We start from the raw sequence: 115,343 nt of genomic DNA, 5'->3' as shown, positions 1-115,343 counted from the left end.
TTCCGCCGATTCCGCTGGCAGAGAGGATTCGTACGGGCGATTGAAGAACGGGTCGTCCGATGGGCGGAAAGGCGGGCGCACGATCGTGTGATCCAACACGCGGGCGCCGTTGCGGTCGTCCCGCTCACGGGCGCGGCGGACTTCACCGCGGGCACGCTTTTCGTCGCGCTCACGGCGTTCACGGTCACGCGCCTGTTCGCCAGTCGGATCGAAATCAGCCAATTGCTCGCGCGGCAGGTTTCGCTTGATCAGCTTTTCGATGTCGGCCAGGAAACGCTCATCACCCGGAGCGAACAGCGACAATGCGTCACCGGAAGCACCGGCACGGCCCGTGCGGCCGATGCGGTGCACGTAATCTTCCGCGTTGAACGGCAGGTCGAAGTTGATCACGCATGGCATCTGCGAGATATCGAGACCGCGCGCCGCGACGTCGGTGGCGACCAGCACATCGACGGTACCTTGCTTGAACGCTTCGAGCGTTTGCATGCGCTCGGTCTGCGTCTTGTCGCCGTGGATGGCGTTGGCGTTGATGCCTTCGCGTTCCAGCGCGCGCGCCAGGCGCGAGCAGCCGATCTTGCTGTTCGAGAAAACAATGCACTGACGCGGCAAGCCTTGCTCTGCGCGCTGCCGCAGCAGGTGCACGAGCGCCGCTTGCTTGTGGTTGTCCGGCACGGTGTAGATGACCTGGCGGACGTTTTCTGCCGTGGCGTTGCTGCGCGCCACTTCAATCGTCTGCGGATGACGCAGGTAGCTCGCGGCCAGCTTCTTGATCTCGGGCGAGAAGGTCGCCGAAAACAGCAGCGTCTGGCGGTGCGCCGGCAGCAGGTTGATGATGCGCTGCAGGTCGGGCAGGAAGCCCATGTCGAGCATGCGGTCGGCTTCGTCCAGCACCAGCATGCGCACCTGCGACAGATTCACGCTGCGCTGCTGCACGTGATCGAGCAGACGGCCCGGCGTGGCAACGAGGATTTCCACGCCGCGGCGCAGTTGCTCCGTCTGCGGGTTCATGTCGACACCGCCGAACACGACGGCGCTGCGCAGCGCCGTGTATTTCGCGTACTTGGCAACGTTGTCGTACACCTGGTCCGCAAGCTCGCGCGTGGGCGTGAGGATCAGCGCTCGCACCGGGTGGCGCGCCGGCGACGCGCTCGTGTTGGCGTCGGGCAGCAGGTTATGGATGATCGGCAGCGAGAAACCGGCGGTCTTGCCGGTGCCGGTTTGTGCGGCGCCCATGACGTCGCGGCCGGCGGTCACCACCGGAATGGCGGCAGCCTGAATGGGTGTGGGCTTGGTGTAACCGCTTTCGGTCAGCGCGCGGAGGACGTCCGGATGCAGGCCGAAGCTGTCGAATGTCACCGATTCATTGGCCGGCGCTTCTGACGCTTCAGACATCGTTGCAGTATTCATAGGGGGAGATGCGGCATGCCGGTTGGCATGGCGGCGCGCCAGACCCAAGCGGAAAACCCGCATGCGGCTCGCGCAAAGCGTTAAAAATCAAAAGTTTATCACGTGAGACTCAGCCTAGGACGGATGTTCGGGCCGCCCCGCTCAATGCCGGCACTACAACGGCCTTGACACGGATCAAGTGGGACGGGCACGCGCTGCGCCACCATCCAGGCATTCCAACCTGCGCCCTGCCCTCTCACATGGTCACCACGCTCTATGAAACGCCCGAGCATGTCTGCCTGATGTTTTCCGACCTGGTCGACGATCACGACGACCTGCCGGTGCAGACCAACCAGTTCCTCATCGTTGACCACGGCCACGGCGCGCTGATTGATCCGGGCGGTCAGATGACCTACAACGCGCTGTTTTTGGCGATGAACCGGTATTTTCCGCCCAAGCAGCTCGACTACGTGCTGGCCTCGCATGCAGACCCAGATATCGTCGCCTCGGCGGGCAGGTGGCTGACGAGCTCGAGCTGCGACATCTTGATCTCGCGCGTGTGGGAGCGCTTTCTGCCGCATTTCTGCAGCGTCGGCAAAACCGAAGGCCGCATCGTGCCGATTCCGGATACGGGCATGGCGATTCCGCTGGGGCAATCGCATCTGCTGGCGGTGCCGGCGCATTTCCTGCATTCGGAAGGCAATTTCCAGTTCTACGATCCGGTGTCGCGCATCCTGTTCTCGGGCGATCTGGGAGCGTCGATGGTGCATGCCAATGTGGCCGCCAAGCCCGTGGAAGATTTTGATGCGCACCTGCCGCTCATGGCGCCCTTCCACCGTCGCTACATGAGCGGCAACCGGGTATGCCGGCTGTGGGCGCAGATGGTGCGGGGGCTCGATATTGAATGGATCGTGCCGCAGCATGGCCAAGCCTTCCATGGCAAAGCCATGGTCAACCGGTTCATCGATTGGGTGGAAACGCTCGACTGCGGCATCGACCTGATGACGCCCGAGGTTTTCCGCCTTCCTGCGTTGCCGAAGGCGCCGGCCGGCGCGACGCTCAAGACGCGCGTGTAGCGCCCGATGCCGGGGCGGCCGGCAGAATGATCTTCATCATGGCGCTCGACAGCTCGTGCGCCAGCACGCCGGCGTCGATGCGCGACGGATCGTGCCACGTATACATAAACCCCATCACGCCGCCCATCGAGTGCGCCGCGACGCGCGCATCGCCAAAGTCGAACACGCCGGCGCGTTTGCCCTCGTCGAGCAGCGCATAGAGATCACGGTAATACGCCCGCGACATGCCATGCAGCCATTCCACCGTTTCGGGGCGCAGGTATTGCCGATCGCGATACGTCAGCGCCGCGGCGTAATGGCAGTCGATGCAACGACGCGCCATTTCCAGCAGACACGCCTGCAGACGCTCCCGCACGGGTAGGGCCGGGTCGGCGGTCTCACGGATGGCCGACAGACACACCTGTGCGGCCTCGCGACACAGAATGTCGAAGATCTCGTACTTGTCGGTGAAGTAGTAGTACACCGCCGGTTTGGTCACGCCGAGCGCGTTGCACAGGTCGCTCATCGTCATGCCGGTATAGCCCTTGGTGAAGAAGAGCTGCGCGGCTGTGTCGAGAATCTGCCGGCGGCGGGCCTCCTGCCGCTCGGCGATGTGCGGGCGCGTGGCCGGCGGTGTGACGCCGGGAGCTTCGGGCGCCTCGGTTTCAGCAGGCGGTTGCACGTCGGGAACGGCAGGTTTGCGGACGGTGGACATGGCGCATATTTTCGCATGTCGCCCGCGTATGCGCCGTCGCATACGCGCATCTTGGCGACATCACTGTCTCAAATGCTTGACGCATCAAAGAACGCTTTCTATATTCATACCCGTTGGTATAAAAAATTACTTTCCAGTATAGATGGTGCGGCGCCGCAGTGCGTACGCACTGCACAACCCAACGGAGACAAGCTTTGGCGATGGACGAGTCCGAGTATCTCGGCCGCGTTCGCGCGCTCTGGGCGCGCGCATGGCCGGTCGATACCCCCCGCGAGCCGCATTACCCGATCGGGCGCGTTGCCCTCACCGACTATCTACGGCACTGGGCGCGCACCACGCCAGACAAACCGGCCATCCACTTTTACGGGCACCACACGACGTTCGCCCAGCTCGACGATCTCTCCGACCGCTTCGCCGCACTGCTTGCGCAGCACGGCATTGGCGTGGGCGACCGGGTAGCGGTATTCCTGTCGAATTGCCCGCAGTTCAATGCGGTGTTCTTCGGCATTCTCAAGCTGGGCGCCGTGTATGTGCCAATCAGTCCGCTGTCCCAGCGGGCCGAATTGATGCATGCGCTGAGCGACGCGGCACCGCGCGCCATCGTCACGCTCGATCGTCTCATGCCGCTTGTGCGTGACGTGCGTGCCGAAACATCGATCGAGCACGTCTTCGTTACGCGCTACGCAGACGTGCTGCCCGCACAGCCGACGCTGCCGCTCCCGGCCATGCTGACCGAGCCGCCACTGGCCTGCGACGATGCGGTCGACTTGTTGCCCGCATTGGCACAGACCACGCCGATCCCCCTGCCGCCCGGCTCGCTTGATGCGGTTGCCGCGCTTAACTACACCGGCGGCACGACGGGGCTGCCCAAGGGCTGCATCCATACGCAGGGCGACATGGTGGACATGGCGGCCGCGTTCTCGGCCGTATCGCTGCGCGCGGAGGCCGACACCGTCATGCTCAGCTTCTATCCGCAGTTCTGGATTGCCGGTGAGAACACCGGCCTGATCTTCCCTGCCTTCCTTGGCGTGCCGCTGGTGCTGCTCGCGCGCTGGGATGCGGAAGCCTTCATGGCTGGCGTGCAGCGCTACCGCGTGACCAACGGCTCAATGCTTGTCGACAGCGCGGCCGAGGTAATGGCACATCCGCGTGTGCATGCGTACGACTTACGCTCGCTGCGGCATACGGGCGTGTCGTCGTTCGTGAAAAAGCTCAACCCCGAATACCGCAGAGCGTGGCGAGAACTGACCGGCTCGATGATGGCCGAGAGCGCCTGGGGCATGACGGAAACGCAGACCTGCAACAGCTTCACGGTCGGCATGCAGGACGACGATTTCGACCTGCGATCGCAACCGATTTTCGTCGGGTTGCCGGTGCCGGGCACCGACTTCAAGATCTGCGATTTCGACACGCACGAACTGATGCCGATCGGCGCCGAAGGCGAACTCTGCGTGCGCACGCCGACGCTGCTCAAAGGCTACTGGAACAAGCCGGACGCCACCGCGCAAACCCTGCGCAACGGCTGGTTCCACACCGGCGACATCGGCTGCATCGACGAACACGGCTACGTCCACTACCTCGGCCGCCGCAAGGAGATGCTCAAGGTCAATGGCATGAGCGTATTCCCGGCCGAGATCGAAGCCATGCTCGGCAAGCATCCAGCCATCCTCGGTTCTGCCGTGGTAGGCCGCACCGATGAACAACGCGGCCAGCTTCCCGTTGCCTTCGTGATGCTGCGGCCCGAGGCCGTCGGCACATTGGATGACGCCACCCTCACCAGTTGGTGCCGCGAGAACATGGCCGTCTACAAGGTGCCCGTCGTACGCATCGTCGACGCATTGCCGCTCACGGCCACTGGCAAGGTGCGCAAGCAGGATCTCGCACCGCTCGCTGAACAGCTCTAACCCACGCCCGCTCCATGACGTTTCGCAAACTGCTGGTCGCCAATCGCGGCGAGATCGCCATTCGCATTGCCCGCGCTGCCGCCACGATAGGCTTGCCCTCGGTGGCCGTCTACTCCGAAGACGATGCAAACGCGCTGCACCCTCTACGCACCGATGAAGCTGTACCTTTGCCCGGCACAGGCCCGCGCGCATATCTCGACGGTGCGGCCCTCCTCGCCGCTGCACGCGCCGTCGGTGCAGATGCGGTTCACCCTGGCTATGGCTTCCTAAGCGAGAACGCTGCCTTCGCGCGTCAGTGCGCGCAGGCAGGCGTGCAGTTCATCGGACCGTCACCGCGCGTGCTCGATCTCTTCGGCGACAAGGCACGCGCGCGGGCGCTTGCGCACGAGGCCGGCATTCCCATCGTCAGCGGCACGCAAGGCGCGACCACGCTTGAAGATGCGCGCGCCTTCTTCGCCGCGCTGTCGCCCTCGCACGGCATGATGATCAAGGCCGTCGCCGGCGGCGGCGGACGCGGCATGCGCGCCGTGCACGATGCGCAAGCGATTGCCGACGCGTATGCGCGCTGTGTTTCTGAAGCCACCGCCGCGGGTGGTGTCGGCGACGTCTATGTCGAAGCGCTCGTGCCCGCACCGCGCCATATCGAAATCCAGATCGTTACCGATGCACATGGCCACGTCATGCATCTCGGCGAGCGTGAATGCAGCCTGCAACGCCGTCACCAGAAGCTGATCGAGATCGCGCCCAGCCCCGCGTTGGACGACGCCCTGCGCACGCGCATCGCTGACGCTGCCGTCACGCTCGCCAAAGCGGCGGGTTACACCGGCATTGGCACATTCGAGTTCCTCGTGGAAGGGGCAGGCACGCCGCACGCCACGTTCTACTTCATGGAAGCCAACCCGCGCGTGCAAGTCGAACACACCGTCACGGAGATGGTGACGGGCGTCGACCTGGTGATGACGCAACTGGCCCTGGCGCAAGGTGCTTCGCTCGCCGACCTGGGGCTTGCCCGGCCGATCGCCCCTCGCGGCCACGCTGTGCAAGTGCGGATCAATGCCGAGACGATTGATGCATCCGGACAACCGCACCCGTCCACCGGCATGCTCACCGCCTTCGAGCCGCCCAACGGCCCCGGTGTGCGCGTCGACACCTGCGGCTACGCGGGCTACCGTCCGAACCCGCGCTTCGATTCGCTGCTGGCCAAACTGATCGTCCACGCGCCGCACGGCACATATGCGCAGACGCTGACACAGACGTACCGCGCGCTGTGTGAGTTCCGCATCGAAGGACTGGCCACCAACAAGCGGCTGCTGCAAGACCTGCTGCAAGATGCCGACGTGCAGGCCAATGCCGTGCACACGCAGTTTCTCGATGCGAAGCTCGCCGACTTGGCCGCCGGCAACGGCGAAACCCATCCCGCCCTGCATGCCACGTCGGTCGCCACCACCGATCTGACACCCGCGACCTCATTTGTCGATGAGCTTCCTGACGACGCTGAAGTCCTCACCGCGCCGATGGATGGCGCGCTCATCCAGATCCATGCAGAAGCCGGCGCCACGGTCGCGCGCGGCGAGGTGCTCGCTGTGATTGAAGCGATGAAGATGGAGCACGTCGTCATCGCGCCCGCGGCCGGACGCGTGCTACAAGTCTGCGCTCGGTCAGGCGCAACGGTGCGCGAAGGCCAACCGCTGGCCGTGCTGCAGCCCGGTGATGCGCAGCATGACACCGCTGCGGCCAATGCCAAGATCGACCTCGACCACATTCGCCCCGACCTGCAGGCCGTCATCGACCGCCATGCATTCGGCCTCGATGCAAACCGCCCGGACGCCGTTGCCCGCCGCCGCAAGACCGGCCAGCGCACCGCGCGCGAGAACATCGATCACTTGTGCGACGCCGGCTCGTTCATCGAGTACGGCGCGCTCGCCATCGCCGCGCAACGTCAACGGCGCGCGCTCGATGACTTGATTCGCGCCACACCGGCTGACGGCATCATCACCGGTATTGGCACCGTCAACGGCACGCACTTCCCGGATCAGGACGCGCGCTGCATGGTGCTCGCGTACGACTACACCGTGCTGGCCGGCACGCAAGGCACCTTCAACCACAAGAAGACCGACCGCGCGCTGGAGCTGGCGCAGCAATGGAAGCTGCCCGTTGTGCTGTTTGCCGAAGGCGGCGGCGGCCGGCCGGGCGACACTGAAAAGCGCGGCGTCAGCGGCCTGGACTGCCCGACCTTCATTCATTTCGCGCGCCTCTCGGGGCTGGTGCCAACCGTCGGCATCGTGTCGGGCCGCTGCTTTGCAGGCAATGCCGCGCTGCTGGGCTGCGCTGACGTGATCATCGCGACGCGTGACGCCACCATCGGCATGGGCGGTCCGGCCATGATTGAAGGCGGCGGCCTTGGCATCTACGCGCCCGAAGAGGTCGGCCCCGTGAGCGTGCAGGCGCCCAATGGCGTGATCGATGTCCTGGTCGAAAACGAAACCGAAGCCGTGGATGTCGCGCGCCGTTACCTGAGCTATTTCCAGGGTCCGCTCGCCCACTGGGAAGCCGGCGACGTGCGCCACCTGCGCCACGCGATTCCCGAAAACCGCATGCGCAGCTACGACATGCGCGCCGTGATCGACGCGCTGGCCGATACAGGCTCCGTACTGGAGCTGCGTCAAGCCTTTGGCGTGGGCATCATCACCGCGCTGATCCGTATCGAGGGTCGCGCCTTCGGTTGCATTGCCAACAACCCGCGCCACCTGGGCGGCGCTATCGATTCTGCAGCGGCGGACAAGGCGTCACGCTTCATGCAGTTGTGCAACGCGTTCGATCTGCCCATCGTCTCGCTGTGCGACACACCGGGTTTCATGGTCGGGCCGGACGCGGAGAAGACCGCCACAGTGCGCCACGTCAGCCGCATGTTCGTGACGGCGGGCAACCTGCGCGTGCCCTTCTTCACCGTCGTGCTGCGCAAAGGCTACGGCCTGGGGGCGATGGCCATGGCGGCAGGCGGTTTCCACGCGCCGTTCTTCACCGCGTCGTGGCCGAGCGGCGAATTTGGCGGCATGGGCATCGAAGGCGCCATCCGCCTGGGTTACCGCAAAGAGCTGGAAGCGGTGGAAGACCTAGCCGAGCGCGAGGCGCTGTTCCGCAAGATGGTCGATGCGGCCTACGAGGAAGGACGCGCGCTCAACATCGCCAGCTATCTCGAAATCGACGCAGTGATCGACCCGGCCGATACGCGTCGCTGGCTGTTGCGCGGGCTGCAATCGACGCCGCCTGCGCAGCCGCGGCACGCGCGCGACCCAGCCACGCGCCGCTTCATCGACACTTGGTAGACGAGAACACACACAAGGAGGAGACATGCCCGCAGTGATCCGCTTTGCCCGTCCCTTGTCCGCATTGACTTGTGCCGGGGCGCTGTTGTGGGCACCACTGGCCTACGCCGCCGACCCAGCCCCGATCAAGGTGGCGTTCATCGATCAACTGAGCGGGCCGCTCTCGAATGTGGGCGAGCAGTTTCTGGCGAATCTGAAACTCGGCATCGACGACGCTAACGCGCAACCGCAGAGCGTGCTGAACGGTGCGCGCTACGAGCTGTCGACCTATGACAACAAGCTGTCGGCGCAAGACAGTCTGTCGGCCCTGCAAAGCGCCATCGACGCCGGGGCGAAGATCGTCTTCACTGGCGGCTCGGGCTCATCCGTGGTGGCCGCCATGGTGGATGCCGCCACCAAGCACAACGAGCGCAATCCGACCAAGCGCGTGCTGATCATCAACTACGCGTCGATCGATCCCGATCTGACCGGCGCGCATTGCAGCTTCTGGCACTTCGCCACCGAAGCCAACACCGCGATGAAGATGCGCGCGCTGGCCAATTTCGTGAAGACGCAGCCCGATATTCGCAAGGTTTATTCATTGAATCAGGACTACGCGCACGGCCGGCTGTGGGCGTCGCTGGGCAAGCAGATGATCTCGGCTGCGCGGCCCGATGTGCAGTTCACCGGAGAAACGCTGCACCCGATCGGCAAGGTGAAGGACTTCGCGCCTTACGTCTCGAAGGCCAAGGCGACGGGCGCAGACACGCTCCTCACCGGCAACTGGGGGCAAGACCTGAACCTGCTCATCAAGGCTGCCGGCGACATGAGCTACGACGTGCGTTATCTGAACCACAGCGGCGCGGGCGCGCCGGGTACGGTGCTCGCCGTGTCGCAGGCTAAGATCGGCAAGGTGACCTGGGTGTCGGAATGGACGCCGGGCAACGGCAACGCGCAACTGATGCAGATGGATGCGCGCGTGCGGCAGACGGTGGCCGGGGAGCACTTCGCACCGCGCACCGTGTTGTCCGTCGAGCTGGTCACGGACGCCATCCGCAAAGCCATTTTGACCGATCCGCTGAAGATTGCGCTGGCGCTGGAAGGCATGCAGAAGCAGAGCTTCCTGGGTGACGTCACGATGCGCAAGGTCGATCACCAGTTGCTGCTCCCGCAGGTGGTATCAACGATCGCCCCGGTGGACGGAAAGACCGTCAAGGTCGGCTACGACGGCACCCAATGGGGCCACAAGACCGAGAGCACGACCCCGGCCAAAGACTTGGACCTGCCGACCACCTGCAAGATGAAGCGGCCGGCGGGCGCTTAACCGATCAATCCAAAATCAATCAGCGCGGTCCGTGCGCAGCGGGCCGTACTCGATCGGCACCCATGCGAAGGCGTTGCCGTCCCGGCGCACGTGACCCAGGCCCGGGAACGGCAGATGTGCGCCGGCCACCCAGAGTTTGTCCCGCGCGGCTTCCGCAAACAGCTTGCGGCGCGAGGCAACAGCGGCCTTCTTGTCGACGTCGTATTCGAATGCGACCTCTGGATGCTGGAATTGCACCGCGTGGCTGTGCACGATATCGCCCCACACCAGTAGGCTATGTCCCTTTGATGCAAACAGGTAACCGCTGTGCCCCGGCGTATGCCCGTTGGCGACGACCGACCGCACGCCCGGCACCACCTCATCGCCCGGCTTCAACTGCTTGAGCTTGCCTGCGGCCGCGTACGGGGCCACCGAGTCGCGTGCCATCTTGAAGAACGGTTGCATGTCGCTCGGCTTGGAAGCGGCGATCGTTTCGCTCAACCAGAAATCGGCTTCCGGCGCGGCCACATACACCTGCGCATTCGGAAAGGCCGGCTGGCCTTGCGGCGTCAACAGGCCGCAAGCGTGGTCCGGATGCAGGTGCGTCAACAGTACGGCGTCGATCTGCTCGGGCTGGTAGCCGGACGCACGAACGTTGCCGGCCAGGCCGCCCATCGTCGGGCCGAAACACGTGCCCGAACCCGTGTCGACGAGGATGCGCTTGGCGCCCGTGTCGACCAGAAAGCCGTTCACCGCCGTCTGCATGCCCGGCGTGTTCGATACAAACATCCGCGCCAGCAGGCTCTGCACCGATTGCGCGTTCATGCCAAGCAGGGTCTTGGCAGGCAGATCGGTGTAGCCGTCGTAGAGCGCGGTCACCACATCATCGCCGAGCGCCATGCGGTAATAGCCTGGCACTTGGGTGCGTTGTTGCGTTGGTGCGGTGGCGGCAGATGCCGGCGTCTGGGCATAGGTGGATCCGATGGACGCCACCATCGCGGCGGCCACGGCGACTGAAGTAAGCAAACGCATGTCTTGGCTCCCGGAAAAGACCGCTGCCCCGGTGCAGCGGCAAAAGCCGGATCATGCCACCGCCGCAGCACTTTGCATTGCCGCCATTGGCGACAGGGGTATTGCCCAGAGAGAAATACGCGCCCCAAAAGAAACAAGGCCCGACATGCCGGGCCCATGCTTCAGACCAATCGACGGCGGCTGCGCAACCGCGCGTCAACCGGGTACGTGCTTATTGCACGTGGAACTTCGGCGTCGATACCACCGTGCCGCTCACCGTGCAGTCCGGCGTGAGCAGTGCGTTGGTGAACGTGAGCGACGAGTTCGGGTCATTCCAGGCGGTCACGACCTTGCTGGGGCCACAGCTGCCCAGCAGGAACACGCTGACCCCTGCGTTGTTGATCGACAGCTGGGTGGTGCTGTCGGCCTGGCCGGTCCACGGGGTCGTTCCCGAGATGAGGCCGCACGTCCCTCCGCCGGTAAACGATGTGGACGTGATGTTGACGATGCCCGAAGGCGTGATCGTACCGGTGAAGGTCGCTGTGCAATTGGCGCTGATGGAGCCTTTGGACAGCGTGGTCTGGCCGGTGACCGAGAATGGCTCGCCATTCGGGTTCATCGGTTGACCATCGACACGCGATACGGTGACGGCAAGTGCGGGTGTGGCTGCTACGGTGGCAAGTGCGAGTGCAACTGCAAGAGATACGACTTTACGTGTGCTCATTTATTGCCTCACTAGAACTGACGGTAGAAACCGCCTTAAGAATGCGGCGCAAACCGGTTCCCACTCGATTCACGCCGCGCCAATTAGCCAGGCGCAGACAGCCGACACCCGGCTAAAACTTGTACGACACCCCAACGAACGTGATGATCGGATTGGCCTTCAGCGTGGTCTTGGTGGTGGCAAGCGTGGTGCCGTCCGACGCCTTGATGACAGTTGCCGCTTCGGTCTTGAGCGGCAGGTACGACACCGTCGCCGTCAAGGCCCATTGCTTGTTGATCGCGTAGCTCGCCCCGAGGTTGAAGATCGGCGCCCACGAGGAGGACGATTTCCCTTCGACATACGTCGGCCCGGGCTTGCCCGCACCCGCTGCCAACACGCTGCCCAGTTCGCGATTCACCGCCGCCGCAAAGTACGGATTCAGCTCGATGTTGGTGAAGAAGCTGTAGACCACGCCCACACCCACGAACGGACGGAACGTCGACTGCGCGTGCCCGAAGTACCACTGCAGGATGACCCCGGGACTCCACTGGCGCGCCTTGCGCACGGCCGGCTGATTGGATGGATCGTCCAGATCGACGTGGCCCAGTGCGCCTGCAGGCCCGGGCGCGCGGATCACGCCATGCCCGGTCAGCTTGAATTCGGGCGGCACGCCGGCAATCGTGGTCAGCGCGATGTTGTCGGTAAAGAAATGCGTGAGCGTCAGGCCCAGCGTGTTGGCGTTGCTCACGCGCAGCCCGCTGTTGGGCGAGGTGAAGCTACCCGGCAAGCGCAGCGGATCATTGATCGGCGCATTGATCACGCTGGTGGTCAGGTTATTGCTCGAGTCCTGCGGCATGATGTGGAACCAGCCCACCGTCGCCACGTTGTCACCGGCCTGCTGCGCCATGGCGCCTGCGGAAGCGCAGGCCGCCATCAATGCGACAGTCAGTTTCTTCATGATGCTTCCTCCTGTTGTTCTGAGCGGAGCGCGGTTGTCTGTGCCGCGCCCCGTGGCGTGTTATTCCGGAAACGTCACTGCACGAAGGCGCCCACCGTGAAGTACGGGTTCTTCGTATCGCTCATATCCAGGAAGCCGAAGGTCTTGCCGGTGAAGATCAGCTTGCCCGTCGGGGCCGAGCCGGCAGGTGCGCTGGTCTGCGTGGTGCGGATCACGCCCGGGACGGCTTGTGTGAAGTCGAGGTTCAACGGTCGCGCCAGCGCTGCCTGCGACGCATTGAACGGATCGAGCATCGTGGCCTGCGCACCCACCAGCGCCGTGGCACGGTAGTTGAACGTGCTGTCTACACCCGTGTATTCGCCGTCTTGCGAGCCCTGCGCGATGTTGCCGACCGGCGCCATCATCGAAATGCCGGACTCGTCATCTGCCACAGGCGGGCCCGCTGTCAGATCGGAGTTGGCCGCACCCACGCGAATGAAGATCGGCACGAGCTGGCCATACAGCTTGCCCACAATCATCACGCCCTTGCCCGCCTTGGCCGGATCCAGCGACGACACCGTGGCCGGCACTTGCGGCTGATAGTTCAGCGTGGTGAAGGCCGGTGCATCGCCGCGCAGCGTCAGCTTCTGGTTGACCGTCGCGCTTGATGTCAGGCAGGCCCCGCCGTTCTTCACGCCCAAGTTGTCGCACTCGGTGTAGGTGCCGTCCGCGTTGATGGTGAAACGCGCGTCGACCGCCTGCTGCGAGAAGTTCTGCGACGGCACCTGGTGGTAACCCAGCTGGTTGTAGTTGCCCGCGATCTTGTTCAGATCGGTCTCGGTGTTCGAGAAGCTGATGAACGGGTAATACGGGAACGTGGTCTGCGGAATCTTGCCCACGCCAACGATGCCGTCGAACTGGATCGTCGCGCCCGGAATCGTGCCGCCCAGCACGCCCTGCCCAAGGAAGAACCGCGCCGGACGGCTCGGATCGAGGCTTGCGTTATTCAGGCGGAATGCGCACTGGTTCAGCTTCTCGGTCGGCAGCGCCGTTTCCTGCGTGAGCGTGCCGGTCTGTACGTTGTTGGGGGCCGTATCGCGCGTGGGCGCGACGGTGCCCGTCTTGACCGGAATCGGCGAGGCCAGATACGTGATCTGGTACGTCATCTTCGTCGTGTCGAGCTGCACCTTCACGAGTTCGCCCGAGCCCGACCCGCCGGTGAATACGGTGTTGTAGTCGATGGCCTGCGGACACAGGCGCTGGATCACTGGCGCCGGCGAATCATCTCCGCCACCTCCGCAAGCTGTCACCATCGGCGCGCACGCGAGCACGACCAACCATTTACGCCATTGCATTTGCGTCTCCTCCATGTTGTTGTTCAGCCGCGGCAGCGCAGCGCGCACACGTCACGCACGCCGCCGCATGTGGTTTCGTTGCTGCGCGCTTCACTGGACGAATGCACCGACCGTGAAGAACGGGTTGTACTTGTTGTTGTTCATGAGCATCGCGTACACGTTGCCCACCTTGACGGCCACGCCGGTGTCGCCCGCCTTGAACAACGCGACGTTGCCGCTGGCGCCTTGCGCGTTGAAGTCGTTCTGCGCGGTCACGATCAGCTTGCCCGGCGAGGTTTGCGTGTAGTCCAGGCCGAACTGCGCCGTCACACGCGAGGTGAGCGGGTTGATGAAGGCCGCGGTGCCGTTCTGGAACAGCGTGGAGGTGTAGTTGGCGGCCAGCGTCGATACGGCCGTGCCATCGCTGCAGTTGCCGGCATTGGCGTGGAAGAAACCGCCGCTAAAGGAGCCCGACAGTTCCGGGTGATCGATCGTCGCGTTCAAGCCGTTGCCGCTGGCAGGCGCACCGCTCGGGCCGTTGTTGGTGACCACGCCGCATGCCGAGCCGCTGGTCGCCCCGACATAGCCACCCTTGAGTGCATTGGCCGGGATCGCGGTTGCGGGCGAGAGGATCGAGATACCGATCTGGTCATCCGCCACCGAAGCCAACAGGTTCGTCGCATCGCTATGCGAGTAGCCGACACGGATCACCACCGGCACCACCTGCCCGTTCAGCTTGCCTGCGATGAGAATGCCCTTGGCCTGGCTTGGCGCCAGCAGCACCAGCGGCGAGACCTGGCCGACATACGGATACGGCACGCTGCTGCTGGTTGGGTTGCTGACGAACACATTGTCTTGCGAGCCATCGGCGTTCTGACGCAGCGTCCAGGGCGTACCCGTCGTGTGGCACGAATAGTCGATGCCTTCCGCGGTACACGTGCCGTCGGCATTCAACGTTTGCGTCCAGTTGACAGCGTCGGGCTGCCAGCCTTGCGGTGCGGAGGTCTGGCTGCCCGAGCCCGTGGGCGTGACGTGCACACCCACCTGGTTGTAGCGTCCCGCGACCTGCGAGAAGTCCGTCACGGTCTCGGAGAAGCCCAGGAACGGATAGAAATCGAACGTTCGCGAAGGCACTGCGCCAATCACGACGCCGGGAATCGGCTGGATGCCAGCAAATTGGATCGTCGCTCCCGGAATGCCGCCCCCCACGATACCCTGGCCGACAAACAACATCGGCGGGTCTTGCGGATTGACGGTGATGGCATAGCTACTGTCCGCCGTCTTGCCGGACTGCAGCACGAAAGCGCAGCGGTTCTGCTCGGGGGTCGGCAAGTTGGTCGGATGAACGAACGTGCCGTCGATGGTCAACCCCTTGCGGGTCGTATTGATCTGCCCCGCCGAAGTCGGCACCGACGATTCCAGGAACTGCATCTGGTACGTGTTCTTGCTCGTATCGAACTTGACTTTGATGTACTCGCCGCTGCCAGAGCCGCCGGTGTACGTGGTCGTGTAATCCAGCGCCGCCGGGCACAGGCTAGTCGGCATGCTGGGTGTGGTGACCGCTCCGCTAGGAGGGCAGGAACTGCCCGAACACTGCGCAACATCCGACGAGCCGGGGTCGTCCGCCCCACCGCACCCGCCAATGAACGGCATGGCCACAATGCAACTGGTTGCCATGACAACAAAAAGATGACGTCGACTACCCATGGTTGTCTCCTCACGTTTTGGAACTTGTTGTGTTTTGGGCCGGCGAATGTGTGCAACGGCCGGTCAATACCCCCGCCTGCCGGCAAATGGCAGCCGACAGCGCACGACCTGCCCCGTCGGCAGATCGACCTGCAAACTACAAAAACGACGGACGAGCTTTGGTTGCGTTACCCGCTGGTTTGCCGGGTATCACGCAGATCGGCTGGGTGCCGATCCCAAGAAATCGAGCTAACGCTGCTAGCGTGGACGAGCCGCGCCACCGCTGCTGCAGTGACGACGATGGCGATGACGCGCGGGGGCACGCGCAGAAGCGGAATGCTGGAATGGCCCGTTTTGAATGCGTAACATCCTGTGTCTCCGAAGGATACGCCACTGGCTATTTACTTATCGTTATGGCCGAAACTATGGTCCGCTCAGAGTATGAAGTAAATAGAGATTTCATTCAAAACAGCGGCTGCAATCCCCCGCGCAAGTAGGCGCGGCGCGGTTTGACGGTTTTTCAAACGAGGGAATGAAACGGTTTCGTTTGAAGCGTTTTAAACTCCCCCCTCCATTTGGGGGGAATGACGGCGCAATACGGCGTTATTCAATTATTTCGAAATGAATATATTTCGCCAAAACCCATCTGGGTAGCAAAATACGATCCCGCGACGATAGCGCGCGCAAAGGCGAGAGAAAGCCGCCGGCTAAAAACGGCACGCAAACGCGGAGAAGGGAAAAAGCGGGAGAAGAAAGATGGTGGGCCGGGTGGGATTCGAACCCACGGTGTCCTTTCGGAGGCGGATTATGAGTCCGCTGCCTGCAACCAGCACGGCGTCCGGCCCAGTGAAACGGGAAAAAAAGAGACCCGGCGCTTAGGCCGGGCCTGGTGCGGGATTTTACCTGAAAGTGGGCGCAAGCCCACTCGGAAAATCGCCTGCGTCGCTACAGAATCAGCTGCCTTCCAGGAAGCTCTTCAGCTTGTCGGAACGGCTCGGATGGCGCAGCTTGCGCAGTGCCTTCGCTTCGATCTGACGGATACGCTCGCGGGTCACGTCGAACTGCTTGCCGACTTCTTCCAGCGTGTGGTCGGTGCTCATTTCGATACCGAAGCGCATGCGCAGCACCTTGGCTTCGCGCGGCGTCAGCGAATCGAGCACGTCCTTCACCACGCCGCGCATGGAGCCATGCAGCGCCGCTTCGGCGGGAGCCAGCGTGTTCGTGTCCTCGATGAAATCGCCCAGATGGGAGTCGTCGTCGTCACCGATCGGCGTTTCCATGGAGATCGGCTCCTTCGCGATCTTCATGATCTTGCGGATCTTGTCTTCCGGCATCTCCATCTTCTCGGCCAGCGTTGCCGGATCCGGCTCGTTGCCGGTTTCCTGCAGGATCTGACGCGAGATGCGGTTCATCTTGTTGATCGTCTCGATCATGTGCACCGGAATACGGATGGTGCGCGCCTGGTCGGCGATCGAACGCGTGATGGCCTGACGGATCCACCACGTGGCGTACGTCGAGAACTTGTAGCCGCGACGGTATTCGAACTTGTCCACCGCCTTCATCAGGCCGATGTTGCCTTCCTGGATCAGGTCGAGGAACTGCAGACCGCGGTTCGTGTACTTCTTGGCGATCGAGATCACCAGACGCAGGTTGGCCTCGGTCATTTCACGCTTGGCCTCACGGGCGCGGCGCTCGCCTTCCGACATCTTGCGGTTGACGTCCTTCAGCTCGGTCAGCGGCAGCACCACGCGCGCCTGCAGGTCGATCAGCTTTTGCTGCAGTTCGTGCACGGCCGGCACGTTACGCTCGACGATGGTGCTGTACGGCTTGCCGTCAGCCACCACGGTCTCGATCCACTTCAGGTTCGTCTCGTTGCCCGGGAAGCGCGCAACGAAGTCGCCGCGCGGCATACCGCACTTGTCGACCACGATGTTCAGGATGGCGCGCTCGAGTTTGCGCACTTCGTCCACCTGGCCGCGCAGCGTGTCGCACAGGCGCTCGACGTTGCGTGCGGTAAAGCGGATCGTCATCAGCTCGGCCTGGATGGCTTCCTGCGCCTTCACGTAAGGCTTGGACTTGTAGCCTTCCTTCTCGAAAGCACGACGCATCTTGTCGAACTGCTCGCCGATCACACCAAACTTGATCAACGCGGCCTGCTTGAGCTCTTCGAGTTGACGGGCCGAGGCTGCGGCAGCGCCGGCGCCTTCATCGTCCTCGTCCTCCTCTTCGTCGCCCTCTTCTGCGGCTTCCTCTTCCTCGAATTCCTCTTCTTCCTCAGCAGCAGCGGCTGCATCGGCTTCAGCGTTCGGGTCGATCAAGCCATCGATGTACTCGTCGATCTTGGCTTCGTCGTTGGCCACGCGCTCGCCCATGGCGAGGATTTCGGAAATGGTGACCGGGCACGCCGAGATCGCCATGACCATGTCCTTCAGGCCGGCTTCGATGCGCTTGGCGATCACGATTTCGCCTTCGCGCGTCAGCAGCTCGACCGTGCCCATTTCGCGCATGTACATGCGGACCGGGTCGGTGGTGCGGCCGAATTCGGAATCAACCGTCGACAGCGCGGCTTCAGCTTCTTCTTCAGCCTCTTCTTCCGTGGTCACGGAAGGTGCGTTGTCGTTCAGGAGCAGCGTTTCAGCGTCCGGCGCCTGCTCGTACACGGCAACGCCGATGTCGTTGAGCGTGGCAACCAACGTTTCCAGCGACTCCACGTCGACCATGTCGTCGGGAAGGTGGTCGTTGATTTCAGCATAGGTCAGGTAGCCGCGCGATTTGCCCAGCTTGATCAGCGCCTTGAGCTTCTGGCGGCGGGCCTCGAGCTCTTCTTCCGAACCGCCTTGCTGCGAGGCAGCGAATTCCTTGAGCAGGGCTTTTTCCTTGGCCTTGCGGTCACGGGCCTTCAGCTTTTCGGTTTTCGGTGCCGGAGCGGCGGGGGTGTCAAATTCTTCAGTCACGTCCGTGCTGCTGTCGTCGTCTGCCTGCGTCTCTGCCTTGGGCTTGCGGCCGCGCTTCTTGGGCTCGGCTGCTGCCTCGGCGCGGGGCGCAGGAGGAGTTGTAGGGGTGGCCTCTGCCTGGGCGGTGCGCTTGGTGTCTTCCGCAGTTGCCTTAGCTGGCTTGGCTGCGGTGCTGGTACGAGCGGTACCCGTCTTGGTTGCGCTTGCGCTGGCAGTGGTCTGCTTGCTCTCGACTTCGGTAACTTTCGATTTCGCCACGGTGGTTGTCTTGCCCTTGAGTGCGACGGAAGCGGCTGTGCCGCCAGGTCTGGCGCTCGTGCTCATCGACGTCGAGACCTTGCCTGAGGTTGAAGATTGGATCGCGCCCTTTGTGCGCGCTGTCGGTTTGACAGTCTTGGCAGCGACGGCGATATCGGCGGTCTGGCGCGGCTGGGTTTTCCCCGTCTTTGCCGGCGCAGTGGCCTTCACCCCTGTCGATCCTGCCTGCCCTATATGGGTCCGACCATTCGCGACTTTCGCCGTTCCCGCTGGTGTCTTTCCTCCTCCGGAGCCGCGCGCCGATGAGGATCGCTTGGCAGAAACAGAAGCAGGACTGGCCTTGGAACCGGCCTTCGCGGAGGTCTTCACCTTCACCATGGGCACGCTCACTCCCCCAAAAATGGGAAAAAGGACTTGCAATCCAAACCGGCTATTCTAGCACGCCAGACCAAGCCGGTCTAAACGAAAATCGGGTTTTCGCCTGAAAAATCAAGGGGCTACCCGCAATTGCCCGCCCCGCTTGGAGCTTGGCGCTGCGGCTTATGCGCTACACGAGCTGCCGACGGCGGCTGATTTCGCCCACCAGCCAGCGCATGCGCTCCTTGTCGTCATCGCCGGCATGGCCGGCTTCCATCTTCCGCTGCAACATCTCCAGCTCGCGCTTAAGTGGCTCGGCCAGCATCTTTTGTACGGCGGTATCGAATTCGGAAATGGCCGGCTCCAGCTCGATGTCATCCTGGAGCACGGCGGTGCGCAGCCCGGCAAAAGCTTCGGCATACGGCGTCTGTCCCAGACGCTCGACAAAGGCTCCGAAGTGCACTTCCGGACCCACGGCGTCGCATTCTGCCAGCAGCCCCGCCAATACCTCACCTTGGGGCAATTGGGGCGCAGTCAACTGGGTGCGGGCATCAGCGTCGAGCCGTGCGGCCAGTGCGGGATAGCGCATCAGGAGGCGCAGCACCTTCTGCTCCAGCGCAGTGGGTGCAGTGCGCGCCACGCGGGGTCGCTTCTGCGTCATGCGGCCTGCTTGGGCCGGGTCGCTGCGAAGGCCACATAGCGCCTCGATGTCGGCGGGCGTGGTGCCGGTCATGTCGGCCAGGCCACGCACGATCTGCAGGCGCAGGCCGCCGGCGGGCATGGCGCTCAGCAGCGGCTTGGCTTCATATTGGGCGCGAGCACGACCCTCGGGTTGACGCAGGTCGAGGTCTTCGGTCACGGCCTGCAGCAGGAAGCGCGACAGCGGCATGGCGTTGTGCACTTCACGGGCAAAGGCTTCGGTGCCCTCTTCGCGCACGAAACTGTCCGGATCGTGCTCGGAGGGCAAAAAGAGGAACTTGATCGTCTTGTTGTCGGTGGCGTGCGGCAGGCAGGCTTCGAGCGCACGGCGTGCAGCCCGGCGCCCCGCGCTGTCCCCGTCAAACGAGAAGATGACGGTATCGACCTGCCGCAACAGCTTCTGCACGTGGATCGGCGTACAAGCCGTGCCCAGCGTCGCCACTGCATTGGCAAACCCGAGCTGCGCCAGCGCGACCACGTCCATGTAGCCTTCCACGACCAGCACATAGTCGAACTCGCGGATGGCGTTGCGCGCCTCGAACAGGCCGTACAGCTCGGTTCCCTTGCTGAACAGCGGCGTTTCGGGAGAGTTGAGATATTTCGGTTCGCCCTGCCCCAGCACCCGGCCACCGAAGCCGATCACCACACCCTTGGTATTGCGGATGGGGAACATGATGCGATCGCGAAAGCGGTCGTACCGGCGGTGCGAGCCATCGGCGCTGGTCTTTTCGCTTTCGATGACGAGCCCGGCCTCAATGAGCGGTGCAGCGGTGGCGTCTTCGCGATACGGACCGAACACGGCTTCGAGCGATTGCCAGTCGTCCGGCGCATAGCCGAGGCCAAAGTGCGCGGCAATCTCGCCGGTCAGGCCGCGGCCTTTGAGGTATTGGATGGCGTTGGGGGCGCCGCGCAATTGCTTGCGGTAGTGATCGCAGGCGCGCGCCATGACGTCGCCGAGTGCGACCGTCTTGGCTTGCTGTTCGGCACGCGCGGCAGGCGGCAATCCACCGCGTTCTTCGGGCACAACCATGCCGACGGACTGCGCGAGGTCCTTGATGGCCTCGACGTACGACTGCCCGGAAAACTCCATCAGGAAGCCGATGGCCGAGCCGTGCGCGCCGCAGCCGAAGCAGTGATAGAACTGCTTGGTGGGCGACACCGAGAACGACGGCGACTTCTCGTTATGGAAGGGGCACAGCCCCATGAAGTTGGCGCCGCCCTTCTTCAACTGAACGTAGCGGCCCACCACGTCGACGATATCGACGCGGTTGAGCAGGTCGTCAATGAACGGCTGCGGGATCACGCGGGGTGCGCCCCTTGGATGCTGCGAGTGTGGAAGGGATTCAGGCGCCAGCCAGAGCGGCCTTTACGCGTGCCGAGACTTGCGTCATGTCGGCGCGGCCGGCCAGGGCCGGCTTGAGGATGCCCATCACCTTGCCCATGTCTTGCGGGCCAGCGGCACCCGCCTTGGCCACGGCGTCACGCACCGCGGCGTCGACTTCGGCTTCCGACAGTTGTGCGGGCATATAGACCTGTAGCACGGCCACCTCTGCCGCTTCCTTGGCGACGAGATCGTCACGGCCCGCTTGCTCGAATGCGGTGATGGAATCCTTGCGCTGCTTGAGCATCTTGTCGATCACGGCCAGCACGGCGGCGTCATCCAGTTCAATGCGCTCATCCACCTCGCGCTGCTTGATGGCAGCCTGCAACAGGCGGATCGTGCCCAGACGATCTGTTTCCTTGGCACGCATGGCGGCCTTCATGTCTTCCGTGATCTGTGCCTTGAGGGACAACTGCGACATTCCGAACTCCGATAAACGGCAAAACCCGCTTGGACAGTGGGCCCAGCGGGTTGCAAACTTTGAAAAATGGATCACTGATCGTAGCACAGAACCCAAACAGTTCCAGGACCGATCCGTGGGGGATCAGCGGGCGGAGGCAGCCTCGCCTGCCGCCACGGCAGACGCCCACGCCCACTGGAAGTTGTAGCCGCCAAGCCAGCCCGTCACGTCGACCACCTCGCCGATGAAGTACAGGCCCGGCGCAGATTGCGCCTCCATGGTGGCCGATGACAGCGCGCGCGTGTCGACCCCGCCGCGCGTCACTTCAGCCTTGCGATAGCCCTCACTGCCGGAAGGCGTCAGCTCCCAGCGGTTGAGCGCGCCGCCCAGCACGCGCAGCACCTTGTCCGGCAACTCGGCAATCGGCGCCTGCGGGTTGGCACCGTGCGTGGCGCACCACGCCTGCGCGACGCGTTCCGGCAAGCGCTGCGCCAGCACCGTCCCGAGCTGTTTGCGTGATCCCGACTTCTCATCGCACAGCCACTGCGCGGCGTCTGCATCCGGCAGCAGATCGATGACAAGCGGCTGACCCGAATTCCAGAAGCTGGAGATCTGTAGCACGGCCGGCCCCGACAGCCCCCGATGGGTGAGCAGCAAGTCTTCGCGGAACGTCGTGGCGCCGCCCTTCCGACCGCCCTTGCCCGAGGGCTGCGCAACGGTCACGTCCACTTCCATCGACACGCCGGACAGCGCCGAGAACGGCGCCCAATGCTCGGCATGGAAGGTGAGCGGCACCAGTGCCGGATGCGTCTCCACGATCTTCAACCCGAACTGCCGCGCAATGCGATACCCGAAATCCGTCGCGCCGATCTTGGGGATGGACAGGCCACCCGTGGCGATCACCACCTTGTTGGCGACGATCTCACCTGCGCTGGTCGACAGGCGATAGGCCTCGCCGTCCTTGCCAACTTCAGCGATCGAGCAGCCGGTTCGCCAGATCACGTCGCCCCGCTCACATTCCGTTTCGAGCATGCGGATGATGTCTTCGGCGCTGTCGTCGCAGAAAAGCTGGCCCTTGTGCTTCTCGTGATACGGAATGCGGTAGCTGGAAACGAGGCTGATGAAGTCTTGGGCCGTGTACCGCGCCAGCGCCGAGCGGCTGAAATGCGGGTTGTTCGACAGGTAGTTGGCTGGCCCTGCGTTGACGTTGGTGAAGTTGCAGCGCCCGCCGCCGGAGATCCGAATCTTCTCCGCCAGCTTCGTCGCGTGATCGATCAGCACAACGCGGGCGCCGCGCTGCCCGGCCACAGCCGCGCACATCATTCCGGCCGCGCCTGCGCCGATCACCGCTACATCGCACCGCATCATGATGGCTGCGCCGCCCTATTCTTGAAGAAACCGCGCATTTTAACTTGTGCTATCTTCGGCGGCCTTTCCATTGCAATTCCTCACTCCCGCTTGCCATGCTGGTCCTCGGCATCGAATCCTCCTGTGACGAAACCGGCGTCGCCCTATACGACACGGCAGTTGGCCTGCGCGCCCATGCGCTGTATTCGCAGATCGCCATGCACCGCGAATACGGCGGTGTGGTGCCCGAGCTGGCCTCGCGCGATCACATCCGCCGCGTGATTCCGCTGCTGGAAGAGGTGCTCGGCAAGGCCGGCGCCACACGCGCGGACATCGACGCCATTGCCTATACAAAAGGGCCAGGACTTGCCGGCGCGCTGCTGGTGGGCGCTTCCGTGGCGAATGCGCTGGCGTTTGCGCTCGGCAAACCGCTGGTAGGCGTGCATCACCTGGAGGGGCATCTGCTTTCGCCCCTGCTGGAGGCAGAGCGGCCCGAGTTTCCGTTCCTGGCGCTGCTCGTCTCGGGCGGGCATACGCAGTTGATGCGCGTCGATGCCGTCGGCCAGTACACGCTGCTCGGCGAGACACTCGACGATGCCGCCGGCGAAGCCTTCGACAAGACCGCCAAGCTGCTCGGCCTCGGCTACCCGGGCGGCCCTGCCGTTTCGCGGCTGGCCGAGTTCGGTAACCCGGGCGTGTTCGATCTGCCCCGCCCGATGCTGCATTCCGGCAATTTCGATTTCTCATTCGCCGGCCTCAAGACCGCGGTGCTGACCCAGGTGCGCAAGCTCAACCTTACCGATAGCGAAACCTGTTACCAGCCACGCGCGGATCTTGCCCGTGCGTTTGTCGACGCCATCGTCGAAGTGCTCGTCAAGAAAACGCTGCGCGCCGCACGCGAGCATGGCCTCAAGCGTATCGTCGTGGCCGGTGGCGTGGGCGCCAATCGCCAATTGCGCGAAGGGCTGAACACCGAGGGCAAAAAACGTGGCCTGCGCGTTTATTACCCCGACCTGCAGTTCTGCACCGACAACGGCGCGATGATCGCCTTTGCCGGCGCGATGCGGCTGCAGGCTGACCCCGCCCAAGTGCAGGACGGCTACGGCTACGGTGTCACGCCCCGCTGGGACCTCGAAGACATCCGCATCCACCAGGCATGAAAAAAGCCGCTCAACCGAGCGGCTTTTTCTTGGGGCGGCGCGTCGATTACTTATCGGTGCGCTTGTCGCGCTCGATCAGAGCATAGGCGCTGTGGTTGTGAATCGACTCGAAGTTTTCCGCTTCCAGCGTGTAGGCGACGATGCGGTCGTCCTGGTTCAGGCGCATGGCGATATCGCGCACCAGGTCTTCCACGAACTTCGGGTTTTCGTACGCACGCTCGGTCACGAACTTCTCGTCCGGGCGCTTGAGCAGGCCCCACAGTTCGCACGAGGCCTCTTCTTCGGCCATGCGGATCAGCGATTCAACCGGCGTATCGGCTGCCAGCTCGGCATCGATCGTGATGTGCGAGCGCTGATTGTGCGCGCCGTACTGCGAGATCTTCTTCGAGCACGGGCACAGGCTCGTCACGGGCACCAGCGCCTTGACGCGGACCTTGGTGTGGCCATCGCGCACTTCGCCGATCATCGTCACCTCATAGTCCATCAGCGATTGCACGCCCGACACCGGAGCGGTCTTGCTGACGAAATACGGGAAGTGGACTTCGATACGGCCGGCGTCGGCTTCGAGCTTCTCCAGCATCTTTTCCAGCAGCAACTGGAACTGCGCCAGATTCAACGGCTCGCGCTCCTCTTCGAGCAGCGCGACGAAGCGCGACATGTGCGTGCCCTTCTGGTCGGCCGGAAGATGCACATCGAGGTTGTACGTGCCAACGGTGTTCTGCACGCCCGAGGGGGTCTGCAGCGACATCGGGTAACGCACGCCGCGCACGCCAACGCGCTGAATAGGAATCTGACGGGTATCGTGGCTGGACTGCACGTCCGGCATCGCGAAAGCCGGGTTCATATCGTTCATGATCGGTTTCCTTTACGGTCGCCCGGCCATCGCAGTCGGCCGGTACGCAACGAGTGTGAAACCGCGGAACCTGGCTGACGGTGACCACCCCTCAAGTGATCGAATCGGCCCATCCCGCGACTGCGCACACAATTCACAAATAAGACTGGCGGAGTGTAAAAGAAATTTCCCACCTCTGCAGTCAACTACTCATACCCGCGGATGCAATACGGGTGATTGATTCTGCCTATGGCCCGAAGCCACAGGTGACTCAGGCGACGCGCGGGGCTGCAGCGCGCGGCTGTACGGCAAACCGCTCGCGGATGGAGGCGAGGATGCCGTTGGCATCGAGCCCGCATTGCGCCAGCAGCGCAGCGTGATCGCCGTGATCGACAAAGCGGTCGGGCAGACCGAGCTGCAGCACCGGCGTTGCGACACCAGCGGCAGCCAGAGCTTCCAAACAAGCGCTGCCGGCACCGCCCATCACGCAGCCTTCCTCGACCGTGACCACGTAATCGTGCGTGCGAGCCATTTCCAGCACGCAGGCCACGTCGAGCGGCTTGACGAAGCGCATGTTGACGACGGTCGCGTCCAAACGCTCAGCCGCTGCCGAAGCCGGGGCAACCATCGAACCAAACGCCAGAATCGCGACGCGCTGACCTGCTGGCGCTGTGGACGCGCGACGCACTTCGGCCTTACCCACCGGCAGCGGCTCCAGCGTCGGCTGCACCGCGACGCCCGTGCCGGCTCCACGTGGATAGCGCACCGCTGTCGGGCAATCCTGCGCGAACGCGGTACTCAGCAGCTGGCGGCATTCGTTCTCGTCGGCCGGCGTCATCACCATCATGTTGGGGATGCAGCGCAGGTAGGCAATGTCGTAGGCACCGGCGTGCGTGGCGCCGTCCGCACCGACCAGACCCGCACGGTCCAGCGCGAACACCACCGGCAGGTTCTGCAGCGCCACGTCATGAATCAGCTGGTCATAGCCGCGCTGCAGGAACGTCGAATAGATGGCGACGACCGGCTTCAGCCCCTCGCACGCCAAGCCGCCCGCGAAGGTGACGGCGTGCTGCTCGGCGATGCCGACGTCGTAATAGCGATCCGGAAAGCGCTGCTCGAACTCCACCATCCCGGAGCCTTCGCGCATGGCCGGCGTGATACCCACCAGCCGCTTGTCGGCCGCCGCCATATCGCACAGCCATTGGCCGAACACCTGCGTGTACGTGACCTTTGCTGGGCGCCCAGAAGGTTTGATGCCCTCTTGCGGATTGAACTTGCCCGGGCCGTGATAAAGGATCGGATCAGCCTCGGCCAGCTTGTAACCCTGGCCCTTCTTGGTGACGACGTGGAGGAACTGCGGGCCACCGCCTTCGCGCGCGCGCTGGCGGATGTTCAGCAGCGTCGGCACGAGCGATTCGAGATCATGTCCGTCGATCGGGCCGATGTAGTTGAAGCCGAACTCTTCGAACATCGTGGCCGGCACGAACATGCCTTTGGTGTGTTCTTCGAAGCGCTTGGCAAACTCGAGCACCGGCGGCGCCACCGACAGCAGCTTCTCGACGCCTTTCTTGGTGGCCGCGTAGAACTGCCCGCTCATGAGGCGCGCCAGATAGCGGTTCAACGCCCCCACCGGCGGCGAGATCGACATGTCGTTGTCGTTCAGCACGACCACCAGCGGCAGGTCTTTATAGACGCCCGCGTTGTTCATCGCCTCGAAGGCCATGCCGGCGCTCATCGCGCCGTCGCCGATCACGGCAATGGCGACGCGGTCTTCACCGTTGGTCTTGGCGCCCAGGGCCATCCCCAGGGCAGCCGAAATCGACGTGGACGAGTGCGCGGTACCGAACGTGTCGTACGGGCTCTCGCTGCGGCGCGGGAAGCCGGAGATGCCGTCCAACTGGCGCAGCGAACCCATCTGGTCACGGCGGCCCGTCAGGATCTTGTGCGGATAGCTTTGGTGGCCGACGTCCCACACGATGCGGTCTTCCGGCGTGTTGAAGACGTAATGCAGCGCGATGGTCAGTTCGACCGTACCCAGGTTCGACGACAGGTGGCCACCCGTCTGAGAGACGGAATCGAGCACAAAAGCGCGCAGCTCGTTGGCCAGCGGCCCGAGTTGGCGGCGGTCCAGTCGGCGCAGGTCGGCCGGATCGTCGATGGTGTTCAGAAGTTCGTACGTCATGTGGGACCGCCGCTCAGGCGTTTTGGCAAAGACTTCTACCGTCTATGCAATGTTGTTCAGTGGCCACGCCGCACGATCAGGTCGGCCATGTCGACCAATCGATCTGTACGGGCTTTGCCCAGTTCGCGGGCAAGTCGCGCGACCGCCGCACCCGCTGCGGCGTGCAGTTCGTCCGCCAGTGCCCTGGCCTTGTCCAGCCCGAGGATCGACACGTAAGTAGGCTTGTCGTTGGCCTCATCCTTGCCGGCGGTTTTGCCCAGCGTTGCAGTATCAGCCGTCACGTCGAGGATGTCGTCGACCACTTGGAACGCGAGTCCGACAGCACCCGCATAAGTATCGACATGCTCCAAGGCAGCGGCATTCACGTCAGCACAGAGCGCGCCCATGCGCAGACTGGCCCGCAGCAACGCACCGGTCTTCATGCGGTGCATCGCTTCCAATGCTTCCTGAGACAGCGCAATGCCGACGCTTTCCAGATCGATCGCCTGGCCGCCCGCCATGCCGAGCGAACCGGAAGCGCGCGCCAATTCAGCCACCAACACTGCACGCGTCGCCGGATTCACCGCGCCCAACTCAGCCAGCACGATGAACGCCTGCGTCTGCAAGGCGTCACCTACCAGCAGTGCCGTCGCTTCATCATAGGCGCGATGCACGGTGGGGCGGCCGCGGCGCAAGTCGTCGTCGTCCATGCACGGCATGTCGTCATGGACCAGTGAATAGGCGTGGATCATCTCCACCGCGCAGCTCACGCCGTCGAGCGCCTCACCCGAGGCGTCACCCAGCGCACCGGCGGCGTGCGCCAGCAATGGGCGCACACGCTTGCCCGCACCCAGCGTGGCATAGCGCATCGCGGCATGCAGACGTTGTGGCAAGACGGTATCGGCAGGCAGCGCGCGCTCGAGCGCGCTTTCCGTCCGCGTGACGACGGACGCCATCCACTGGGCGAAATCACTCATGCGTCGCCCTGCTCGTTCGCGTTGGAGTCGTCGCCCAGCGGTTTCAGAGCATCGCCGTCCAGCACGCGCACTTGCTGCTCGACGCGTTCCAGCACTTGCTGGCAGTACTTGACCAACTCAGCCCCGCGTCGATACGCCGCAAGCGAGGCCTCCAGCGGCAATTCACCTGATTCCATGCTGGCGACGAGGGTTTCGAGTTCCGCCATGGCCGCTTCATAGGAAGCCGGCGTGGCAGAGGGAGTGGCGGACGCGCTGCTGGAGGCGTCGTTTGAGGCACGGGGCATGCCGGTTGCGGTCAGAAAAGGACAATCTGGCATTTTACGGCAATTCCGCGTGCGTTCTGCGCACATCCCGCAAGCTGTCGGGTAGCGGTGCGCGGCCGCCGGGCCGGGCGTCATCCGCTCGGAGGCCCCATGGAAGGCGGCGGAAAGGGTTCGAAAATCAGGGACTTATCAATTCCCCTGGGGTACAATCCCCCCCTTTCCTCCAAAGGCCGGGCCGGCTTACGCCGCTCCGCACGATGGTTTGGGTCTGTTGGCCCATTGAACGTATGGTCGTTGGCCCAAGCGGGGGCCAGCAAGCGCTCGTTTCCTACCTCAACAGACCCTAGGCCACCTGCCGATGGCGTCCTTTCCCAAATCGATCTTGTCGATGGTTGGGTTGTTCACTGCTTTCACCGTTATTGGGAGTGGGGATAATGTCCAATCTCAGCGCCGCACTGAATCTAGTGCCGTCTGAAACCCAGTTGCCCGTCTCTGCTTACTTCGACGAGGCGCTGTATCAAACTGAAATCGAACGTCTGTTCAAACATGGTCCCGGTTACGTCGGCCATGAGCTGATGGTCGCGGAAGTTGGCGACTATCACACGCTTGCTGCCGAGGCCGAAGGCCGCGTGCTGGTGCGCAATCCGAACGGCGTCGAACTGCTCTCCAATGTGTGCCGACACCGGCAGGCAATCATGCTCAATGGGCGCGGCAATGCCCAGAACATCGTCTGCCCGCTGCATCGCTGGACATACGACCTGCAGGGCGACCTGCTGGGCGCACCGCACTTCGAAAAGCAGCCATGCGTGCATCTGTCGCGCTCGCCGCTGCAGAACTGGAATGGTCTGCTGTTCGAGGGCAAGCGCGACGTGCGCGAAGACCTCGCCCGCCTAGGCGTGGCGCGCGATCTCGATTTCTCCGGCTACATGCTCGACCACGTCGAGGTGCACGACTGCAACTACAACTGGAAGACGTTCATCGAGGTGTACCTCGAGGACTACCACGTCGTGCCCTTCCACCCCGGCCTCGGCCAGTTCGTCTCCTGTGACGACCTGGAATGGGAGTTTGGCGAGTGGCACAGCGTGCAGACGGTTGGCATTCACGCCAATTTGCGCAAACCCGGCACGCCGGCTTACCAGAAGTGGCATGACGCCGTGCTCCGCTTCAACAACGGCGAGATGCCGAAGTACGGTGCGGTGTGGCTCACGTACTACCCGAACGTGATGGTCGAGTGGTATCCGAACGTGCTGGTAGTCTCCACACTGCATCCGCTCAGCCCGACCAAGACACGCAACGTGGTCGAGTTCTACTATCCGGAAGAAATCGTGCTGTTTGAGCGCGAATTCGTTGAAGCCGAGCGCGCCGCCTACATGGAAACGTGCATCGAGGACGACGAAATTGCCGAGCGCATGGATGCCGGGCGCCTCGCCTTACTCAAGCGCGGCACGAGCGAAGTCGGGCCGTACCAGTCGCCCATGGAAGACGGCATGCAGCACTTCCACGAGTGGTATCGACGCGTGATGGACTACTAAGCGACGGCTGAAGGTAGGCATCCGCCGCCTTCCGCGTCACAATAGGAACGGTGCAGCCCTCACAGGCCGCACCGTTTTTTTTGCCCTCGCCCCTCCCTCTCCATGCCCGCCGATACTGCAACCGCTGCTCAGACTGCCGCCCAGACGGCCGACAGCTCTTCCCGCCAATCGCTGTGGATGATCCTCGCTGCCTTTGCCTTCTCGGCGATGGGCGTCTGCGTAAAACTGGCCTCGGCGCATTACAGCACCGGCGAGATCGTGTTCTACCGCAGCGTGATCGGCATGACGCTGATGGGCGCCATCCTGGCCAAGACCGGCGCGGGCATCCGCACGCCCTACCTCATGGCGCACATCAAGCGCAGCGTGTTCGGGGTGACGTCTCTCCTGCTGTGGTTCACGTCGATCAGCCTGCTGCCGCTGGCGACCGCCATGACGCTGAACTACATGTCACCGGTGTGGATTGCGCTGATCATCGGCGCGGGTGCTGCAATGGCCGGCAAGGCAGCGGGTGCCGACAAGAAGATGGTGGCGGCGATCCTGATGTCGTTTGTCGGCGTGCTGTGCCTGCTGCAGCCCAGCGTGGGTAGCGGGCCATCTCAGCTGGCTGGAGGCATGGTCGGGCTGGTCTCCGGCGTGTTCACCGCCCTCGCCTATGTGGAGGTCCGCCAACTGGGCGACCTGGGCGAGAACGAGGCACGTATCGTGTTCTATTTTTCTTTGGTGAGCGCAATTGCCGGCGGCGTCTGGATGCTGATCGGCGGCGCGCAGCCGCATACGTGGCACAGCGCTGGCCTGTTGCTGGCGGTCGGGCTTCTGGCCACGCTGGGCCAGACCGCCATGACGCGCGCCTACAAGCGGGGTAACACGCTACTGACTGCTAACCTGCAATACACCGGCATCGTCTTTGCGAGCGGGTGGGGTATGTTGCTGTGGAATGACCACCTGAACGCGCTGTCGTGGGCGGGCATGGCGCTCATTATCGGCAGCGGCATCGTGACTACCGTCATGCGCGCCCGTCAGTCGGGCACCGAGCATCCGACGCCGCAGACAGCCGTGTCCGGCCCGGAAGCCGAGATTCACCCAGAAGTTTGATCGACCCTGGAGATTGCCGCCATGAGCGAACACGCTCACTACGCCACCCTCATCACCGCACCGCAACTGGCCGCATTGCAGCAGAGCGCGCCCGATGCGGTGGTCGTCATTGACTGCAGTTTTGACCTTGCCAACCCTGCCGCTGGGCGCGATGCGTATCACGCCAGCCATGTGCCCGGCGCGTTCTACATGCATCTCGACAACGAGCTATCGGGCCCGAAAACCGGCACGAACGGCCGCCACCCGCTGCCCGATGCAGAGGCCTTGATCGCACGCCTGCAGGCACTGGGCGTCAACGACGACACGCAAGTCGTCGCGTATGACCGGCAGGGCAGCATGTATGCCGCGCGCCTGTGGTGGCTGCTGCGCTGGGTCGGCCATGCCGATGCGGCCGTGCTCGATGGCGGCCTGCAGGCGTGGGAAGCCGCGCACTTCCCCGTCGAACAGGTCGTGCCCGAAGAACCGCAGCTCAACGCCACGCCCGGCAACATCACGCGCAAGCCTTCGCTTGTGCAGATGGTGACTGCGGATATCGTGCAGAAATACCTGGGCCACGCCGACAAGCCCGTCGTCGATGCCCGCGCCCCCGACCGCTACCGTGGCGAGAACGAAACGCTCGATCCCGTTGGCGGCCACATCCCAGGCGCGCGCAACCGGTTCTTCCGCGACAACCTGCAGGCTGACGGCACTTTCAAGCCTGCGAAACAGTTGCGCGCCGAGTTTGATGGCGTGCTGGCCGGTGCCCGACCGCAAGACGCGACGCTGCAATGTGGCTCTGGCGTAACCGCCTGCCACAACGCATTGGCCATGGAGATCGCCGGCCTGACGGGCGCCGCGCTCTACGCCGGCTCATGGAGCGAGTGGTGCAGCGACCCATCGCGCCCCGTGGCGACGGGGCCGAATCCGTAATCCGCGAATCTGACGCACAGCAAAAAGCCCGGCATCGACCGGGCTTTTTTCTTGAAGCGGATGCGGCGCCTCAGTGGGCGTGACCGTGCAAACCTTCGGTCAGCAAAAAGATCATCGCGATGCCCGCTGCAATCAACGCGACCTGCACCGCCGATTCCTGCCAGCGCGGCCGGCGCTTCATCTGCGGCATCAGATCGCACACGGCGATGTAGATGAAGCTGCTCGACGCCACCACCAGCACGTACGGAATCCACGACGTCAGGCGGTCCAGCAGGTAATAGCCGAGCACCGCGCCCACCAGCGCACAAACACTGCAGAGCAGGTTGTAGACAAAGGCTCGGGTCTTGGAGAACCCGGCGTTGAGCAGCACCATAAAGTCGCCAATCTCTTGCGGAATCTCGTGAGCGGCAATCGCCAGCGCAGTGACGATGCCAACCTTGGTGTCCGCCAGGAACGCCGCGGCAATGACGATGCCGTCCGAGAAGTTATGCAGGCCGTCACCCACAAGGATCATCAGGCCGCTACGGCCCGCTTCCTGTCGGTCATGGCCGTGGTGATGGCCATGACCGTCGCCCTCGTGGTGGTGCGAATGGCGGATCAGCGAGATCTTTTCCAGCAGGAAGAAACCCAGCAACCCGGCCAGCAACGTGGCGAACAGCGCATGCGTATTGGGCTCGATGCCGCGATGCGCTTCGAACGCCTCCGGCAATGAATGCAGCAGTGACGTGGCCAGCAGCACGCCCACAGAGAAACTGACCATCCGATCGACCATGCGCGACAGCACCGTCAATGACAGCACGGCGGCGCCTGCCATGCTGCCGATGCCGGACAGCGCGGTGGCGAGAAGGATGCCTAACAAGGTGGTATCGAAGGTCATGCGGAGGTGACGCAGCGGAGGCCGATAAACGCAACAGAGTTGCAAGAAGGGCGAATTGTATGCCGCTTTATCAACCTTTGCCAGTGCAGGCAAAAAGAAAAGGCCCGAGGTCGTGACTGGGGCCTTTTGTGTTCCACGCGTTGAGGCGCTACACCACGCCGTGGTCTTTGAACCAAGCGAGGCACTTCTTCCAGCCGTCTTCTGCGTCAGCCTTCACATAGCTCGGGCGGTAATCGGCGTGAAACGCGTGACCGGAATTCGGGTACACGATGATGCGCGATGCGTGCGCCTTGGGGTTCTTGGATTTCTCCAACGCGGTTTTCATCGTGTCGCGCACGTCCTCCGTAATCACGGTGTCCTTCGCGCCGTAGAGGCCCAGCACGGGCGCCTTCAGTTCTTCAACCTTGTCGATTGGCGAAACCGGTTGCAAGGGATTCGGATTGCCTTTCAGTGGCCCGTACCACGCCACTGCAGCCTTGATGCTGGGATTGCGCTCCGCAGCCAGCCAGACCTGACGCCCGCCCCAGCAGAAACCGGTGATGCCAATGCGCGCCGCATCTCCGCCGTTCTCCTTGGCCCACGCGATCGTGGCGTCGATATCGCCCGCCACCTGGGAATCCGGCACCTTGGAGACCACGTTGGCGACGGTTTCCTGAACCGTGCCGTAAGCACGCGGATCGCCCTGGCGCACAAACAACTCAGGCGCGATCGCCAGATACCCGAGCTTGGCAAAGCGCCGGCAGATATCGGCAATGTATTCGTGTACGCCAAAGATCTCGCTGACGACGATCACCACCGGCAGCTTCGTCTTGCCCTCCGGCTGGGCGCGATAGGCCGGCATCTTGAAATCGCCCACGGGCACCGTCACCTCGCCAGCCGTCAGCCCATTGAAATCGGTATGGATGGTCTGCGCCGACACCGGTAGCACCGCCGCCGCAAAGGCCGAGCCCAGTGCCGTCTTCATGAAGCCGCGACGGTCAAAGCTGCGGCAGGGTACCAGGCTCTCCACTTCTGCATCAAGCTGCATCGAACTCTCCTCGCGCCCACGGGCGGTTACGGTGAACGAAGCGGCTAGTCTACCGAAGCGGATGCATTGCTGCCGAGCCAGGCGTCCGGCGCAAGTACGAGGAACCGCCTAGTGCAGCTTGACCCGCGGATTCGTCTTGCTGCGCAGCCAGTGCATGACCGTATCCACCGACATGCGCACCCAACCGTGCAGTGCCAGAACGTGCATGCGATACAGCGACGTGTACATCAGCCGCGCCATCAGACCTTCGATGAACATCGATCCGCCGATCAGCCCGCCCATCAGGCTGCCGACCGCGCTGAAATGGCCGAGCGACACCAGCGAACCGAGATCCTTGAACGCAAACGGCTGGACCGGCTTGCCATCCATGCGCTTGCGCAACGCGTCAAACAGATAAGTGGCCTGCTGATGCGCGGCCTGCGCACGCGGCGGCACGCTGGTCGACGCCTCGGGCCACGGGCAGCTTGCGCAATCGCCAAAGGCGTAGACCGAATCGTCGCCTTCCACCTGCAGCGTGCGCGAGACGACAATCTGACCCAGCTTGTTCACCGGCAGCCCCAACTCGCCCAGCACCGACGGTGCACGGATGCCTGCAGCCCACACGGTCAGATCCGCCGGAATGGACTTGCCGCTGGCCGTGTTGACGGCGCTGGCGGTGACTTCCGTCACACGTTCGCTGGTGATGACGTCCACGTCGAGCTTGTGCAGCAGCTCGGTGGTTGCTGCCGAAATGCGCTCCTTGAGCACCGGCAAAATGCGCGGGCCGCCCTCGATCAAATGGATGCGGATGTCGTGGCGCGGGTCCAGCTTGTGCAGGCCATAAGCGGCCAACACGTGGGCGGTGTTGCGCAACTCTGCCGACAGTTCCACGCCCGTGGCACCCGCACCGACGATGGCGATGTCCACCTGCGGACGCGCATCGCCCATACCGTTCTGTGCGCGCATACACGCTGCGATGAGCCTGCGGCGGAAGCGCTCGGCTTGCCATGCGGTGTCGAGGGCGATGGCGTGCTCGGCCGTGCCCGGCACGCCGAAGAAATGCGTCACGCTACCGATGGACAGCACCAGCGTGTCGTACGCAATTGCGCGCTCGGGCAGCACCTCGGTGCCGTCGGCGTCAACGCATCCGGAAACAATGATGGATTTGGCGACGCGATCGAGGCCCTTCAGCTCGCCCTGCTGGAATTCGAAGCCGTGCCAGCGCGCCTGCGCCGCATATTCGAGCTGATGCGTGTTTGGATCCATGCTGCCGGCGGCGACTTCATGCAGCAGCGGTTTCCAGATGTGTGTGGGGTTACGGTCGACCAGAATCACCTGGGCTGCGCCGCGCTTGCCGAGCTTATCGCCCAGCCGCGTTGCGAGTTCCAACCCGCCAGCGCCCCCGCCGACCACCACAATGCGCGGCCCGTTCGCCTCGCCTGCGCCATCCGTCTGCCCTGCCATGTGCCTCTCCTGGAGCCGTTGAATCTTTTCGATCACGTGATCTGTCAGGTGCAGTCTGCTGCAACGCAAAATTCACCGCAACCCCGCACGCATGGATATGGCGAATCATGACAGCCGCATGCCAAGGCCATCCGCAGGCTGCCTCGGCAGGCAACTGGGCGCCGTTCCTTGCTTTGCGGGGTGGCGCTCTGCGGCAAGCGATTGCGTTAGTGGGCTTCTTCCCAGTTGGCGCCTACACCAACTTCGGCCACCAGAGGCACGCGCAGCGTTGCGACGCTGCACATCAGCTCCGGCAGGCGCTCGCGCACCACGGCCAGTTCGTCCTGCGGAACTTCCAGCACCAGTTCATCGTGTACCTGCATGACCAGGCGCGAGCGCATCGCTTCGGCTTCGAGCCAGCCTTGCACAGCCAGCATCGACAGCTTGATCAGGTCAGCCGCCGTGCCTTGCATCGGCGCGTTAATGGCGGCGCGCTCGGCAGCCTGACGGCGCGGGCCGTTGCCGCCATTGATGTCGGGCAGCCACAGGCGACGGCCAAAGACGGTCTCCACATAGCCTTGCTCGCGCGCGCTCTGGCGGGTTTCGTCCATGTAGCTCGCGGCGCCGGGGTAGCGTGCGAAGTAGCGATCGATATAGAGCTTGGCGGCATCACGCCCAATGCCCAGATTGCTGGCCAGCCCGAACGCGCTCATGCCATAGATCAGACCAAAGTTGATGACCTTCGCCACGCGGCGCTGGTCGGGTGAGACCTCCAGCGGCGTCACGTTGAACACTTCGGCGGCTGTTGCGCGGTGCACGTCCTGGCCTTCACGGAATGCACGCATCAGCCCTTCGTCCTGCGACAGATGCGCCATGATGCGCAGTTCGATCTGCGAATAGTCGGCCGACACGATCACGCTGCCCGCCGGCGCGATGAACGCTTCGCGGATGCGCCGCCCTTCTTCCGTGCGCACCGGAATGTTCTGCAGGTTCGGATCGGTCGAGGCCAGACGCCCCGTCACCGCCGTCGCCTGACCGTAGGTGGTGTGGACGCGGCCAGTGCGCGGGTTGACCATCTTCGGCAGCTTGTCGGTGTAGGTCGACTTGAGCTTGGCCAGGCCCCGGTAATCGAGCAGCAGCTTCGGCAGCGGGTAGTCTTCGGCCAGCTTCTGCAGCACTTCTTCGTCGGTCGACGGCGCACCACTCGCGGTCTTCTTGATGATCGGCAACTTCATCTGGTTGAAGAAGATGTCGCCGATCTGCTTGGGTGAGCCGAGATTGAACGGCTGCCCCGCAAGCTTGTGCGCCTCGGCTTCCAGATCGATCAGACGCAGGCCCAGCTCGTTGCTCTGCTTGGCTAGGCGGTCCGCATCGATCAGCACGCCGTTGCGTTCCATCTTCTGCAGCACGATGGACGTCGGCATTTCGATCTGCTCGTAGACGTAGCGCAGCTTGTCATCTTCGGCCACCTTCGGGAACAGCGTGCGATGCAGACGCAGCGTGATATCGGCGTCCTCCGCCGCGTATTCGGTCGCGCGATCGAGCGGCACCTCGTCAAAGCCGATCTGCGACGCACCCTTGCCGCACACGGCTTCGTAGGTGATCGTCTTCAAGTGCAGCACGCGCTCAGCCAGTGCGTCCATGCCGTGATTGCGGTGGGATTCGAGCACGTACGATTCGAGCATCGTGTCGTGCTCGATGCCGCGCAGCGCGATGCCGTGGTTGGCAAACACATGCGCGTCGTACTTCAGATGCTGGCCGACCTTCTTGCGCGATTCATCTTCAAGCCACAACTTCATGCGCGCGAGCACGGTGTCCCTTGAGAGCTGCGCCGCTGCATCAAACCCGGCCACATCGGGGCCCCGATGCGCCACCGGAATGTAGCAAGCCTCGCCCGGCTTGACCGACAGCGAAATGCCAACCAATTGCGCAAGCATCGGGTCGATGGACGTCGTCTCGGTATCGATGCAGACGAGGTCCACTTCATCCAGGCGCTGCATCCATGATTCGAGCTGCGCTTCGGTCGTCACCGTCTCATACTTGATCTCGTCGGGCGGCGCTTCCACGTCGAACAGGTTGGCCTGGGCTTGCAGTTGCGCAGCCTCGCCGGCGTAATTCTTCACTGGCGTCGCGGCCTTGCGCGCGGCGCCCACGCTGCGCGTGTCGGGCAACGCTTCCCCGGAAGCCTCGCGCAGCCATGTCTTGAAGCCGTAGCGCGAGAAGAAATCGACGAGCTTGGATTTGTCTTCGCCGCCGTCGATCAGCGCATCGAATGTCGGCACTTCTTTGCTGAGGTCGCAGTCGAGCTTCACGGTCAGCAGTTCGCGGCCCTTGGGTAGCCACTCAAGCGTGTTGCGCAGGTTGTCGCCCACCACGCCTTTGATCTCGCCTGCACGCGCGATGACGTTGTCGAGCGAGCCGAATTCGGTGAGCCATTTCACCGCGGTTTTCGGGCCGACCTTCGGCACCCCCGGCACGTTGTCCACGGTGTCGCCAATCAGCGAAAGATAGTCGACGATGCGTTCGGGCGGCACACCAAACTTGGCTTGCACGCCTGCCGGATCAAGCGTTTCATTGGTCATGGTGTTGACCAGCGTGACGTGGTCATTCACCAGTTGGGCGAGGTCCTTATCACCCGTTGAGACGATGGTCCGAACGCCTTCGCGAGCAGCCCGTTCAGCCAGGGTGCCGATCACATCGTCGGCCTCGACACCCTCGATCACCAGAATGGGCCAGCCCAATGCCCGCACGGCTTCGTGGATCGGTTCGATCTGCGCGCGCAGGTCGTCGGGCATGGGCGCGCGGTGCTCCTTATAGGCCGGATAGAGGTCGTCGCGAAAGGTCTTGCCTTTGGCGTCGAAAATGCAAGCGCTATACTTGGCCGGGTAGTCGTTGCGCAGTTTGCGCAGCATGTTCACGATGCCGTAGATGGCCCCCGTAGGAAACCCTTCTCCGTTTCGCAAGTCGGGCAGTGCGTGATAGGCACGGTACAGATAACTCGAGCCATCGACGAGCAACAGCGTTTCTTGACTTTCCGACATTCCCATGGACTCTAAAGTGACTGGAACGCCAAAAGGCGTTTCCGATAATGGCGCTTCTGCTGAAGACGGCGTGGCAAAGCAGGCTGCTAGTGCTTCCGCGACGGAGGTTTCGGCGGCTGAACTGACCGGAGTGAGCCCCTCGCGCCAGGCCACCACGGCCGACATGGACGTCAACGTGACGGTGGGCGTCGAACACGAGCCCAAAGCTGACGCGGCACACGGCCGTACCGATCGCAAGATGATCCCCAGCCTGCGGGCACTCGCCGACGAAGAACGCGCCACCGCAAAGAAAGCGCGCGCCTCCTGGCAGATGTTCACGATTATGGCAGAGTTCATCGAGGCGACGGAGTACCTTTCAGAGATCCGTCCGGCCGTCTCGATCTACGGCAGCGCGCGCCTGCGCGAGGATTCGCCGTACTACGAACGCACCATTGAAATCGCCCGGTTATTCTCTGATGCGGGCTTCGCCGTCATCTCCGGCGGAGGCCCCGGCATCATGGAAGCGGCCAACAAGGGGGCGCACGCCGGCAAGTCGGCCAGCGTCGGCCTGAACATCGAACTGCCACACGAACAGCAAGGCAATCGATACCAGGACATCTCGATGCGCTTCCGCCATTTCTTCACGCGTAAGGTCACCTTCGTGAAGAACTCGGATGCGTTCATCGTCATGCCCGGCGGTTTCGGCACGCTCGATGAACTGGCTGAAGTGCTCACGCTCGTCCAGACGGGCAAGTCGCGCAGTGTGCCGGTGGTCATGTTCGGCAGCCATTTCTGGAAGGGCCTGCTGGATTGGTTCCGCTTTACGCTGCTGCCGATGGGCCTGATTGCCGAGCACGACCTGGACATCATGCGCATCGTCGACGAACCCAAGGACGCGCTCGACGCCGTCTACGAGTTCTACGAAAAGCGCGAAGGCACCTCGCCGATTCCGCCCAAGGAAGAAATGTTCTATCTGTAATCTCGGGTGTGGCATTTGGCGCCACGCGAACGGACGATGGCGGGAGGCTGGACTGCTAGAATGTAGGGTCCCAGATCACCCGCCGGAGTCCATGATGGATTCGCTGCTTCACCCGTCCGCCCCCGTCCACTCCGGTTTTGCCAATGCCGCGCGCCTGATGCGCCACGCTGGGCTGCTGGCAGGCGCCGTTTTCTGCCTCGCCCTGCCCGCGCATGCCGAAGTGACATCCGACAGCGCCGGACTGGACCTGCCCGACGTCAAGGCGATCAACAATCAGCCGATTTCCAAGCCGACCCACGGCGCGATCCACAACGAGCGCGTCAAGCCCAGCTTCGACTACCGCGACAACGACGGTACGCAGGTCGAGGAATACCGCTTCCAGAAGGGCCAGGCGCCGGACATCCATGTCAAGTCGGGCATGGGCACGTCCTACAACCTGAGCAAGCCGGAAGACAGCTCGCCGCGTATCCGCGAGCGTGGCGATATCGACCGTGTTCCCTCGGTCAACGTCCTGAAGTTCTAAGCCTGTGCCGCAACCGCGGCGCCTGCAGACCGGCCCCTCGGTGGGCTGGCCCGCTTTCCCTCCACCCGTTTCCCGTTCCTGAAGCATGGCTGTTTTCACCCCGGTCTCCGACGCAGAGATCGCTCTCTGGCTGGATCAATACGATGTGGGCGCCGTGCGCGCATTTCGCGGCATCCCGTCCGGGATCGAAAACTCCAACTTCTTCCTGACCACGGAGAAGGATGGGCAGACGCACGAATACGTCGTCACCTTGTTCGAGCGCCTGACGCTCGAGCAACTGCCGTTCTACCTGTACCTGATGCAGCATCTGGCGCAACACGACATCAGCGTGCCGGCGCCAATTCCGGGACGCGACGGCGAGATTCTGCGCACGCTCAACGGCAAGCCGGCGACCATCGTGACGCGTCTGGCGGGTCGCTCAAACCTAGCGCCCACGGTGTCGGAATGTGGCATCGTCGGCGACATGCTCGCGCGCATGCATCTAGCGGGGCGTGACTATCCACGCCATCAACCTAACCTGCGCAGCCTGCCATGGTGGAACGAAGTCGTGCCCGACGTCGTGCCCTTCGTGCACGGCGACACACGCGCGCTGCTGGAAAACGAACTCGCGCACCAGCAACGCTTCTTCGCCAGCGCCGACTACGCCGCGCTGCCCGAAGGCCCGTGCCATTGCGACCTCTTCCGCGACAACGTGCTGTTCGAGCCGGCCACCGAAGGTCTGCCGGAACGCCTGGGCGGCTTCTTCGACTTTTACTTTGCCGGCGACGACAAATGGCTCTTCGACGTGGCCGTCACCGTGAACGACTGGTGCATCGACCTGGCCACGGGCGCGCTGGATGCCGAGCGGGCACGGGCCATGCTCCACGCCTATCACACCGTGCGTCCGTTCACAGACGCCGAATCGCGGCACTGGCAAGACATGCTGCGTGCAGCAGCCTATCGTTTCTGGGTCTCGCGCCTGTGGGATTTCTATCTGCCGCGCGACGCCGAACTGCTCAAGCCGCATGACCCCACCCACTTCGAGCGCGTGCTCCGTGAACGGGTTGGCGCGGGCGCCCTGACTCTGGATCTTCCCCAACCATGCAACTGATTGAAGTACCGGCCAAGCAAGGCTACGTCTGGCTGCGCCAGGGTGCGTGGCTGTTTCGCAAGAACCCGATTGGTTTCCTGCTGCTGCTGTTCATCTATCTGTTCGCGGTCAACCTGCTAATGCTGCTGGTGCCGCCGATTGGCGTGTTCGCCATCCTGCTGGTGAATCCGGCCATCTTCGTGGGCTTCATGTCGGCCTGCCGCGATACGGTAGCGGGCAAGCGCGTCGGCCCGGCCTCGCTCATCGCGGGTTTCCGTGCCTACGGCAAGGACGCAATGCGCAGCCTGCTCAAGCTCGGCGGCATCTATGGCGCGCTGGTACTGGTGGTCAGCGGCGTGCTGATGACGATGGTGGACGTTGATACGCTCATGACCGTGGTCAGCGACAAGCCGCTCACGACTGAGGCCATCCGCGAGTTCTACCTTGCCATGGTGATGGGCTCAGTGCTGTACATCCCAGTGGCAGTGCTGTTCTGGTTTGCGCCGTTGCTGGTGGCATGGCACGGCGTCCCGGTGGGCAAGGCGCTGTTCTTCAGCTGGATGGTCGTGTGGCGCAACCGGGCGGCCTTCATCGTGTATGGCGTGCTGGTCGCAATCCTGCTGATCGCCGTGCCGCTTTTCATCGATGCGCTGTTCGCGTCGAGCGGCGCCAACAACATCGCCCCGATCATCGCCACGCCGTACCGGATTCTGGTGATGGCGGTGCTGTACTGCTCGTTCTACGCCACGTACCGCGGCTGCTTCAACGTGACGCAAGCCGCCGGCCAGACGACTGACACGGCGGCCTGATCGGCCCGATGGCCCGATCGCCGCTCAGTTGATCGGGTCGAGCTTGGCGATACCCAACGCCAGCGTCTTCACCCCGTGGCGGTTGAACTTGATCTGGGCGCGCGCCTCGGCGCCCTCGCCTTCCAGCGTCGTGATGACGCCTTCCCCGAACTTGTTGTGGAACACCGACTGGCCCACGCGGAAGCCCGTGGCCTCTGCGCGCTTGGCATCGGCGTAGTTCTTGCCGGTGTCCATGCCGCCGGTCGGGCGGCCAGTGTAGGCGTGATCATCACCGCGCTCGGGGCGCTTGAACCAGTCCTTGCCCCAGGCGGAATCGCCTTGCACACGGCGCGTTGCCTGATAGCCCGAGTGCTGCGGCGTCAGCCACTTCAGCGTCTCTTCGGGCAGTTCATCAAAGAAGCGCGAGCGAATGTGGTAGCGGATCTGGCCGTGGAGCACGCGGCTTTGCGCAAACGACAGATACAGCCGTTCGCGCGCACGGGTGATCGCCACATACATCAGGCGGCGCTCTTCCTCCAGGCCGTCTTTCTCCATCTGGCTGTTTTCGTGCGGAAACAGGCCCTCTTCCAGCCCGGTGATGAAGACGACGTGGAATTCCAGCCCCTTGGCCGCATGCACGGTCATCATCTGCACGGCATCCTGGCCGGCCTGTGCCTGGTTGTCGCCTGCTTCCAGCGAGGCGTGCGTAAGAAACGCGACCAGCGGCGTCATCTCCGCGGGTGTCTCGTCGGTCACGAGCTCAGAGACGGTATCGATCTCGCCGCCTTCGATGCGCAGCATGGCGTCGTGGCGCACAGGCAGCGCGGTTGCAATCGCGTCGACGCCGTAGCCCTCTTCGGCAACGAAGGCTTGGGCAGCGGTTACCAGTTCCTGCAAGTTCTCGATGCGGTCCTGGCCTTCCTTCTCGCCCTGGTAATGCGTGATCAGGCCGCTGGCGTGAATGACGTGCTGGACGATTTCGGGCAGCGTCATCTGGCGCGTGTCGGCACGCATCTGTTCGATCAGGCGCACAAACGCCGACAACTTGGTGCCCGCCGCGCCCGTGAGATACGGCACCGCCGCCGCGAGCGAAATGCCGTACAGCCGCGCCGCATCCTGCAGTTGCTCCAGTGAACGCGCTCCCACGCCACGCGCCGGGAAATTCACCACGCGGCCAAACGCCGCGTCATTGTCGGGATTCTCAAGAAGCTGGAGATACGCCAGCGCGTGCTTGATTTCCGCGCGCTCGAAGAAGCGCAGGCCACCGTACACCTTGTAGGCGATGCCGGCCGAGAACAGCGCGTGCTCGATCACCCGCGACTGCGCGTTGCTGCGATACAGGATGGCGATTTCCGAGCGCGACATGCCGGTGGCAATGCGGTCGCGGACCTCATCGACGATCCAACCGGCCTCCTGCCCGTCCGTCGCGGCCTGGTAGACACGCACCGGCTCGCCATGGCCGGCATCGGTACGCAGGTTCTTGCCCAGCCGACGCGTGTTGTGCGAAATCAGGTGATTGGCAGTATCGAGGATGTGGCCGTGCGAACGATAGTTCTGCTCCAGCTTGATCCGGTGCTCGACGCGGAATTCGCGTTCAAAGTCGACCATATTGCCAACGTTGGCACCACGAAACGCGTAGATGCTCTGATCATCGTCGCCCACGGCAAAGATGGCGTTGGGCGTGACGCCAGGCTCGCCGAGGCCGGCCAGAATCTTCAGCCAGGCGTATTGCAGCTTGTTCGTATCCTGGAACTCATCAACCAGGATGTGCTTGAAGCGCCGTTGGTAGTGCGCGCGGATAGCGTCGTTGTAGCGCAGCAGTTCGTAGCACCGCAGGAGCAGTTCGGCAAAATCGACCACGCCTTCGCGCTGGCATTGCGCGTCGTAAGCGGCGTAGAGGTCGGCCATGCGGCGGTCGTACTCGTTGGCGATTTCCAGATCGCCCGCGCGCAGGCCCTGCTCCTTGGCGCCGTTGATGAAGTATTGGACGTTCTTTGGTGGGAATTTCTCGTCGTCGATATTGAGCGACTTGAGCAGACGCTTGACGGCGGACAGCTGGTCTTGCGTATCGAGAATCTGGAACGTCTGCGGCAAGCCGGCATCGCGGAAATGCGCGCGCAGCAACCGGTTGCACAGACCGTGGAACGTGCCGATCCACATGGCGCGCGTGTTGATCGGCAGCATGGCCTGCAGGCGGGCCGTCATTTCCTTGGCCGCCTTGTTTGTAAACGTGACGGCCAGCACACCTGTCGGCGAGACCCGCGCACTCTGGATGAGCCACGCGATGCGGGTGGTCAACACGCGCGTCTTGCCGCTGCCTGCCCCCGCCAGGATCAGCGCCGATTCATCGGGAAGGGTGATGGCAGCGCGTTGTTCGGGGTTCAGATTGGCGAGCAGGTCGGACATGCGGGAGGAGCCTCGGCAGAATCCTGAAATTATACCGGCCGCATTCGCCGCTTCGCCCGTGCCGGACATCGACACGCCGTATAATTCCAAGCTTTCGCCCGCCATTTTCCTGGGCCAAACGTCTTTTTGCGCCCATTGCGCCCCGTCAGCATGACCGATCAAAACCAGTCCCTCGCCAAGAGTTTCGAACCCGCCACCATCGAGCAGAAGTGGAGCGCGGCTTGGGAAGCGATGGGCGTCTCCCGCGCGACGCTCGAAGCCGGCAAGCCCGACTTCTGTATCCAGCTCCCGCCGCCGAACGTGACGGGCACGCTGCACATGGGCCACGCGTTCAACCAGACCATCATGGACGGCCTGACGCGCCACGCGCGCATGGCCGGCGCCAATACGCTGTGGGTTCCGGGCACCGACCACGCTGGCATCGCCACGCAGATCGTTGTCGAGCGCCAGCTGGATGCCCAGGGCGTGTCGCGCCATGACATGGGCCGCGAAAAGTTTGTCGAGAAGGTTTGGGAATGGAAGGAGCAATCGGGCTCGACCATCACACGCCAGGTGCGCCGCATGGGCGCCTCGATCGACTGGGAGCGCGAATATTTCACGATGGACCCGAAGATGTCGCGCGCCGTCAGCGACGTCTTCGTGCGTTTGTATGAGCAGGGCCTGATCTATCGCGGCAAGCGCCTCGTCAACTGGGATCCGGTGCTCGGCACCGCCGTATCCGACCTGGAAGTGGTGAGCGAAGAGGAAGAAGGCTCGCTGTGGCACATCCGCTATCCGCTGGCCGAACCGGACACCGTGCGCGGCCTGACACACTTGACGGTGGCCACCACCCGTCCGGAAACGATGCTCGGCGACACGGCCGTGATGGTGCACCCCGAGGACGAGCGCTACGCCCACCTCATCGGCAAGTTCGTTCACCTGCCGCTGACCGATCGCAAGATCCCGGTGATTGCCGACGAATACGTCGACCGCGAATTCGGCACCGGCGTCGTCAAGGTCACTCCGGGCCACGACTTCAACGACTACGCGGTAGGCCAGCGCCACAAGCTGCCCCAGTTGTCGATCCTGACGCTCGACGCGAAGATCGTTGCCGATGCCCCCGCCGCCTATGCCGGCCTGGATCGCTTCGACGCGCGCAAGAAGATGGTCGAAGACCTCGAAGCGCAGGGCCTGCTGGCTGAAGTCAAGAAGCACACGCTGATGGTGCCGCGCGGCGACCGTACTGGCGTCGTCATCGAGCCGATGCTGACGGATCAGTGGTTTGTCGCCATGAGCAAACCGGCGCCGGAAGGCACGCGCTTCCCGGGCCGCTCCATCGCTGAAGTCGCGCTCGATGCCGTACAGAGCGGCAAGATCAAGCTCGTGCCCGAGCAGTGGGTCAATACGTACAACCAGTGGCTGAATAACATCCAGGACTGGTGCATCTCGCGCCAACTGTGGTGGGGTCACCAGATTCCGGCGTGGTACGACGAAGCGGGCAACGTGTACGTCGGGCGCACGGAAGAAGAAGCGAAAGCGCAAGCAGCCGCCAAGGGCTATACCGGCGCGCTCACGCGTGACGACGACGTGCTCGACACGTGGTTTTCGTCGGCGCTGGTGCCGTTCTCGTCGCTGGGCTGGCCGGCCGATACGCCGGAACTGAAACATTTCCTGCCGTCGACCGTGCTGGTCACGGGCTACGACATCATCTTCTTCTGGGTGGCGCGCATGGTCATGATGACCCTGCACTTCACCGGTGAAGTGCCCTTCCACACCGTCTACGTGCACGGCCTCGTGCGTGATTCGGAAGGCAAGAAGATGAGCAAGTCCGAGGGCAACACGCTCGACCCGGTGGACCTGATCGACGGCATCGCGCTGGAGCCGCTGCTGGCCAAGCGCACCACGGGCCTACGCCGCCCGAAGGACGCACCCAAGGTCGAAAAGCGCACGCGCAAGGAATTCCCCGAAGGCATTCCCGCGTTCGGCGCCGATGCGCTGCGCTTCACGTTCGCCTCGCTCGCCACGCTGGGCCGCAGCATCAACTTTGACCCGGGCCGCTGCGAGGGCTATCGCAACTTCTGCAACAAGCTCTGGAACGCCACGCGCTTCGTGCTGATGAACACCGAAAGCCAGGACTGCGGCATGCAGGAATGCGTCGGTGATTGCGGCCCCGAAGGCTACCTGCACTTCTCGCAGGCTGACCGCTGGATCGTCTCGCTGCTGCAGCGCGTGGAAACCGAAGTGGAAAAAGGCTTTGCCGACTACCGCTTCGACAACATCGCCAACGCCATCTACAAGTTCGTCTGGGACGAATACTGCGACTGGTACCTGGAACTCGCCAAGGTGCAGATCCAGACCGGCACGCCGGCTCAGCAGCGCGCCACGCGCCGCACGCTGCTGCGTGTGCTGGAAACCGTGCTGCGCCTGGCCCATCCGATCATTCCGTTCATTACCGAAGAGCTCTGGCAGAAGGTTGCACCGATGGCCGGCCGCGCCAAGGGCGATGGCACCGAAAGCCTCGCGCTGCAGGAGTACCCGCGCGCCGCGCTTTCCAAGATCGACGAGCAGGCCGAGCAATGGGTTCAGCAGTTGAAGGCACTGGTGGACGCCTGCCGCAATCTGCGCGGCGAGATGAACATCTCCCCCGCTCAACGCGTGCCGCTGTACGCCAACGGCGAAGCCGAATTCCTGCAGGTGGCCGCGCCGTACGTGCAAGCGCTGGGCAAGCTGTCTGAGGTGAAGGTCTACACGGACGCGGCCGCCATGGAACAGGACGGTGCCGGCGCACCGGTCGCGATCGTCGGCGAGAACAAGCTGCTGCTGAAGATCGAGATCGACGTGGCTGCCGAGCATGCGCGCCTGTCGAAGGAAATCGACCGCCTGCGCGGCGAGATCACCAAGTGCGAAGCCAAGCTCAGCAACGAATCGTTCGTCGCCCGCGCGCCGGCTGCCGTGGTGGAACAGGAACAAAAGCGTGTGACCGATTTCAAAGCCACGCTGGCCAAACTGGAAGCCCAAATTGCACGGCTGCCGGTACAGGCTGCCTGAGCGCCCAGAACAATCGATATCAAGGAAACCACGATGCAACGCGTCACCAAAGCCGTTTTCCCCGTCGCGGGGCTCGGAACCCGCTTTCTGCCGGCCACCAAGGCCAGCCCGAAGGAAATGCTGCCGGTCGTGGACAAGCCGCTGATCCAGTACGCCGTGGAAGAAGCCATGGCCGCCGGCATCACGGAGATGATCTTCGTGACCGGCCGCAGCAAGCGCGCAATTGAAGACCACTTTGACAAGGCCTACGAGCTGGAAGCCGAACTCGAAGCCAAGCAGAAGACCGCGCTGCTCGAAGTCGTGCGCTCGATCAAGCCGTCGCACGTGGATTGCTTCTACGTGCGCCAGCCTGAAGCGCTGGGTCTGGGCCACGCCGTGCAATGCGCTGAAAAGCTCGTCGGCGATGCACCTTTCGCCGTCATCCTGGCTGACGACCTGCTGGACGGCGAGCCGCCCGTGATGAAGCAGATGGTCGACCTATACGACCACTACAACTGCTCGGTGATCGGCGTGGAAGAGATCGACCGCGAGCAGAGCCGTTCATACGGCGTGGTCGACGGCCGCCCGTGGGAAGAAGACGGCAGCGTGATCAAGATGTCGGCCATCGTAGAGAAGCCGGCGCCGGAGAACGCGCCGTCCAACCTCGGCGTGGTCGGCCGCTACATCCTGACGCCGCGCATTTTTGATCACATCCGCAACCTCAAACCGGGCGCGGGCGGCGAGCTGCAACTGACGGACGCCATCCAATCGCTGTTGTCTGCCGAACAAGTCCTGGCCTACCGCTACAAGGGCGTGCGCTACGACTGCGGCAGCAAGCTGGGCTACCTGAAGGCAACGGTGGAGTTGGCGCTCAAGCACAAGGAAGTCGCTGACGACTTCCGAGCCTATCTGGCTGCACGCGGCTGAGCCAATAGGCGCGTCGCCATAGAAAAAACCCGCGCAGCGTGAGCTGACGCGGGTTTTTTGTTGCCGGATCGTGTCCCGTCCGTCCGGCGCGGAGTCCCACCCTTTTGCGAGGAGAGGCTGCGGCCTCTTCTTATTGCGGAGCTGCCAACGGCTTGATGGTGTTGTTCAGCAGGCTCCAGTACGAGCTCGTGCTGTACGGCAGCATCTGCTCAACGTAATTCCACCAGAAGTAACCCCCGATGAACCGCGGATCCGCTGCCATCGAGGTGGTACCCATGGGGTAGTACGACTTGATCAGATTCTGCTGCACCGACAGCGGCGCCGACGTACTGGACGTACCGATCTCACCAAAGCCCACCTTCGCGACCGGGAAGATGCTTTCCAGCAACTTGAAATCGTTTGCCCACGACGGATTCAAACCGGGGCAGTCCTGGTACGGGTAGTAGCTGAACAACGCGTAGTCCGCACCCTGGCGCACACGCGAGGGCAGGAAGTTGGTCGCCCAGGTACGCCAAGAATCCATCGGCAACTCGTAGCAGTTGGTGCCCTTGCCGTCGTCGTTGTAGTACATCGTCACCGACACAAGACCGCCCGCGCCCTTCACGATGTCGTAGGCGTTGCCCACCATCTGACCGATCTGCTGTTCCTGCGACGTCGCCGTCGTGGTCGGACCGCTCGGATTGGCACGCAACCATTCGCCGTTGATTTCATTGGCGATTTCCCATACGTCCACGACATTCTTCAGCGTGCTCACCAACTCGTTGGTGCGTGCGCTGTAGGTCGTCGAGTCGACCGGGAAATAGTATGAATCCATCACTTCGCCCATCACGTAGGCGACTTGATGAAGCTTGACCAGTGGTGCGTAATAGTCGGCTGCCGATGTACCCGGGTCAAAGACCACGCGCACGGTCGGCTTGTACGGCAGGTGCGTAAGCGAGGCCACGATCGCGTTGATGCTGCTGACGTCGTCAAGCGTGACGCCGTAGATCGGTGCCTTCGGGCGTGTGGCCTGCGCCGAGGCGGTTTGTATTCCCAGGCCTGTCAGCGTTGCCGCCGCCGTCAGACCCACCAAAGCGCGCAGGCTCATGCGCGCCGCCCTCTGTGCTGCTTTTTTGGTTTCCAACATTGTGGTTTTCTATTCCCTCGGACGCAAAACGTTACGCCCAGTACTTCGATGGACAAGCGCCGTCCTACCTGTGCGGTATCCCGATGTGGTGTGACTCCTGTAGCACACTGAACACCGAACGGGTGCGAGCGTCAGATGACGCCCCGGTCGGCGAATGGATGCGCGATTAGAGGTCCTGCCGAGTCGATGGATTGATCGGCGGCCGTGCGCTTATGAGTGGACTGGTACAGCTGGCGCGAGCTCACCCGAGGGCAGCTCGCGGCTTGAAAACATGACAAGCCCTGCACTTCAGTTGACTGCCAACCGCGTTCCCCCCGCTGGCAGCCAAGCGGCATGATACCGGATGTTGCCGGGAGATCAACGAAATTTAATGCTGCTTACGCAGCAATAATAAAAAAACCGCGGGTCGGGCAGACACGCGGTTTCTTCGAAACGCCCACGGGGTGGACGTCTTGGCGGCACAGCCGTTTTTACTTGTGCCGGTAGTTGATGCGACCCTTCGTGAGGTCGTACGGCGACATTTCCAGCTTCACACGGTCGCCCGCGAGAATACGGATGCGGTGCTTTTGCATCTTGCCCGATGCGTAAGCCCAGATTTCCACGCCGTTTTCCAACTGCACGCGAAAACGATTGTCGGGTAGTGCTTCAGACACCACCCCTTCAAATTCAATCAGTTCTTCCTTGGCCAAACTCGTTCCTTTGTATGCAGCACGCGGCTGCGCCGATGGTTGCAATGATGTGATGACCCACCCGAACCACGCCACACGCCTTGAGCGGCATGCAGCAGTACGCCGCGATCATCTGCCCGGACAGCGGGCCTGGGGGGGTACCGAGTTGCACGAAACACAAATCGCGCCCGCCAAAGGCGCGCGCCGTTTCGTGCAAGCGAGAGCGAGGATGGGTGGCGGTCGCAGATGCGCGCCGCCCGACTCGGCGCGGGGTATTCCCCGGTGCTGGACTCAGCCGCCACCGGCCATGATTGGCGCGGCGGCGAGCCGGATTCGCCCGCTATTCTACCACGGGCAGATTCCGCGGTTTCAGGCGCCGTCGGCAGGAAGCGACAGTTCAGGCACGTCGCCATCGATGATGCTCTCAGCGAAGCGCAGGGCTGCAATGCGCGCAGCACCCACATTGCTGAACTGGCGGTCCCCCGAGAGGCGGAAGACTTGGGTCTGCCCCGGCTCGGGCGACTCCCCCGCCCGACAGATCATCACGGCCGCGTTGTAGCTGCGATCCTCCCTGGCCTCGGGCCAGCGTGCCGTGCGTTCATGTTGGAAAGCCAACGGATAAATGTCGAAGCCTTTGTATTGGCCCGCCGGCGAAGTGTCCATCTGAAATGCCCCCTTCTTGAACGTCGAGTGCTGTCTGACTATACACCCGTGTGTTTTGCATGGCGATGAAAGCGACGGCAACGTTTGACTTCGGGCACGGCACAGCGGGCGCGGGCACGTCGTCGCCGCAAAGACTTCCGGAGCGGCGGCGAAAGCTGGTCTAAAGAAGTTTCAGAACGTCACCCCTCCTCGGCAGGGTGAAGCGCAATCCGATTGTGCTAGCTTGGATTGGTGCTTGCCGTGGCATCGAAACCGAAACGTACGCGCTGAGCAAGGCACCCAATCCCAACCCTTTCAAGAATGACAATGCGCCTGATCTCTCCGATTGCCCTGGCGTGTGCCGGGCTGATGCTGTCTGCCTGTGGCGGTGGCGATGGCGGTTCCTCATTGAGCCCGCAAGTCGGCGCTGCTTCCGATACCGCGATTGCGTCGAAAACGGTAGCTACTACTGCCGGGGCCACCACACCTGCTTGCGGAGTCAACGGCACCTCGCCGCTGGCAGGAGTGCAGACGTGGATGTATCAGTTGCAGGGCATGACCACCGGCGCGCAGATTGACGCGCTGGACGCGCAGCCGTACGACATGCTGGTGATTGAGGCCAACAACACCATCAAGGGGCTGGAAAACTTCAACACCGTCGACATGGTGGCGCGCCTGCGCACCAAGCCCGACGGCTCCGCGCGCAAAGTGCTCGCCTACATTGACATTGGCGAGGCCGAAGACTTCCGCACCTATTGGGTGTCGAGCTGGAAGGCACCGACAGCAGACGGCCCCGGCACTCCTGACTTCATCATCAAGGCCGACCCCGATGGCTGGGCGGGCGACTACCCCGTCGCGTTCTGGGACCCCCGCTGGCAAGCGCTCTGGCTCGGGCCGAACGGTGCCGTTGCGCAACTGGCGCGCGAAGGGTTCGATGGCGTCTATCTGGATTGGGTCGAGGCGTATGCCGAGCCTTCGGTAGTGGACGCGGCCCAGACGGCAGGCGTCGACCCGGCCCAGGCCATGGTGGACTTCATCGCCAAGATTCGTGCGGCGGGGCGCGCCATCAACCCCCAGTTTGCGGTAATCCAGCAAAACGCACCTTCGCTGATCGATGACGGCGGTGGATCAACGTTGCTGGCGACGATCGATGGCATCTCGCAGGAAGACACGTGGTTCGGCGGCAGCGCCGGGGCCGCATGGAGCAGCACCTCCGGTGGCGACAAGGCTGCAAGCGCTGTGGACACGCAATGGACGATCGAGCAGTTGCAGAAATACTGCGTCGGCAACGTGCCCGTCTTCACGATCGACTACGCGTTGAAGACGGCCAACGCGCAGAAGGTCTACACGGCGTCGCGCGGGCAAGGCTTCCGCCCGCTGGTCTCGCGCATTGCGCTCTCCAAGCCGACGACTACGCCGCCCTGGAATTACTGACCACGCTCAACGACGCACCGGCCGGCGCATCGGCAAACGGCAGGCCGACGTAGTTTTCGGCCAGCACGCGCGCGCCGGCAGCCGAACTGGTCACGTAGTCCAGTTCGGCGCGCTGCAGCCTCTGCATGAACGGCGTGTGGTCGTCAAAGCGATGCAGCATCGATGTCATCCACCAGGAGAAATGCTCGGCGCGCCAGACGCGTTGCAGGCAGCGTTCGGCGTAGCCCGCGAGCTGGGCGGTGTCGTTCTGCTTGTAGCGTGCCGTGAGCGCCTGGGCCAGGACGCGCACATCGGCGACGGCGAGGTTCATGCCTTTCGCGCCGGTAGGCGGCACGATGTGCGCAGCATCGCCCGCCAGGAAAAGACGCCCATACTGCATCGTCTCGCAGACGAAGCTGCGCATCGGCGTGACGCTCTTCTGCAGGATCGGGCCTTCCTTCAACCGCCAGCCGTCGTTGTTTTCCAGGCGCGTGTGGAGTTCATCCCAGATGCGCGCATCGGACCATTCGGCCAGGTTCTCATCGGGCTTGCATTGCAGGTAAAGCCGCGTGATCTTGGGTGAGCGCATGCTGAACAACGCAAAGCCGCGATCGTGGCTCGCGTAGATCAGCTCTTCCGCGGCGGGCTCGGCTTCCGCCAGGATGCCAAGCCAGGCAAACGGATACACGCGCTCGAACACCGCTTGCCGCTGTGCCGGAATCGCCTGCCGGCAGATGCCGTGAAAGCCATCGCACCCGGCGATGTAATCGCATTGCAATGTCTGCGGCACGCCGTCGTGGACGAACTGCACCGAAGGCGTGGCGGACTCGATGTCGTGCACCGACACCTCGCTCACATCGAACAACAGCGGCGCACCCTGCTCCACGCGTGCGGCAATCAGATCCTTCACCACCTCGTGCTGCCCATACACGGTGATCGAGCGGCCGCCCGACATCGCCGTCAGGTCAATACGATGGCGCTTGCCGCCGAACAGCAGGTCGATACCGTGGTGCACGAGCCCCTCGCGCCGCATGCGCTCGCCCACGCCTGCTTCGTTGAGCACGTCGACGGTGCCTTGCTCCAGCACGCCGGCGCGGATGCGCTCTTCAACGTACGCGCGGCTCTTGGTTTCGAGGATGACGGCATCGATGCCGTTGCGGTGCAGAAGCTGCCCGAGCAGAAGGCCTGCCGGGCCTGCACCAATGATGGCGACCTGGGTGCGCATGGTGGTTGTCTCCAGATGATTTGGAATCGTTCTGGCAACCATTGTTGGCGGGCGACTTGATATCGCACAATGCAATATTGGCGATAAACTTTATCGCTAATTCAGATAGTGCGTTTGCCATGACTACCCTGCCCGACTTTGACCTGAACCTGTTGCCGATCCTGCTGGCGCTGCATGACGCGCGCAGCGTAAGCATGGCCGCGCAACAGCTTGGTATGAGCCAGCCGGGCGTGAGCACCGCGCTGGGAAAGCTGCGTGCCGCGTTGGACGACCCGCTGTTCGTACGCACCTCGCGCGGCATGGAGCCGACGCCACGGGCGCTGGCGCTGATTCCGGCGGCGCGCGACGTCCTGGCCCGCGTGCAGGAAGGCATTTTCGAGACGGGCGCGTTCGATCCGACCACCACCACGCACAGGTTCTCGATCTCGTTGTCGGACGTGGGTGAGATGGTCTTCCTGCCGCGCATTGTCGAGGCGATGGCACGGGAGGCGCCGCGGGCGTCGGTGCAGTCCGTATCGCTGCCGCCGGCCCAGCTCGAACGCGCGCTGGAGACTGGTTCGCTCGACCTGGCCGTCGGTTACTTCCCCGACCTGAAGAAGAACAATTTCTTCCAGCAGCGGCTGTTTACCCACTACTTCACATGCATCGTGCGTGCCGATCATCCCGTCACGCACGGCGGCAACACAAAGCTGTCGATGGCGCAGTTTCTGGAATACGGGCACGCCGTGGTGCGCGCGGAGGGACGCAGCCAGGAACTGTACGAGCGGTTTCTGGAGCGCAAGCGTATCCGACGTACGCCGACGCTGCTCACGCCACATTTCATGAGCATTCCATTCATCCTCGCACGCACGGACTTGATTGCGACGGTGCCACACGCGGTGGGCCTGTCGTTCATGCAATCGCACGCCAACATCTGCGTGATGGAGCCGCCGCTGGAACTGCCAAGCTTCGACCTCAAGCAGCACTGGCATCGCAAGTTCCATAACGACACGCGCAGCCAGTGGTTCCGGGCGCTGGTGTCGTCGCTGTTCAACGACGAGGCGGATGAATGGCGCGAGCCTGGCCATCGGCCCGCGAAACGCAAGAACACGAAGTAGTCGATCCATCCCGAATGTTCACAATCCGAACACTCGATTGCAATGCGAACACGGAGCCTTTAGGATCGTCGGCACGCGCAGGCGACGCCGTTGCGGTGTCTTTCGGCTCACGCTTGCCGATCAACCTTTGGAGACCTTCATGAAACGTCGTGTGCTGCTGCTGACTGCCGTTGCTGGTGCGCTGATGACCGGCCTGCCCGCCTTTGCGGACGAGCCGATCAAGATCGGCCTGATCGCGCCCTTCTCCGGCCCCTTTGCCGACTACGGCAAGCAGATGGAAGACGGCATCAAGGCGTATCAGAAGCTGCACGGCACAACCGCCGGCGGGCGCCAGGTGCAGATCATCGTGAAGGACACGACTGGCCCCGTGCCGGACGTCGCCAAGCGTCTCGCACAGGAACTGGTGGTGCGAGACAAGGTGGATTTCCTGGCGGGCTTCGGCCTCACGCCAGAAGCGCTGGCGGTGGCGCCCATCGCGCAGCAGGCCAAGAAGCCGATGGTGATCTTCAATGCAGCATCGTCGTCAATCACCACCAAGTCGGACTATGTGACGCGCGTATCGATGACGCTGCCGCAGGTCTCCACGCCCATCGCCTCGTGGGCCCTGAAGAACGGCATCAAGCAGGTGGCGACCGTGGTGGCCGATTACGCGCCCGGCCTCGATGCAGAAAACGCGTTCAAGCAGACGTTCACTGCCGGCGGCGGCCAGGTGGTCGAAGCCGTGCGCGTGCCACTGCGCAATCCTGAATTCGCGCCGTTCATCCAGCGCGTGAAAGACAGCAAGCCGCAAGCCGTGTTCGTCTTCCTGCCGGCTGGCGAGCAAGGCGTGGCGTTCATGAAGGGTTTCCGCGAGCGCGGTCTGGCGCAGGCCGGGATCAAGGTCATCGCGACGGGCGACCTGACAGACGACCACGTACTGCCGGCCATGGGCGACTCGACGCTGGGTGTCATCACGTCGTTCCACTACTCGGCCGCGCACGACTCGCCGCAGAACAAGGCCTTCCTGAAAGCCTTTGCCGAGGCCAACCCCGGTGCAGGCCGCCCGAACTTCATGGCGGTTGCCGCGTATGACGGCATCGGTGCGATCTACAACGTGATCAACAAGCTCGGCGGCAAGATCGACGGGGAAAAAGCCATGGCGGCCTTCAAGGGCATGAAGATCGACAGCCCGCGCGGACCGATCACCATTGACCCGGCCACGCGTGATGTGGTGCAGACGGTCTACATCCGCAAGGTGGAGAAGGTTAGCAACGAGCTTTACAACGTCGAGTTCGACAAATTTGCCGACGTGAAGGACCCAGGCAAGTAAGCCCTACGCAACGGCCACAAGCCGCTGCAGCAAGGGCGCATCGGCCAGCAAATCGGCGCTGGCCGATGCATGCACGATCCGGCCTCGATCGAGCACCAGCGCGCGCTGCGTGAGTTGCAGCGCCAGACGCGCATGCTGCTCCACCACGATCAGGGCCATGCCGCCTTCATCAGCGAGCGCGCGGATGGCTCGGCCAAGCTCCTGCACAATGATCGGCGCGAGGCCTTCCATCGGTTCATCCAACAGCAGCAGCGCGGGGTTCGTCATCAGCGCGCGCGCGATGGCGACCATCTGCTGCTCCCCACCCGACAGCTGATTACCAAGGTTGCGGCGCCGCTCCTGCAGGCGCGGAAACGTCTTGTAGACGCGCGCCACATCCCAGGGGCCGGGTCGCGCCACGGCGCTCAGGTGTTCCTGCACCGTCAGCGAGGGAAACATCCACCGCTCCTGCGGCACCCAGCCAAGCCCAGCCCTCGCCCGTCGATGCGGCGGCACCTTCGCGATGTCCGCGCCCTGCCAGCGGATACGCCCGGCATGCAAGCGCGTAAAGCCCATCAGCGTGGTCAGGAGTGTGGTCTTGCCAACGCCGTTGCGCCCCAGCAGCGCGAGGCTGCCACCTGCCTCCAGTGCGAACGACACGTCGTCCAGCACCACGGCGTTGCCGTAGCCGGCCGTGACGTTCTCGAACGACAACAGTTCAGGCATGCTCCGTCTCCCCGAGGTAGACCTCGCGCACGCGTGGGTCAGTCGCGATCTCCTGTGGCGTACCTTCGGTCAGAACGCGGCCAGCCACCAGCACGCTGATCCGCTCGGCAAAGCGAAAGACGAGGTTCATGTCGTGCTCGATGAAAAGGATGGTGATATCGCGCGGCAGGCTGGCGATCACCTCGAACAGCTCGGTGCTTTCTCCGCTCGGGATACCGGCGGCTGGCTCGTCGAGCAGCAGGATGCGAGGCTGCGTAGCCAGCGCCAAGGCGATCTCCACCAGCCGTTGTTTGCCGTACGGCAACGCATGCGTCGGCAACAGCGCATCGTCGCCGAGCTGCAAGCGGCACAGTAACGCCATCGCCTCGTCGCGTGCATCCTTGTGCGATGCGACGGTGCGGTGCCAATGCCACGACGCGCCGGTGCGTTCGAAGATCGCGAGCATCACCGATTCCAGCGCCGTCAATCCCGGAAACAACGTGTTGATCTGGAATGTGCGTGTGATGCCTCGCTTGACGCGCTGGTGTGCGGGCAGCCGCGTGATGTCTTCATCGTCCAGCAGCACCTGGCCCGCAGTGGGCGCCAGCGTGCCGGTGAGCAAGTTGATGAAGGTGGTCTTGCCCGCGCCGTTGGGGCCGATCAACGCATGGCGCGCACCGGGCGCAAAAGACAGCGAGATATCGGAATTGGCGTGAAAGCTGCCCCAGCGCCTGGACAGGCCTCGCGTGCTCAATGTGGGCGCCGGATGCATCGTCGGCACAGTCATGCCGTACCTCCCTTGCGAGCACCGCGCGCTCTGACCGCGGATACGGCAGCTTCCACCCCACCGAGAATTCCGCCACGCGCAAACAGCACGATCACCATCAGCAACAGGCCGATCCAAAACTGCCAGTAGACGGGATTGATGCCGGCCAACACGTCCTGCGCCACCATGAATACCGCCGCGCCGATCAGCGCACCGTACAGCCGGCCTGCTCCGCCCAGCACCAGCATGATCAATAGCTCTGCAGAGCGCGAAAAACCCAGCGAATCCAACCCGACAAACTGCGTGGTCTGCGCGAGCAATCCGCCTGCAACCCCGGCAATCGCTGCGCTCACCGTGAACGCCGCCACCAGCCGCATGCGGACATCCGCACCGATGGCCGGCATGCGTTTCGGCCCCTGCTGAATGCCGCGCAGCGACAGCCCGAACGGCGAGCGCACCAGACGACGCAGCGCCACAAACACCAGGAAGAGCACGACCAAGCTGTAAACGTACGCGGTGTGCCCCTCCAGATCGAACTCAAAGGTGCCGAGCAGGTTGTGCATCGTCACACCGGAGAGGCCATCGACACCGCCCGTAAGAAACGCCATCTTGTTGGCCGCTTCATACAGCATCAGGCCGATGCCGAGCGTGACCATCAATCGCGTCAGGTCTTGCCCGCGCACGACGAGGAAGCTCACACAAAAACCGCCCAGCGCCGCGACGATGGCGCCTGCCGCCAAGCCGGTGAGCGGCTCACCCCAGCCATGCGCCGCGAGCAGTCCGGCGGTATAAGCGCCGAGCCCAAAGAAACCTGCATGCCCGAGCGACACGATGCCTGCATAGCCCAGCACCAGATCAAGCGACAACGCAAACAGCCCGACGATCAGCACCTGGCTGCCAAAGACGAGGTAATCGGGAAGAAGAAAGAACACCGCGATCGGCACGCACCAGAACACGATCTCGAACGGCGACCAGCGCGCGCCCGGCAAGCCATGCGCGGGCGAGCACTCGACCGGTTGCGCAGCCCGCCTCAGTTGCTGCAGCACACTCATGCGCGCCTCCCCAGCAGACCGCTCGGGAAAAATACGAGCAGCACCACCATCAACCCGTAGATGACGAACGCGCCCACGTCCGGCACGTAGTACTTGCCCGCCACGTCGAACACTCCCAACACAAGCGCGGCCAGCAACGCGCCCTTGATGGAGCCCGCGCCGCCGACTGCCACCACCAGCAGGAAGTACACCATGTACTTGATCGGAAACGCAGGATCGAGCCCGAGCACATCGATGCCCAATCCGCCGCCCAATCCTGCCAGCCCTGAACCCAGCGCAAACGTTACGGAGAACACCAGACTTACGTTGATGCCCAGGCCCGCCGACGCCTGCTGGTGATCCACCGACGCGCGCACCTGGGCGCCAAAGCGCGTGCGCTCGATCAGCCACGCCAGCAGCGCCGTCAGCGCAATCACCACGCCGATCAGGAACAGCCGGTAGCGCCCAACTTCCAACGCACTATCGAACACCCGCCATTGTCCGCGCAGCATCTCCGGCAGTTCAACGGGTTGCTGCGACGGCCCCCACACGTAAGTCGCACCCGCCATCGCCATGAAAACGAGCGCGATGGAGAACAGCACCTGATCGAGCGGGCTCGCGCGATAGAGCCGCCGGTACAGCGTGCGCTCCAGCACAAAGCCAATACCCGCGGTGACGATGAAAGCGATGGGCAGCGTCGCCATAAACGGCACGCCGAAGCGGTTCATCAGCACCACGCACACATAGCCGCCCGCCATGGCGAACGCGCCGTGCGCGAGGTTGATGAAGTTCATCAGGCCCATCGTGACCGACAGGCCGATGCTGATCAGGAACAACAGACTGCCGTAGGCCAGCCCGTCGAACAACACACCCAATGCGCTGAGCATGGGTCTCCTCCTTGGGCTTTTTCCAGCTCGGCGGCCGGTTTACCCGGTGTGTTGCGTGGCGTCTCTCCGGAGACGGCGGTGTTACTTCTTCGCAGCGCCCTCCGCATCCATCTCGGCAAACACCGTCTGCGCGAGATGGAAGGCATGGTTGGCAGCCGGCACGCCGCAGTAGATGGCCGTCTGCAGCAACGTTTCCTGAATCTCGTCGCGCGTGACACCGTTGTTGGCCGCGGCACGCAGATGCAGACGCAACTCACCGTCGCGGCCGAGGGCGACCATCATGGCGATCGTCAGCAGACTGCGCGTGTGGCGCGGCAAGCCGGGGCGTGTCCAGATTTCGCCCCAGGCGTAGCGCGTGATGAGATCCTGGAACGGTGCGGTCAGCTCGGTCTGCGCGGCGTTGGCACGGTCGACGTGGGCATCGCCCAGCACCGCGCGGCGCACTTCCATGCCCGCGGCATAGCGTTCGCGATCATCCATGGGCAACCTCGCGCACCACGCCGGTCGTCAAGAAGCTGACCAGCGCTTCGGTGTAGCCATCGGCCTGCTCCCAGTTGGCGAGGTGGCCGGCAGACAGCTCGATGTACTGGGCGCCGGGCACGCCGTCGGCAATGAGCTTGGTCTGTGCAGCCGGCGTGGAAATATCGTGCGTGCCGCCAATCACCAGCATCGGCACGCGGATGTCCGGCAGCTGCGCGCGTAAATCCGCATCGCGAATCGCGCCGCAGTTGCCGTTGTAGCCCGCGTCCGGCGTCGACAGCAACATCGTCTTGACGATGTCGACGCGGCTTGCGTTGGCATCGCGGTAGCCCTGCGTGAACCAGCGCTCCAGCACCGTTTCCGTAATGCTCGCCATACCGCCCTGTTCGACCTGCGCGATGCGGGTGTTCCAGCTTTGCTGCGTGCCGATCAGCGCGGCGGTGTTCGTCACCACCATGCGCGGGAAGCGCTCGCCGTGATGCGCGGCCAGCCACAGGCCAGTCAAGCCGCCCATCGACAGGCCGCAGAACAGCGCAAGCTCAATGTCGTAGTGATCGAGCAGTGCAAGCACATCCCCGCCGAGCTGTGCGACGCCAAACGGCGCGTCGGGCACGCTCGACTGGCCGTGGCCACGCTGGTCATAGCGCAACAGGCGGAAGTGCTGACGCAGCGCTTCGAGCTGCGGCTCCCACATGCCCAGGTTGGTGCCTAGCGAGTTCGACAGCACCAGCACCGGCTTACCCGTGGCGGGCCCATCATCGAATTCGTGATACAGGCGGACGTTGTCGTGTTCAAGCCAGGGCATGGTGTCTCCGTGGAATGTGTGTTCAGGGATGATGGCGGCGAGCGTGTTCCGCGAGCACGCGGTCGACAGCGGCGCCCGCATCGCCAAGGTAATGGGTGGGATCGAGCAGCGCGCTCAGCCGTTGCGGCGTGGCGGTGCCCCAGATGCGCAGGACGTCGGCGTCTTGGGCCAGCACGTCATGCAGCGTTTTGCTCTCTTGTACGGCTTTGCGGCTGGCCGCTTCGACCACATGGTGCGCTTGCAGGCGACCAAGATTTGCGCCGAGCGCCAGCATCACGGCTTCACCGAGGATCAGGCCGTGCGTAACGTCGAGATTTGCGCGCATGCGAGCCGAATCGACCTGCAGGCCTTCAACGATCTCGCACATGCGATCGAGCGCGCCCGCCGCAAGGCAGGCCATCTCGCGCAACGTCGCCCACTGCGCCTGCCAACCGCCGAGCGCGCGTTCGTGCTCCTGCGGCAGCGCGGCCAGCAGCGTGCTCGCCAGGCCAGGCATGCGCGTGGCCGCAGCCAACACCGTCGCGCAGCCAACCGGGTTGCGCTTATGCGGCATGGTGGAAGAACCGCCCTTGCCGGCACCGGACGGCTCGGCAACCTCGCCGACCTCGGTCTGCATCATCAGCGAGAGATCGCGCGCGAAGTGGCCCAGCGCGCCGGTCAGCAGTGCGAGCGTGGTCCCAATATCGGCGACTCGATCTTGCTCGCCGTGCCACGACAGAGCAGGCAGCGGCAGATCAAGCGCGTGCGCCAGCGTTTGAGCGACGGCGCGTGCATGTACGCCCAGGCTGGCAAGCGTGCCTGCCGCCCCGCCAAACTGCAGCGCGGGCACATGCGCGCGCAACGCGGCAAAACGATCCTGCGCACGATGCACCGCTTCCAGCCAGCCCGCAACCTTGCGCCCGAACGTGGACGGCAGGGCTTGCTGCAACCATGTACGCGCCACCATCGGTGTGTTGCGATGACGTTGCGCCAGCGCGGCCAGACCGTCTGCCAGCTTCTGCAAATCCGCTTCGATCAACTCCGCCGATTGCCGCCACTGCAGCATCAAACCGGTATCGATGATGTCCTGGCTGGTCGCGCCCCAATGCACGTAGCGCGCGGCGTTTTCATCGTGCTGCGCGACGGCGGCGGTCAGTTGCTTGACTAGCGGGATCGCCAGGTTGCCAGCGCTGGCAGCGGCGGTGCCCAGCGCATCCAAGTCCAACGTTACGTTGGCGCACACCGCGCGGATCGGCGCGACGGCTTGCGCCGGAATCACGCCAACCGCGCCCTCGGCCTGGGCGAGAGCGGCCTCCACATCGAGCATCGCGCGCACGGTGGCCGCATCGGACCACACCGCCAACATGGCCGGTGTGGAAAATGCGCGATCGAGCAGTCCGCTGGTCACGGCCGTATCAAACGCGTTCGATCACCAGCGCAATGCCCTGCCCCACGCCGATGCACATCGTGCACAGTGCATAGCGTCCGCCCGTGCGTTGCAGCTGATACATCGCCGTCGTCACCAAGCGCGCGCCGCTCATGCCGAGCGGGTGGCCCAGTGCGATGGCGCCGCCATTCGGGTTGACGCGCGGGTCGTCATCACGCAGGCCCAGTTGACGCGTCACTGCCAAACCCTGCGCAGCAAACGCCTCGTTCAGCTCGATCACGTCCATCTGATCAATCGTCAGGCCCAGTTGCTTGAGCAGCTTCTGCGACGCCGGTGCCGGGCCAATGCCCATCACGCGCGGTGGCACACCCGCGGTAGCCATGCCGACGATGCGCGCACGCGGGGTCAGGCCAAAGCGCTTGGCGGAGTCTTCATTGGCAAGGAGCAGCGCGCAGGCGCCATCGTTCACACCCGACGCATTGCCGGCGGTCACGGTGCCGTCCGGACGCACCACGCCCTTGAGCTTGGCGAGCGCTTCCATGCTCGTGGCGCGGGGATGCTCATCCCGGTCCACCACAATGGCATCGCCTTTCTTCTGTGGGATCGTTACCGGAGTAATTTCCTGAGCGAGCGTGCCGTCTTCTTGCGCACGCGCGGCGCTGGCTTGGCTGCGCAGCGCGAAGCGGTCTTGGTCTTCGCGGTTGATCTTGTAGTCGGTGGCGACGTTCTCGGCGGTCTCGGGCATCGAGTCGACACCATATTGCGCCTTCATCAGCGGGTTGACGAAGCGCCAGCCGATGGTGGTGTCGTAGATGGCGGCATCGCGCGAGAAGGCGCTCGCGGCCTTGCCCATCACGAACGGCGCTCGACTCATGCTCTCCACGCCGCCCGCGATCATCAGCGCGGTTTCACCCGAGCGGATGGCGCGCGCGGCGGTACCGGTCGCGTCCATGCCCGAGCCGCACAGGCGGTTGATGGTGGAGCCCGGCACGCTGTCCGGCAAGCCGGCCAGCAGCGACGACATGCGCGCCACGTTGCGGTTGTCTTCCCCTGCTTGGTTGGCGCAGCCGAAGATCACGTCGTCGATGGCCGACCAGTCGACCTGCGGGTTGCGCGCCATCAGCGCCTTGAGCGGCACCGCGCCAAGGTCATCCGCGCGCACGGCAGACAGGCTGCCGCCGTATCGGCCGATGGGGGTCCGGATGGCGTCGCAGATAAAGGCTTCGGTCATGATTGTTCTGTCTCCAATAGTTCTAGACACGACGCAACGGCGCCGCCGTCATCGTCTGCAGCGTATCGAAATCGAGGCCGTCGACCATCTCACGCACCACCAGTCCTTCGGGCGTGATGTCGATCACCGCGAGGTCGGTGTAGATGGTATCGACACAGCCGATCCCCGTCAGCGGATACGTGCACGACGGCACGATCTTGCTTTCGCCCTGCTTGGTCTGGTGCTCCATCATGACGAAAACACGCTTGGCACCGATGGCCAGATCCATCGCACCGCCCACTGCTGGAATTGCATCGGGTGCACCGGTGTGCCAGTTGGCAAGGTCACCCGTGGCCGACACCTGGAAGGCGCCGAGCACGCAATAGTCGAGATGGCCGCCTCGCATCATGGCAAACGAATCGGCATGATGGAAGAACGATGCGCCAGGCTTGACTGTGACCGGCTGCTTGCCGGCATTGATGAGGTCTTCGTCTTCTTGCCCGGGCGCGGGCGCGGGGCCCATGCCCAGCAGGCCGTTTTCGGTGTGCAGAATGATTTCGCGATCGGCCGGCAACTGGTTCGCCACCAGCGTCGGCAAGCCGATGCCCAGGTTGACGACCGAGCCATCGGGAATATCACGCGCCACACGCGTAGCGATCTGGTCGCGCGTCCAGCGTTGAATCTTGGCGGTGGTTTCGGCGCTCATGCGGCCTCCTTCGCTTGCGCAGCGTTGCCGAGTTGCACGACGCGCTTCACAAAAATGCCCGGCGTGACGATGTGCTCCGGGTCCAGCTCGCCAAGCTCCACCGTCTCGCTGACCTGCGCAATAGTGCACTTGGCCGCCATTGCCATCACCGGCCCGAAGTTGCGCGCCGTCTTGCGATAAACGAGGTTGCCCCAACGGTCGGCGCGCAGGGCCTTGATGAGGGCGTAGTCGGCGGTCAGCGGCAACTCGAACACGTACGGCTTGCCGTCGATGATGCGCGTTTCTTTGCCTTCGGCCAATTGCGTGCCATAGGCAGTCGGGCAGAAGAAGCCGCCAATGCCAGCACCTGCGGCGCGGATGCGCTCGGCCAGGTTGCCTTGCGGCACCAGTTCCAGCTCGATCTCGCCGGCGCGATACAGCGCATCGAACACATATGAATCGGCTTGGCGCGGGAACGAGCAAACGATCTTGCGCACGCGGCGCGCCTTGAGCAGCGCGGCCAGGCCCATCTCGCCATTGCCGGCGTTGTTGTTGATGATGGTCAGCTCACGCGCGCCATGCGCGATGAGCCCGTCGATGAGTTCCGATGGCATGCCGGCAGTACCGAACCCGCCAATCATGATGGTGGCACCGTCCGGGATATCGGCCAGGGCGGCCTCCACAGACGAACAAAGCTTGTTGATCACGTGCATTCTCCGGCAAGGGCGCCGCACATTCTCGATGGCTAGCGCGGTTCGGAGCATCGCGGGGGCCGGACATGGCCGAGCCGCAACCGGGCGGCGTGCGAGTCTCCTGTTTGACGATCGGATCGACACAGGCCTTTGCTGTCCGGCCCACGCTTATCTTCCTACATTTGTTCGCTATACGAACTCGAGTTCGATCCAAGAACTAATCTACGCCTGCCTTCCTAAGCGTGTCAAGGCGTACGCATACCGATCAACCGTTCGAGTAGCGAAACCGGGGTAATGCCAGTAGGCTTGAGGCTACTGCACCGCTTTCATCTTTCTTTGCATGTCTGCTGCCGAACTGCCCACCGAAAAACCCAGCGATTCCTACGTCCAGTCCTTTGCCCGGGGCCTGTCGGTCATCCGCGCGTTCAATGCTGAGCGTCCCGAGCAAACGCTCTCCGAAGTCGCCGAGGCCACAGGGCTGACCCGCGCCGGCGCCCGCCGCATCCTTCTCACGCTGCTCAGCCTGGGTTATGTCAGCTTTGAGGGCCGCCTCTTCCGCCTCACGCCCAAGATCCTCGATCTCGGGTTCGCCTATCTCACCTCGATGCCGTTCTGGAACCTAGCCGAGCCGGTGATGGAAGAACTCGTGCAGACGGTGCACGAAAGTTGCTCCGCCTCGGTCCTGGATGGGACGGAGATCGTTTATGTTTTGCGTGTGCCCACGCAGAAGATCATCGCGCTGAACCTGTCTGTCGGCAGCCGCCTGCCGGCGTTCTGTACGTCGATGGGTCGCGTACTGCTGTCGGGCCTTCCCGAGGACCAGCTCGACATTGCACTGCGCGAGTCCGACCGGCGGGCGCGCACGCAACGCACCATCACAGATGTCGACGCACTGAAGAAGATCATTGCCGGCGTGCGCCAACAGGGTTGGGCGCTGGTCGACCAGGAGCTTGAGGAAGGGCTGATTTCGCTGTCGGCGCCGATCCGCAATCGCGCGGGGGATATCATCGCCGCCATGAACATCAGCGGCCAGGCCAACCGGACTTCCGGCAAACAGATGACGAAGCAGTTTCTCGGCCCGCTGCAGCAGGCGGCCGAGCGTATTTCTGCCATGGTGCGGGTACGGACCTGACCTGAGTTAAAGGCGGCAGCGCCCAGTGCGCTGCGCGCCTCGCATCCCGACAGTTTTTTCAATAAAATTGTGGCTCCGTGGGCAAAGAGGATGTCTGTGACTCAACACACCGCCATTCACACCGGTCTGGATGTGAAAGGCCGCCAACGCCGGGCGCGTGCTTCGTGCATCCTGACGCTTGCCCTGCCGTTGCTGTCCAGCCCTGTGTGGGCCCAATCGACGTCGCTGGCGACGGCCATGCAGGAATTGACGCCGCTGGCCCGCATGCTGGTGGGCGCCGCCACGGGTCGCAGCACGGCCGCAGCCGGTGTGCCTGCCCTCACGGGCCCTGCCCGCAATGCAGACCGAGCCCTCGCTCAGGCCTGCGCTGAAATCAATCGCTTCACCCCCGTCCCGCTCGACCGCGAAACCTCGCTGGCGCAATGCTCGCTGGCGCAGAAGAAGAACCTCGTCTTCGTCATCACGCTGACCAACTACGCAGCGCACTCGGCCGCGTCGCAAGGCTTTCGGCTGAATTTCGTTCCGATCCTGCAGAAGAACATCTGCAATAACGGCGACGTGCGCATCCTCACGCGCCTCGGCCTCAGCCTGGTCTACCGCTATCGCGGCAACGATCACGAGACCGTGGGCGACGTGCCCATCAACGAATCGATCTGCGGCGCGCTGTAAGCCCAAGCCCTGCCCCGGGAATCCCCTGATGGAGTGCAGTCGGCTGCCATGTCATTAATGGCAGACAAAGTCTCATTTCATCCAACGTCTGCCGGGCCCCTGCCTTGCTGCGCCAGCCTTACCCGGCTGCACGCGCGCAACCCGGCAACCCCAACATCCCGCCCGTGCACTGCACCCCGCCCTGCTTGCCGTCTGCCATCTGCGCCGCGTCGGCATGGACTATAGTTGGGCGTTCCGCTCGCCGTCATATGGTTATCCGAAGTCCGCGCATGCAAATCGCGCATACGCCGGTATGCTCGCGGGCGATCCCCGATCCGATCTCGATTCGCACACTGTTCACCACCCAAGTCGTCAAGGAGGAAATCCGATGAAAACAAACCGACGTCTGACGCAATTTGCGGGTGCCGCCATCCTGGCTGCGGCCACCCTGGTCGCCGCCACTGCGCACGCTGATCAAATTTCCGACATCAAGAAGAAAGGCGAGCTTGTCTGCGGCGTACTCGGCACCGACGAGCCGTTCAGCTTCCTGAAGGACCCGATGAGCCGCGAGATCGTCGGCTACGACGTCGACATGTGCGACGCCATCGCCAAGAGCCTGGGCGTCAAGCCCGTGCTCAAGCAACTGGCCGTGGCCGCCCGCCTGCCCGAACTGCAGCAAGGCCGCGTGGACCTGCTGGCCGCCTCGCTCACGCACAACAAGGAGCGCGAGGCGCAGATCGACTTCTCGGTGTCGACGTTCATCACCGGCCAGAAGGCCATGGTGAAGAAGAGCAGCGGCATCACGTCGCTCGGCCAGCTGGATGGCAAGAAGCTGCTGACGGTCAAGGGTTCGACCATGGAAGCCAACATTGCCAAGGCCATCAAGAACGCCGATGTTGTCTCGTTCGACAACAGCCCGCAGGCACTGCTGGCCCTGCAGCAAGGCAAGGGCGTCGCCTACGTGAACGACGAAACCACGCTGATCGGCAACATGGCCAAGATGGGCCCGGCGGCCAAGGACTACGCGCTGCTGCCGGAAAACCTGTCGACCGAACACCTCGCACTGGGCATCCGCAAGGGCGAGCCGGCCTTCAAGAAGCAGGTTGACGACGTGCTGCTGGGCATGGAAAAGAGCGGCGAGGCGCAGAAGCTGTTCGACAAGTGGTTCGGCCCGAATACGAAGATGGCCTTCCCGCAGCGCACCTTCAAGATTTCTACCGACAAGATCGATTAATCGCTAAAGGTCGGGCCGCCCGGACCGGATTTCCAAACTGCGTCCGGGCGGTGAATCTCCATGCCCCATTTTGATTTGTCGATGCTGCTCTCGGGGCAGTATCACCAGTGGCTCGTCAGCGGTTTCTTCCTGTCGATCAAGCTCTCCGTGCTGGCCTTCGTGCTGGCGCTGCCGCTTGCCATCGTCGTGGCGCTGCTGCGCCTGGCGCCGGCTGCACCGCTGCGCGGCATCGGCCAAGCCTTCGTCGAAGCCATCCGCAACGTGCCGCTGCTCGCCCACATGCTGTTCTGGTATTTCGGCGCGCCGCAGATCCTGCCGGAGTTCATCCGGGACTGGCTCTACAGCATGAACTACGAGGCCGCGAGCGCCGTCATTGCGCTCGTGCTCTACACGGCTGCTTACATGGCGGAAGACATCCGCAGCGGCATCCGCTCGATTCCGAAGGAACAGCTGGAAGCCAGCCGTGCGCTCGGACTCTCGTTCCTGCAGGCCATGCGGCTGGTGGTGCTGCCGCAATCGCTGCGCGTGACCGTCCCGCCGCTGGTCAGCCAAACGTTGAACCTGTGGAAAAACTCCAGCATCGCCATGGTGATCGGCGTGGCCGAATTGATGTACCAGGCGCAGCAGGTGGAGTCCGCCACGTTCCGCGGCTTTGAGGCGTTTGCGTTTGCCACCGCGGCCTATCTGACCATCTCGATCGCGATCACGGTGTTCTCCGCCTGGTATCAGCATCGCTACCCCGTCCGGACGCTGTAGCCATGCTCGATCTCATTCAAACCTACGGTATCTACTACCTGATCGGCCAGTACCCGAATGGGCCGCTGGGCGGCTTGGCGCTGACGTTCCTGCTGGCGTCCGCGGGCCTTGTGCTTGCGCTGCCGGTGGGCATCCTGCTGGGCCTGTGCCGCGTCAGCCCGATTGCCGCGCTGCGCTGGCCCGCCACCGCGCTCGTCTATATCGTGCGCGGCACGCCGCTGCTGATGGTGATCTTCTGGGCGTATTTCCTGCTGCCGTCCGTTACCGGCCAGCGCACGGACCAGTTCAGCACCATGCTGACCGCGCTGGTGATCTTCGACGGCGCATATCTGGCGGAGATCGTGCGCGCAGGCATCCAGGCGTTGCCGCGCGGGCAAATGGAAAGCGCCCGCTCGCTGGGCCTGTCGTACATGCAGGCGATGCGCCGCGTGATCCTGCCGCAGGCGCTGCGCAACATGCTGCCGTCGCTGGTCAATCAGCTCGTTTCGACCATCAAGGAGACCTCGCTCGGTTACATCATCAGCCTGCCCGAGGTGTCGTTCGTGGCCGGGCAGATCAGCACCGCCGTGATGGTCAAGTCGGCCGAGGTGTACGGCCTGCTCGGCATCAGCTACTTCATCATGTGCTTCAGCCTGACGCGCGTGGCGTTCTACCTTGAACGCCGCCTTGCAGCACATGCACCGTCCAAACCATGAACATGATCACGATCGAACACGTCGACAAGTGGTACGGCGATTACCACGCGCTGGTCGACATCAACGAAACCGTTGCCAAGGGCGAAGTGGTGGTCGTGTGCGGGCCGTCGGGCTCGGGCAAGTCGACGCTCATCCGCACGCTGAATCGGCTCGAAGCCATTCAGAAAGGCCGCATCGTCGTCAACGGACACGAAGTGCATGCGCCGGGCGTCGACGTCAACCTGCTGCGCAGCGGCATCGGTTTCGTGTTCCAGCAGTTCAACCTCTTTCCGCACCTGACCGTCCTGCAGAACTGCACGCTGGCGCCGGTGCAGCTCAAGCGCATGGCACCACAGGAAGCGAAGGACTTTGCGATGCGCTTGCTCGAACGCGTGGGTCTGCCCCACAAGGCTGACGCCTACCCTGGCGAGCTGTCGGGCGGGCAGCAGCAGCGCGTGGCCATTGCCCGTGCGCTCGCCATGAAACCGCCCGTCATGCTGTTCGACGAGCCGACCTCGGCACTGGACCCGGAGATGGTGAACGAGGTGCTGCTGGTGATGAAGGACCTCGCCCGCGACGGCATGACCATGGTCTGCGTCACACACGAGATGGGCTTTGCCCGCGACGTAGCCGACCGCGTCCTGTTCATGGATCAGGGCCAGGTGCTCGAACGCGCCACACCCGAAGATTTCTTCCAGCGCCCCCAGCACCCGCGTGCACAACGCTTCCTGGCCGACATCCGCTCACCGTGGAGCGAACCCGCCTGAACCGCCAGGCAGCGGCCAAATAAAAAAACGGGGAACACTGTTCCCCGTTTTCTTTGGATGCACGACAACGCGGCTTATTGGATCGCCTTGTCGTTCGGGTGTGCGTACAACTCCTTCATGCCGGCCGTCATCGGGTAGTTCAGGTTCAAACCCTTCGGCGGAATCGGCGACAGGAACCACTTCTTGTACAGGTCATTCGCCTTGCCCGACTTCATCAGGTCGGCAATCACGTCGTCGGCCACTTTCTTGAACGCCGGATCGTCCTTGCGCATCATGCAGGCGTAGGTTTCGGTCTGCAGCGGCGTGCCCGTAACCACCCAGTCGGCCTGGTTCTTGGCCTTCGTGCGCTCGCCGTACAACAGCGGCTCATCCATCACGAATGCCACAGCGCGGCCCGATTCCAGCGTCAGGAATGCCTGGCCGTGATCCTTCGCCAGGATCAGGTTCATCTTGTCGGCATCCTTCGCTTCGCCGTTCATCTTCTGCAGGATGCGATCTTCAGTGGTACCGGCGGTGGTCACCACGGTCTTGCCCTTCAGGTCGGGGAAGTCCTTGATGCCCGAATCCTTCTTCACCAGCATCAACATGCCGTAGATGAAGATGTTGTTCGAGAACGCGACCTGCTTCTGGCGCTCGAGGTTGTTGGTGGTCGAGCCGCACTCGAAGTCGATCGTCCCGTTCTGCAGCAGCGAGATGCGGTTCTGCGACGTGATCGGCGTGAGCTTGACTTGCAGCTTCTTGCCCACCGCCTTTTCCACGCCGGCAACGATCATGTTGGAGATTTCTTGCGAATAGCCGGTGATCGTATTGGCATCAGCCTGGTACGAGAACGGAATGGACGACTCGCGATAGCCCACCGAAATCACGCCCGATTGCTTGATCTTGGCCAGCGTGTCGGTTGACTGCGCCTGCGCACCGGTCGACAGCGCCGCCAGCGCACCGGCCGCAACCAGCGTCAGGCCACGCAGAATCCGTTTGGTCGAATGCAAGGTCTTCATGCTTCCCCTCCTATGGGTGTGTTCGCTCCAGACTACTTGGGTTACCAATGGGCGCGGGCCAGACGCACATCGTCTAGCCTGCACGCTCGGTCTTTGAATCTCGTTCTGAATCTCGTTCTTGTGTCACGCGGCCAGCGCATACGGCACTGGGGAAATCGCGGGCTTGCGGCCAGCAATCAGGTCGGTCAGCAAGCCTGCGCTGCCGAGCGCTAGCGTAAAGCCCAACGCTCCGTGACCAACGTTCAACCACAATCCCTCCACCGGCGATGCGCCCACCACGGGCACGCCCGTTGGCGTCGCAGGGCGCATGCCAGCCCAGGGTGCGGCATCGGCGCCCGCATCATTCGCCCGCATGGCGCCTGGAAACAGCGCGCGCGTTTCGTCATACAGCGTCTGCGCGCGGCGCGTGTCCAGCGCCGTCGACCAGCCCACCAGATCAGCCATGCCCGCCACGCGCAGCGTCTGCCCGATGCGGGCGTAGACGATCTTGCGCGCAGCATCCGTCACGCTGATCACCGGGGCAACATCGCCCTCGCCCAGCGGCAGGCTGATGCTGTAACCCTTCAGCGGATACAGGCCCGGGTCGATGCGCAATGGGCTGAGCAGCCCGGCGCTCGTCACGCCCGCGGCCATCACCACGGCATCAGCGGCAACCTGCTCACCGCCGGCCAGTTTCAGACCGCGCACACGGCGGCCTTCGGTCCACAACGCATCGACACCGGTATTGAAGCGCAGCGTCACGTTGGGCATCGCGCGCAGCCGGTTGAACAAGCCGACGCAGAGCTGGTGGCAATCGGCCACGTCTTCGTCGGGCGTGTAGATGGCGCCGACGATCCGGTCACGCACGCCGGCAAGCGCGGGCTCGTGGGCCACGGTTTCGTCGGCGGACAGCGCATGCTGCTCGCAACCGAGCGTGGCCTGATAGCCGACCTGGGCCCGGGCCGATTCAAATGCAGCAGCATCGCGATGCACCACCAGCTTGCCGCGACGCGCAAAGCTGAACGCCAAGTCCGGCGAGGCCTCCCGCAACGCTTCCATGCGTGCGCGGCTGTAGAACGACAGCGCAAGCAGCTCGCGCGTGGTGCGATCAGCCCGGTCACGATTGCAGGCCGCGATGAAGCGCAGCCCCCAGCGCAACAACGCTGGGTCCAGCGATGGCTTCAGCCGCAGCGGCGAATCACGGCGCAGCAACCAGCCGGGCACGTGCGAAAGCACGCCGGGGCCGGCCAGCGGTGCCACATAGCTGTAGCTCAACTGGCCGCCGTTGGCGTAACTGGTGCCCTCGCCCGGGCCCGGATGGCGCTCGATCAGGGTGACCTGATGGCCTTCCTGAGCCAGCGCATGGGCCGTGCTGATGCCGATGATGCCGGCGCCGACTACTGCGATGTGCATGAAAGAAGCTGCGAGATGGGGAATGTCGGGTGCAGCTTAAGGAGCCCGGAGGTGGTTGGGCAAATGCGGAGTTGTTGGGGGGGATGTTGTGGGGCTATGGGTTTTTGGTGGGTTCTTTTCGGACTGGTGGTCCATCCCTTGTTTCATCCCCTGCCGGGGCTGACTCACTTTCTTTGGTCTTGCCCAAAGAAAGTAAGCAAAGAAATGCGCGCCCGAGATGGCGACCCACTCCTTGAATTTATGTCGCAGGGAGGGGAAGGGAAAAACTCGCTTCGCTCAGACAGTTTCCCTTCCTTTTTCCTCCCTGCAACAGAAATTCAAGGCGCCATCTAGGGCAGGAACGTCAAAGGCCAAACCGGTGGTGGGGTGAGGTCGGCGTGCTGGGAGCGCACGCCGCATGCGGGGATTGAGTGGTCGCCGGGGGTGAAATTCGGTGCGTGAGCGGCCGTGACGCCGCGCCACCTGCTTGCCGCTAGCCTGCCCCGAGCCTGAAGACGCTCACCGCGCGGCGCAGGTTCCCGGATTGCTCCTGCATCGCTTGCGCCGCCGCCGCAGACTCTTCCACCAGCGCGGCATTCTGCTGCGTCACCTGGTCGATCTGACTGATTGCCTGGCTCACTTGCTCGAGGTTTTGGCTTTGCTCGTCCGATGCCACTGCAATTTCGGCGATGATGCTCGAGACACCTTCAATGGCCACACTCACGCGGGCCATCGCGGCATTCACGCCCGACGCCTGCTCGGAGCTGAGTTCAACTTTTCCGGTGGATGCCTCGATCAGCTCCTTCACTTCCTTCGCAGCACCCGATGCACGTTGCGCCAGCGATCGCACTTCGCCTGCCACCACGGCAAACCCCCTGCCCTGTTCGCCGGCTCGCGCGGCTTCCACGGCAGCATTGAGTGCCAGGATGTTGGTCTGGAACGCAATGCCCTCGATCAGCCCGGTGATCTCGGCAATCTTCTTGGAGGCCGTGCTGACCTCGCTCACCGTTTGGACCATCGCCGTCACTTCAACGCGTCCGGCTTCCGTCATCTCTCTCGCACTGGCTGCGAGCGACGTGGCTTGACGTGCGTTCTCGGCGTTCCGCTTGACTGCCTCGGTCAGCTCCGTCGTGCTCGCCGCGGTCTCCTCGATCGAAGCCGCCTGTTGCTCGGTGCGCGTGGACAGATCCATGTTGCCCGCTGCAATCTGGCCTGCGGCACCGGCCACCGACTCGGTTGCAACGCGGATGCTTCCAACCGTACCCACCAGCTGCTGCGTCATGTCAGCCAGGGCTTGCAACAGCTTGCCGGTCTCGTCCTTCGAGTTGGCAGCCGCCACGCTCGACAGATCCCCTGCCGCCACACGGCTTGCGATCCCGACCGCCACATGCAATGGCCGCGTGATGCTCACTGTCAGGAAGTACGCAAAGACAAGGCCGAGCGCCAGGATCAGCCCTTCCAGCACCATCAGCAACGTGCGGCTCTTTGCGGCGCTGGCGTCGATGTCCTTCGCGATATCGTCGATGGACCGGCGCTGCACCTCCAGCAGTTGACGCATGATGTCCTGGTACGCATTGGCACCCGGCACGAAGACCTGGTCGAGCACCCGCTGGGCTTCGTCCGGATTGCCCGAAGCCTTGGCTGCGTTGATGGCATCCCGCGCGCTCAAATAGCCTTTGCGCAGCTCACCAATCTTGGCGAACAGCGTCTTCTCTTCTTCGGTGGACAGCAGCGCTTCCACCTTCTTCTGGTACTCGCCCGAGGCCTTTGATGACGCCGCCGCCTCTTGCGCAAAATACGGCCCCAACGTTGGATCGGCGCTCTTTGCGACCGCAATGGTGCGGCGGATGCCGACGACCAGATTGGCATACCAGTCGCCAATCAGACGCTCCTTGAGCAACGGCTCATTCATCATGGCCCGCGTGGCCGTCGCGGCATTGTCGAGACGCCAGATTGCAATAGCGGTGATGACGACGGAAAACGCCAGCACAACGGCAAATCCGAAGGCAAGACGCTTGCCGATTCCCATGTTCCTGATGAGCTGCATTCTGTTCCGTTCCCTTCGCCACCCGCGTGGCCCTGGTCTGCTGACGCTCTCCGCCGATGCTTCGTCAGCTGTGCAGCAGTCCGGGTCGTGAGTTCAGCGCCGGACCGGCAGCCAAGCGATGCGCAATAGAGAAAATGAATCGGCCAAGAAATCTTGATTGGGCTGAGGGGTGTGAGACACCATTCCCTCAAAGAGGCCCTTCTTTCCTATCGGATCGAAGTGAAGAATCTGAACCCGCGTCTGCCGGGCAGTGTTCGCTCAGTCGGTTCGGTGGAGGCGACGCGGCACGCCGTCCACTGTCAGGGTTGCTCTCTACGCAGCGAGGAAGCAGCGAGCAGCTCGGGCTGCCGAGTTCAGAACCCCATTCGTCGAGCAAAAAGCTCGGGCCGCCGAGTTCAGAACCCCATCCGTGGAGCAAAAAGCTCGACCAGTCGAGTTCAGAGCCTAATCCGTCGAGCAAAAAGCTCGACCAGTCGAGCTCAGAACCCCATCCGTCGAGCAAAAAGCTCGGCCAGCCGAGCTCGGAGCCTCATCCGTCGAGCAAAAAGCTCGGCCAGCCGAGCTCGGAGCCCCATCCGTCGAGCAAAAAGCTCCGACCACCGAGTTCAGAGCTCAAAATTTTCGAGCAAAACGTGCCGATGGCCGAGTTCGAACCCCCAAGCGTGGACCACAAAGCCCTGGGCACCAGCCTCCAGGCCCCGATGACGGAGCAAAAAGCGTCATGGTGTTGCTGCTAAAAGCAGCACGCGCAGAGCAAAAAGCCTCGCGGCTGGCGCTTGGAGCGCCGTGCGCGAGGCTTGAAGGGTCGTGAGCGGGGGCTGAAGTGTCGCGGGCAGGGTTCCGGACGGCAGCGGAGGCTGTCGGCAGGCCTTACTGCAACATGAACGTCTCGTATTCCAGCCGATCCAGCTTGCGGTCCAGGATCACGAGGCTGGCCATCACGACCAGCAGCAGCGAGACGGCAAATCCGTATCCGTACCAGGCGGGGCCAAGCTGCAGCGTCATCCAGGTCAGCGCGCCGTTGAGCACCACAAACGCCGCCGTCAGCGCCAGCACCACGCGGCGCCGGTCGAGGTAGAAGAAGATGTTCACCACCCCCAGGAACACCACCTGCAAGCTCGCGGCAATGGTGTCGACATACAGCAGCGGCAGGTACAGCTCGGAAATCTGCAGGGCGCGCAGCACGGAGGCGCCGACGGCAAACAGCACCAGCGCGGCCATTGCCTGGATCTTCACGATCTCGTACAGGCCCGCGCGGATGGTCTGCACCATCGTGTTGCGCATGTCTTCGATGTGCTCCAGCGATGCGCCGCCGCGCACGGCGTCGTAGAAGGCGTCGTAGTACTCGACGAAATCCGTCTCGATGCGCACCAGGAACACCGCCATGCCGGGAATGATGCCGAGGTAGGCCAGGAACACCGGAATGTCATAGATGACCGACGCATTCAGCGGGCCGATCACCTGCTGCCCCGTGCCCGGCGCATACCAGAACATGAACTTGTCGAGCCAGATGCCGAGGTTGTACAGCAGCCCGATCAGCATGAGCGACGGGTACGCGAACCGCCGGTCGAACACCTCGAACGACAGGAAGCGCCGGCCGCTGAAATTGCGATAGATGAGCGCGGCCATGCCGATCAGCAGGCACAGCTGCCCCGTGACGAAGCCCAGCAGCAGCCCTTCCAGCCCAAGCCGGTTGAACAGCAGCGCCAGCAGCACGGTGAGCGTGTAGCCGATCAGGAAGATCCACACGATCGCCTTGTACTGCTTCATGCCCGAGAGGAAGATCACCGCGATCCAGATGTTGGCCATGACCACGAAACCGGCCAGCATCAGCAGCCGGTAGATGGCGGATTGCTGCGGGAACGCAAAGAGGATGACGAGCAGCCCCAGGCCACCGGCGACCAGCGTCATCACAAGCGACACGGCGTGGTAGTTGGGCAGGATCAGGTCGTCGCGCTTCTCGAACAGACGGTCGGACGTAAAGCGCGTGAAGGCAAGCTGCAGCGGCCCTGTCAGGATCAGGCTGACCGCAATCAGGTAGGTGACCGACACCTGGAACTGCGTGATGAGCGAGCCGGGAATGACGAACGGCAGGCTCAGGATACCGATCAGCAGAATCCCGACGATGGAGAGAATCCACGGCCCGGAACTGATGATGCCGGCGTAGGTGTAGGCGCGCAGCAGCCCGAGCAGGCTGTCGCGCTTGAGCATCTTGCGCAGCTCAAAACCAATGCCGGCCATTAGCGGGCTCCCTCATCTGGCTTATTCTGCTGGGCGTGATACGGGCAGGCCGCCGCAGCGGCAGAAGCGGCCTTGGCGCCGTGCTCGGTACTCAGGTCGGGCAAGGTCTGCAGGCGCGTATACAGCTCGCGGTAGCTGCCGACCATCATCTCTTGCGTGTAATAGCGCTCGACGCGGGCAATGCCGGCAGCCTGGGCCGCATGCCAGCGCGTTTCATCGCGCAGCAGGGTGAGCACTTCGGCGGCCAGGGCAGCCGGATCGGCAATGCGCACCACGGCGCCGGCCGCACCCAGTGCCGCGTCTTCACCCTCCAGGCCGAACAGCAGCTGCCGGCACGAACCCACATCCGTCGTGACTGACGGCACGCCCGCGGCAAACCCTTCCAGCACCACCAGCGGCAGCGCCTCGCTGATCGAACTCAGCACGAGCACGCCCACCTTCGGCAGGATGTCGTCGATCTTCTGGAAGCCCAGGAACTTGATGCGATCGCCCAGGCCCAGGCTCTCGGCCAGGCTGTGGCATTCCTGCGCGTATTCCGGATCTTCGTCTTCCGGGCCGGCAATCCAGCCTTCCGCATCGGGCATCTCGCGCGTGATGGTCAGCATGGCGCGAATGAATGTCTTCACGTCCTTGATGGGCACCACCCGGCCGATCAGGCACATCACGCGCGGCACGCTGGCCTGCCGCTTCTCGCGCAACGCAGCCAGGCGCGGCAGGTTGATGCCGTTCGGGATGCTGCGCGTCTTCTCGGCCGGCGCGCCGTCGATGACCTGCCGCTGCCGGTTGCCTTCGTACAGCGCGACGATGTCTTCGGCCGCGTCATAACAGACCCGGCCCATGGTCTCGAAAAACCGCACCCACAGATCGCGGAAGTAGCTGATCTGCGCGATGTCCTTTTCGAAGATGCTGCGGTTGTCCCGAATCCACTGGCTCTGGAACAGGTCGATCTTGCGTTCCTTGGTGTAGATGCCGTGCTCCGACACCAGCAGCGGCCGCCCGCGCCTGTAGCGCAGCAGCGCGCCCAGGAACCCCGCATAGCCGGTCGAGATGGTGTGGAACACCTTCACCGGGATGAGGTTTTCAGCAATGCGCACAAGCTGCCACAGTGGCTTGTGCATGATGCGCACGGTCCAGAAATAGTCGGTGAACGACGGGTCGGTGCAATAGCGCCGGTAGTAGTCCGTCATCATGTCCCAGGCGCGGTGGCTGTAGAGGAACTGTTCCTCGGCCAGCGGGCCATCGTCGCGCAAGTCGGCAATCGAGGCGCGAATCAACTCGGCCGTCTCTTCCTTGTTTGCCGGATTGCGCAGCGCGTCATGCAGCTTGCGCGAGCGCTCGAACGCTGCAGCATCGCCGCCGCTGGCCTGCACCAGCGGCGGCGGCGGAAAGTCGTACAGGTAGTGGCACTCCAGGTGCACCACGTTGTCGGGAATGGCGTAGACGGGCTTGCCGTAATCCTCACGGCGGCTGCCGATGAAAACGATGGCAAAACGGATGTCCGGAAACGCCCGGATCATCTGGTTGACCCAGCTCGACACCCCGCCGCTCACGTAGGGAAAGGTCCCTTCGAGCAGCAGCGCAACGTCGGCAGACTGGGCGCGCGGAAAGTGGTCGTTGCTCATGATGTCCAGTAGCGCAACAGCGGGCGCAGCAACGGCAGCGGTGAACGGCTGGAGAACTGCGCCAGCGCCGCACGCGCGCCGGCATAGTCACCGCGCAGGTAGCAGGCTTCGGCCAGCGGAGGCAGCAGGCGGTCACGCGGGAAGCCAAGGGATTCCGCACGGCGCAAGTGGGACTCGGCCACATCGGGCTCGCGGCGCGACAGGGCAAGCCGGCCGCGCATGTACCACAGCGCGGCGTTGTCGGGCTGGATATCGAGCGCGGCGCTGGCGTAGCGTTCGACCTGCTCGGCGGTGTAGCGGTACACGTCGCCCTGCACGAGGTTCTGGTAGATCAGCTCCCAATACAGGTCGGCCAGGCGCTTGTTGATGTCGTAACGCGCCTCGGGCGTGGTGGCTTCTTCCAGGCGCGGCAGCTCGGCCAGGATCTTTTGCGTGAGCACCTTCTCGGCATTGTCGAGCATGCCGTAGGCGAGCAGGCGGATATCGTCCACCGGATCGGCCAGCAGGTCGCGCAGCACGGGGCTGGCAGTGCGCGTGGGCATCGACTGCATGGCCACCAGCGCGGTCATGCGGCTTTGCACCGGCGCGCGCTCGTTGTTGAGCTGCGCACGCAGCCGCGCGCCGCCGCCATGCGTTACGCGCGAGATCAAATGCGCAACAAACACCGGCAGGCCCACATCGGCGATGTCCTTGTCGTCTTCGGGCCTGGGGAACAGCTTGGCGAGCAGCAGGCTGCCGAGCACCAGCAGGGAACCCGCCACCGGCACGAAAAAGCACAGCGCCGTCAGGTAGCCATACGTCCACACGAACGGCACGCGGTAACGACGCGGCAGCAGGCGCCAGGCAGCCAGGCCGATCAGCGCGGCGGCGGTACCCTGCAGCATCAGGCACGACAGCAGCAGCGCAAGGCTGTTGCCGGCATGCAGTGCCATCACCACTGCCGCGATCTGGGCCGAGATGCCGCCGAGCGTGAGCTTAAACATGGTCAACCTGCATGGCCGTCCGCCCCTATCCCTCGAGATGGCAGCGCACGAGGAAGCGCTGCAGCGCTTCGCCCGGATGCTCGCCGGTCACATGCAACGTCTGCACGCTGATGCGCCCGCCCTCGAAATCGACACCGAACTGCGCGCGCAAGCTGTCTTCAATACGCACCAGATATGCCGACACGGCACCCGCGCCCGACAGCGGCATCAGCGTGATGATGGCGCGGCGGTTCTTGCCGCTCGCCTGCCACACAACGTCGAGCGCACGGCGGCTGCGCACCACGCTCTCGAACAGCGCATCGCTGGTCTCGTCCTGATCGAAGATGAGCGCCACCACCGACGAATCGATGCCGGTATCGCGATGCAGCCGCGCCAGCCGGCCGAGATCGAGCGCGAACTCGTACGGCGCGTCGGGCACAAGATCCAGGATCTCGGAGCTGACGGTGAGGTGGCGCACGCCGTCGGCGTAGTAGCCAAGCAGCACAAGCAGGAACTGCAGGTTTTCGTACGACAGCGAGAGGAACGGCATCTGCTGCACGACCACCAGGCCGATCAGCTCATCCGCGCCCGAGAGCACCGGCGCGCACGCCACGTAGCGTGAGCCGTCTTCGGGGTTGTTCACATTCCGCAGCTCGGGCGCCTGTGGGTGGCCCAGCGTGTGGGTGTCGATGCAATGGCGGATCAACGGGTCATCGGCAACGATGTCGAACGGCGTGCCCACGCGGGCCACCGGTTCGGTGTCGATGCGGTTGCCCGTTACGCGCACCATGGCCGCCACTTCCAGCTGGCAGGCCTGCGCCGTCCATTGCAGGAACGGCTCGGCGCCGGGCAGTTGTGCCACGTCAGGCGCGTTGTCGCCCGTGCCGTGCTCGCGCGCGGCCAGCGCGATATTGCGCAGCTGCGTGAGCGTGTCGCGCAGCGTGGTCGGCTTGGCCAGCAGGTCGTTCTCCAGACGCTCGTGCGAGAGGCGCAGCAGGAAGTGGTTCTTGGTGAGCGCCGACAGCCGGTCGTTCAGGTAACCGTTGACGGTGCGAGCGCGCGACAACCGCGCACCCCAGATGTCACCGTACTGCCCGCCGATCAGCACGAGCATCAGCCCGCCCAGGAAGTACATGCGCGGGAAACTGCCGGCAGCGGCCGTCTGTCCGTAGAACACGGCCCAGGCGCCCAGCACTACCAGCGCTGCGAGCGCACCGAGGAGCGTGCCGTAGCGCAGCGCCAGGATGAGCGGCACCAGCCAGATCCACGGAAAGCCATGACCGAGCAACAGCGGGTTGTCCGGCACGAACAACCAGACGACGCCAATGGCCACCACCACCGCGCCCAGCGTTTCAAGCACCGCGCTCGGGCTCGACACGGCGGGCGCAATCAGGCGCCCATACCAGGTCGACGCGCCAATGCCCTGCGCGTTGCGCCGGCGTTCGGTTCGCCCACCCTGGCCGCGCGTATCGGCGGCGGCGCGGCCGGCCGATTGGGCGGATCCTGCCGACCCGGTTTTCATCAGCCTCGGCCCAGCGGCGAAAGCAGCTCGCGCAGCAGCTTCTGCGCCACCGCCGACACGGCATCGCGGCTCCAGCCGGTGCGGCTGCCCGCTGCGCTCCAGATCACGTTGCCGGTCTGCACGTCGATCACCTGTAGCGTGATGCCCACAGCGGGCTCGCCATCCACGCCGACCTTGTAGCGCCATTCATCCACGGCGCCGGTCAGGGCATAGCGGGCTTTCTCGCCGCGCGCCCAATCCAGCGCGCGCGACACGGCCTCGCGCTCGGCCGGCTCGAACAGCGACTCGCTGTTCAGGTTGGCCGGATACTGCTTCAGGTTGGAGAAACCACGCGCCTTGAGGATGCTCGCGGCAATCGTCTCCGCACGCAGGCCGGCCTGCGGCGTTTCGGTGTAGTTGACGATGGGCAGCACCACCCACGCATCCGACGCGCTGGTCGCCGGCGCACGTGCGCTGTCGACCACCGCGCAGGCGGACAACGCAAGTGCGGCACCAACGCCCGCTGCCATGGCCAGCCAACGCCGGCGGCCGGCCTTCATCTTGTTGATCAAGGGTGTCATCGCGTTCTCCCTGGAGTCTTCCGTTGTGTGCTTCATGTCGTTTCTTCCCCGTTGTCTTGTTCTTGCTTGTTGCTAGTACAGCCAGCGGTAGCGCAGGCCGATTTCCGTCATCGGCGCGGTACCGGCGCGCGTGATGGAGGCATGGCTGAACACCAGCGCCAGATGGTCGTTGCCAAACACGCTGCCGGCCACCCCCAACTGGAGTTGCGTGCCCCACCCTTCGCGGTTGTCATGCAGCAGCCCCACATCCATGAACGGGCGCCACGCACGCGTATAGCGATCAAGATAGTCCGTGCCAAAGCCGAACAGCAGCCCGAACTGCGTGAACGACTGCGGCATGAAGGCGGTGGCATCGGGCGCCGTATCGCCCGTGGCCGCTGCAGGCAAGAGCCGCCCCAGCAACGCGCTTGGCGAGCCCGAGGCGCTGTAGTTTGCACGCGTGCCGACCACGCGGATCGTGTAATCGGGGTACTCCACGCGGAAGCGGTAGCCGGCTTCGGCGTCGAACACCATGCCGCTGCCGAGGAACGAACGGTCCTGACCGTAGAAGCGGTTGCCCTCGATGCGCGCGCGAATGTATTCACGCTGCGTCAGGCGCCAGTTGCCGCCAATCGACACCAGATCCTTCACGCCGCCCACGCGCAGTTGCGTGGTTTCTTCGGCCGGCTGGTTGCGACCGACCGACAGCTCGGTGCCGAACGGGCCGGTCTGCCCCAGCAAGCCATCCAGCCGGAACGCGTAGAACGACGCCAGCCCCTGGCGCCAGCCCACCGTGCCCTTCCACTGGCTGTCTTGCGTCTGGTACTGCGAGATCCAGTCGACGCGGCGGTCCTGCGCGGGCACGCCGGTCAGTTGCGTCCCATCGGTTGAGCGCTGGTTCCGCTGCGTGGCGCGCACCAGCATGCTGTAGTGATCGGTCAGGCGAATACCGGCGGCAGCGCTGCTTTCAAAGTACGTGAGCGGCGCCTGCTTGAACCACGTTTCGCGCGGCTCCAGCGCCTGCGCGTTCGTCAGCAGGGTTTCCTGCAGCCGCTGGTGAATCTGCTCGTCGTCGGGTGCGGTGGTCAGGCCCTCGAACGACAGGCGCTGCGCCTCGCCCAGGCGGTCGGTGAGCGTGTTTGCATCGATGCGGTTGTAGAGCGGGATGCGATCAGGCGTGTCGTCCAGCAGGCGGTTGAGCGTTTGCAGGTCGCGCTCGGCCAGGGCGATGGAGATTTCGGCATAGGCCGGCCGCGTCATGCGGCGTGTGTATTGCTGCAGCAGCCACGCGCGCGCCAGATCGTTCGCCTCCCGCGACAGCGCCCAGCCGAGCGCGGCCTCCTTGGCCACGGCAGAGACAAGCTGGTCGCTCACGCGGGCGTTCTTGCGCTTGTCTGCGGGGGCTTCGGGCGGCTCCGGCGGCAACGTATCGATGTCGCCCAGCTCCGATTTCTGCACGGTGGCGCTGCCGCCTTCGCGGGCCTGCCGCGTGGCGCGGCGGTCATCGCGCAGCAGCTCGATCAGCAAGCGCTGGGCAAGATCGCCCGAGCCAAACGTCTGCGCCAGCGCGATGCGGCGGGCGCGCAGTTCGGTGCGGGCGCCCTCTTCAAGCGGTACGGCATCGTTGCCTGCGCCGTTACTGCCCACGACGACACGCGTACCAACGCGGCGGTTGGCGGGGGCCTTGTCCTTACCGGTTGCGGCATCCACACCGCCTGCACCGTCAGCGCCCTCGGCACGCCACAGCAGCCACCATGCCTCGCGGCGCAGGCGCCAGGCGGCGTCGGCTTGCCCGGCCATTTCACGCGCATCGGCAAAGGCCAATAGCCAGAGCGGATCGTTGCGCATCGAGTTGCCCTGGCGGCCGAGGAAGCGCAACGCAAGATTGGCATCGAAGAGTTGCAGACCGGCGGCAGCATACGCGCCCCAGTACGCGGAATCGTTTTCGGCTTCGCCACGCCACAGGGTCAGCGCGCGCTTGAGTTCATCGTTCTGGCCGGAATCGAGCAGGCCCCACAGGAAGGCGGCCTTCACGTCGCTGCCGGCATCGGGCAACGAGACGGCGCGGCGCAGATCGCGCATGGCGATATCCCACTGGCCGCTCTGGCGGTAGTACTCGGCGCGGGCGCCGAGCACGCCGGGCGATTGCTCGGCGGCACGGCGTTGTTCCAGCGTCAGCGAGGCCAGCAGCCCTTCGATGCGACGGAAGGCACGGGCGCGCGTGTAGTAGTAGATGGCCTGCTGCAACGAGGCCATCGTGCCGCTCTTGCGGAAGGCCAGTTCGGCCAGGCGGCCGGCGTCGATCGGGCTGGCATCGTAGAAATCGATCATCGCCGACAGATCGTCCGGCTGAGCGTTGCCGCCAATCAGCAACTGGCGATAAGCCTCGCGCGACAGGTCATCGCGCTGGTTCAAACGCGCGAGCTGGGCAAACGTGCGCCAGTAGAGATCGTCCGTGGGCGACGCCACCTTGCTGGCGACTTCCATGGCGGACAGCGCCTGCTCGAACTGCGCCCGCACGTACAGCATGTTGGCGAGCTTGAGCGCGTAGCGCGCGTTCGGGCCGAACTCCTTCTGCAGGCGCACGTAGGTGTCGTAAGCCTGGTCGTCCTTGCCGGCGCGCTCGGCCAGCATGGCGTAGCGCTCCAGAATCGCCTGGCGATGCGGGCCCCGCGCAATGCTGTTCAGATAGGCCAGGCCTTCCACCGGCTCGCCCAACCGCTCATACGCGGCAATCACCTGATCGAGCAGCTTCATGTCGCCGGGCTGGCGGCTGGCCTGATAGCGCAGGCCGGCCAGATAGGCGTGGTCTTCGTTGAGCGCAGGCGCCAGGCGCAGCACGTTCTGCCAAGCCGCATCGTCGCCGGTTGACTGCGCGTAGGCCAGCCAGTACTTCAGCGCAGACATCGGCTGGCGGTTCCACTCCGATACCTGCGCGGCGCGTTCGGTCCAGATCTTCAGGTCCGGGCGCTGGCGCACGGCGGCCTCGGCCACGCGCATGGCGTCGTTCAGGTTGCCGCTGCTCATGAAGACGCGGTATGCGAGATCGTAATCGTCCGCATTGAACGGCGCGATCCCGCGTGCGATGGCCTCAGTGCCGGTGGGCTGCGTGGCGGAAGCGGCGGGTGCGGCCGAATCGTTCACCTTGTCCGCTACGCGCCGGATGCGTGCGGCGTGGCGCTGACGCCGAGCGAGCCCTTCCGGCCCATCCATGAATACCGCATCCGTAGGGGATGGCAACGGCTCCGGCCGGCCCGCGAATGTCCAGTCATGACGGGTTGCGCCTGCGGCCAGGGCAATGCCCTCCTCTATTTGCCGCCACGACAGATGCAGCAGGCGGCGCGCGTACTGATCGGCCAGATCGGGCCGGTTGCACGCCAGGGCCAGGCGCGTGAGGAAACGCAGCGTTTCGGTGTCGTCGAGGAGCGGACCCGCGCGGCGCTGCGCTTCGGTCATGGCGTCGTCGAGCAGGTTGCCGCCTTGCAGCGCCTTGAGCCCGGCGATGAAGTAGCGGCGTTGTTCGTCGAGCGATTTGGCGCTGGCCTGCGCGGCAAAGTTGGCCGCGGCCGCAGCGCGGTATTCGCCCACGCCCAGCGCAATCTCGGCGGTGCGCGCCTGCCATTGCGCGGCGCGTGCCACGTCCTGCTTGGCCAGGCGTTGATAGAACTGCACGGCAATCGCACCCTGGTCCAACGCACGCGCCTTGCCGGCCAGGATCTCCAGCTCGGCGGCGGTCCAGCGGTAGTCGAGCGCCTGCTTGAGCAAGCCGCGCAAGTCATTCAGGATCGACGCGCGCCGCGGGTCGTTCGGCTGCAACGCATAGGCGCGCTGCTCGCGAATCGCAATATCAAGCAGCAGCGCTTCGCGTTCGAGCGACTTGTCGTGCAGCGCGCGCATGCGGTTGAGCATGGTCTCGGCTTCTTCCAGGCGGCCGGTGCGCACGTATTGCGCGGCCAGCACGCTCAGGAATTCGCCGTCGTTGGGGCGTACGCGCAGCCAGGCTTCCAGGTACGCCACCGACAGGGCATCGACCTTGCCGCCTTCCAGCAGGCGTGCTTCCAGCCGCTCGCGCGGGAACATCAGGGCGAGCGCCAGCCCGATCAGCGCGCCAAGCATGCCGATCAGCCAGGGCGGAAGCAGCCGTTCGCGCGGTGTCAGGTCAGCAGACCACATCGATACGTTGGTAGGTCACGGATTGGGCGGCAGCGCCGTTCAAGTCCACGCGCACCGTATCGCCTTGTGCACGGGTGGTATGGGCCGGCGCGCCGTTGACCTTCACGCGGCAGGCGCCCACGTTGGCCAGACGGACAAACGGCTTGTAATAGCCACCGGCTTCGAACGACAGACCGTTGCCGCTGCGCGTGAAATCACGCACAAAGGCGGCGGCCTCAGCAATGTAGACAGACTTGGCGGGCTCGCCGGCGGGCGCCATGGCAAAGCGTGCGGCGCCATCGTCCAGGTGGATGTAGATGCCGCCTGGTGCCTTGTCGTAGCCGACCACGCCCTGGGCGTCGGCCACGCGGGGCGTGCCGGGTGTCATCCAGCGCAGTTCGCGCAAGTCGCCGTTGCCACGAACGATCCAGTTGTCGTCATCGCGGGCGATGGCCATGTCGCGAAAGTCCATCACCTTCGCGACATATTCCGTGGAGTAGATGGGAAACACCGGTTGCGAGAGCGCGTAGTCGTAGTCCTTCTTCAAGGCCTTGAGCGACGCAAGCTTGGTGCCCGAATACATGTGGTAGTAGATGTTGATGGGCTTGAATCGGTACGGAGCGTCCGTCATCTGCATCGTTTCAATCAGGCGTTCAAAGCCGTAGTAAGGCCCGGTCCAGTCATTGGTATAGACGTTTTCATTCTGATTGGGCGCAAACACCTGGTAAGCGCCGGGGCCCTTGTCAATGCCGATGGAGGCAATGTCCGTCCATGATGGCGAGCTGCGCGTGATGACGGTATCGCCGCCGTTGATGTTGACCACACCGGCCTGCCACGCCATGCGCACGGCCACTTCGGGCGGGCGGCAGTCGCCCGACCACTGCAGAACCTTCACGCGCTTGCCGGGGGGCGCCAGGCGCTCGTCGATGTAGCGGATGGAGCCGGCGATCTCGCGGTCGAGGCTGAACTTGTAGCCGGGAATGGTCAGCGCGAAGGCGGTATCGCCGCCGCCCGCGTCCTTGCCGGGGCCGGCCGTCGAGCTTTGCACCGTGCGGCTCCAGTCGAACGGGTGCGAATACGTATGGGAGCCGAGCTCGACATACGGCAGCGCAAACATCCTGCGGGCAATGCCTTCCAGCCGCGGCGAAATCTTCGGATACAGGCCCGTCGGGCCCACTTCGCCTTCAATGACGGAAAGCGTGGTCGGAATACGGTACTTGTCCCACACCTCCTGCAGCAGCACTTCGCCCGAATATTCGGGGCCCGGGAATTCCGCACGCGAGGCAAACCCGTCGCCATCCACATGCACGAGCATCAGGCGGCGGCCGTTTTCACTGGTCACGTCGGGAATAGGCATATCGGGCAGCGCCAGCGCGCGGCGTAGGAACTCGATGGGCTGCACCACCCAGCGCGCCTGGTCGATGGTCTCCAGCGCGAACACCGCGAACGGATACATCACGTAGCCGCCCCAGTCAGTGATGGCGGCGGCGTCAAACTCCTGATTGCCGGACTTCAACCGCAGCAGCGATTGCGCGGTGGCGCCGGCCCGGATGGGCACCGTCTCGCGCGCCAGCGGCCGGGGCGGCATCTCGAAGCCCATGATCCTGTCTTGCGACACCACCGACACCGGCCCGCCGCTGCTGGTACCGGCATTGGCCATGCCGCGCACGTATTGCAGGTGCAGCATGTCGGCCAGGCTGCCGTCCACCGGCAGGCCGAAGCGGTTCATGAAGGCAATGCGCACGCCGTCGCGCATGCGGGCGCGCACCCACGCATTGAGCGCCGCGACCTGCTTGACCGGGCTCGTATTCACCCACACCACCACCCCGGCATAGCGGTCGGGCGGCACGTCGGCAGGCAGCGGTTGATTGATGTCGGCGTATTCGACGTCGTAGCCGAGAAAGTTGAGCGGCATGGCAACAAAGCGCACGCCCTCGCTGGTCTCGATGGTGGTGCGCGGGGCACGCTCCTGCAGGATCAGCACCTTGCGCGGCAGCACCTCGATCCGGCCCACGCCGATGGTCGACAACGCCGGATCGGTCACGTAGGGGATCAGGCCCTGCGCCTTGATGCGCTTGGCGGTGTCGCGTGCGCAGGCGCGGTCAGCCGGCGGGCAGTAGTCGATCGAGATGACCGGCAGGTGGTATTCGTCGCGAATCTTGCGCGCCTGCCCCATCAGCCAGTCGCGGTCGGCGTCGCTCACTTCTTTGTATTGCTTGGCGCCCTGGTCCCAGCCGCGATACAGCGATTCAAACGCCACTGCATACGCCTGTTCATGCACCTGCGGCAGGATCTCAAACCCGCGGTTGAAAATCAGCTTGGCGTCCGGATAGCGCGCCTTGATTGCGCGAATCACGCGCACCATGCCGCCTTCCTGGGCCGTGCGCGAGGCGTCGTCCTTGGCCACCAACTGATATGAGTCGAGCGTATCGAGGAAAAAGCCGCGGTAGCCCTTGTCCCACAGCGGCTTGATAACGTGATCGACATAAAACGCCGGCCACTCGGGCTGGGCCTGGTCGACCACGCGGGAGGCCCACGCGGCGTTGTCGCCAAGCAACCATGCCTTGGGCAATTCCTTGAACCAGCTACGGTCGGGCGTGACCTCGCCCAGGCTCACGTAGGCGAGCCATTGCGTCCTAGGCGTTTTGAATTGCAACGGGTCGAAGCCGTGGCCCGGCTCCACGACGACGGCATCGAAGGCGCGCAACTGCGCCACGGGCGGTTTGTCGCCGTAGTACCACGCGATGTTCGGCGCGCTGGCCGAGACCGAAGATGCAACCGCAGACACACCGGACCCGGTGGTGGCAGACGTCTGCTGCGCAAACGTCATACAAGGCATCGATACGATGGCAGCGACAAGAAGCCCTGCCAACCGTGTGATCGTCCCTGCCGTATTCCCCCGTTTCCCCCCGGTGCGCCGCTGTAAACGGCTGAGAACCCACATGAACTGGCACTCCGCTATGCAACTATGTGCATTAATTGGGCCGATCTGCGCCGGCACTGAAGATCGGCGCCTCTCATCACGCCGTACGGAACCGCTGTTTTTCTTCCCGGTCGCCGCCCGCAAACGCAGGCCCCGCAAGGCATACCGAGAAAATGTGTCCGAAGGTGAAGTATCGCCGATGCCATGGGTACACGGCAAACCACATTTTTGATGGCCGCCCATCCTCCTCGGACATAAACAATTGTTTGAGATCAGCCGCGCACGCCGTGGTTTGACAAAGCGATTGGGGCTGCACCATGATCAGTTGAAGCCACATTTCACGCGACCGGGCAGTTGTCGCTGCGCAACGCCGCGACTTGTCCGGACCGGCCCCGCCACCATGTCCGCCCTCATCCTTGCCCTGCTGATCCTGATCAGCGCCTTTTTTTCCGCCTCCGAAATTGCCCTCACGGCGTCGCGGCGCACGCGCCTGCAAACCTTGGCCGACGACGGGGACACCCGCGCCATGCGCGTGCTGCAACTCAAGGACATGCCCGGCAACTTCTTTACCGTGGTGCAGATCGGGGTGAATGCAGTCGCCATCCTGGCCGGCGTCATCGGCGACAGCCAGATCTCGGGGCCGTTGGCCGCGGCGCTGAGCGACTGGCTGCCGGCTGCCCGCGCGGAACGGATCGCCAGCATCGTCGGCTTCATCATCGTGACGGGGCTATTCATTCTTTTTGCCGACCTGCTGCCCAAGCGCCTGGCCGTGCTTTATCCCGAGCGCTGCGCGATGTCGATCATCGGCCCGATGCAGTCGTGCCTGCGTGCGCTGCGGCCGGTGGTGTGGCTGTTCAATGGGGCGGCCGACATGTTCCTCAAGCTGTTTGGCGTGCCGACGCACCGCGTCGACCAGATCACCACCGAAGACATCGCCGCCATGGTGGGCGCAGGTGCGCAAGCCGGCGTGCTGCGCAAGCACGAACTGGCCATGATCGAAAACGTATTCGAGCTGGAATCACGCACCATCACCTCAGTGATGACCGTGCGCGACGAGGTGATCTACTTCACGGTGGACGAGCCGGTGGAGTCGATCAAGATGAAGATCATTGCGCAGCCGCACGCGGAATACCTCGTCTGCCGCGAAGACATCGACTCAGTGCTCGGCTTCATCGCGTCCAAGGACATCCTGCAGCAGATCCTGTCGGAAGAGTCCTCCGCCGTGATCCGCAACATCAGCAAGCATTACGACAAGAATCTGCTGGTGCTGCCGGACACGCTCAACCTGTCTCAGGCGCTCACGCGCTTTCGCGAGATGCACGAACGCTTTGGCGCGGTGGTCAACGAATATGGGCTGGTGGTGGGTGTTGTGACGCTCGACGACATTGTCGGCGCGGTGATGGGCGACATCCTGTATCTGGGCGAAGACGAGCAGATCGTGCGCCGCGATGACGGCTCATGCCTGATCGACGGTGTCACACCGCTGGGCGACGTCAAACGCGCCTTCGACCTCGACGACCTGCCCGGCGAACACCACGTCGAAACGCTTGCCGGGCTGGTCATCTACGCGCTCAAGCGCATTCCCAAGAAAAGTGAAACCGTCGACATCGGGCCGCTGCATATTGAAGTGCTCGATATCGACAACCACCGGATCGATCAGTTGCTGGTTTCGCGGCGCATCGATCCGCCGGCCGGGGCCACGCTCTCGGCGTCGTGAGCGGCAAAGACTTCCTTGGCGGCAAACATGCCGTTGAGCGCCGCCGGAAAGCCCGCGTATAGCGCCATCTGCAGGATCGTCTCGGTGATCTCCGTGCGCGTGAGCCCGACGTTGAGCCCGGCCGCAATGTGCACCTTCAACTGCGGTGCCGCGTTGCCCAGCGCCGTGAGCGCGGCAATGGTGGCGATCTCGCGCTCGCGCAGCGTCAGGCCCGGGCGGCTGTAGACATCCCCAAACCCGAATTCGACGATGTAGCGGCCGAGGTCGGGCGAGATGTCGGCCATGGCCTCGACCACGCGTTCGCCAGCTACATCATCGACTTCCTTCAGCTTTTGCCAGCCCCGTACGTAGCGGTCGTCCTGCAGGTTGGCGTGGTTTGCGGCTTGTGCGGTGTGCGTGTTCGGTGTCATGCGCGTCCTCGTTCGGTTGGCGTTTTGGCTGGCGTTTCGATTTGGAAGATGAGGAAGCGGGGCCTGACGCGTTTTCCACGGCTTCAATGCGAGCCCGGATGCCGTCGTAGACGACGAGTTTGACGCGCAGCACGGCCAGCGTTTCGGCCCGCGCGCGCAGCTCCGCTTCCAGCGCCGCAGCATGCAATTCCAGCAGGCGTTGGCGCGCCGACACACTTTCCAGACTGTCGCCCTGCCGCCGCAGCGCGGCGTACGCCTGCATCTGCGCGATCGGCATGCCGGTATCGCGCAGGCGCAGCAGGAACTCAAGCCACGTCATGTCTTCGGCACGGAAGACACGATGGCCGTTATCGCGCCGCTGCACGCTGTCGAGCAGGCCGATGCGCTCGTAATAGCGCAGCGTATGCGTCGACAGGCCGGTGGCTTCTGCAACTTGGGCGATGGTCAGGAATGTGGTCATGAACGGAGCTTAGAAGTTAGAGTGCACTCTAAGTCAAGCGACTTTACGCGACTTTTTCCGGACCGCACAAAACAAAGCGCCGACCCCCTGTGAGAGGCCGGCGCCGTGGTGTGCAGAAAAACTGGCGGACCGCCGTGGATCAGCCGCCCACACCGTACGCGCTCTTGTCCTGCTGCTTCGGACGATGGTCGCGTTTCTTTTTCTTCTTGTGGTGCTGTGCCTTCTTCTCGCCTGCGGCCGGTGCCGATGCTGCAGGTGCCGGCGCAGCGGCGGCCGGCGCAGCGGGTGCCGCCGGAGCGGAAGCCTGCGCAAATGCGCCGGCGCTGAAGACTGTAGCCACGAGGGCTGCCAGGAGCTTGTTCATCGTGTTGTCCTTATAGAAGAGACTGGTTTGTGGCGCGTTCCGGTATCGGGTGGAGCGTGACCCAATGCGCTCCCACGCCTGCTGTGCAATGCGCGGTCCGACATCGGAATGACCCGCGCATCACCACGCAGTGTGGTGTAGGCGCCATCGGTTGTCCACCTGAAGCCTGACGGTACGCCGATGCGCGGGGCCGGGCCTTGATGTGTCTCAACCCATCGCGACAGACATCGGAAGTAGCGAAACCCCACCTTGTTACGCGCGCTTACACCGTGGGCAGAACGCTTACAAACGGCGGTCAGCGCGTGCGCAATGTCAGGCGTTTTTGGAGGCATGGATCGCAAATGGGACGAGATCCATGTATCTGGAGTCCCAACATCCCGCTTGTATCTGATTAAGGAGTCTCACATGAAAGTCGCTCAATCCCTGGCCGCTCTGATCGTTGCTGGTGCCTTCGCAGCCCCCGTGTTCGCAGCTGGCACAGCCTCCGCACCGGCCGCGGCACCCGCACCGGCAGCGACCGCTGCAGCGACGACCACCGATGCCGCTTCGGCACCGAAGGCTGAAGCCAAGCACGAGAAGAAGCACGCTCACAAGAAGGCCCACAAGGCTGCAGCCAAGTCGGAAGCGAAGACCGACGCCGCTTCGGCACCGAAGGCCGCCGCGCCCGCCAAGCAATAAGGCAGTCGCCCCATGAAAGACGCCGGGATATTCCCGGCGTTTTTTTTGCCTGTTTCCCATTGCATCCATGTAGATGCCTCAGAGGCTTCCCCTCTTCGATCGGGGTCCAGCGCTCCGACGGTTCCACTAGAATGGCGTGCCCGCCGTTTCCGTCGCTCACATTCCTTTCGAATTTCCGCCCACCCATGCCGCTGTCCTCGCGTGCCGTGCCCCGCTTTGCGTTCTTCCTTCTGATGACCATCGGCGCATTGAGCACTACCGCGACGGCACAGACAGCAGCCGCCGCCAACGCGGAAAACAGCGCCGACGCCAGCGACTGGAGCATTGCTGTCGGCCCAGCGATCTACATGTCGCCCAAGTACCCAGGCGCGAAATCGAGCTTCGTGTTTCCGTGGATCGATCAGGAGATCGAATACAAGCGCCGGTTCTTTTCCAAGGGGATGGACTTTGCCGGCGTGTACCTCGCCAACAACGACACGTGGCAGGTGGGCGGCAACTTCCAGTTCGACCCGACGTGGCGCCATGCGCATGACGACGCGCGCCTGAATGGTCTGGGCAATGTCAACGCCACGGTGCGAGCAAAGGCGTTTGCACAGTACACGGTGTCGTTCCTCACGCTGTCCACCGATGCGGAGCAGGACATCCTAGGTAACCGCCAGGGGTTGATCGCCAATGCCGATGCCTACGCGAGCGCGCCGGTCGGCCGCTGGCTGTTCAGCCTTGGCACCGGCGTGTCGTGGACGAACGGTCAGTACATGCGTACGTTCTTTGGCGTGGACGATGGGCAAAGCGCCCGTTCGGGCCTGCCGGTATTTGCCACGCATGCGGGGCTGCGCGACATCCACTTCAACGCCATCGTCACCTGCAAGCTCGACGACCGGTGGACGGCCAATGGCTCGCTCACGGTTGCGCGGTTGCACGCAGATGCGGCCGACAGCCCGATCACGCAGCGCCGCCAGCAGACCACAGCCATGGCCTCGCTCACGTACCGGTTCCGCTGACATCGCGCCCAAGACTGGGCGCCGCAGTGTGCGCAATCGCTTGCGCGGGTGGGTGACGTTTGCCTCGCACACTGTGCACACGAGGCAATCTGCCTATGAGATCAGAACTTGGCCAGCGCGCCTCTCACCCAAACGGACCATGCTTCCTTTTCACAACAGGCATGCACGTGGACTAGCGCAATCGCCCTGGTTTTTTTGCTAGTCTGTTTGGCAAGCGGCGATCACTTCCGATCAATGCGCGGGCAGTGAACGGTGTCTTCCCACCGACGGCGGACACCGCAAGACAGGAGGGCTTGACCATGTTGCGGTGGATTGCAAACTGGGCCTTGAGCCACGCACCCTCTCCCGAGAAGCAGGCCGAACGCGCGCTAAGCGAATTGCGCATGGAGCTGTACCAGGCAGAGCAGCGCGTGATGGATGCACAAATGCACGCGGACTATTACCGCGCCCGTATCACGTTCCTGGAAGACGTCGTCAAGAAGGGCATCGAGCGCGTCTCCGACCAGCGCAAGGGCAAGCAGGAAAGCGCCCACGCATTGCGCGCCGGTCTCAAGTTCACGGCCGAGCTGTGGCGCGAATCGCAATCGCGCGACTCACACTTGCTCAAGCGCCGCACGGCGATGTCGTTCATCGACCCGCACGACGCGCAGGTCGACGACTCGCACGCGCCGAAGATCCACCACTTCTCGAAGATCCCTGTGGATTCGGAGTTTGATGACAACGTGAGCGCGTTGCCCTCCAAGCACGCCGCGGCGGAGAAGGCGTAGCACGTGAGCTGGCCGGGGCGGCCAGCCCGCACGGCCAGTGCGTCAGGTACGTCGACACGTTCGGCTCCGTGTGCAGACGGTGGCGCCTACGGTGCCACCATCGACACGCCGTATTGTGCAAAGATGCGCTGCAGCTCGCCGCTGGCGCGCAGCGCATTGAGCGCGCTCTCCAGCGCCTGCGCCAGTTCACGCTGATCCGCCTTGACGGCCATGCCGATCGCCCAGCCACGTGCTGGCAGCAGCGGCGACTGCAGTTCGGTCGCCACAAAGCGTGTGGCAGACTGGTTCTGCGCCTTCAGCGCACTTTCATATTGCGCCCGCGTCACCATTGCCGCGGCAATCTGGCCGGAGAACAGCGCGCGCAGGGCTTCGTTGGCCTCCGGATAGATCTTCACCTTGTCGCGCAGGGCACCGTTGGCGCTGGAAAGCAGCGCACTCGCACCACCCGATCCCTGCTCGGCGCCGGTCGCCTGGCCGGCGAGATCTTCGAAACTGCTGACCCTGTGGACGCGCTCGCTGTCATACACCAGCACATAGCCTTCGCGAAGGTACGGCGCGACGATCAGCACCTGGCCATTCTGGCGAATGAAATTCGGGTCGACCGGCACATGCAGCATCACGTCGGCCGGGCCGTACCCGAGGTAATGCCCCTTCCAGACCATGTTGCGCAGGTCGCCCGACATACCGTCGTCATCCGCATCAAAGGGCAGCAGCGATGCCGACAGCCCCATCTGCTTGCCGAGCGCATTGGCGAGCGCCACGTCGATGCCGCTGAACTGCCCACCGACGCTGTCGGAGAACGGCGGCAGGCCCTTGTACAGCGCGACCTTCAGGGCGCCGCTCTGGCGGATCTTCGCCATGTCGGCGTGTGCGGGCACGGCGCTCACCACCATGGCTGTCGCGGCAAACAGGAGGCTGGCAAGGCGGCGAAAAGCGCCGGCCGCGGCCAACCGAGAACGGGCGTTCATGAGACATCTCCAGGCGGAAAAAAATGAGCGAGCCGATGCACACGAAGGCAGGGACAGCACCGGCTCGCCAAGCTGCCAACCGTGGCAGGCCGACCTACTCCTGTACGCGGCGCGATTCCAAGTACGTCTTGATTGACCAGACCGCTTCCTGGGTCAGCACGCCTTCAAACGGCGGCATGTAGACGCGGCCATCGCGGGTGCGCCCGTGGCGGACCGTGGCGGTGAAGTACTGCGACACCTCGCCATAGCAGGCTTCCTTCTTCTTGGCGTCGGCCAACGACATGCAGTCGGTGTCGAGCTTGCGCAGGTCGGGCGCGATCCCGCCGGAGATGGCCTCCAGCCCGTGGCAGCGGGCGCAGTTCTGGTTGAACGCGGAGGAACCGATGCGCAGCGCTTCGTCGTGTGCGGAGCCCGTCCGGTATGGATTGTCCTGACGCCAATCGGCACCGAGTTGCGGTAAGGTGTGCGTGTCTACGGCCTGAGGCGTGACATCGCCGTGAGCGGATGCGGCTGTGGGCAATCCCCCGGCCAGAAGTGCGCAGGCAGAAAGCAGCGCGAGCAAGTTGCGAGGCGTTTTCAAGAGTGTCTCCTTGTTGTCGTTGAAACGATTTTTGGGAGGCATTTCTGCAAGAGCCATACCAAGGCGCAAACCTGCCGGAGGACACGGCCAACATCCGCCAAACGCTCCGGATCTCGGATGCATCGGTTGGCACAGGTGCTCAGGAATGCAACACCCTGGCAAGGGTCTTGCTTCATGGCGCAACACTTCCGGTTCGCATCCTGCTCAAATGAGGCGATCCGGGCGACCCGCACACAGATTGCGGGCGAGGTTTTAGGAGACACACCATGACCCCTCACGCGGCAGCCGACCCGCGCGCTTCCGAGAACGCCCCAGCCGCGCTCGGTGATGCCCCGAACGATCAGCCCGAACTGATCGCGCAGTCCCACGAGCGATCCAAGTCGTACGGCCTGCGGCCCTATGAGTCGCCCGACTTTTGCCCGGTGCTGCACAACGAGCTGAAAACCGAGATCGAGCGCAGCCAGTCGCTGTTCACGCATGCGCTGCCCGTGATGGAGACGCTCTACAGCCAGATCGTCAACACGCAGAGTATGGTGATCCTGACCGACACGTCAGGCCTGATCCTGCATTCGATGGGGGACGACGATTTCCTCGCTCAGGCCAGCAAGGTGGCGCTGCAGCCCGGCGCGCTGTGGTCGGAAGCGAGCCGCGGCACCAACGCCATCGGCACGGCGTTGGCCGAGAGCAAACCCACGCTGGTCCACGGCTCCGAGCATTACTTGCAGGCCAACCAGTTCCTCACCTGCTCGTGTGCGCCGATCTTCGATCCGTACGGCGCCACCGTGGGTGCGCTCGATGTGACGGGTGATCATCGTGGCTTCCACAAGCACACCATGGCGCTGGTGCGCATGTCGGCGCAGATGATCGAGAATCAGTTGTTTGCCAACACGTTCCAGGACGTGGTCTGCATCCACTTCCACTCGCGCCCTGAATTCATCGGCACGCTGGTCGAGGGCATTGCGGCGTTCACGCCAGCGGGGCGCTTCCTGTCGGCCAACCGCAGCGGCGAATTCCAGCTTGGCCTGTCGATCCGCGCGCTGCATGCACATACCTTTTCCTCGCTGTTCGGGCTGTCGATGTCGCAGTTGATCGACCGGGAACGCACCGCAGCGGCAGGCATCGTGCAGTTGCAGTTGCCCAGCGGCGTGAAGGTGTTTGCGCGCGTCGAATGGAAACGGCCGGCCAGCCACATGGTGGGCGGCGCGATGGGCGCAGATCTTTCGATCGACCGCGACACAGCACCGCGCCGGGCCTACATCGAGCCATCCCGGCAACCGGCCAGCCTGGAGGCGCTGGATACCGGCGACGCGCAGATCCAGACCGTGATCGGCAAGCTGCGCAAGGTCATCGGCAAGGACATCCCTGTCATGGTCCTGGGCGAAACGGGCACCGGCAAGGAACTGCTCGCGCGCGCCATCCACGCCGACAGCCCGCGCCACGCCGGCCCCTTCATCGCCGTGAATTGCGCGTCGATTCCGGAAGCGCTGATTGAATCCGAACTGTTCGGCTACGAAGAAGGCGCCTTTACGGGCGCGCGCAAGAAAGGCGGCATCGGCAAGATGGTGCTGGCCAACGGCGGCACGCTCTTCCTCGACGAAATCGGCGACATGCCGCTGCACCTGCAAGCCCGCCTGCTGCGCGCGCTGCAAGAGCGTGCGGTTTCGCCGCTGGGGAGCAACAAGCTGATCCAGGTGGATGTGGCGGTCGTATGCGCGACCCACCGCAACATGCGCGAGATGGTGGCCAGCGGGCAGTTCCGCGAAGACCTGTATTACCGCCTGAACGGGCTGGTCGTGCGCCTGCCTGCATTGCGCGAGCGCACCGACCTGGACGTCGTAGCCGACAAGCTGCTGAAGCTCGAACAGGCCGACGCGCCCCCCATCAGCGAAGCCGTGATGCAGATGTTCCGCAGCTACCACTGGCCCGGCAACATCCGCCAGCTCGGCAATCTGCTGCGCACCGCCCGGCTGATGGCGGAAGGCGCGCCGGAGATCACCGAGGACCATCTGCCCGACGATTTTCTTGAAGACTGGCAGGCGCGGCATGGTGACCAGCCGGCTGCGAACGTGGCAGGGGCAGGCGCGGTGGCAGCGGCTGCGCCGCCTGTCGCTCAAACCGTTGGCGGCACGCAGCCCAAGCGGCTGGCCGATGTGGAGAGCATGGCCATCATGGCGGCCGTGAAGGCGCACAACGGCAACATCTCCGCTGCTGCCAAGGCGCTCGGCATTTCGCGCAACACGATCTACCGCAGGATCGACGAAGCCGGCGGCCTGCCCTCAGATACCGACTGACCACGCCGACGCACGGATGGCAGCGCCCAGCGCTTTCGCCATCTCGCCCACCGCGAGGTGCCCGCCAGGCACCCACACCAGCCGCGCATGCGGATTCGCTGCAGACAACCGCAGCGCATTGCCGGGTCGGCAAACGTTGTCTTTGCGCCCATGCAGCAGCGTGACGGGCAATCCCCTCGCACCGATGCGCGCAGCCGCCAGCAGCAACGCAGATTTCCCGAGCCCCGCCCGCCGATACAGGTAATGCGCCTGCAGTTGGTACTTGCGCACCAACGCCAGCTGCTCCGGCCACGTCTGGCGACGTGCCTGCGGACGCAATCCCAACAGCCGCTGTTCCGCGTGCTGCCACGCCCGGGCGATGTTCAATTTCTGAACAGTTGTACCAAGCTGCAACATGTCTGTTGCAACGAGAAGGCGACCACGGGCTGCGGGAAAACCCTCACCTCGCCCAGCGATGCTTCGCAAGAGATCACGGCCGGCGCCGCGCGCGTTGAACAGCGCCTGCACATCGTCGAAACCGGTCAGGAAAGCGCCGCGCAGCACGAGTGCCGATACGGCATCGGGAAAGCGATCGGCGTAGGCCAGTGCCAGCGCTGCACCCCATGACCCACCGACCACGCCCCAACGCTCAATGCCAAGTGCGACGCGCAGTTGCTCAAGATCGGCCAGCAGCGCGGTCACCGTATTGCGCCGTAGCGTGCCCGCCGGCCGTGAACGCCCGGCGCCGCGCTGGTCCGGCAGCACGGCGCGATGCAGCAGCGGATCGAACCACGCGGCCATTGAAGGTGTGCAGCCGCTGCCGGGGCCGCCATGCAGCACCAGCCATGGTTCGCCGCTGTCGGGCCCGCATTGGCGCACATGCAGGCAATGGCCGTCCGGCGTGCGCAGATTGAAGCGGGCGGATGTGGTTGACCAGTCGAAAGTGGGCATGGATGTTGCCTTGATGGCGATGCGGCTGTGTTCGGCAAACGCCTGCGTCAGCCGCTGAACAACGCAGTGCACTCACTAACTATGCCAACCCTCAAGGAGGAGACATGAACTGGACAACGCCCGCCTACACCGAACTGCGACTCGGGTTCGAGATCACCATGTACATCGCCAACCGCTGATGCTGCGCGGCTGAGCACGCAAGGCTCCACAAGCCCGCCGGTTCTTCACGGCGGGTTTTTTTTCGGCTCGCGGCTCGCACGCTTTCTCGCCATCCCCTGGCCGACTTCTTGCTCAATCCGCCCGACACGTTGGATCTGCATCATGACAATACTCAGGGTTCTCGGCTCGGCCGCCGGCGGCGGTTTTCCACAGTGGAACTGCAACTGTCGCAATTGCGATGGCGTGCGGCGCGGCACCGTGCGTGCCACCCCCCGCACGCAGTCGTCCATCGCACTCGGCGATGGCCAACACAACTGGATCGTGGTGAACGCCTCGCCGGACATCCTCGCGCAGCTGCGCAATTCACCGGCGCTGCAACCCGCGCGCACGCCGCGTGATACTGGCATCGTTGGCGTCGTGCTGATCGATGCGCAGATCGACCACGTGACCGGCCTGCTGATGCTGCGCGAGCATCGGCAAGCGCTGCCCGTCTATGCCAGCGCGGCGGTCATCAGCGATCTGTCCACCGCTTTCCCGCTCACACGCATGTTGTCGCACTACTGCGGTCTCGACACGCGCGCGCTCGCGTTGGACGGCACGGCGTTCTCAGTGCCTCCGCTTGACGACGTAGCGTTGACGGCGATCCCGCTGGAGAGCAAGGCGCCGCCCTATTCGCCCAGCCGCAATGCCCGCCGCGTGGGCGACAACATCGGCGTGCGCATCGTCGACAGAAAGAGCGGCCGGCGTGCGTTCTACGCGCCCGGCCTTGCCCGCGTCGAACCGCATGTGTTCGACGAACTGGGGGCGGCCGACGTGGTGCTGGTGGACGGCACCTGCTGGCAGGACGACGAGATGCTCGCCCTTGGTTTTTCAACCAAGACGGCAGGCGACATGGGCCACCTCGCGCAATCGGGCCCGGGCGGCATGATTGAAGTGCTCGACCAGTTGCCGGCAACGCGCAAGGTGCTCATCCACATCAACAACACCAACCCGATCCTCGATGAAGATTCGCCGCAGCGCCGCGAGTTGGAGGCGCACGGCATCGAGGTGGCTTACGACGGCATGGAAATCTCGCTATGACACATCCTGTTGCGTGGACGGCCGAAGACTTCGAAGCGCGGTTGCGCGCGAAGCAGGCGGGCTATCACATCCATCATCCGTTCAACCTGCGCATGCGCGCCGGCGAATGCACGCCGGAGGAAATCCGCACGTGGGTTGCGAACCGTTTCTACTACCAGGTCAACATCCCGCTCAAGGATGCGGCCATCCTGTCCAACTGCCCTGACCGCGCAACGCGACGCGAGTGGATCGTCCGCATTCATGATCACGACGGTGACGAGACACGCCCTGGCGGCATCGAAAGCTGGGTGCGGCTGGGCGAAGCCGTGGGGCTGACGCGCGACACACTGTGGTCTCACCGGTATCTGCTGCCGGGCGTGCGCTTTGCGGTGGATGCGTATGTGAACTTTGCGCGCCGTGCGCCGTGGCAGGAGGCGGTGTGCTCCTCGCTCACGGAGATGTTCGCGCCGGACATCCACAAGGAGCGGCTGGCCGGCTGGCCCGATCACTATCCGTGGGTGCAGCCAGAAGGGCTGGCGTACTTCCGCTCGCGCATTCCGCTGGCCTCGCGCGACGTCGAGCACGGCCTGCGCGTGACCCTCGACTACTTCCGCACGCCCGAGCAGCAACAGCGTGCGTTGGACATCCTGCAGTTCAAGCTCGACATCCTCTGGTCGATGCTCGATGCCATCCAACAGGCCCACGCACATGAGCCCTCCCTTGCCTGATCCAGCCCACCCCATGCTGCACCGGACCTTCCGGCTGCAATGGGAAGACATGCAGCAGAGCTGGGTGCTGCTGTACCCCGAGGGCATGGTCACGCTCAATGACAGCGCGGCCGCAATCCTGCAGCGCTGCGACGGCGCCCATACCCTCGACATGCTGATCGATGACCTGCAATCCGCCTTTGGCGTGCAGGGCATCGCTCCGGAGGTCCACGCCTTTGTCAAACATGCATTTGAACGCGGCTGGCTCGTTTGAAGCCGAATCGCTGCTGGCGCCGGCAGCTGCGCCGATGCCTGGTCCGCCGCTCTGGCTGCTGGCCGAGCTGACCTACCGTTGCCCGCTGCATTGCGCCTTCTGCTCCAACCCGGTCGACTACACACGGCACGATCAGGAACTCACCACGGAGCAGTGGTGCGACGTATTCACTCAGGCGCGCGCGCTGGGCGCGGTGCAGCTTGGCCTGTCGGGCGGCGAGCCGCTATTGCGCAAGGATCTCGAAACGCTGGTGGCGCATGCGCATGGGCTCGGGTTCTACGTGAATCTTGTGACGTCCGGGGTGGGCTTGACCGACGCGCGTCTTGGTGCATTGCGCGCTGCGGGGCTCGACCATATTCAGTTGTCGTTCCAGGACTCCACGCGCGAGATGAACGACTTTCTGTCGAGCACGCGCACCTTCGATCTGAAGCGCCGCGTGGCCGATCTCATCAAGGCTCATGGTTATCCGATGGTGATGAACTGCGTGATGCACCGGCATAACCTGCCGCACGTGGGCGCCATCATCGACATGGCGCTGGAGATCGGCGCCGAGTACCTGGAACTTGCCAACACGCAGTACTACGGCTGGGCATGGGAGAACCGCCTCGCGCTGATGCCCACCCTGGAGCAACTGCGCGACGCCGAGGCCGTCGTAAACGACTACCGGACCCGCATTGGCAACCAATGCCAATTGCTTTACGTCGTGCCGGATTACTTCGAGCAGCGCCCGAAGAAGTGCATGAACGGCTGGGGCACAACATTCCTGGGCATTGCGCCGGATGGCGTTGCGCTGCCCTGCCATTCCGCGCGCATGTTGCCGGGGCTGGAGCTGCCCAATGTGCTCAGCCAGCCGCTGCGCGACATCTGGCGAAGCAGCGACGCCTTTCAGCGCTTTCGCGGCACGCACTGGATGCCGGAGCCGTGCCAGTCATGCGAATCGCGCGAGGACGATGCGGGCGGCTGCCGCTGTCAGGCGTATCTGCTGACGGGCGATGCGACGCGCACCGACCCGGTGTGCGGAAAGTCTGCAGATCACGGCGCGCTGCAGAAGGTGGTGCTGCAAGGCCGGATGGCTGCGATGAACGGCTTCGGGCAGATGCGGGACACCCGTACCGGTGAAGTGCCGATCATGTTCCGGACCGATGCCAATTCACGCCGGCTCACACAGCCGTAAAGCGCGGTCATAGAAGAAAAGAAAGGGCCGGACAATGCCGGCCCTCCTCCCTTGCAAGCAACGTAGAGACTTACGAGCCCGAACTTAGCACCCAGGCCACCAATTGCTTCGCCTCGTCTTCCTTGAGGTTGGGATGCGGAGGCATTGGAATGCGGCCCCACGTGCCCTTGCCGCCGTCTCGTACCTTCTGCGCCAGTCTGGTCGGCGCATCAGCATCGCCCTTGTACTTCGCGGCCACGTCGGCAAAGGCTGGGCCAACGATCTTGGCATGCATGCTGTGGCACGAGAAACAGCCGCTCCTGTCGGCCAGGGCCTGCATGTCAGGGGCGGCGTGGGCGGGTGCCGCGCCAATTGCTGCGCACGCTACCGCCAGCAACGAAAACACTCCATTACGCATGATCACGATCTGAAACTCCATGAAGCTGTGCGAGAGGCTGCGCGCCACACAGGGCGCACAGCGCTCAACTCAGCACGTCAGTTCTTGTGCAGCTTGAACACCCAAACCGAACCGCCCTGCTCCAGGAAGTTCACGCGCTTGGCCACTTCACCGCCCCACAGCGGCACTGCACCACCCCAGCCCGACACCACGGCCACGAATTGCTCGCCGTTGTCTTCCCAGGTGACGGGGGGCGCAACGATGCCGCTGCCGGTCTGGAATTCCCAAAGCTCCTTGCCGGTCTTGGCATCAGCCGCCTTCAGGTAGCCCTCGGGCGTGCCCCAGAACACCAGGCCGCCGGCAGTCGTCATCACACCACCCCACAGCGGCGCGTTGTTCTTGATCTGCCATTCGATCTTGCCGGTCTTCGGGTTGATCGCGCGCAGTGCGCCGATGTAATCCTCATTGAGTGGCTTGATGGTGAAGCCGGCACCCAGGTAGGCCGCGCCCTTCTTGTAGCTGACGGGCTCGTTCCAGATGTCCATGCCCCACTCGTTGGCGGGCACGTAGAACAGGCCGGTTTGCGGGCTGTATGCCATCGGCATCTGGTTCTTGCCGCCCAGGAAGCCGGGCTCGGCAAACACGGCCTTGCCCTTCTTCTCTTCACCCGTGGCCTGCGACGGATCGCCTGGGCGGTGGTCCGGTGCGTAGTTCGGGCGGCCGGTCTTGAGGTCGATGCTGGTGGCCCAGTTGACCTTCACGAACGGGAACGCGTTGAGCAGCTTGCCGGTCTTGGCGTCGTTCACATAGAAGAAGCCGTTGCGATCGGCCTTGCCGCCGACGCGCTTGCCGTCCATATCGAACGTCACGAACTCGTTCACGCCGTCGAAATCCCAGCCGTCGTTGGGGGTGTTCTGGTAGTGCCAGACGATCTTGCCGGTGTCCGGGTTGATGGCCAGCGTCGACGATGAATACAGGTTGTCGCCCTTGCGCAGGTGGCTGTTCCACGGCCCCGGGTTGCCGGTGCCGAAGTAGACGAGGTTGGTCTGCGCGTCATACGTGCCGCCCAGCCACGTCGATGCGCCACCGGTCTTCCACGTCTCGCCAGGCCAGCTCGCGTTGAGCGTGCCTGTCATGCCATTCTCGGTCTTGTTGCCGTCCTTGTCGTACTTGTAGCCCATGTGGCCTTCGACGGTCGGACGCGACCAGATCAACTGGCCGGTCTTGGCGTCGCGCGCTTCCACGCGACCTACCACGCCAAACTCGCCACCCGACACGCCCGTCAGCACCATGCCCTTCACGATCAGCGGTGCGGCGGTCGTCGAGTAGCCGGCGGCGTAGTCTTCGATCTTCTCTTTCCAGACGATCTTGCCGGTGTCCTGATTGAGCGCGATCAGTTGCGCATCCAGCGTAGAGAAGATGACGAGATTGTCGTACAGCGCGGCACCACGGTTGACGACGTCGCAGCAAGGCATGATGCCTTCCGGCAAACGCTGCTCGTACTTCCACAGCTTCTTGCCGGTCTTCAGGTCGATCGCGTAGATGCGCGAGTACGACGCCGTGACGAACATCTTGCCGTTGTAGATCAGCGGCTGGGCTTCCTGCCCGCGCTGCTTCTCACCACCAAACGAGAACGACCATGCCGGCACGAGCTGGCCGACATTTTTTGTGTTGATCTTGGTGAGTGTCGAGAAGCGCTGCCCTTGCGTACCCATGCCCCAGGTCAGCACGTCGTTCGACGATTTCGCGTCGTTCTCGATCATGGCATCGGTAACGGGGGGCGTTGCCGCGTGCACGGCAACGCTTGCAGCCGCCATGGCAGCTGCAAGTGCAATCACTCGTAGTGTCCTCATTCTTGTCTCCTCTACCTCTATTTATGGTCCAGGTCCGGCAGTGTGATGTCACACCGGTCGGACTCAGGGCAAATCCCGTGCCATCAAAAAACACCGGGAAATCGCGGTTTCAACCAGCTTGCAGTGCGGTGTTGCGTGCCATACCGCAACACATCGTGTGTTCTGTTGCGAAATGGAGCAGGGCAATGAACGCAGCACGCGACGACCGCGGCTTACAGCGCCCGCGAGCGCCCGCCCGGCAACATGCGCTGCACGCACCGCTGTGCGTCGAGCCATTGGTGCTTGATCACCCCGGCAACGTGGAAGGCAACCAGGCAGAGCAGCAGGTCGGCCGTCGTGCTGTGAACCGTGTAGAACATGTGCTGCAGTGCGCTGTCGACCCAACCCCAGCGGGGCAATGGCACGCCCCAGAAGCGCGTTCCGTATTGATTGAAAGAAGACCCGAGGTAGCCCGACAGCGGCATGACGACCATGCACATGTAGAGCAGGCGGTGGGTGATGCGCGCAAGCTCCGCCTCCCAGCAATGCAGCCCCGGAATTGACGGGGGCGCAGCACGGCGTATGCGCACGGCCACGCGCCACGCAATCACCAGCGCCGCCGTCAGGCCGAGCGATTTATGCAGATTCACCCAGGCAGCCTTGCCGGGCACGCCCTTGGCCAGACCCGTCATGTAGTAGCCCAGCCCAAACAGCCCGCATAGCAGCAAGGCGCTGACCCAATGCAAAGCGATCGGCAGGCCCGCGTAGGCCGGCGCGGGTGCGACGGAGGAGCGATCAGCGCGGCGCATCAAGACTGCCCACCGAGGTTGGATAGGTCACCACACCCCAGGGCAGCTTGTAGCCCGGGAGCGTATCGACGACCTCGCGCTTCTGCGCATCGATCACCTGCACACTGTTCGACCGGCCACAGGCGAGCAGCAGCTTCTGCCCTCCGGGCATGAAGCTGAAATGCCAGCAACGCTTGCCGACCGGAATGGCGGCCACCGGCGCGAAGGTGCGGGCATCGAACACCTGCAGCTGATCTGCGCGGCTGGCGGCCACCCAGAGGTATCGGCCGTCGCGGTCAAACGCGATGCCGTACGGTCCCTGCCCTGTGGGCACAGTCTTGATCGGCTTGAAAGCGGGGTCGAGCAACAACAGGTTGTTCGAGTTTTCGAGCGTCACCACATAGGTCTTGCCATCCGGCGCGATCTTGATGCCGCGCGGCCGATTGCCGAACGGCGCAACATCCACACGACGGATCTGCTTGAGTGTGGACAACTCGTAGACACCGACCGTGTTGTCCCCTTCGTTTGCGACCAGCAGCAGCTTGCCGCTCGGTGAAAACTCGATGGCTTCGGTCTCGCGAGCGGCCTTGATGCGGCCAACCACGGCCCACTGGCTGAGATCGATGATTGCGACTTCGGCGGGGGCTTCGTCCTTCTCGGCCTCCTCGCCTTTCCGGGCACCGTCGTTCTTGGCCGGCGGCCCACCTTCAGACGACGGCTCGTAGGTGACGAATGCCCGGCGGCCGTCGGGCGAGATGCGCATGAATTCCACATTCCTGCCGACTGCGATGCGTTTGATCTCCTTGCGTGTGGCCGTATCAACCACCGACACATCGGCGCTGCCCTGGTTGGCCGTCAGCAGCCAGCGGCCATCGGGGGTGACTGCAAGGCCGCGCGGGTCCTTGCCCACGGCAATCTCGTCAACCCGTTTGAGCGTGCGTGCATTCAGCACGGTCACGCCGCCGCCTTGATTCGTGACATAGGCGACGGGGTCCGGCACCTCTGCTACCGCCTGGAGGGTGGATACCAAACCCACGCTGATCAACGTGGCAATCCGGATGTAGTAGGTCAATGCATTCATGATCGTCTCTTCTACGGGGGCTCAGTCCTTGTCGGCACTGGAGGCTTTGCCTCCAAACGAATACGTCAGGCCAATCCAGATTGCGCGTGGCGGCGCTGGCGTCATGAACTGCTGCGTCGCCAGCGTGTAGATGCTCCGCATGCCCGACAGGCCGTACGTGGAATAGCGCTTGTTGAACAGGTTGCTGATGTACGCCGAGATTTCGAGGTTGCTTGTCGGCTTGTAGTGCAGGTTCAGATTGACGAGGCCGTAGCCGGCCACCTGGCCGTTCGGGTCGGCATTGCTTTCGTTACCGTGCGCGATCTGCTTGCTGACCAGGATCACGTTCCCGCCCATCGACAGGTTCGGGCTGAAGGTGTACGACGCGCCAAGCTTGAGCGTCTTCGCGGGTATGCCGGGGATCTTGTTGCCGCTGACCACGTTCTGCCCGCTGGCCGTGGTGAATGCCGACTTGTAGATCGCATCGACATAACCAAAGTTGGCCGACAACGACCACTTGTCGATCTTCGTGCTTGCGCCCAGCTCAAAGCCACGCCGCTCCGTCTTGCCGACGTTGGCGAAGTAGCCGTACGTGTTTGACGTGGCGATGAACTGGATGTCATTGCTGAGGCGCGAGTCATAGACAGACGCACTCCAGTAGGTGGACTTGCCCAGCTTTCCGCGACCGCCGAACTCGACGGTTTTGGCCACCACGGCTTTCAGGTCTGGATCGCCGTTGAACCCGGTCGGCAGCGAGCACGGGCTGTTTGGATCGGCGCAAGACAGCTCGATCGATGTCGGCGCGCGCATCGATTCGCTATAGCTGCCGAAGATGCCCTGCCCGGCCCCGAGGTCGTAGTTGAATCCCAATGCCGGATTGAACCGGTGATAGTGATGCGAGCCGGCCAGACTGTTGGTTTCCGGCCCGGCCACTGCGCCTGCCGGGATCCCGTTCGGGGCGGATGCGGCGCCCGATCCGGCGTTCGAATACCTGTAGGCGTTCGCGTAGCCGGGGTTGTAGTACGACACGCCCGATACATCGTCCGTCCAGGCGTAACCGCCGTCTTCGTTCAGATACCTATTGTTGGCGCCGCCTTGGTTGAGCGTCGTGTAGTTGAAGCTGCCGGATGCGGTCACGCTCAGCTTGTCCGTCACGCTGAACGTATCGGTGAAGTACGCGCTGAAGTTGTTGACGTTGGACGACAGGTTGACCGCACCGATCACGTTGCTGCCTGTGAACAAAGCCGGGTTCGACGCCGACGGCGCCGATCCGTTGGCGGTGAATCCGTACGTTTGATTCGGGATCACCACCGTCTGATAGTTGATCAACCGTGCCAGATAAGTCGTCTGGTCATACGTGATGCGCGAGTGGTCGAACGCACCGCCAACCGTGAACGTATTGTTGTGCCCCGCCAGCTGGCTGAAATTCGACCACTGCAGGGACGAGCCCACCGTGTCTTCATGCGTAGCGGAATCGACGACGCTCGTGTTGATGGCGTTCGTCCAGCGGCCGTAGCCCAGCGCGAGCGCATTGGCGCCGGTCACGGCATTTACTGCCGTGCCGTTCGGCGCCTTGTTCGCGCATTTGTAGCCGGTGATGCCACCTGCGGTGGTCGTCGCCAACGAACCGTCGTCATTGAAGCAGCCGTCGTCCAGCTGCGCGTTGCTGTTGACGTTGTGCAGGTTCGCCTTGCGGTAGTAAAAGCTGCCGGCCAGTTGATTGGTGTCGTTCAACCAATGGCTGCCCTTCAGGTTCAGCATCGCCATCCGGTTTGAGATGGTGTCGGGCCACGTATAGGCCGCGCTGCGGTTCGCCATCATGTCCATCGGCAACGACTGCGTGCCGCTCAGCGAGGTATCTGCCAGCGCAGCCGACAGCTCCAGTTGAGTAGCGCCGTCGTTGCCGTGCCACCGCGCTTTCCCATAAAGCTGTTTGACGTTCGAACCCGAGTGGTCGCGAAAGCCGTCTTGCCGGTCGATGTTGCCGGCGACGAAGTAATCGGTGCCGTGGGCCTTGTCGACGACGCCCGTCTCGAAGCTCAGCGCCCGGCGGCCAAACGACCCGCCGAGCGCCTCGATCGACGTGCCGGCGTTGTCCTTTCCGTTCTTGGTGTTGACGACAAGCGCGCCACCCAAGGTGTTGAGGCCGAACATCGGATTGGAGCCCGGCAGGATGTTGACGCTGGACATCGCATTCATGGGAATGAGGTCCCAGTTCACGATGGAGCCGAAGGGCTCGTTCATCCGCACGCCATCAAAGTAGACCGATACGCCAATGGGCACGCCCAGCAGCGAAGACACCTGGAACCCGCGGTAGTTGATGTCGTTCTGGTACGGATTGCCCGATCCATTGCTGATGCTGACCTGGCCGAGGTTGTCGTTCAGCAGGTCCGCCAGATTCGAGCTGCGTTGCTCGCGCGCATCCTTTGCGCTAATGCGCTGCGCATTGGCAGGGAACTGCGACAGCGGGACGCCAATGCTGTCGATCGGGGTTGAGCCGACAACCTGGGCGGTGGGCAACGCCACCGCAATGATCTGGTCCTCGGCAAACGCCGGCGAGTACAGGCCTGCGGCAGCGAGCGCCGCCACCCCGCCTGCCAGACGTGGCGCGGCGTTGCGCAGACGGCTGGCGTCCTTGCCCGAACGGCTGGTATTCGAATGCACGGAGTGTCTCCCTGGTGTTTCTCGTTCGCCGAGCCCGGGCGCGCCAACGGCACATCCCAAAGTGGAAGCGTGGCGAGGGCTATTCCCGACCGGGAATCAGCGGCAATGGGGGGACACCTGCGCGCGTTGCGGCAGTGCAAATGGTTGGCACACGGCCATGTCTCCTCTTCTTTTTTCGCCGGCGACGTCTTTGCCTCGCAGGTCAGCGGCTGGCGCACGGGTGTCGATGACCATGCGCCAGCCGTCCTGCTACACCATCAGAAGAAGCCCAGCGGCTTGGTGTCGTAGCTCACCAGCAGGTTCTTGGTCTGCTGATAGTGGTCGAGCATCATCTTGTGGGTCTCGCGGCCCACGCCCGACTTCTTGTAGCCACCAAACGCCGCGTGCGCCGGATACAGGTGGTAGCAGTTCGTCCACACGCGTCCCGCCTTGATGGCGCGGCCCACGCGGTACGCGCGGTTGATGTCGCGCGTCCACAGACCGGCGCCCAGGCCGAAATCGGTGTCATTGGCGATCTGCAGTGCCTGCGCTTCGTCCTTGAAGGTCGTCACGGCAATCACCGGGCCGAAGATCTCTTCCTGGAACACGCGCATGCTGTTGTCGCCCTTGAGCAGCGTCGGCTTGATGTAGTAGCCCTTCGACAGATTGCCGGGCAGCACTTCCACATCGCCGCCGACGAGGCATTCGGCACCTTCCTCCTGCGCGATCTCCAGGTAGCTGCGGATCTTGTAGAACTGCTGCTCCGAAGCCTGCGCGCCAACCATCGTGTCGGTGTCGAGCGGGTCACCGCGCTTGATGGCAGCCACCTTGGTCATCACCGCATCCATGAAGCGGCTGTAGATGGATTCCTGCACCAGCGCGCGCGACGGGCACGTGCACACCTCGCCCTGGTTGAAGAAGCCCAGCACCAGGCCTTCAGCGGCCTTCTCGATGAAGCTCGGCTCGGCCTGCATGATGTCTTCGAAGTAGATGTTGGGCGACTTGCCGCCCAGCTCCACCGTCGACGGGATGATGTTTTCGGCCGCGCACTTCATGATGTGCGAACCCACCGGCGTCGAGCCCGTAAAGGCGATCTTGGCGATGCGCTTGCTGGTGGCCAGTGCCTCGCCGGCTTCCTTGCCGTAGCCGTGCACGACGTTGAGCACGCCCGCGGGCAGCAGATCGCCAATCAGTTCCATCAGCACGCAGATGCCCAGCGGCGTCTGCTCGGCCGGCTTGAGCACCACGCAGTTGCCGGCAGCCAGCGCAGGCGCCAGTTTCCATGCAGCCATCAGCAGCGGGAAGTTCCACGGGATGATCTGGCCGACCACGCCCAGCGGCTCGTGGATGTGATAGGCCACGGTGTGCTCGTTGATCTCGGCAGCGGAACCTTCTTGCGCGCGAATGCAGCCAGCGAAGTAGCGGAAGTGGTCGACAGCCAGCGGAATGTCGGCGTTCAGCGTTTCACGCACGGGCTTGCCGTTGTCCCACGTTTCGGTCACGGCCAGCAGCTCGAGGTTCTGCTCGATGCGGTCGGCGATCTTCAGCAGGATCAGCGAGCGGTCCTGCACTGAGGTACGACCCCAGGCGTCAGCGGCAGCATGGGCGGCGTCGAGCGCGCGGTCGATGTCTTCCGCGGTCGAGCGCGGGAACTCGCCGATCACCTCGCCCGTCACCGGCGTGGTGTTGGTGAAGTACTGGCCCTTGACCGGCGACACGAATTCGCCACCGATGAAATTGCCATAGCGCGGCTTGAACGAAACGATGGCGCCGGGAGTGCCGGGATGAGCGTAACGCATGGGTTGTCTCCTGATGTTTGAGTGATGACCGCAGCGTCGTTGTCTGCGCTGTGTCCGATCGTCATCTGCAAAACCCGGGCCATCCCCTGCGGCGGATGCTGCATCCACTGCGCATCGACTGTTCACGCCAATCGGCTTGCGAGAGTGCTCCAGAATGGAACAACAGGTGTTGCAAAGCTCAACGCCCCATCACCTGAAGACCCGATGGACGCGCGTGCGGACACCAAGCACGCATGGCATGACTTTCGCAACACGGGCCTTTCATCTGAACCTACCAAGGCACACGATGAGAACGGCTTCACTCCATGCTGCCGCTGCCGCTGCCGCACTGGCCGTCGCGTGCCTGTCCTGGCCGGCCTGCGCCGACACGAATATCGACCCGGCGGGCTCGCCGCTCTGGCCGACGATTCAGCAGGAGGTGTTTGGCGCGGCGCGAACAACGTTCGACAGCCGCATCAGGATCACCGGGCCGGCATTTGCGGAAGCCCCGATGCAGGTGCCGATTGCGTTTGACGCGTCAGCGCTCGGCAAGGTGGAGCGTATTGTCGTCGTGGTCGACCGCAACCCGATCCGCAAGGTGCTGGAGTTCGCCCCCATGCACGTGCGCCCGGCGCTGTCGTTCCGGTTCAAGCTACAGGAGGCCTCTGCGGTGCGCGTGGCGGCGCGAACGCAGGACGGTGTCTGGCATGTCGGTACCTTCCAGGTGGATGCCACCGGCGGCGGCTGCACGCTGCCCGGCGCCACACGCCAGGACGCCACGTGGAGCGCCACGCTGAACCAGGTCGAGTCGCGCGTTTTTCCGGGCTTCAACGGCGCGGGCAGCCGCATCCGCCTGCGCGTGATGCATCCGATGGACACGGGCTTGGTGGCGGGCATTCCGTCCTTCCATATCGAGCAGCTCAATCTGCTCGATGCCCGGCGTCAGCCCATGCTTGAACTGAAGCTGTACGAACCCGTGGCCGAAAACCCGATCTTCTCGTTCGATCTGGATGGCCCTGTTGAACGCGGCATCAGCGTGGCCGGCGTCGACAACAACGGCAACCGCATCCGCGCACAGGTGACACGATGAGCCGACGGCATCCACGATTGGGCTTCCTTCTGCTATGCCTGGCAATGTTGACTGCCATCGCACGCGCAGAAAGCCCCGATTACCACCTCGTACCGCACGCAATTGCGCCCGGCGTCTGGGTGCTGGAAGGCGCCAACGCAGATTTTTCGGCGCGCAATGGCTGCAACATCATCAACACCGGCTTTATTGATACCGGCGACGGCGTGCTCGTCATCAACACAGGGCCGTCACTGCTGTACGGTGAACAGCAGCGCCAGGCCATCCGCACGGTCACATCGGCGCCGGTGCGCTGGGTGTTCAACCTCAACCTACATCCCGACTATTTCTTCGGCAACCAGGCCTATGCGGATGTCGGTGCCCAGGCGCTGCCCGGCACCATTGCCGGTGCGCAACGCGAAGGCGCGGCCTATGCCGACAATCTCTACCGCATCTGCGGCGCGTGGATGCAGAACACGGTATCGACACCGCCCGGCACGTCATTGAGCCCCGGAGCACGCACCATGGGGCGCCATCGCATCGACCTCATCCGCCTCCACGGACATACCGACGACGATCTCGTCCTGGTGGACCGGACCAGCGGCGTAGTCTTCGCTGGCGGCATTGCTTTTCGCGACCGGATTCCCACCACGCCGCACGCCAACATTGCGCATTGGCTGACGAGTCTCGATCGGCTGCAGAAGATCGTTGCCGACAGCGGCGCGCGCTTGTTGATCCCCAGCCACGGGCCCGCGCTGGGCAACGCCGACGCCATTGCGCAGACACGTCAGTACCTGCAGTGGCTCGATGCCCGCATGCGCCGCGCGGCAACCGAAGGACGCGACCTGGCCGAGGTGATTGCGATGCCGGTAGACGCGCCCTACGCGCAGTGGGGTGGCATGCCCGCGGAGTACACGCGCAACGTGACCCGCTTCTACCCCGGCTACGAGCGCGCCGCGCTGGCGCCCTGACATGGTGCCAGACCCCGTGCGGCGACGTTGGATGCACATGATGCTCGCGACCTTGATCGCTCCGGCTCCGGCAGTGTCTGCGGTACCCGCACGCGTCACGCTGTTGCGTCTGCAGGATGGCCTGTACGCCGCCCGCGCTGCCAACGCAGAAGCCTCACGCGCGAATGCCGGAGAAGTCGTGCCCACGCTGGTACACACCACAGGCAACGGCGTACTCGTGGTCGACCCTGGCCCGCACGTGCGATGGGGACACCAACTGATCGCGGCCATCCGGCACATCACGGCCGAACCCATCCGCTGGGTGGTCAACACGCACGCGCATCCCGAGCATGTGCTGGCCAACGCCGCCTTCGCACAACTGCAGCCGCGCCCGGCCTTCCTGGCGTCCGCCGCCACTGCCGACCTGATGCGCCAGCGTTGCGAAACGTGTCTTGCACGCCTGACCGCCATGCTGGGTACGCACGTCATGCACGCAACGCAGATCGTGTATCCGGAACCGGCACTGCGCGATGGCGATTGGCTGCACACCGGCAAGACAGCGTGGCAGGTCCACGTCCACACAGCGGCGCACAGCGCATCGGACACGGTGCTGTACGCGCCGCAGCGGGGGGTGTTGTGCGCAGGTGGCCTGGCATATCGGCAGCGCATTCCGGACCTGCAGGAGGGCTCGCTGATCGGCTGGCAGCGCGCGCTGCATGCGCTCATGCAACTGCCCGCCAGCATCGTCGTCGGCACCGCCATCGGCACGCCCGCACAGATGCTGCGTCCAACGCTGTCGTATCTCGACATGCTCGCAAGCACCATCACGCGCGCCATTGAAGCCGATGGCGACGCAGCGCGCGCTCTCGCGTACGTCCCGGGCGACGCCTATCGCGACTGGCGCAACTTCCACCCCCGCCATGCGCTGAACGTCGGACGTGCGTGGCGCGAGCTCGAAGATCGCTGGATGCAAAGCGCGCCGAGCGCCTGATCGCGGCTGCTCCATCGCTGAACAGACCGCGGACAGGTGTTGCGCCGACTGTCCCGTCACGCCACATCGCCCGCATCCGCGCACGTGTCGCAAACGTTAATCAACGGCATGCAACTCCTTGCAATGCCCTGCGAACGCCGTGGTACGCATATTGCAAAGTCCCGCCGACGTTGAGCGCGCGCCCTGCGTGTTTAGCGCCAACACCGCATGCGTCCGAGCCAATTCAATGGACGCATCACACAACGACAATACGGAGACAACATGCAGAACACACGCCTTCGACCCTGCGTCCTGACCGCCATTGCAGCCGCCCTCGGCTGCGCAGCGAGTGGCGCCATCGCACAATCGTCGGTCACGATCTACGGCATCGTCGATGCCGGACTTCAGTATCAAAACCGCAGTGCGGCCGGCGGCAGCATCACCGAAATGCATTCGGGCGGCATCAGCCCCAGCATCTGGGGCCTCAAGGGGTCGGAAGACCTGGGCAGCGGGCTGAGGGCCAACTTCAACCTTGAAGGACATTTCAGCAGCGACACCGGCACGCTCACCACCGGCCCGGGCTTCAGCTCAGAGCTGTTCCGGCGGCAAGCCAACGTCGGCCTGAGCGGCAACTGGGGCGCCGTCACGCTGGGGCGTCAGTACAGCCCAGCCCTCATCGGCACGATCGGCACGGAAGCGCGCGGCTTCAAGGAGCAGTTCTCGAATCTCTACGGCTGGGCCTACAACCAACTGCCCGCACCGGGCAACTCGATGGGCGCCGGTACCAACCCCGGCAACGACGTGGGCGTGTTCATTGGCAATGCGCTGCAATACTCCAACAATTTCGGGCCCGTGTGGCTGGGCGTGGCGTACTCATTTGGCGAGACCGCCGGCAGCTTCAAGCGCGGCAATGAACTCTCGCTGGGTGCGACGTACACGGGGCCGGTCACAGTTGGCCTCGGCTATCAGTCAACGGCCGACAGCGGCACGGGCGAGACCCTCAGCCGCTTGTGGAGCGCAGGTGTGGCCGTACCGTTCGGCGCCTTCACGGGCCGGGTCAACTACATTGGCGTGACCAACAACGCGCCGAGTGGCCAACGCGTGTCGGACGTCAAATCGATCGGCGCCGGGCTCGACTACAAGTGGAGCCCCGCCAATACCGCCACGCTGGCCGGCTATTACAGCAAGTACGAAAGCAGCGCGCACGACAGCTCCACCAAGTCGATCGTGCTGAGCAACGACTACGCATTCTCCAAACGCACCACGCTGTATGCGCAGCTCGTGTACGTCAATGCGGGCGCGGTGGGCACGGCCGATCCGCTGGAAAGTCTCAAGACTTCCATCGTTGCGGGCGGCACCGCGCCAGGCGCGAAAACGGTGCTGGCAGGTGTGGGGCTGAAGCATTCGTTCTGAGCCGGACCTGTGCAGAAAGAACCCTTGGCCAACACCAAGGGTTTTTTTTTCGCTTCTCAGATGCGAAGCATGAATCCTGACGCAACGCATGGTCTGGACGGCCGATCCGCGCTACGCTCGCGTATCGTCAACATCACGATTTCTGCCTGCCGGGCCACCCGCGGGCGCTCATTGGAGGAGCCTTGATTCGCGTCCTGCCTGCCTTTGTACTGGGCACGCTTAGCTCAATCCTGCTGGCCCTGAACACACTGTTCTGGAGCGTGCCGCTGTTCACGCTCTCGGCGTTCAAGCTGCTGGTGCCGGCAGCGGCAGTCCGCCGCCGGATCGACCCCATGCTCAATTGGGTCGCCACGTGCTGGATCGGTTGCAACAACGCCTGGATCGGCCTGCTGCAACGCCAGCCCTGGAGCATAGAAGGCGCCGACAGCCTGCGTTACGCGGGCTGGTACCTCGTCAATTGCAACCATCGGTCTTGGGTGGACATTTTTGTGTTGCAGCGGGTGTTGAACCGGCGCATCCCTCTGCTCAAGTTCTTCCTCAAGCAACAGTTGATCTACGTGCCGGTCATCGGCCTGGCCTGGTGGGCGCTGGATTTTCCGTTCATGCGGCGGCACTCCAAGGCAGCGTTGCGCAAGCACCCCGAGCTGCGCAATCAAGACCGCGAAACCACGCGTCGCGCGTGCGCCAAGTTCGCCCACGTGCCGACCAGCGTCATGAACTTTGCCGAAGGCACGCGGTACACCCCCGCAAAACACCGGAAGCAGTCGTCGCCCTATCGCCATCTGCTCAAGCCAAAGGCCGGCGCGCTGGCCTTGACGCTCAATGCCATGGGTGGGCGGTTCCAATCGCTGCTCGATATCAGCATTGCCTACCCAGACGGCACACCAAGCTTCTGGCAGTTGGCCAGCGGCCAAGCCGGCCGGGTGATGGTGCATATTCGCGAACTGCCGATTCCGCCGGATTTCTGCACGCACGACTACAGCACCGACGCCGCCTTCCGCAGCGACTTCCACCGCTGGCTTGCCCAACTGTGGGAGGAGAAAGATCAGCAGATTGAGAACATGCTGGCGCGGGCGGGCAGCCGCGCAGCGTGACCACCGGTGCCCACGTTTTTTCGCCAGACCAAATCGAGACGCCAAACAAAAAGCCCCTTGGTCGTAAAACCAAGGGGCTTTTGCTACTGCTGGCGGAGAGGGTGGGATACTCCCGACCAGCGAATTAAGTCATTAATTTTAAATGGGATTTTTGGGGGCTAGCGTTACAGGTGCCCCATGAAATCCGGGACCCCGTGACGTGAATCGCCCCGGCCCCAGTAGACACCTGTGAGCCTCAAACTAGAGGTTAGACAGGAGGTGCGATGAGTGCACAGAGATACACCGAAGAATTCAGGGTCGAGGCGGTCAATCAGGTCGTGGATAGAGGCCACAGCGTGGCCGAGGTCGCGCAGCGGTTAGGCGTGAGCCAGCACAGCCTGTACCAGTGGATCAAACAGCGACGCCAGCCCGTGGCAGAGCCGCAAGGGCAGGTATCGCAATCCGAGGAGGTGCGC

At 63.7% G+C, this 115,343-nt stretch carries 96 protein-coding genes and 1 tRNA gene (1 of these 97 running past the window's edge); 40 read left to right on the top strand and 57 right to left on the bottom strand.

Features of this window, described 5'->3' with window-relative positions; genetic code table 11:
- Positions 1 to 1,407, bottom strand: partial view of a DEAD/DEAH box helicase gene (locus BM136_RS00485; protein WP_092969295.1) — the 5' portion only. 90 nt of this gene lie to the left of the window's left edge; only the first 1,407 of its 1,497 coding nucleotides appear in the window; the start codon lies at positions 1,405 to 1,407; its stop codon lies beyond the left edge, outside the window.
- 239 nt (positions 1,408 to 1,646) lie between these two features.
- On the opposite strand from BM136_RS00485, the gene BM136_RS00480 reads away from it, so the two are divergent.
- Entirely contained in the window at positions 1,647 to 2,462 is an 816-nt protein-coding gene (locus tag BM136_RS00480; protein ID WP_045206072.1) for an oxygen-binding di-iron domain-containing protein, read from the top strand.
- On the opposite strand, the gene BM136_RS00475 is transcribed toward BM136_RS00480, so the two are convergent.
- A complete protein-coding gene (locus tag BM136_RS00475; protein WP_092969292.1) occupies positions 2,446 to 3,156 on the bottom strand; it encodes a TetR/AcrR family transcriptional regulator in 711 nt (236 codons plus the stop codon). The genes BM136_RS00480 and BM136_RS00475 overlap by 17 nt on opposite strands.
- A 200-nt stretch (positions 3,157 to 3,356) precedes the next feature.
- On the opposite strand from BM136_RS00475, the gene BM136_RS00470 reads away from it, so the two are divergent.
- The 3 genes from BM136_RS00470 to BM136_RS00460 are packed head-to-tail and all read left to right on the top strand — an operon-like array spanning position 3,357 to position 9,689.
- Positions 3,357 to 5,060 (top strand): AMP-binding protein, encoded by a 1,704-nt coding sequence (locus BM136_RS00470; protein ID WP_092969289.1) that lies wholly within the window; start codon positions 3,357 to 3,359, stop codon positions 5,058 to 5,060.
- Positions 5,061 to 5,074: 14 nt separating this feature from the next.
- Positions 5,075 to 8,386 (top strand): acetyl-CoA carboxylase family protein, encoded by a 3,312-nt coding sequence (locus BM136_RS00465; RefSeq protein WP_092969286.1) that lies wholly within the window; start codon positions 5,075 to 5,077, stop codon positions 8,384 to 8,386.
- Between the two features lie 25 nt (positions 8,387 to 8,411).
- Entirely contained in the window at positions 8,412 to 9,689 is a 1,278-nt protein-coding gene (locus BM136_RS00460) for a branched-chain amino acid ABC transporter substrate-binding protein (protein ID WP_092969283.1), read from the top strand.
- 15 nt (positions 9,690 to 9,704) lie between these two features.
- Here BM136_RS00460 and BM136_RS00455 read toward each other — a convergent pair whose 3' ends face one another.
- The 7 genes from BM136_RS00455 to rpoD form a co-directional block, all read right to left on the bottom strand.
- The gene (locus BM136_RS00455; protein ID WP_092969280.1) at positions 9,705 to 10,700 is read right to left on the bottom strand and encodes an MBL fold metallo-hydrolase; all 996 of its coding nucleotides are present in this window, start codon (positions 10,698 to 10,700) and stop codon (positions 9,705 to 9,707) included.
- Between the two features lie 211 nt (positions 10,701 to 10,911).
- Positions 10,912 to 11,403, bottom strand: a complete 492-nt coding sequence (locus BM136_RS00450; RefSeq protein ID WP_092969277.1) for a hypothetical protein — start codon at positions 11,401 to 11,403, stop codon at positions 10,912 to 10,914.
- Between the two features lie 112 nt (positions 11,404 to 11,515).
- Positions 11,516 to 12,340, bottom strand: coding sequence for an OmpW/AlkL family protein (locus BM136_RS00445; protein WP_004631054.1), 825 nt, complete (start codon positions 12,338 to 12,340; stop codon positions 11,516 to 11,518).
- A 74-nt stretch (positions 12,341 to 12,414) separates the two neighbouring features.
- Complete coding sequence (locus BM136_RS00440) at positions 12,415 to 13,674, bottom strand: DUF2957 domain-containing protein (protein ID WP_092970666.1); 1,260 nt, start codon at positions 13,672 to 13,674, stop codon at positions 12,415 to 12,417.
- Between the two features lie 90 nt (positions 13,675 to 13,764).
- Positions 13,765 to 15,360, bottom strand: a complete 1,596-nt coding sequence (locus BM136_RS00435; RefSeq protein ID WP_092969274.1) for a DUF2957 domain-containing protein — start codon at positions 15,358 to 15,360, stop codon at positions 13,765 to 13,767.
- A gap of 736 nt (positions 15,361 to 16,096) precedes the next feature.
- Positions 16,097 to 16,184, bottom strand: a tRNA-Ile gene (locus BM136_RS00430).
- Between the two features lie 108 nt (positions 16,185 to 16,292).
- Entirely contained in the window at positions 16,293 to 18,617 is a 2,325-nt protein-coding gene (gene rpoD, locus BM136_RS00425) for an RNA polymerase sigma factor RpoD (RefSeq protein WP_254775589.1), read from the bottom strand.
- Here rpoD and BM136_RS25550 point away from each other — a divergent pair.
- Positions 18,610 to 18,990 (top strand): hypothetical protein, encoded by a 381-nt coding sequence (locus tag BM136_RS25550; RefSeq protein WP_252691012.1) that lies wholly within the window; start codon positions 18,610 to 18,612, stop codon positions 18,988 to 18,990. The two genes, rpoD and BM136_RS25550, sit on opposite strands and share 8 nt — an antisense overlap.
- A 108-nt stretch (positions 18,991 to 19,098) precedes the next feature.
- Here the strand turns inward: BM136_RS25550 and dnaG are convergent, their stop codons facing one another.
- The 3 genes from dnaG to BM136_RS00410 all read right to left on the bottom strand — a co-directional run bounded on the left by dnaG (position 19,099) and on the right by BM136_RS00410 (position 22,756).
- The gene (gene dnaG / locus BM136_RS00420) at positions 19,099 to 20,910 is read right to left on the bottom strand and encodes a DNA primase (RefSeq protein WP_092969271.1); all 1,812 of its coding nucleotides are present in this window, start codon (positions 20,908 to 20,910) and stop codon (positions 19,099 to 19,101) included.
- Between the two features lie 40 nt (positions 20,911 to 20,950).
- Positions 20,951 to 21,400: a GatB/YqeY domain-containing protein gene (locus BM136_RS00415; protein ID WP_024542213.1), complete on the bottom strand. Its 450-nt coding sequence runs from the start codon at positions 21,398 to 21,400 to the stop codon at positions 20,951 to 20,953.
- A 132-nt stretch (positions 21,401 to 21,532) separates the two neighbouring features.
- Positions 21,533 to 22,756, bottom strand: a complete 1,224-nt coding sequence (locus BM136_RS00410) for a BaiN/RdsA family NAD(P)/FAD-dependent oxidoreductase (RefSeq protein WP_092969268.1) — start codon at positions 22,754 to 22,756, stop codon at positions 21,533 to 21,535.
- A gap of 95 nt (positions 22,757 to 22,851) precedes the next feature.
- Between BM136_RS00410 and tsaD the strand changes: the two genes are divergently transcribed.
- Entirely contained in the window at positions 22,852 to 23,895 is a 1,044-nt protein-coding gene (gene tsaD, locus BM136_RS00405; protein WP_092969266.1) for a tRNA (adenosine(37)-N6)-threonylcarbamoyltransferase complex transferase subunit TsaD, read from the top strand.
- Positions 23,896 to 23,941: 46 nt separating this feature from the next.
- Here the strand turns inward: tsaD and folE2 are convergent, their stop codons facing one another.
- The 4 genes from folE2 to BM136_RS00385 form a co-directional block, all read right to left on the bottom strand.
- Positions 23,942 to 24,748, bottom strand: a complete 807-nt coding sequence (folE2, locus tag BM136_RS00400) for a GTP cyclohydrolase FolE2 (RefSeq protein WP_024975157.1) — start codon at positions 24,746 to 24,748, stop codon at positions 23,942 to 23,944.
- Between the two features lie 250 nt (positions 24,749 to 24,998).
- On the bottom strand, positions 24,999 to 26,909 hold the full coding sequence (gene dxs / locus BM136_RS00395) for a 1-deoxy-D-xylulose-5-phosphate synthase (RefSeq protein ID WP_092969263.1): 1,911 nt from the start codon (positions 26,907 to 26,909) through the stop codon (positions 24,999 to 25,001).
- Positions 26,910 to 26,965: 56 nt separating this feature from the next.
- On the bottom strand, positions 26,966 to 27,865 hold the full coding sequence (locus tag BM136_RS00390) for a polyprenyl synthetase family protein (protein ID WP_092969260.1): 900 nt from the start codon (positions 27,863 to 27,865) through the stop codon (positions 26,966 to 26,968).
- Entirely contained in the window at positions 27,862 to 28,149 is a 288-nt protein-coding gene (locus BM136_RS00385; RefSeq protein ID WP_027680903.1) for an exodeoxyribonuclease VII small subunit, read from the bottom strand. The genes BM136_RS00390 and BM136_RS00385 overlap by 4 nt, the downstream gene beginning before the upstream one ends.
- 413 nt (positions 28,150 to 28,562) lie before the next feature.
- Between BM136_RS00385 and BM136_RS00380 the strand changes: the two genes are divergently transcribed.
- The 3 genes from BM136_RS00380 to BM136_RS00370 all read left to right on the top strand — a co-directional run bounded on the left by BM136_RS00380 (position 28,563) and on the right by BM136_RS00370 (position 31,661).
- The gene (locus BM136_RS00380) at positions 28,563 to 29,660 is read left to right on the top strand and encodes an aromatic ring-hydroxylating oxygenase subunit alpha (RefSeq protein WP_092969257.1); all 1,098 of its coding nucleotides are present in this window, start codon (positions 28,563 to 28,565) and stop codon (positions 29,658 to 29,660) included.
- A 102-nt stretch (positions 29,661 to 29,762) separates the two neighbouring features.
- Positions 29,763 to 30,752: a DMT family transporter gene (locus tag BM136_RS00375; protein WP_092969254.1), complete on the top strand. Its 990-nt coding sequence runs from the start codon at positions 29,763 to 29,765 to the stop codon at positions 30,750 to 30,752.
- Between the two features lie 21 nt (positions 30,753 to 30,773).
- Complete coding sequence (locus BM136_RS00370; protein WP_092969251.1) at positions 30,774 to 31,661, top strand: sulfurtransferase; 888 nt, start codon at positions 30,774 to 30,776, stop codon at positions 31,659 to 31,661.
- A 70-nt stretch (positions 31,662 to 31,731) separates the two neighbouring features.
- Here the strand turns inward: BM136_RS00370 and BM136_RS00365 are convergent, their stop codons facing one another.
- From BM136_RS00365 to polA, 4 genes are all read right to left on the bottom strand, one after another.
- Complete coding sequence (locus BM136_RS00365; protein WP_092969248.1) at positions 31,732 to 32,538, bottom strand: ZIP family metal transporter; 807 nt, start codon at positions 32,536 to 32,538, stop codon at positions 31,732 to 31,734.
- 148 nt (positions 32,539 to 32,686) lie between these two features.
- Positions 32,687 to 33,565, bottom strand: coding sequence for a dienelactone hydrolase family protein (locus tag BM136_RS00360; protein ID WP_092969246.1), 879 nt, complete (start codon positions 33,563 to 33,565; stop codon positions 32,687 to 32,689).
- Between the two features lie 108 nt (positions 33,566 to 33,673).
- Complete coding sequence (locus BM136_RS00355; RefSeq protein ID WP_092969243.1) at positions 33,674 to 35,008, bottom strand: NAD(P)/FAD-dependent oxidoreductase; 1,335 nt, start codon at positions 35,006 to 35,008, stop codon at positions 33,674 to 33,676.
- 206 nt (positions 35,009 to 35,214) lie between these two features.
- On the bottom strand, positions 35,215 to 38,028 hold the full coding sequence (gene polA, locus BM136_RS00350; RefSeq protein WP_092970662.1) for a DNA polymerase I: 2,814 nt from the start codon (positions 38,026 to 38,028) through the stop codon (positions 35,215 to 35,217).
- Between the two features lie 4 nt (positions 38,029 to 38,032).
- Here polA and BM136_RS00345 point away from each other — a divergent pair, with 4 nt between their 5' ends.
- The 4 genes from BM136_RS00345 (at position 38,033) to BM136_RS00330 (ending at position 41,387) form a co-directional block, all read left to right on the top strand.
- Positions 38,033 to 38,986, top strand: a complete 954-nt coding sequence (locus BM136_RS00345) for an LOG family protein (protein ID WP_092969240.1) — start codon at positions 38,033 to 38,035, stop codon at positions 38,984 to 38,986.
- A 94-nt stretch (positions 38,987 to 39,080) separates the two neighbouring features.
- On the top strand, positions 39,081 to 39,509 hold the full coding sequence (locus BM136_RS00340) for a hypothetical protein (RefSeq protein ID WP_024975145.1): 429 nt from the start codon (positions 39,081 to 39,083) through the stop codon (positions 39,507 to 39,509).
- Between the two features lie 85 nt (positions 39,510 to 39,594).
- Entirely contained in the window at positions 39,595 to 40,599 is a 1,005-nt protein-coding gene (locus BM136_RS00335; RefSeq protein ID WP_092969237.1) for a homoserine kinase, read from the top strand.
- On the top strand, positions 40,590 to 41,387 hold the full coding sequence (locus BM136_RS00330; RefSeq protein ID WP_092969234.1) for a BPSS1780 family membrane protein: 798 nt from the start codon (positions 40,590 to 40,592) through the stop codon (positions 41,385 to 41,387). Before BM136_RS00335 ends, BM136_RS00330 begins: the two co-directional genes overlap by 10 nt.
- Before the next feature lie 24 nt (positions 41,388 to 41,411).
- On the opposite strand, the gene BM136_RS00325 is transcribed toward BM136_RS00330, so the two are convergent.
- Complete coding sequence (locus tag BM136_RS00325; protein WP_092969231.1) at positions 41,412 to 43,772, bottom strand: UvrD-helicase domain-containing protein; 2,361 nt, start codon at positions 43,770 to 43,772, stop codon at positions 41,412 to 41,414.
- A 150-nt stretch (positions 43,773 to 43,922) separates the two neighbouring features.
- Between BM136_RS00325 and BM136_RS00320 the strand changes: the two genes are divergently transcribed.
- Together BM136_RS00320 and galU are read left to right on the top strand one after the other, a co-directional pair.
- Positions 43,923 to 46,799 (top strand): valine--tRNA ligase, encoded by a 2,877-nt coding sequence (locus tag BM136_RS00320; protein WP_092969228.1) that lies wholly within the window; start codon positions 43,923 to 43,925, stop codon positions 46,797 to 46,799.
- A gap of 33 nt (positions 46,800 to 46,832) precedes the next feature.
- On the top strand, positions 46,833 to 47,705 hold the full coding sequence (gene galU, locus BM136_RS00315; protein ID WP_092969225.1) for a UTP--glucose-1-phosphate uridylyltransferase GalU: 873 nt from the start codon (positions 46,833 to 46,835) through the stop codon (positions 47,703 to 47,705).
- A gap of 130 nt (positions 47,706 to 47,835) precedes the next feature.
- On the opposite strand, the gene BM136_RS00310 is transcribed toward galU, so the two are convergent.
- The 3 genes from BM136_RS00310 to BM136_RS00300 all read right to left on the bottom strand — a co-directional run bounded on the left by BM136_RS00310 (position 47,836) and on the right by BM136_RS00300 (position 50,162).
- Positions 47,836 to 48,831, bottom strand: a complete 996-nt coding sequence (locus BM136_RS00310) for a hypothetical protein (protein WP_092969222.1) — start codon at positions 48,829 to 48,831, stop codon at positions 47,836 to 47,838.
- Between the two features lie 470 nt (positions 48,832 to 49,301).
- Positions 49,302 to 49,520, bottom strand: coding sequence for a translation initiation factor IF-1 (gene infA / locus BM136_RS00305; protein WP_004631109.1), 219 nt, complete (start codon positions 49,518 to 49,520; stop codon positions 49,302 to 49,304).
- Positions 49,521 to 49,868: 348 nt separating this feature from the next.
- Complete coding sequence (locus BM136_RS00300; protein ID WP_004631110.1) at positions 49,869 to 50,162, bottom strand: hypothetical protein; 294 nt, start codon at positions 50,160 to 50,162, stop codon at positions 49,869 to 49,871.
- Positions 50,163 to 50,468: 306 nt separating this feature from the next.
- Here BM136_RS00300 and BM136_RS00295 point away from each other — a divergent pair, with 306 nt between their 5' ends.
- Complete coding sequence (locus BM136_RS00295) at positions 50,469 to 51,575, top strand: glycoside hydrolase family 191 protein (protein ID WP_092969219.1); 1,107 nt, start codon at positions 50,469 to 50,471, stop codon at positions 51,573 to 51,575.
- Here BM136_RS00295 and pobA read toward each other — a convergent pair.
- Entirely contained in the window at positions 51,553 to 52,779 is a 1,227-nt protein-coding gene (pobA, locus tag BM136_RS00290) for a 4-hydroxybenzoate 3-monooxygenase (RefSeq protein ID WP_092969216.1), read from the bottom strand. The genes BM136_RS00295 and pobA overlap by 23 nt on opposite strands.
- Positions 52,780 to 52,898: 119 nt before the next feature.
- Here pobA and BM136_RS00285 point away from each other — a divergent pair, with 119 nt between their 5' ends.
- Positions 52,899 to 53,876, top strand: a complete 978-nt coding sequence (locus BM136_RS00285; protein WP_092969213.1) for a LysR family transcriptional regulator — start codon at positions 52,899 to 52,901, stop codon at positions 53,874 to 53,876.
- A gap of 139 nt (positions 53,877 to 54,015) precedes the next feature.
- Positions 54,016 to 55,185 carry an ABC transporter substrate-binding protein gene (locus BM136_RS00280; protein ID WP_092969210.1) on the top strand — a complete coding sequence of 390 codons (1,170 nt, stop codon included), beginning with the start codon at positions 54,016 to 54,018 and terminating at the stop codon, positions 55,183 to 55,185.
- A gap of 3 nt (positions 55,186 to 55,188) precedes the next feature.
- Here the strand turns inward: BM136_RS00280 and BM136_RS00275 are convergent, their stop codons facing one another.
- From BM136_RS00275 to BM136_RS00230, 10 genes are all read right to left on the bottom strand, one after another.
- Positions 55,189 to 55,890: an ABC transporter ATP-binding protein gene (locus tag BM136_RS00275; RefSeq protein WP_092969208.1), complete on the bottom strand. Its 702-nt coding sequence runs from the start codon at positions 55,888 to 55,890 to the stop codon at positions 55,189 to 55,191.
- Entirely contained in the window at positions 55,883 to 56,656 is a 774-nt protein-coding gene (locus BM136_RS00270) for an ABC transporter ATP-binding protein (RefSeq protein ID WP_092969205.1), read from the bottom strand. The genes BM136_RS00275 and BM136_RS00270 overlap by 8 nt, the downstream gene beginning before the upstream one ends.
- The gene (locus tag BM136_RS00265; RefSeq protein ID WP_092969203.1) at positions 56,653 to 57,687 is read right to left on the bottom strand and encodes a branched-chain amino acid ABC transporter permease; all 1,035 of its coding nucleotides are present in this window, start codon (positions 57,685 to 57,687) and stop codon (positions 56,653 to 56,655) included. Before BM136_RS00265 ends, BM136_RS00270 begins: the two co-directional genes overlap by 4 nt.
- On the bottom strand, positions 57,684 to 58,553 hold the full coding sequence (locus BM136_RS00260; protein ID WP_092969200.1) for a branched-chain amino acid ABC transporter permease: 870 nt from the start codon (positions 58,551 to 58,553) through the stop codon (positions 57,684 to 57,686). Before BM136_RS00260 ends, BM136_RS00265 begins: the two co-directional genes overlap by 4 nt.
- Positions 58,554 to 58,634: 81 nt before the next feature.
- On the bottom strand, positions 58,635 to 59,033 hold the full coding sequence (gene pcaC / locus BM136_RS00255) for a 4-carboxymuconolactone decarboxylase (protein WP_037028357.1): 399 nt from the start codon (positions 59,031 to 59,033) through the stop codon (positions 58,635 to 58,637).
- On the bottom strand, positions 59,026 to 59,838 hold the full coding sequence (gene pcaD, locus BM136_RS00250; RefSeq protein ID WP_092969197.1) for a 3-oxoadipate enol-lactonase: 813 nt from the start codon (positions 59,836 to 59,838) through the stop codon (positions 59,026 to 59,028). The genes pcaC and pcaD overlap by 8 nt, the downstream gene beginning before the upstream one ends.
- A 22-nt stretch (positions 59,839 to 59,860) precedes the next feature.
- Entirely contained in the window at positions 59,861 to 61,225 is a 1,365-nt protein-coding gene (locus tag BM136_RS00245; protein ID WP_092969194.1) for a 3-carboxy-cis,cis-muconate cycloisomerase, read from the bottom strand.
- Positions 61,226 to 61,232: 7 nt separating this feature from the next.
- A complete protein-coding gene (gene pcaF / locus BM136_RS00240; protein WP_092969191.1) occupies positions 61,233 to 62,435 on the bottom strand; it encodes a 3-oxoadipyl-CoA thiolase in 1,203 nt (400 codons plus the stop codon).
- 22 nt (positions 62,436 to 62,457) lie between these two features.
- Positions 62,458 to 63,120, bottom strand: coding sequence for a CoA transferase subunit B (locus BM136_RS00235; RefSeq protein ID WP_092969188.1), 663 nt, complete (start codon positions 63,118 to 63,120; stop codon positions 62,458 to 62,460).
- Positions 63,117 to 63,806: a 3-oxoacid CoA-transferase subunit A gene (locus BM136_RS00230; protein ID WP_092970660.1), complete on the bottom strand. Its 690-nt coding sequence runs from the start codon at positions 63,804 to 63,806 to the stop codon at positions 63,117 to 63,119. Before BM136_RS00230 ends, BM136_RS00235 begins: the two co-directional genes overlap by 4 nt.
- Positions 63,807 to 64,131: 325 nt before the next feature.
- Between BM136_RS00230 and BM136_RS00225 the strand changes: the two genes are divergently transcribed.
- The 6 genes from BM136_RS00225 (at position 64,132) to BM136_RS00200 (ending at position 69,002) form a co-directional block, all read left to right on the top strand.
- Entirely contained in the window at positions 64,132 to 64,923 is a 792-nt protein-coding gene (locus BM136_RS00225; protein ID WP_092969185.1) for an IclR family transcriptional regulator, read from the top strand.
- Between the two features lie 90 nt (positions 64,924 to 65,013).
- Entirely contained in the window at positions 65,014 to 65,592 is a 579-nt protein-coding gene (locus BM136_RS00220) for a hypothetical protein (protein ID WP_092969182.1), read from the top strand.
- A 367-nt stretch (positions 65,593 to 65,959) separates the two neighbouring features.
- On the top strand, positions 65,960 to 66,805 hold the full coding sequence (locus BM136_RS00215; RefSeq protein ID WP_092969180.1) for an ABC transporter substrate-binding protein: 846 nt from the start codon (positions 65,960 to 65,962) through the stop codon (positions 66,803 to 66,805).
- Positions 66,806 to 66,865: 60 nt separating this feature from the next.
- Positions 66,866 to 67,561, top strand: coding sequence for an amino acid ABC transporter permease (locus tag BM136_RS00210; RefSeq protein ID WP_027680870.1), 696 nt, complete (start codon positions 66,866 to 66,868; stop codon positions 67,559 to 67,561).
- 2 nt (positions 67,562 to 67,563) lie between these two features.
- Complete coding sequence (locus BM136_RS00205) at positions 67,564 to 68,256, top strand: amino acid ABC transporter permease (RefSeq protein ID WP_027680869.1); 693 nt, start codon at positions 67,564 to 67,566, stop codon at positions 68,254 to 68,256.
- Positions 68,253 to 69,002, top strand: coding sequence for an amino acid ABC transporter ATP-binding protein (locus BM136_RS00200; RefSeq protein WP_092969177.1), 750 nt, complete (start codon positions 68,253 to 68,255; stop codon positions 69,000 to 69,002). Before BM136_RS00205 ends, BM136_RS00200 begins: the two co-directional genes overlap by 4 nt.
- A 74-nt stretch (positions 69,003 to 69,076) precedes the next feature.
- On the opposite strand, the gene BM136_RS00195 is transcribed toward BM136_RS00200, so the two are convergent.
- The 10 genes from BM136_RS00195 to BM136_RS00145 form a co-directional block, all read right to left on the bottom strand.
- Positions 69,077 to 70,000, bottom strand: coding sequence for a glutamate/aspartate ABC transporter substrate-binding protein (locus tag BM136_RS00195; protein WP_092969175.1), 924 nt, complete (start codon positions 69,998 to 70,000; stop codon positions 69,077 to 69,079).
- A gap of 123 nt (positions 70,001 to 70,123) precedes the next feature.
- The gene (locus BM136_RS00190; protein ID WP_092969172.1) at positions 70,124 to 71,392 is read right to left on the bottom strand and encodes a D-amino acid dehydrogenase; all 1,269 of its coding nucleotides are present in this window, start codon (positions 71,390 to 71,392) and stop codon (positions 70,124 to 70,126) included.
- Between the two features lie 472 nt (positions 71,393 to 71,864).
- On the bottom strand, positions 71,865 to 73,418 hold the full coding sequence (locus BM136_RS00180) for a methyl-accepting chemotaxis protein (protein WP_092969169.1): 1,554 nt from the start codon (positions 73,416 to 73,418) through the stop codon (positions 71,865 to 71,867).
- Between the two features lie 870 nt (positions 73,419 to 74,288).
- Positions 74,289 to 75,659, bottom strand: a complete 1,371-nt coding sequence (pelG, locus tag BM136_RS00175; RefSeq protein WP_092969166.1) for an exopolysaccharide Pel transporter PelG — start codon at positions 75,657 to 75,659, stop codon at positions 74,289 to 74,291.
- Entirely contained in the window at positions 75,659 to 77,281 is a 1,623-nt protein-coding gene (pelF, locus tag BM136_RS00170) for a GT4 family glycosyltransferase PelF (RefSeq protein ID WP_092969164.1), read from the bottom strand. Before pelF ends, pelG begins: the two co-directional genes overlap by 1 nt.
- A complete protein-coding gene (locus BM136_RS00165) occupies positions 77,278 to 78,264 on the bottom strand; it encodes a tetratricopeptide repeat protein (protein ID WP_092969161.1) in 987 nt (328 codons plus the stop codon). Before BM136_RS00165 ends, pelF begins: the two co-directional genes overlap by 4 nt.
- 25 nt (positions 78,265 to 78,289) lie before the next feature.
- Positions 78,290 to 79,765, bottom strand: a complete 1,476-nt coding sequence (locus BM136_RS00160; RefSeq protein WP_092969158.1) for a PelD GGDEF domain-containing protein — start codon at positions 79,763 to 79,765, stop codon at positions 78,290 to 78,292.
- A complete protein-coding gene (locus tag BM136_RS00155; protein ID WP_092969155.1) occupies positions 79,765 to 80,325 on the bottom strand; it encodes a penicillin-binding protein activator LpoB in 561 nt (186 codons plus the stop codon). Before BM136_RS00155 ends, BM136_RS00160 begins: the two co-directional genes overlap by 1 nt.
- A 72-nt stretch (positions 80,326 to 80,397) precedes the next feature.
- Positions 80,398 to 84,477 (bottom strand): tetratricopeptide repeat protein, encoded by a 4,080-nt coding sequence (locus BM136_RS00150; protein WP_092969153.1) that lies wholly within the window; start codon positions 84,475 to 84,477, stop codon positions 80,398 to 80,400.
- Positions 84,464 to 87,286, bottom strand: coding sequence for a bifunctional glycoside hydrolase/polysaccharide deacetylase family protein (locus BM136_RS00145; protein WP_254775588.1), 2,823 nt, complete (start codon positions 87,284 to 87,286; stop codon positions 84,464 to 84,466). Before BM136_RS00145 ends, BM136_RS00150 begins: the two co-directional genes overlap by 14 nt.
- Before the next feature lie 493 nt (positions 87,287 to 87,779).
- On the opposite strand from BM136_RS00145, the gene BM136_RS00140 reads away from it, so the two are divergent.
- Positions 87,780 to 89,096, top strand: a complete 1,317-nt coding sequence (locus BM136_RS00140) for a polyamine export protein PaeA (protein ID WP_092969147.1) — start codon at positions 87,780 to 87,782, stop codon at positions 89,094 to 89,096.
- Here BM136_RS00140 and BM136_RS00135 read toward each other — a convergent pair.
- From BM136_RS00135 to BM136_RS00125, 3 genes are all read right to left on the bottom strand, one after another.
- Positions 89,036 to 89,506, bottom strand: coding sequence for a carboxymuconolactone decarboxylase family protein (locus BM136_RS00135; RefSeq protein ID WP_092969144.1), 471 nt, complete (start codon positions 89,504 to 89,506; stop codon positions 89,036 to 89,038). The genes BM136_RS00140 and BM136_RS00135 overlap by 61 nt on opposite strands.
- A complete protein-coding gene (locus BM136_RS00130) occupies positions 89,409 to 89,966 on the bottom strand; it encodes a MerR family transcriptional regulator (RefSeq protein ID WP_092969141.1) in 558 nt (185 codons plus the stop codon). Before BM136_RS00130 ends, BM136_RS00135 begins: the two co-directional genes overlap by 98 nt.
- 139 nt (positions 89,967 to 90,105) lie before the next feature.
- Positions 90,106 to 90,330, bottom strand: coding sequence for a signal peptidase (locus tag BM136_RS00125; protein ID WP_092969138.1), 225 nt, complete (start codon positions 90,328 to 90,330; stop codon positions 90,106 to 90,108).
- A 405-nt stretch (positions 90,331 to 90,735) separates the two neighbouring features.
- Here BM136_RS00125 and BM136_RS00120 point away from each other — a divergent pair, with 405 nt between their 5' ends.
- The 3 genes from BM136_RS00120 (at position 90,736) to BM136_RS00110 (ending at position 92,776) form a co-directional block, all read left to right on the top strand.
- Positions 90,736 to 91,008: a hypothetical protein gene (locus tag BM136_RS00120; RefSeq protein ID WP_004631175.1), complete on the top strand. Its 273-nt coding sequence runs from the start codon at positions 90,736 to 90,738 to the stop codon at positions 91,006 to 91,008.
- Positions 91,009 to 91,193: 185 nt separating this feature from the next.
- Positions 91,194 to 92,009, top strand: a complete 816-nt coding sequence (locus BM136_RS00115) for a MipA/OmpV family protein (RefSeq protein ID WP_092969135.1) — start codon at positions 91,194 to 91,196, stop codon at positions 92,007 to 92,009.
- 326 nt (positions 92,010 to 92,335) lie between these two features.
- On the top strand, positions 92,336 to 92,776 hold the full coding sequence (locus BM136_RS00110) for a hypothetical protein (protein ID WP_252690956.1): 441 nt from the start codon (positions 92,336 to 92,338) through the stop codon (positions 92,774 to 92,776).
- A gap of 86 nt (positions 92,777 to 92,862) precedes the next feature.
- On the opposite strand, the gene BM136_RS00105 is transcribed toward BM136_RS00110, so the two are convergent.
- Positions 92,863 to 93,744, bottom strand: coding sequence for a substrate-binding periplasmic protein (locus BM136_RS00105; protein WP_092969129.1), 882 nt, complete (start codon positions 93,742 to 93,744; stop codon positions 92,863 to 92,865).
- Between the two features lie 94 nt (positions 93,745 to 93,838).
- Positions 93,839 to 94,324: a cytochrome c-550 PedF gene (gene pedF, locus BM136_RS00100; protein WP_092970658.1), complete on the bottom strand. Its 486-nt coding sequence runs from the start codon at positions 94,322 to 94,324 to the stop codon at positions 93,839 to 93,841.
- Between the two features lie 266 nt (positions 94,325 to 94,590).
- On the opposite strand from pedF, the gene BM136_RS00095 reads away from it, so the two are divergent.
- Entirely contained in the window at positions 94,591 to 96,615 is a 2,025-nt protein-coding gene (locus BM136_RS00095; RefSeq protein WP_092969126.1) for a sigma-54-dependent Fis family transcriptional regulator, read from the top strand.
- Here BM136_RS00095 and BM136_RS00090 read toward each other — a convergent pair.
- A complete protein-coding gene (locus BM136_RS00090; protein ID WP_092970656.1) occupies positions 96,601 to 97,545 on the bottom strand; it encodes an alpha/beta fold hydrolase in 945 nt (314 codons plus the stop codon). The two genes, BM136_RS00095 and BM136_RS00090, sit on opposite strands and share 15 nt — an antisense overlap.
- A gap of 104 nt (positions 97,546 to 97,649) precedes the next feature.
- Between BM136_RS00090 and pqqA the strand changes: the two genes are divergently transcribed.
- The 5 genes from pqqA to pqqE all read left to right on the top strand — a co-directional run bounded on the left by pqqA (position 97,650) and on the right by pqqE (position 100,918).
- The gene (gene pqqA / locus BM136_RS00085) at positions 97,650 to 97,724 is read left to right on the top strand and encodes a pyrroloquinoline quinone precursor peptide PqqA (RefSeq protein ID WP_009277446.1); all 75 of its coding nucleotides are present in this window, start codon (positions 97,650 to 97,652) and stop codon (positions 97,722 to 97,724) included.
- 142 nt (positions 97,725 to 97,866) lie between these two features.
- Positions 97,867 to 98,784 carry a pyrroloquinoline quinone biosynthesis protein PqqB gene (pqqB, locus tag BM136_RS00080; RefSeq protein ID WP_092969123.1) on the top strand — a complete coding sequence of 306 codons (918 nt, stop codon included), beginning with the start codon at positions 97,867 to 97,869 and terminating at the stop codon, positions 98,782 to 98,784.
- Positions 98,781 to 99,491 (top strand): pyrroloquinoline-quinone synthase PqqC, encoded by a 711-nt coding sequence (gene pqqC / locus BM136_RS00075; RefSeq protein ID WP_092969120.1) that lies wholly within the window; start codon positions 98,781 to 98,783, stop codon positions 99,489 to 99,491. Before pqqB ends, pqqC begins: the two co-directional genes overlap by 4 nt.
- Positions 99,472 to 99,744, top strand: coding sequence for a pyrroloquinoline quinone biosynthesis peptide chaperone PqqD (gene pqqD, locus BM136_RS00070; RefSeq protein WP_092969117.1), 273 nt, complete (start codon positions 99,472 to 99,474; stop codon positions 99,742 to 99,744). The genes pqqC and pqqD overlap by 20 nt, the downstream gene beginning before the upstream one ends.
- The gene (gene pqqE / locus BM136_RS00065) at positions 99,716 to 100,918 is read left to right on the top strand and encodes a pyrroloquinoline quinone biosynthesis protein PqqE (protein ID WP_092969114.1); all 1,203 of its coding nucleotides are present in this window, start codon (positions 99,716 to 99,718) and stop codon (positions 100,916 to 100,918) included. Before pqqD ends, pqqE begins: the two co-directional genes overlap by 29 nt.
- 70 nt (positions 100,919 to 100,988) lie before the next feature.
- On the opposite strand, the gene BM136_RS00060 is transcribed toward pqqE, so the two are convergent.
- The 6 genes from BM136_RS00060 to BM136_RS00035 all read right to left on the bottom strand — a co-directional run bounded on the left by BM136_RS00060 (position 100,989) and on the right by BM136_RS00035 (position 109,416).
- Entirely contained in the window at positions 100,989 to 101,321 is a 333-nt protein-coding gene (locus BM136_RS00060; protein ID WP_092970654.1) for a c-type cytochrome, read from the bottom strand.
- A gap of 71 nt (positions 101,322 to 101,392) precedes the next feature.
- Positions 101,393 to 103,147 carry a PQQ-dependent methanol/ethanol family dehydrogenase gene (locus BM136_RS00055; RefSeq protein WP_092969111.1) on the bottom strand — a complete coding sequence of 585 codons (1,755 nt, stop codon included), beginning with the start codon at positions 103,145 to 103,147 and terminating at the stop codon, positions 101,393 to 101,395.
- Positions 103,148 to 103,359: 212 nt separating this feature from the next.
- A complete protein-coding gene (locus tag BM136_RS00050; protein WP_092969108.1) occupies positions 103,360 to 103,935 on the bottom strand; it encodes a cytochrome b in 576 nt (191 codons plus the stop codon).
- Positions 103,922 to 104,995: a beta-propeller fold lactonase family protein gene (locus BM136_RS00045; RefSeq protein ID WP_092969105.1), complete on the bottom strand. Its 1,074-nt coding sequence runs from the start codon at positions 104,993 to 104,995 to the stop codon at positions 103,922 to 103,924. Before BM136_RS00045 ends, BM136_RS00050 begins: the two co-directional genes overlap by 14 nt.
- 21 nt (positions 104,996 to 105,016) lie before the next feature.
- The gene (locus BM136_RS00040; RefSeq protein ID WP_092969102.1) at positions 105,017 to 107,638 is read right to left on the bottom strand and encodes a TonB-dependent receptor; all 2,622 of its coding nucleotides are present in this window, start codon (positions 107,636 to 107,638) and stop codon (positions 105,017 to 105,019) included.
- Between the two features lie 257 nt (positions 107,639 to 107,895).
- A complete protein-coding gene (locus tag BM136_RS00035) occupies positions 107,896 to 109,416 on the bottom strand; it encodes an acetaldehyde dehydrogenase ExaC (protein WP_024972380.1) in 1,521 nt (506 codons plus the stop codon).
- Positions 109,417 to 109,702: 286 nt separating this feature from the next.
- Between BM136_RS00035 and BM136_RS00030 the strand changes: the two genes are divergently transcribed.
- From BM136_RS00030 to BM136_RS00005, 6 genes are all read left to right on the top strand, one after another.
- Positions 109,703 to 110,485 (top strand): quinoprotein dehydrogenase-associated SoxYZ-like carrier, encoded by a 783-nt coding sequence (locus BM136_RS00030; RefSeq protein WP_092969100.1) that lies wholly within the window; start codon positions 109,703 to 109,705, stop codon positions 110,483 to 110,485.
- On the top strand, positions 110,482 to 111,432 hold the full coding sequence (locus BM136_RS00025; protein WP_092969097.1) for a quinoprotein relay system zinc metallohydrolase 1: 951 nt from the start codon (positions 110,482 to 110,484) through the stop codon (positions 111,430 to 111,432). Before BM136_RS00030 ends, BM136_RS00025 begins: the two co-directional genes overlap by 4 nt.
- Positions 111,433 to 111,472: 40 nt before the next feature.
- Entirely contained in the window at positions 111,473 to 112,402 is a 930-nt protein-coding gene (locus BM136_RS00020; RefSeq protein ID WP_092970652.1) for an MBL fold metallo-hydrolase, read from the top strand.
- 261 nt (positions 112,403 to 112,663) lie between these two features.
- Positions 112,664 to 113,794, top strand: a complete 1,131-nt coding sequence (locus BM136_RS00015; RefSeq protein ID WP_092969094.1) for a porin — start codon at positions 112,664 to 112,666, stop codon at positions 113,792 to 113,794.
- A gap of 182 nt (positions 113,795 to 113,976) precedes the next feature.
- On the top strand, positions 113,977 to 114,888 hold the full coding sequence (locus BM136_RS00010; protein ID WP_092969091.1) for an acyltransferase: 912 nt from the start codon (positions 113,977 to 113,979) through the stop codon (positions 114,886 to 114,888).
- A 263-nt stretch (positions 114,889 to 115,151) separates the two neighbouring features.
- A partial coding sequence (locus tag BM136_RS00005) for a transposase (protein WP_254775587.1) occupies positions 115,152 to 115,343 on the top strand: 192 nt, incomplete at its 3' end.

Origin of the sequence: Ralstonia sp. NFACC01 (genome assembly GCF_900115545.1) — a bacterium.
Lineage (GTDB): Bacteria > Pseudomonadota > Gammaproteobacteria > Burkholderiales > Burkholderiaceae > Ralstonia > Ralstonia mojiangensis.
Note: the sequence above shows the minus strand (reverse complement) of the source record. Positions and strands in the feature narration are given on the sequence as shown.

What these genes read in the sequence shown, in the direction of transcription:
- BM136_RS00210 (WP_027680870.1), top strand. Translation starts at nt 66,866, where the DNA reads ATGCCCCATTTTGATTTGTCGATGCTGCTCTCGGGGCAGTATCACCAG.
- BM136_RS00320 (WP_092969228.1), top strand. Translation starts at nt 43,923, where the DNA reads ATGACCGATCAAAACCAGTCCCTCGCCAAGAGTTTCGAACCCGCCACC.
- BM136_RS00205 (WP_027680869.1), top strand. Translation starts at nt 67,564, where the DNA reads ATGCTCGATCTCATTCAAACCTACGGTATCTACTACCTGATCGGCCAG.
- BM136_RS00130 (WP_092969141.1), bottom strand. Translation starts at nt 89,966, where the DNA reads ATGACCACATTCCTGACCATCGCCCAAGTTGCAGAAGCCACCGGCCTG.
- galU (WP_092969225.1), top strand. Translation starts at nt 46,833, where the DNA reads ATGCAACGCGTCACCAAAGCCGTTTTCCCCGTCGCGGGGCTCGGAACC.
- BM136_RS00295 (WP_092969219.1), top strand. Translation starts at nt 50,469, where the DNA reads ATGCGCCTGATCTCTCCGATTGCCCTGGCGTGTGCCGGGCTGATGCTG.
- BM136_RS00455 (WP_092969280.1), bottom strand. Translation starts at nt 10,700, where the DNA reads ATGCGTTTGCTTACTTCAGTCGCCGTGGCCGCCGCGATGGTGGCGTCC.
- BM136_RS00375 (WP_092969254.1), top strand. Translation starts at nt 29,763, where the DNA reads ATGCCCGCCGATACTGCAACCGCTGCTCAGACTGCCGCCCAGACGGCC.
- pqqD (WP_092969117.1), top strand. Translation starts at nt 99,472, where the DNA reads ATGAGCCCTCCCTTGCCTGATCCAGCCCACCCCATGCTGCACCGGACC.
- pelF (WP_092969164.1), bottom strand. Translation starts at nt 77,281, where the DNA reads ATGAGCAACGACCACTTTCCGCGCGCCCAGTCTGCCGACGTTGCGCTG.
- BM136_RS00285 (WP_092969213.1), top strand. Translation starts at nt 52,899, where the DNA reads ATGACTACCCTGCCCGACTTTGACCTGAACCTGTTGCCGATCCTGCTG.
- BM136_RS00270 (WP_092969205.1), bottom strand. Translation starts at nt 56,656, where the DNA reads ATGACTGTGCCGACGATGCATCCGGCGCCCACATTGAGCACGCGAGGC.
- BM136_RS00365 (WP_092969248.1), bottom strand. Translation starts at nt 32,538, where the DNA reads ATGACCTTCGATACCACCTTGTTAGGCATCCTTCTCGCCACCGCGCTG.
- BM136_RS00475 (WP_092969292.1), bottom strand. Translation starts at nt 3,156, where the DNA reads ATGTCCACCGTCCGCAAACCTGCCGTTCCCGACGTGCAACCGCCTGCT.
- BM136_RS00220 (WP_092969182.1), top strand. Translation starts at nt 65,014, where the DNA reads ATGTCTGTGACTCAACACACCGCCATTCACACCGGTCTGGATGTGAAA.
- BM136_RS00385 (WP_027680903.1), bottom strand. Translation starts at nt 28,149, where the DNA reads ATGCCCCGTGCCTCAAACGACGCCTCCAGCAGCGCGTCCGCCACTCCC.
- BM136_RS00145 (WP_254775588.1), bottom strand. Translation starts at nt 87,286, where the DNA reads ATGACGTTTGCGCAGCAGACGTCTGCCACCACCGGGTCCGGTGTGTCT.
- BM136_RS00115 (WP_092969135.1), top strand. Translation starts at nt 91,194, where the DNA reads ATGCCGCTGTCCTCGCGTGCCGTGCCCCGCTTTGCGTTCTTCCTTCTG.
- BM136_RS00300 (WP_004631110.1), bottom strand. Translation starts at nt 50,162, where the DNA reads ATGGACACTTCGCCGGCGGGCCAATACAAAGGCTTCGACATTTATCCG.
- BM136_RS00280 (WP_092969210.1), top strand. Translation starts at nt 54,016, where the DNA reads ATGAAACGTCGTGTGCTGCTGCTGACTGCCGTTGCTGGTGCGCTGATG.
- tsaD (WP_092969266.1), top strand. Translation starts at nt 22,852, where the DNA reads ATGCTGGTCCTCGGCATCGAATCCTCCTGTGACGAAACCGGCGTCGCC.
- BM136_RS00355 (WP_092969243.1), bottom strand. Translation starts at nt 35,008, where the DNA reads ATGGCAGGGCAGACGGATGGCGCAGGCGAGGCGAACGGGCCGCGCATT.
- polA (WP_092970662.1), bottom strand. Translation starts at nt 38,028, where the DNA reads ATGTCGGAAAGTCAAGAAACGCTGTTGCTCGTCGATGGCTCGAGTTAT.
- BM136_RS00275 (WP_092969208.1), bottom strand. Translation starts at nt 55,890, where the DNA reads ATGCCTGAACTGTTGTCGTTCGAGAACGTCACGGCCGGCTACGGCAAC.
- BM136_RS00470 (WP_092969289.1), top strand. Translation starts at nt 3,357, where the DNA reads ATGGACGAGTCCGAGTATCTCGGCCGCGTTCGCGCGCTCTGGGCGCGC.
- BM136_RS00235 (WP_092969188.1), bottom strand. Translation starts at nt 63,120, where the DNA reads ATGAGCGCCGAAACCACCGCCAAGATTCAACGCTGGACGCGCGACCAG.
- BM136_RS00125 (WP_092969138.1), bottom strand. Translation starts at nt 90,330, where the DNA reads ATGAACAAGCTCCTGGCAGCCCTCGTGGCTACAGTCTTCAGCGCCGGC.
- BM136_RS00195 (WP_092969175.1), bottom strand. Translation starts at nt 70,000, where the DNA reads ATGAAGACCTTGCATTCGACCAAACGGATTCTGCGTGGCCTGACGCTG.
- BM136_RS00410 (WP_092969268.1), bottom strand. Translation starts at nt 22,756, where the DNA reads ATGATGCGGTGCGATGTAGCGGTGATCGGCGCAGGCGCGGCCGGAATG.
- BM136_RS00200 (WP_092969177.1), top strand. Translation starts at nt 68,253, where the DNA reads ATGAACATGATCACGATCGAACACGTCGACAAGTGGTACGGCGATTAC.
- BM136_RS00180 (WP_092969169.1), bottom strand. Translation starts at nt 73,418, where the DNA reads ATGCAGCTCATCAGGAACATGGGAATCGGCAAGCGTCTTGCCTTCGGA.
- BM136_RS00020 (WP_092970652.1), top strand. Translation starts at nt 111,473, where the DNA reads ATGCTCGCGACCTTGATCGCTCCGGCTCCGGCAGTGTCTGCGGTACCC.
- pcaD (WP_092969197.1), bottom strand. Translation starts at nt 59,838, where the DNA reads ATGCCCTGGCTTGAACACGACAACGTCCGCCTGTATCACGAATTCGAT.
- pobA (WP_092969216.1), bottom strand. Translation starts at nt 52,779, where the DNA reads ATGCGCACCCAGGTCGCCATCATTGGTGCAGGCCCGGCAGGCCTTCTG.
- rpoD (WP_254775589.1), bottom strand. Translation starts at nt 18,617, where the DNA reads ATGAGCACGAGCGCCAGACCTGGCGGCACAGCCGCTTCCGTCGCACTC.
- BM136_RS00055 (WP_092969111.1), bottom strand. Translation starts at nt 103,147, where the DNA reads ATGAGGACACTACGAGTGATTGCACTTGCAGCTGCCATGGCGGCTGCA.
- pqqC (WP_092969120.1), top strand. Translation starts at nt 98,781, where the DNA reads ATGACACATCCTGTTGCGTGGACGGCCGAAGACTTCGAAGCGCGGTTG.
- folE2 (WP_024975157.1), bottom strand. Translation starts at nt 24,748, where the DNA reads ATGAACGATATGAACCCGGCTTTCGCGATGCCGGACGTGCAGTCCAGC.
- BM136_RS00095 (WP_092969126.1), top strand. Translation starts at nt 94,591, where the DNA reads ATGACCCCTCACGCGGCAGCCGACCCGCGCGCTTCCGAGAACGCCCCA.
- BM136_RS00460 (WP_092969283.1), top strand. Translation starts at nt 8,412, where the DNA reads ATGCCCGCAGTGATCCGCTTTGCCCGTCCCTTGTCCGCATTGACTTGT.
- pelG (WP_092969166.1), bottom strand. Translation starts at nt 75,659, where the DNA reads ATGGCCGGCATTGGTTTTGAGCTGCGCAAGATGCTCAAGCGCGACAGC.
- BM136_RS00335 (WP_092969237.1), top strand. Translation starts at nt 39,595, where the DNA reads ATGGCTGTTTTCACCCCGGTCTCCGACGCAGAGATCGCTCTCTGGCTG.
- BM136_RS00260 (WP_092969200.1), bottom strand. Translation starts at nt 58,553, where the DNA reads ATGCTCAGCGCATTGGGTGTGTTGTTCGACGGGCTGGCCTACGGCAGT.
- pqqB (WP_092969123.1), top strand. Translation starts at nt 97,867, where the DNA reads ATGACAATACTCAGGGTTCTCGGCTCGGCCGCCGGCGGCGGTTTTCCA.
- BM136_RS00360 (WP_092969246.1), bottom strand. Translation starts at nt 33,565, where the DNA reads ATGCAGCTTGATGCAGAAGTGGAGAGCCTGGTACCCTGCCGCAGCTTT.
- BM136_RS00105 (WP_092969129.1), bottom strand. Translation starts at nt 93,744, where the DNA reads ATGAACGCCCGTTCTCGGTTGGCCGCGGCCGGCGCTTTTCGCCGCCTT.
- BM136_RS00160 (WP_092969158.1), bottom strand. Translation starts at nt 79,765, where the DNA reads ATGAAAACCGGGTCGGCAGGATCCGCCCAATCGGCCGGCCGCGCCGCC.
- BM136_RS00340 (WP_024975145.1), top strand. Translation starts at nt 39,081, where the DNA reads ATGGATTCGCTGCTTCACCCGTCCGCCCCCGTCCACTCCGGTTTTGCC.
- BM136_RS00135 (WP_092969144.1), bottom strand. Translation starts at nt 89,506, where the DNA reads ATGACACCGAACACGCACACCGCACAAGCCGCAAACCACGCCAACCTG.
- BM136_RS00380 (WP_092969257.1), top strand. Translation starts at nt 28,563, where the DNA reads ATGTCCAATCTCAGCGCCGCACTGAATCTAGTGCCGTCTGAAACCCAG.
- BM136_RS00215 (WP_092969180.1), top strand. Translation starts at nt 65,960, where the DNA reads ATGAAAACAAACCGACGTCTGACGCAATTTGCGGGTGCCGCCATCCTG.
- BM136_RS00025 (WP_092969097.1), top strand. Translation starts at nt 110,482, where the DNA reads ATGAGCCGACGGCATCCACGATTGGGCTTCCTTCTGCTATGCCTGGCA.
- BM136_RS00015 (WP_092969094.1), top strand. Translation starts at nt 112,664, where the DNA reads ATGCAGAACACACGCCTTCGACCCTGCGTCCTGACCGCCATTGCAGCC.
- BM136_RS00330 (WP_092969234.1), top strand. Translation starts at nt 40,590, where the DNA reads ATGCAACTGATTGAAGTACCGGCCAAGCAAGGCTACGTCTGGCTGCGC.
- BM136_RS00435 (WP_092969274.1), bottom strand. Translation starts at nt 15,360, where the DNA reads ATGGGTAGTCGACGTCATCTTTTTGTTGTCATGGCAACCAGTTGCATT.
- BM136_RS00050 (WP_092969108.1), bottom strand. Translation starts at nt 103,935, where the DNA reads ATGCGCCGCGCTGATCGCTCCTCCGTCGCACCCGCGCCGGCCTACGCG.
- BM136_RS00450 (WP_092969277.1), bottom strand. Translation starts at nt 11,403, where the DNA reads ATGAGCACACGTAAAGTCGTATCTCTTGCAGTTGCACTCGCACTTGCC.
- BM136_RS00165 (WP_092969161.1), bottom strand. Translation starts at nt 78,264, where the DNA reads ATGTTTAAGCTCACGCTCGGCGGCATCTCGGCCCAGATCGCGGCAGTG.
- BM136_RS00090 (WP_092970656.1), bottom strand. Translation starts at nt 97,545, where the DNA reads ATGCCCACTTTCGACTGGTCAACCACATCCGCCCGCTTCAATCTGCGC.
- BM136_RS00310 (WP_092969222.1), bottom strand. Translation starts at nt 48,831, where the DNA reads ATGTTGGAAACCAAAAAAGCAGCACAGAGGGCGGCGCGCATGAGCCTG.
- BM136_RS00045 (WP_092969105.1), bottom strand. Translation starts at nt 104,995, where the DNA reads ATGAATGCATTGACCTACTACATCCGGATTGCCACGTTGATCAGCGTG.
- dxs (WP_092969263.1), bottom strand. Translation starts at nt 26,909, where the DNA reads ATGACGTACGAACTTCTGAACACCATCGACGATCCGGCCGACCTGCGC.
- BM136_RS00035 (WP_024972380.1), bottom strand. Translation starts at nt 109,416, where the DNA reads ATGCGTTACGCTCATCCCGGCACTCCCGGCGCCATCGTTTCGTTCAAG.
- BM136_RS00150 (WP_092969153.1), bottom strand. Translation starts at nt 84,477, where the DNA reads ATGTGGTCTGCTGACCTGACACCGCGCGAACGGCTGCTTCCGCCCTGG.
- BM136_RS00325 (WP_092969231.1), bottom strand. Translation starts at nt 43,772, where the DNA reads ATGTCCGACCTGCTCGCCAATCTGAACCCCGAACAACGCGCTGCCATC.
- BM136_RS00390 (WP_092969260.1), bottom strand. Translation starts at nt 27,865, where the DNA reads ATGAGTGATTTCGCCCAGTGGATGGCGTCCGTCGTCACGCGGACGGAA.
- pcaF (WP_092969191.1), bottom strand. Translation starts at nt 62,435, where the DNA reads ATGACCGAAGCCTTTATCTGCGACGCCATCCGGACCCCCATCGGCCGA.
- BM136_RS00155 (WP_092969155.1), bottom strand. Translation starts at nt 80,325, where the DNA reads ATGACACCCTTGATCAACAAGATGAAGGCCGGCCGCCGGCGTTGGCTG.
- BM136_RS00370 (WP_092969251.1), top strand. Translation starts at nt 30,774, where the DNA reads ATGAGCGAACACGCTCACTACGCCACCCTCATCACCGCACCGCAACTG.
- BM136_RS00465 (WP_092969286.1), top strand. Translation starts at nt 5,075, where the DNA reads ATGACGTTTCGCAAACTGCTGGTCGCCAATCGCGGCGAGATCGCCATT.
- BM136_RS00345 (WP_092969240.1), top strand. Translation starts at nt 38,033, where the DNA reads ATGGACTCTAAAGTGACTGGAACGCCAAAAGGCGTTTCCGATAATGGC.
- BM136_RS00120 (WP_004631175.1), top strand. Translation starts at nt 90,736, where the DNA reads ATGAAAGTCGCTCAATCCCTGGCCGCTCTGATCGTTGCTGGTGCCTTC.
- BM136_RS00265 (WP_092969203.1), bottom strand. Translation starts at nt 57,687, where the DNA reads ATGAGTGTGCTGCAGCAACTGAGGCGGGCTGCGCAACCGGTCGAGTGC.
- BM136_RS00190 (WP_092969172.1), bottom strand. Translation starts at nt 71,392, where the DNA reads ATGCACATCGCAGTAGTCGGCGCCGGCATCATCGGCATCAGCACGGCC.
- pcaC (WP_037028357.1), bottom strand. Translation starts at nt 59,033, where the DNA reads ATGGATGATCGCGAACGCTATGCCGCGGGCATGGAAGTGCGCCGCGCG.
- BM136_RS00030 (WP_092969100.1), top strand. Translation starts at nt 109,703, where the DNA reads ATGAGAACGGCTTCACTCCATGCTGCCGCTGCCGCTGCCGCACTGGCC.
- BM136_RS00440 (WP_092970666.1), bottom strand. Translation starts at nt 13,674, where the DNA reads ATGCAATGGCGTAAATGGTTGGTCGTGCTCGCGTGCGCGCCGATGGTG.
- BM136_RS00480 (WP_045206072.1), top strand. Translation starts at nt 1,647, where the DNA reads ATGGTCACCACGCTCTATGAAACGCCCGAGCATGTCTGCCTGATGTTT.
- BM136_RS00140 (WP_092969147.1), top strand. Translation starts at nt 87,780, where the DNA reads ATGTCCGCCCTCATCCTTGCCCTGCTGATCCTGATCAGCGCCTTTTTT.
- pqqE (WP_092969114.1), top strand. Translation starts at nt 99,716, where the DNA reads ATGCATTTGAACGCGGCTGGCTCGTTTGAAGCCGAATCGCTGCTGGCG.
- BM136_RS00445 (WP_004631054.1), bottom strand. Translation starts at nt 12,340, where the DNA reads ATGAAGAAACTGACTGTCGCATTGATGGCGGCCTGCGCTTCCGCAGGC.
- BM136_RS00225 (WP_092969185.1), top strand. Translation starts at nt 64,132, where the DNA reads ATGTCTGCTGCCGAACTGCCCACCGAAAAACCCAGCGATTCCTACGTC.